We start from the raw sequence: 115,343 nt of genomic DNA on the forward strand, positions 1-115,343 counted from the left end.
TACTCACCAGTTCGCCACTCGTCCCGAATCCAAAAATCATTTATGCAAGCATAAAATCAAATTGGGAGGACTCGTTCGACTTGCATGTATTAGGCACGCCGCCAGCGTTCGTCCTGAGCCAGGATCAAACTCTCATCTTATAGATGAAAAGCTTTTAACTAGCTCATCAAATTAATTGTTTTTTATAAGCGAATTGACTTCGCAATGTTTAATTCCTTATGATCTAAATCATAAGAATCCTTACACATCATCGATTATCAATCTTGTTCAGTTTTCAAAGATCTACTTATCAGTTAGCTACTTTCAATAAGCAGCTCTTTAATTATATCAAATTATCAACTTAATGTCAACAACTTTTTATAATTAAATTTTGAATTAATTTGTTGCTTTTTGTCATATCAACAACGCAACATTAATTATTATGCCATCTTAACAAGTGAAAGTCAATAACTTTTTGTAATTATTTTTTAAACACTTTGTAAACTTCGTTACTAAAATGACAACAGGAATAATAATATCAAGAATAGTAAGCTGCGTCAATAAAAAAAGAGAATTAATTTAAAATTAATTCTCTAAGGTGTCAACACTATTTAATTCTTGCTAAGAAATACTTTTTCTTTCCTCTTCTAACAACAACAAACTTACCATCAAAACTAGCGGTCGGATCAATTTCTGCATTAACATCATCAATCTTATCTCCGTTAATTCTAATTGCACCATTCTTAACATCTTCACGTGCCTGTCTTCTTGATGACTCAATTTTAGTATCATCAGCTAACCATTCAACGATATTCTTTTTATCAGCACTAACTTCCATTGATGGCATATTTTTAAAACCAGTTTCTACTTCATCAACAGTTAAATCTTTAATGTTACCTGAGAATAAAGCGTTAGTAATATTTTCGGCTTCTTTAACGGCTTCTTTACCATGAACAAATTCAGTAACTTCTTCAGCAAGACGACGTTGGGCTTCGCGTTTCCATGGTTCATTCTTAACCTTATCTGCTAAAGCTTCAATTTCATCCCTATCTAAGAAAGTAAAGTATTTCAAATATTTAACAACATCACGATCATCAGTATTGATCCAGAATTGGTAAAATTCATATGGAGTAGTCTTCTTAGGATCAAGCCAAACAGCTCCACCAGCGGTCTTACCAAATTTAGTACCATCAGCTTTTAACATCAATGGAATTGTTAAACCAAATGCCTTAGCATCTGCACCTTGTGTTTTATGAATTAAATCAATACCACCAGTAATGTTACCCCATTGATCAGCTCCACCAATTTGTAATTGAACATCATGCTTCTTGTATAAGTGTTCAAAATCCATTCCTTGGAGAATTTGGTAAGTAAATTCAGTATATGAAATACCGGTTTCTAAACGACTAGATACAATTTCTTTATTTAACATTGTATTAACATTAAACAATTTACCATAGTCACGTAAGAAATCTAGTAGTGAAAATTTAGATAACCAATCATAATTATTAACAATGGTAAATGAACCGTCTTGACCAAATAAGCTTTCCATTTGTTTGGTTAAACATTGTTCATTGTATTTAACTTGATCCATTGTTTGTAACTTACGTTCAGCCTTTTTTCCAGATGGATCACCAATGGAACCAGTTGCTCCACCAATAATAATGTATGGATGGTAACCAGCTAATTGGAATCTTTTCAAAATCATAAATGGAATTAAATGTCCCACATGCATACTGTCACCAGTAGGATCAATTCCAGCATATAATCCAATCTTCTTTTCATTTACTTCCTTGTTTAAACCTTCAGCATCGGTTTGTTGATTTATGGCACCACGCCATTTTAAATCATCAATAATATTCATACTTTTCCCTCCAAATAAAAAAGTCCCTAACAATGCCTTAAGACATCATCAGGGACGAAATTGTAGTATTAATCCGCGTTACCACCCAGGTTATCGCTATTGTGCGATCGCTCAAAATCATTAATAACGCAATGACCCGTCAATATCAAATTGAACAGAGCTCCATAGGTGTAATTCTTTAAAATAACTGCTTAGTTCTCATCACCACTAAGTTTCTGCATTCTCAAATTATCTTAAATACTAGTAACTACTTCTTAGCTTGTTATTTATTATAATAATCAGCCTTGAAATAATTGTCAATACTATTTAATTTTACTTAGTTCTTGTTTTAATTGAGGCATAATTTTACCCATTGATTGTGCCTTCATTTGATTTTGAAAATCTTCAGCAGCTTTTTTAGCTAATTTTGATTGGGTATCTTTGCTCATCTTAGGATCATTTTTCGTTGCTGTTGTCATTTGATCCTTAACATAACTTTCAGCTGCACTCTTCATTTGTGCCTTTGCAGCATCCGTTTGCATTGGAGCTTGTAGTTTATTAATAATGTTTGGTAATGCTTTCGCTTGATTAGTAGTTAGAGTTAACCAGTCTTTAGGTACATAGAAATAATTAACAGTTTTAACGCGTGTTGGCTTTTGAGCTAAATCAAACCAAAACTTACTTGATTTAGAATTATATTCATAGCGAGTAGTCTTAGTAACTAGCTTAGCATCCTTAGCATTAGTAATAATATGATTGGTATTCTTATCAGTTGAAGTCGTACTTGGCTTCTTTTGATCATCATTGGTTTTATAAATAACAACTTTATCTTTACCCGATGTACCAATTGGTTGGTAAAGAAGCATGCCCATTTTATCACTGCTAGAAGTTAGTTCACTATTTTCAGTGGTAGTAACTTTATGCATTCCATAATGATTATGGAAGTTCATAGTAATTAAAACCGTTGAAAGCACAACTACAATGAACGATATAACACTAGTAGCAAAATGTAGCATTCTATTTTTAACTAATAATGTATTAAATAGGAAGAAACATAAAACTGAAACAATTAATAAAATTAATATCATTAGTTATTTCCCCCTTTGTTATCATTCAACCAGAATGTTGCAATAATTCCAATCACAATAAAGATAGCTGCAACCCAGAAAGCAGCATGATAACCAGTTAGTGTAGCTGATAAAGCAGAATGAGCATATGCCAATGGATCTAGTGTCTTTAAGTGACTAGTTGGAATATTATTTGAAGTAACATTAGATAAGATTGAAACTAGAACCGCTGTTGCAATAGAAGAACCAACTTGTCTAACGGTGTTATTAACAGCAGTACCATGGTTCATCATATCTGTAGGTAAAGCATTCATCCCATAAGTAGTTGCCGGCATCATAACCATAGCCATACCAAAGGTTCTAACTGCATATAATATTACAATATAGGCAATTGATGCATCTTCAGTTAAGAAAGCAAATGGAATAGTTCCCAAGAATAATAATGTAAAACCAGTTACTACTAGGTTCTTAGCACCATATCTATCAAATATTTGACCAGCAAATGGTGAAACAATCCCCATCATTAATGCACCAGGCAATAATGTTAATCCTGAATGAAAAGCGTTCATCCCACGAATAATTTGTAAATATAATGGTAATACCATTTCAAATCCAACTAAAGCCATCATAGTAATTGATGACAATAATGTAGAAATAGTAAATTTACTATTTCTAAATACTCTAATATTCAAGAATGGTTCCTTCATTACTAATTGGCGCCATACAAATAATGCAATAAAAATAACACCAATAATCAAAGTGCTAATAACAACATTGCTTCCCCATCCGTAAGTACCAACTTCGGAGAAACCATAAAGTGCACTACCAAATCCAATTGTAGAAAGAATTAATGATAAAACATCAATCTTAGATTTTTTGGTAGGTAGAATAGGACGCATAAACCATAGTCCTAATATAATAACTAAAGCGACAATTGGAATAATCATTCCAAATAAATCACGCCAAGTATAATTAATTAAAATCCATCCAGATAAAGTAGGCCCAATTGCTGGGGCTAATCCAATAACAATCCCTGAAAGCCCCATGGCGGCTCCACGTTTTTCTGGTGGGAAAATTGATAACATAATTGTTTGTAGTAAAGGCATAGTAACACCCACTCCAGCAGCTTGAACTAATCTTCCAGCTAATAGAGTTCCAAAATTACCAGCCATAAATGACATGATTGTTCCAATTTCAAAAACAATCATTGCCCCTAAATATAACCACTTAGTATTAACACGACTAGATAACCATGCACTAACTGGGATTGCAATCCCATTGACCATCATGAATCCAGATGTTAACCATTGAACTGTGGATGTATCAATATCAAAAGCCTTCATTAATGTAGGAAAAGCAGTTGATAAAATAGTTTGATTTAAGATAGTACAAAAAGTACCAACTAGTAGTAATAAAACTAGCATCGTTTTATTATAACTTTTACCGTTTGCATCTACGTTCATATCGCAACCTCTTTTCTAATTTTAATAAATCGACTCTTCCTAATATACAACCAAGCAATATTATTGTCAACTTATTTGACAACAATATTAAATAATATATAATTATTATCAGATATTTAAATTGATTTCATATAATTATAGGAAGTGATATTTTGTCAGATGAAATGAATAAAGATGAAGTACAAGAATATTCTCATCGTTTATATAAAATAATGAAAGAACTTGATTTATCTGTTGGTATCGGCGGATTATCAAAATCATGTAACGTTCCCCAATCCAAAATTAGATATTGGGAAAAAAAGGGATACATTAAATCTATATGCGATGATAAAAATAAGAATCATCGTTATCCATATCATGCCATCATTAAAGTAGAATTAATCAAATCATTTTTAGAATCTGGATATACTTTAAATACCGCAGCAGAAAAAGCTAAGATCTTTGATGAAACTGGCAGTATTATGCATAAAATAATTAATAAACGTTTTAATGGTCTAGCAATGGTTGATCAAAATCCTTCTGTTAATATGGGACCAATTGATGGAGAAGAAAATAAATCAATCTATTTTGTGGAAGACAACGATAAAATTAAAGTTAAAATTATTGATAACAATAATAGTAATTAAAAAAGCACCATTCCATTGAACCGCCTTACAAAAGTTAGACATTCCAAACTAATTTTGTAAGGCGGTTAACATTGTTAAGCTGGGATGGTGCTTTTTATTATGTGGTATTATAATTTTATAGTATGTAGAAATAGTCACTTTGATATATAGTAATAAGTACTTTATAATTAATTTAAATAAAGTTATTATGTAATTTGAATGTCTTTAAATTAAAATAATTTAGTGGCTTTAACTTAAGGAGGAAAACATATAAATGGGATTTTTAGATATAATCAACGATTTTATAATCGGCTATCCGATTGTTGTTTCAGCAATCTGGATTGTTGGTTCTATCTTTGAAAGCATGTATCGAAAACATGAAAAATTCGTTGATATTTCTGGAAACGATTTAGTTTCAATTATAGTGCCATCTCATAACGAGAGTGATACTTTAAGAGAAGCAATTGCTTCCATTTCAGAGATTGAATATAAAAACTTTGAAGTTGTACTGGTCGACGATAAAAGTGATGACGATACTTTAAATATAATGCATGAATTAAAGAAAAAATATGCCAAACAATTCAACATTAAAATCGTTCCAATTGATGTCAACCAAGGAAAAGCTAATGCTATGAACCAAGGTTTTGCTGCTTCCGAAGGTAAATACATAATGGGAATTGATGCTGATTCATTGATTGCTAAAGATTCAGTTACCCAAATGGTTAAAACATTGGCAACTGATTCTAGTTTAGGAGCAGTCGCTGGTAAACCAGTGGTAAGAAATAGAACTACTATTCTAGGACGCCTTCAATTATTAGAATATATTGGTGTTATTGATATCATCAAAAAAGCACAATCATTCCTATATGGTCGTATTAATACTGTTTCTGGAGTAATGGTTGGATTCAGAAGAGAAGCAATTAAAGATGTCGGCGGCTGGCATACGGATGTCATTACTGAAGATATCGATATTACTTGGAGAATGTATCGTAAACACTGGCGAGTTAGATACCAACCAGCAATGTTATGTTGGATTCTAGTTCCTGAAAATACTCGTAGCTTAATTAAGCAACGTCGTCGTTGGGCTCGTGGTGGTATGGAAGTTCTAGTGAAGAATCACGACTTTCTAATTCATAGTGATATTTCCAGAAAAGCACTATTATATGAAACTATCATCAGTAATACTTGGGCAGTTTTAACTGCATTGAGCACTATCTCTTATGTATTTAATTTATTATTAATTCACGAAGTTCAATTAGATGGTGACGTCTTATTAATGCTAATCATTATTAGTATTGCACAATTTTGTATTGGATTTTTTGGTTCACGTGCTAAAGCATTTTTACAATTTAGTGACTTGCTACTAATTCCTGCATATATTGTTTACTATTGGATGATTAATTTAATTTCATGTATTACTGCCTTGGTTTCATTCTTCTTAGATCCAGAAAATGTTGGAACTTGGAGTAGTCCTGATCGGGGGGTTAAATAAATGAAAAATAAAATAGATAAATTTGTTATTAGAAAAGAAATTAGCCCCTTTAAAGCAATATTTCACTTCTGTTTATATGCTTTTCTATGGTTTTATGTATTTTTTGTATTAATTGTTAATTTTGCATTTTTATTTGGTTATTATAGCGATGACTTCGTAAGTTTCTATCTATTATTAAACTTAAATTACGGATTATACATTAAACTAATCATAGGCGTAGTTGCATTAATTATATTAACAGCAATCTATTCGATTTTTAGATTACATCATTTACGGAGGTTAAATAGTAATGTCAAGAAGGACTAGAAAAATCATAGTTGCTGTTGTAGCAGTAATCGTTGTGATTTTAATGTCATTTACTGTTAGAAAAGCAATTCAATATGATAAAGGTAGCAGTGAAAATTATGCTCTTGATAAACAGGCTGAAAAACAAAAAAATGGTATTCTTATTTTTTGTTATCATCGTATTTTAAAAGATAATTTGGGAGTTAATATATCAAGAACCCTTTCTACCAATTCGCAATTACACGATTTCAATGTTCCAACAAATGAGTTCAATGAACAAATGGAATTCTTGCATAAAAAGCATATTAAAGTAATATCAGGCCAAGAGATGGTCAAAATGACAAATTCTCACAAGCCTATAAAAGGTAAATATGCCGTTTTATCATTTGATGATATTGATCGTACAACTATTGATAATGCAATTCCAGTAATGAAAAAATATAAATTTCCATTTACTACATTTATAATTACTGGTAACACTGGTAGATATCGTGAAGGTACTCAATTAGCAACATGGAATCAAATTCATGATGCTAAAAAATATGCTGGTAATTTAATGACAATTGGATTGCATACTAATAATATGCATTATTTAACTTCTAAGTTAATTCCAATATTTAATTTACCTCAAAATTATACAAGATTTACTAAGGACTTTAAAAAGTCTAGAGAAGAATTGTATAAACATACCGGCACATATGGTGATGCTTTTGCTTATCCTTATGGTGGTGGTACCCATAAAACTAACGATTTCTTACACACTCAACACTTAGGCTGGGTTGCAACATTAGATGGTGGTGTTATTTATAATCATGGAAATGGTGATCATTTAGATCTACAATATGCGCCAAGAATGATTATTAATACTAACAGTTGGCCAAGTATTAGACATTGGTATTCAACAAAATAATAAAATAAAAAAGCAATCGGAAAATTCCGATTGCTTTTTTTAGTTTAAAATTATTTATCTAATTTTGTTTTGTTTTGTACTTCTAATTTATCATTGAAGTCATAAACAACTGGTTCACCAGTCTTCATTTCAAGATCCATGATGTCATCATCAGAGATTCTTTCAATGTATTTACTCAAAGCACGTAGTGAATTACCATGAGCAGCAATAATAACATTCTTGCCATCTAATAACTTAGGAGCAATTTGATCTACCCATAGAGGAATTACACGTTCTAGAGTAACCTTTAAGTTTTCTCCACCAGGAATGATGTTAGGATCTAAGTCTGCATAACGACGATCGTTAACAGCTGAACCTTCATCATCAGCACTTAATAATGGAGGTAGAGTATCGTATGAACGACGCCAAATATGAACTTGTTCATCACCATATTTTTCAGCAGTTTCTTTTTTGTTTAAACCTTGAAGACGACCGTAATGACGTTCATTTAATCTCCATGTCTTAGTTTCAGGAACCCATAATTGATCAGATTCTTCTAAAACATAGTGTAAAGTTTTAATTGCACGAGTTAATACTGAAGTGAAAGCATAATCAAATTCTAGACCAGCTTCCTTTACTAATTTACCAGCTTCTTTAGCTTCTTCAACACCTTTGTCACTTAAGTCAACGTCTTCCCAACCAGTGAATTTGTTTGATAAGTTCCATTGACTTTGTCCATGACGGATTAATACAAGTTTTGACATAGGTTGAACCCCTTTCAAGTTATAAATATCATCTTAATTTTACACCAAATGACAACAATTTTCAGCTTATTTCATAATTCTCTTCATTTTTAAACCCTTTTTATTCTCACCTTTAACACCAATGATTTCTAGGAAGAAAGTAAGAATTGGTACCGAGACAATTAAGCCCCAGCCACCAAAGATTTCTTCACCAATCATCAATGCACAAAATGTGTAAAAGATTGGTAATTCGGTTCTTGAAGACATTAATTTAGGATTTAAAATATAAGCTTCTAATAAATGAACTACTGCAACCATAATTACTAAGTAAATGATGTATTTAATTCCACCAACAGAATAACCTACGATTGATAAAGGAATCAATGAAATAATCACTCCTGCTACCGGAACTAAACTTAAGAAGAACACCATGATACCTAGAATAAACAATTGAGGCATCCCCAAGAAAGCCATAATTATAGTTGTAAAAATGGTATTAAAAATAGCAATCAAGAATTGGGCTTCTAAAACTACCCCAAAAGTTTTAGTAAATGTTTTAGCAAAGTAGTAAACATCTTGGAAGAACCAATCGAATTCTGAAGTTAGAAAACGTTTACTAAATTCTGCCATTGATTTTTCTTCTAGAGTAAAGAAGAAACTTAAAATCAATGATAATAGGAAAGTAACTCCCATTTGACCGATGCTAGAAACATACTGGAATAAGAAGTCTAATCCACCCTTAACTTCAGTTAAGAAATTAGAACGATGAATAAATGAACTAATCCAATCTTGAAATTGGTTAGCCCCTTCCATATTATTTGGATCATCATAAAATGCAATCACATGCTTCGAAGCAGTTACTGCTTGGTCATAAATGACTGGTGAGTAAACTACAACGGCAGTAATAATTCCACCAACAAACAATATATATATCAATATTACTAATATCGGAGCCGGAATTTTAACGTATTTTCTAATAAAGTTAACTAATTTAGTCACTAAAAGTGCAAAAATAAAAGTTAAAAGTAACATACTTATCATACTACGCATTAAGTACAAAATAGCAATTAACACTAATAGTACGCACCAACGACGTAACTTTACATTAGCGACAAATTTTTCCCAAATTTTCATATATACCCCCTACTAAATATTTACTAGATATTTTATTATAACATTTAATTAAATGAAATTAATTAATTTCATAATAACAATCACTTACAAAAAATAGTAACTTAAGAGTATAATTGTCGATGTGATTATTATTGAAAGAAAGGACTGTTCACATGTTTGAAAAAACATTTTATAAAACATTTTTTAAGCACGGATTTAATGAACCAATCCAAGTAAACTATTGGGACGGAAAATCTGAAAAATATGGTGATGGTGAAACCAAAGCAGTTATCACTATGAAGGAACCTATCCCTATTAAAGACATCAGAAGTAATGCTTCAATTGCTTTGGGTGAAGCTTATATGGACGGAAAAATCGAAGTTGAAGGTAGTATCGAAGACTTAATTGTATCTGCATATCAAAAATCAACTAGTTTCATTCGTGATCACAAATTCATTAACTTCTTGCCTAAACAAAATCATAATGAATCCACTAGTAAGAAGGATATTCAAAGTCATTATGATATTGGAAATGATTTTTACAAGATTTGGTTAGATAAAACTATGACATATTCATGTGCATACTTTGAAAAACCCGATGATGATTTATATGATGCACAAAGACAAAAAATGCATCACATTATCAAAAAGTTAAATCCACAACCTGGTCGCACTCTTTTAGATATTGGATGTGGTTGGGGAACTCTAATGTTAGCTGCTGCTAAGTATTACGACTTAAAAGTGGTTGGAGTTACTCTAAGTCAAGAACAATGTGATTATGTAAATGCACAAATTAAGAAATTAGGCTTGGAAGATAAAGCTGAAGTTCGTTTACAAGACTACCGTCAATTAGGTGACGAACAATTCGACTACATAACATCAGTTGGAATGTTTGAACACGTTGGTAAAGAAAACTTAAATGAATACTTCGCATGTGTTGCTAAGTATCTAAAAGAACATGGAGTTGCTTTAATCCATGGAATTACTAGACAACAAGGTGGAGCATACAATGGCTGGATTAACAAATACATCTTCCCTGGTGGTTATGTTCCTGGTATGACTGAAAATCTTGATCATATTACTAATAACGGTCTTCAAATTTTTGATCTTGAATCATTACGTCGTCATTATCAATTAACCCTTGAAAACTGGGATAAGAATTTCAATGCTAATATTGATGAAGTTAAAAAAGTTATGGGTGATGATGAACGCTTCTTAAGAATGTGGGACTTATATCTTAAGACCTGTGCTGGATCATTCAAGGCTGGTAACATTGATGTTATGCAATACTTAATTTCTAAGGGACCTTCTGGACAAGAACTTCCACTAACTAGAGATTACATGTATAAATAAAAATATAATATAAAAATAAAGGAGTAGTGATTAAAATCACTACTCCTTTATTTTTATATTATAAGTGAAAGCACAATTACTGATCCTAGTCCTAAAATGACTGACAAAGCCATTGAACGAGTCCAATATGAAATTATAAATACAATAAAAGCAGAAATTAATTCAGGAGCCTTACCATCGACAGATAACCCATAGGAAGATGTAATAATTAAATCCTTAACTACTAATGATGTAAATAAAGCAATGGGTACATAAGACATCCATTCATTAAACCACTTTGGTATTTTTCTTGTTCTAAAAAAAGAAAGGGGAACAAATCTTGGTATTAAAGCTACAAAAAAACATAAAATAACTAACCAAAAGTGTTGTGTAGAATTCCACTCCATAAAATATCTCCTAATAAACTATTTATTTTCTTCTTCAAGTTCTTCGTCCTCTTCTTCAGGCGTCCCAGCAGGGTTCTTGAAAGAATGCAAGAATATGTTCTTACGATAGCGTTTATAGTGAGCACGAATATAAGATTCAACCATAAAGCCAACGAAAGATGCTAATAATGTTGCAACTACTAAACCTAAAGTTGATTTCATTAACAATAAGAAAATAGTTGATAACCCAATAGTTAATAACATTACTAAAACTTTAAGTAGTGATTTAATCTGCATAACAATCATATAAATGAATAATGCGGTTAATGCAAAGTGCACTACTGTTAGATTAATGCTGATAGCTGATCCTATCAAACTACCGATAATTGTACTAAGTGTCCAAACAAATAAGGCATAATGCTCTATCTGTAAAGCATCACTCGGTGTAAATTTTTTATCAGTAGATAACTTTAAATAATTAACAGCGTAAGTTTCATCATTTAAAGAAAGTGCAAATAGAAAAGTAAATAAATTAGACTGTCCTTGCAGATACTTAGAAATACTTGATCCTAAAAGTGCATATCTTAGTTCCAAGAAAAATAACATAATTACAATTGATAACAAAGGTGAATTAATTACTAACATTGATGCAATTAAAAATTGTGCACCACCAGAAAAAACCAATAATGAAACCAATCCCGTAAGAATGGTATTAAATCCGGCCGCATGTAGCAGAATCCCACATGCTAATCCGATTGGTACATAACTAATATTTAAAGGCATTGCTGTCTTTAAATTCGTTAACCACCTAGGCTCGTTTGGATTTGGTACTTGCTTTGTCAAAGACTATTCCCCCGTAATATATAACGTTCGGTCATTTTAAATTAATATTTCGATTACTAGAATTTAAGTAAAGAAAGTAAAACTTTATTACTATTATAATACAAAACTAGGTTAATTATCTAACTTTATTTAAAGTTAATCCAAAGATAAAATCAACAACCATCTAAAATAGCGACATGATGCTGCGCCACATTCTTACAAAAATATTAGCTTTATCATCATCTTTACTTGCTGATAATTTAACATTGCTATCAGTGATATACTTTGTGCCTTTAACTTGAGCATTAGCCACAATTTCACCCTTATCGATTGGTGCATCAATTCCACCCTTATATTTAAGGTTACTTAGTGGTTGAATCTTTTGTAGATTAAATTGTTGATTATTGTCTAACCAAATATCTTGCTTATCGGCAAAGGATAAACTTAAATGTTCATCCTTACCATTAGGAACATAAATATTTCCATCATTGCGACCTTCAGTCATTTCACTAACCGATTGGTTAGGTGCTAAATTAACATGATGGTATTTAGCATATACATATTTTAATAATTTTTGGGTTTCCACAAAGCGAGAAGGATCATATTGACCACTATGGTGTACCCCCATCACGACTGTAATTACGCGATGATTATTTTTGACTGCAGTTCCAGTGAAACATGCACCCGCAGTATCAGAAGTCCCTGTCTTTAAGCCATCGACTTTAATATCTGGTAAAGCTTCGCTACGACCTCTAATCATCCAATTCCAATTCAACATAGTATTGTTTTCAAATTTAGTAGTATTAGCAGCGGTATCTTTCAAAATATGAGGATATATTTTCAAAATATTCATTGAAATAATGGCCATATCAGTTGCTGATAATTTATTTTCAGCATTAGCATCCACGTCTTTAAAACCTAAGGAACCAACTTCACCATTGGTTAATCCACAAGCAGTATAAATTTGAGCATCGTTAATACCTAAGTCTTTAACTGCTTGACGCATCTTCAAAGCAAACTTTTGTGTGCTACCGGCAACTCCATAACCCATAGCCATTGCTCCAGCATTTTCAGAATAAATGGCTGCTTGATACAACTGCTTAATTGTATATTCATGACCTGCTTTTAATTCAACATTGGCATATTCTGGATTCACACTTAGTGCATGTAGTGCCGGTGTAATCTTGACCTTAGTATTCCAATTTATTTTATGGGATTGAATTGCTTGTAAAGTTACATAAATACTTAATAATTTGCTCATTGATGCAGTTGGTAATGCTTGATCTGCATTTTTAGCATATAAAATTTGTCCCGTTTTTGCATCCACAGCTAATGCAGATTTTGCTTGCAAATTTAAAGGTAAATTATTTTTAATTAAATGATTAGTTTGTCGATCCAATTGTTGACTATTTTTATCTTGCTTGGTTACTTTTTCAGTCTTAATGTTAGTTTTATGATTGTTAGCCGTCACTGCTAATGGTGTACTAATGGTAAATACAGCCATCACAATTAAACAGACTTTTTTGAAATGCTTAAAAAACATTTTAAATGATCCTTTCGAATTAAAATATAGTTATGTAAAAATAATGTATTACATTCAAATGTTACAACAATATTTCAATTAAGTCATTAGAAAATAAAAAAAGTACTAAAATAATTTATTTTAGTACTTTCAATGATTTTAATTTAATTAGTTTTATTTATAGTTAGGAGCAGCTTTAGTGATTTGAACATCATGTGGATGTGATTCTGCTAAACCAGCGTTAGTAATTTGTACAAATTGAGCATTTTCAATCATACTATTAATATCTTTGGAACCAGTGTATCCCATAGCAGATCTAAGTCCACCTGTCATTTGGAAAACAACGTCTTTAGCTGAGCCCTTGTATTCAACACGAGCTTCAATTCCTTCAGGCACTAATTTCTTAGCTTCATTAACTTCACCTTGGAAGTAACGGTCAGCTGAACCATGTTCCATGGCACCAATACTACCCATACCACGGTATGCTTTGTATTTAACACCATTTTCTTCAAAGACTTCACCAGGAGCTTCATCAGTACCTGATAACATGCTACCAAGCATTACAGCATTACCACCAGCAGCAATTGCCTTAGCAACATCACCAGAGAATTTAATTCCACCATCAGCAATGATTGGTTTGTGCCATTTTCTAGCAACTTTCGCAGCATCGTAGACAGCAGTAATTTGAGGGACCCCAACACCGGCAACTACACGAGTGGTACAAATTGAACCAGGACCGATACCAACTTTTACAACATCGACACCAGCTTCAAATAGAGCATTAGTAGCTTCACCAGTAGCAACGTTACCAGCGATTAATGTCTTATCAGGATAAGTTTCACGGATTTCTTTAATTTTTCTAATTACACCAGCAGAATGACCATGGGCAGTATCAATAATAATTGAATCAACACCTGCTTTAAATAATGCATCAGCACGTTTGAAAGTGTCAGATGTAACCCCAACAGCAGCCGCACATAATAAATGATTATTAGCATCAACAGCAGCATTGGGATATTTATCAGCTTTTTCAACTGCCTTAACTTTGGCAACTTCTTTAGCTTGGTCATCGATTAACATGTTTTTATGAACAACACCTAATCCACCAACTTCAGCCATTGCAATTGCTGTATCAGATTCAGTAACTGTATCCATACTAGCACTTAAAAATGGTACGTTAAGTTTCAAATTGTCAGCTAATTGTACTGAAGTATCCACTTCATTTGGTAAAACGTGACTTTCTGCTGGAATAAGTAAAACATCATCAAAGGTAATCCCTTGTTTTGCAAATTTTGTATCCCAATTAGACATAATCAATAACCCCTCTTATTTTTTATCTTCTAATATACAAAAAAAAACACCAAAGGTCAAATTTACCTTTAGTGTTTTTTATTTATCTACGACGATTTGAATTTGGTGTAAAGAAATTAACCGTAATGGTATATTTTCTGTATACATAGATAGCAACCCCAATTGCAACCGCTGCAATAATGAAGTTTACGTAGAATGGAACTACTGGATTAATAGCTCTTGGAATGGACATGGATAGTGTAAATGATAATACCCAAGCAATAATAATTAATAGCATGAATAATGCACGCATCCAACCACTATAAGTATGTTGGACATTCGAATCTAACATTCTAGTTAATAGTGGCATAATAATTCCTGAAAGCATTGATAGTACGATAATTGAAACAATTCCAGCTGATTGTTCAACTTGACCACCCTTAGAAATAAGCAATGTAATTCCATAAAGGATATTAAAAATAATTCCAAAGAATAACATATTATAAACAGCATTTGGCCAGAAATTATCCATTAACTTAGTAGGCTTCTTAGGTGGATTAATAATAAAATCAATTCGTTCTTCCACCGTTCCATAAAGATTTCTAGCAGTGGCCCCGTGTTTTTGTTCAACTAATAGTTGGTCTTTCATTTGACTAATAATTTCTGATTTACGATCTACACTTAAATCAGTACCTCTTAAAGCACGATTAAAACGGAACATGTAATCAGCATTACGTTTAGTTAGACCAATATTATCAAATTGTGAGCGTTCTTCTTTATCTTTATCATGGTGCTTTTGTTGCACATGTGCATTTCGTTTTTCTTCCGTCATATAAAAACTCCTGTATTAAACGTTAAATCTAAAGTTAACGATGTCGCCATCATTCATGACATAGTCTTTACCTTCAACACGTAATTTACCGTCATCTTTAACCGCTTGTTCACTCCCTAATTTATCTAGGTCATCAAAAGCCATTACTTCAGCACGAATAAATCCACGTTCAAAGTCAGAATGAATAACACCGGCAGCTTGAGGAGCTTTAGTCCCCTTCAAGTAAGTCCAAGCCTTAGTTTCCTTACCACCAGCAGTAAAGAAGGTTTCTAGGCCTAGTAATTTGTAAGAAGCACGAATTAATTTATTTAATCCTGGTTCTTCAACGCCTTCAGCTTCTAAGAAAGTCTTTTTGTCGTCATCATCTAATTCTGCGATTTCTTCTTCAGTTTCAGCAGCAATGCCGATGGCTTGAGCACCTTCATTAGCAGCATATTCTTCTACTTGTTTAAAATATTTAGAACCTTCAGGATCTGCCATATCATCTTCAGCAATATTAGCGACATATAAAACTGGTTTTGATGATAATAAGAATAAACCTTTAACAATTTTTTGTTCATCTTCATCAAAATCAATTGAACGTACTGGTTTACCAGCTTCTAAGACTGGCTTAATCTTTTCTAAGACTGCTAATTCAGCTAAAGCATCTTCATCTTTACTCTTAGAAGCACGTTGAACTTTACCTAAACGCTTGTTAACAGCATCTAAGTCCGCAATACTTAATTCCAAATTGATAGTTTCAATATCATCAACTGGATCCACTTTACCAGTAACGTGGGTAATATTGTCATCATCAAAGGCACGGACAACATGTACGATAGCATCCACTTGACGAATGTTTTCTAAGAATTTGTTTCCTAAACCTTCACCTTTACTAGCACCTTTAACAATTCCGGCAATATCAGTAAATTCAAAAGTAGTTGGCACAATCTTCTTAGCTGGAATAATTTCTTGAATACGGTCCAAACGACTATCTGGAACTTCAACCATCCCAACATTAGGATCGATTGTAGCAAATGGATAATTTGCCATTTCTGCTCCTGCTTTTGTAATTGCGTTAAATAGTGTTGATTTTCCAACATTAGGTAATCCAACGATTCCTGCTGTTAATGACATATCTACAATTCACTCTTTTCTAATTATTTTATTTATCTGAGTCCGCTTTTTTCAAAACTTTCTTCATTTTCTTTTCGAATTCTCGACGCGATAACATCACAACGTGTCCACAATTTTGACATTCAATCTTAATGTCAGCACCCATTCGAATGATTTTCCATTCATTGGCACCACATGGGTGTTGTTTTTTCATCTCAACAATATCATTTAGTGCATACATATAATATTACCCCTTTACTAGTCTAAATTAATATCTAAAATTTGCAAAATACGATTCAAATCATCATCAGAAGTGTAGTTAATTTCTAACTTACCACTGCCCTTTTTAGAACGACTGCTAGCAATATTCACGTTGGTCCCAAACTTATCTTGCAATTCATCTTCATAAGCACGTAAAAATGGTGATTGCTTAGTAGAACGACGAGGCTTACGTTTCTTTTTAGGTTTAGCAGTTAATTCATCAATGGCTTTACTTAATTGACGAACCGTTAATGTTTCATTGTAAGCGCGTTTAGCTAGTTTAATTAAATTTTGTTTATCTTTAACTGAAAGTAAAGTTCTGGCTTGACCCATGGATAATTGATTTTCAGTCAACATATCTTTTACTTCAGTGGGTAAACCTAATAAGCGTAAGTAATTAGCAATGTATGGACGGGACTTGCCCAATCTTTTGGAAACTTCAGCTTGGGTAATATCTAATTTGGTCATTAAAGTATTATAAGCCTCTGCTTCTTCAATGGGATTCAAATCTTCACGTTGCAAGTTTTCAAGGACGGCAATTTCCATCATTTGTTCATCGGAAGCATCCCGAATAATAGCTGGAATGGTCTTTTTATTAGCCATGCGTGAAGCACGGAAACGACGTTCACCCGCTAAAATTTCATATGAATCTTCATTACCTGATTGTTTTCTAACAATAATAGGTTGAAAAACACCAGACTTTTTAATGGATAGAGTTAAATCTTTTAATGCTTGCGTATCAAAATGTGTTCTAGGTTGAAATGGATTGGGGGATAATTTAGCTAAAGATAAATCAATCACTTCTTCTTGACCTTCTTCAACATCGTTATCGGCAAATAATGCTTCAATGCCACGGCCTAGACCTTTATTATTCGCCATGATTTGCTAACACTTCCTTTGCTAATTGCATGTATAATTCAGATCCTTTGGACTTTGGATCATAATCAATAATTGGTAAACCATAACTGGGTGCTTCTGATAAACGCACATTTCTGGTAATGACTGTCTGATAAACAGTGTCACCAAAGTAATTACGCACTTCAGAATTAACTTGTTGGCCTAACTTAGTTCTGGCATCGTACATCGTTAGCAACACCCCTTCAATCTTCAAATCTGGATTGAAATGTTTTTGTACTAATTTAACGGTGTTCAATAGTTGACTTAAACCTTCCAAAGCATAGTATTCACTTTGTACGGGAATTAAAATTGAATCACTAGCGGTAAAAGCATTAATGGTAATTAGTCCCAATGAAGGTGGGCAATCTACTAATATGTAGTCATAATTATCTTTAACAGCCTTTAATGCATTCAATAAACGAGTTTCACGTGCCATTTGAGGGGTTAATTCAATATCGGCACCAGATAATTGAATGGTTGCTGGAACAACGTCTAAATTATCATGAACTGAAGGTAAAATAGCCTCAGTAATATCTTCTTCATTCACTAAAATATCATAGATGTCTTTTTTAATGGAAGACTTTTGAATTCCCACTCCAGAAGTCGCATTTCCCTGGGCATCAGCATCAATTAGTAATACTTTTTTGCCATTACTAGCTAAATCAGCACCCAAATTAACGGAAGTCGTCGTTTTACCGACCCCACCTTTTTGGTTGGCTAGAGAAATTACATATCCCATGTGTAAACCTCCTTATAAGTTACTTTTCTGGTTCACCAATTGGTTTTTTGTTTGGTGTTCCGGCTTTTCTTGGATATTGTTTAGGTGTTTTTTTAGTTTTATCTAAAATAATAATATGTCTTTGATCATCTGATACTGGTAATGAAAATTCTTCATCTGCAACCACTTGGCCACCTAAAGTCTTAATTGCTTGATTACCATTTGCCAATTCAGTTTCTGCTTGCGCTGCTTTTAAAGCAATCATCTTACCACCCACCTTAACTAATGGTAAACATAGTTCAGATAATACACTCATCCGGGCCACTGCACGGGCAGTCGCTACATCATATTTTTCACGATGTTTCGATTTTTTGCCACCGAATTCTTCAGCACGCGCATGGTATAATTCAACACCATCTAAGCCTAACGCATCAACCAAGTTTTGCAAGAAAGTAATGCGTTTATTTAAAGAATCAACAATTGTTACCTTTAAATTAGGAAAGACAATCTTCATTGGTAATGATGGAAAACCAGCCCCAGCGCCAACATCACATAAAGTTAATGCTTCTGTTTTTAAGCTTTGATCATAGAAAACTGGCGTAATGGAATCATAAAAATGCTTTAAATAAACATCCTTTTCATCCACAATCGTTGTTAAATTAACATGTTTATTAGCCTCAACTAACATCTGGTAATAAGTAGCAAATTGTTGCATCTGTTTGTCAGATAACTCAATGCCCATTGATGCTAGTTGTGCTTTAAATTCTTCTGGATTCATTTTGATTCTCCTAATGTGAAACTATCAATTTGTTTCACGTTTATATCTACTTTAAATGAAAAATTTATATTTTACAATATGTAACTACACTTATTCATTATAACGAATGAGCACCTAGTTCGTCATTAAATATGCTAAAAAAAGACAGCCAAATGGCTGTCTTTTTTTTAAATTTATTTTACCAAACGAATAGTCCTACGACACCAGCAGACATTAGTGAAACTAAAATTCCTGATAGTACTAAGTAACCAACATTCTTTGAAATAATATCGTTTGATTTTTTGTCAACGATTCCCTTAAATGCACCAATAATCATTCCAACAGTCGAAAGGTTAGCAAATGATGTTAGAAAGACAGTTAATTGGGCACGGAAATGAGGGGCGAAAGTATTGATCTTGCTGGAAACACCACCCATAACAACGAATTCGTTGGTAACTAATTTAGTTCCCATGTATTGTGCAAATTGGAAAGCGGTATGAACATCAGAACCCATTAACCAAGCAAATGGGAACATGATGATACCTAGAATGTGTTCTAGTGATAATGAAGGATTAATCAATCCTAGAACTTTATCAATCAATGCAGCTAAAGCAACGAATGCGATAACGTTAGCAACAATGATTAAAATTAATTTACCTGCACCTAAAATTGAATCACCCAAGAATGAGAAGAAAGGTTCACGTTCAACCTTTTCACCAATTTCGGCAGCTTCTTTGTTTTCTTCATTATTACTACCACCCATTTTAGCGATAGTATCTTCTTCTGGGCTGACATTAGTAGGCATTAAAATACTACTAATAATAACAGCGTTTAAAATGTTTAATGGTACGGCAGTTAAAACAAATTGACCCGGTACCATTTGTGTATATGCACCAAGAATGGATGCAGTGACACAAGACATTGACATCATCGCAATGACGACATTACGTTGTGCAGAAATACGTTTAATTTGCAAAGTTGAAACGGCAAGTGCTTCAGTGTTACCTAAAAACATCATTTCAACAGCAAAGAATGATTCAAATTTAGGTTGGCCTGTTATGTATGCCAAACCTTTTCCGACCCATTTAATAATAAATGGAAGGATTCCAATATAAGTTAAAATATCAAAAACTGGCACAATCAATAAAATTGGCATTAAAGCTGAAGTTACAAAATCCATTTGTTTCATATGAACCCAACTTGGTAATGCGAATGCAATTCCTTGATATGCTACTTGAACTAAGACTGCAAAGAAGTTCGCAGCAGCTTGTACTGCTGCACGGCCCCAAGCAAATTGAGTCAAGCAGTAAGCAATCACCATGTTTAAAATCAAAACAGTAATTACTGAACGCCATTTGATATTCTTTTTATCTTTTGAAAATAAAAATGCAATTCCTAAAAATACTAAAATTCCTAATATGTTAACTAACAAATACATGTAAAACTAATCCTTTCTCTACTACAAAATAATTTATACGACAATAGCTTATTTTAGTTGCGCATCACCCCTTTCAATTAATTGCATTTTAAAGCACCTCATTTAAGAAGTTTGGTTTTAAGTCACGTTTAATATCATCAATGTCAAAGTTCTGAACGAGGGCATTGGAAACTGCCGCACTACTACGTTTAATCCCTAATGATTTACCATTTTGATTTAAAGGATTAAAAACAATCAATGGTAAATATTCACGGGTAATCGATTCATTAACACTTGGATCATTCGCAAATGATGAAGTGATAATTAACAAATCATCTTCTGATAAATCTTCAATAATATTAGGTAATTGCGCATCAATATTACTTAGTTGCTCTGCATAAGCATCAACGTTAGCTTCATCAGAAAGTCGTTTTAATAATGGTGGCTGACAATAGATTAAACCATCAAATTGCACATCCATTTGGGCTGATAATTCAACAAAAGCTTTACTATCATTAGGAACTTGAAGCGAAAAAGTATCGTCTTGGTTTTCTAAATAACTAGCAAAGCTTGATATCATCGATATATTTATATGTTTTTCAGACATTAAATCCATCGTAGATAAGGTACGCAAGCTTGTATCGAAATCAAACATTTCACGTAAGCCAGCACCACTACTTTTGGTATTAATGCGATTAACCATTTTACCGTAAAAGGCACTAGGATTAGCCACTTGTGGAATCTCACTAATTTCATGATCCCATCGAATGCTACCTAAGCCCATTTTAATTAAGTTAGGAATTTCAAGTTTTTTACCGGCATGTGCAGCTACATGCCCTAACGTATCAACACCAACAGAATTAAAGCGATTAGCATCGGGAGCTTCCCCAATACCTAGGGATGCTAAATCTAAAACAATAATTCGTTTCTTATTCATGATCCATTACTTCCAATCTGTTAGTAGTTTTATTTAACTAATAATTCTAGCAGAATTATAAAGCATGTCAATAAGAAAAAGCACCGGCTAATTAAATTAGCTAGTGCTTTGTTAAGAAGTATTGTTGCCCCTGCCAAGGAACTATATTATAACACGATTCTTAATCATGTTATTATTTATGCAAAATAAAGAAAGGAAGCTTATTATGAAAATTGCAGCGATTGGCGATTCGGTCACCAGAGGTTTTGATGGCTTTAAAGATATCACAGAAAATTATCCATATTATTTAAGCCAAATTATGAATTGTCCTGTTGATAATTTTGGCATTAATGGAGCCACCATTAAAGATGATTTGGCCAGTGAAATTAGTAATGTGAGCTGGAAAAAATATCAACAATGTATATTATTCATCGGTACTAATGATTATGGTCATAATGCAGATAATCTACAAAGTGTGACTAATGAATTAAAAAATTGTCTAACTTTTATCTTACAAGCTAATCCAGATATGCAAATTACTGCTATCTTGCCCTTAACTCGATATGATGGACATCAAAACGCAGCTGAACAAGTTCGTTTTGCTAACTACACATTTAATGAATTACTAGATGCCTTAGCCCAAACATATAAAAAATACGATATCCCTGTGCTAGACTGGCGTATCCTCTATCCTGATTTTATCAATGATGATAATTATAAAGTAAAATATAACGACCAACATGTCCATCCCACTGCACAAACTTACTATCAAATTGCAAAGAAAATTGCCAAATTTATCAAAAAACAATAGCGCTCTTAATCTTTATGTGATATATTCTATAATTATCGGCTTAAGGAGGCGCCCACACTTTGCTGAGCACTATTGAAAAAGCTCCAATTAATCATAGCAATAATATTAAGTACGTTAATTTTAAAGATTTAAGATACTCACATATTATAAGAAAGGTTAAAACACACAAGCCAAAATGGAATAAAGTAATAATGCTACTGGATTTTAGTGAACATAGTAAACGCTATCCCACTTTAATTATTGAAGAAAAGCAAGGTTTTTATCTGATTGAAACATCGATTAATGTCATTATTAATCAAATGCTTGAAGAAAATAATGTCACTAATAAACAACTAATAGATCATTTTTGCGAATGTCTTGGTTTAAAACATACATATCCAATCTTAACCGCACATTCATCATTTATTGCTCTACCTAAATTTAATCGTAATAAGTGTAATCATTCATGGATCAATGTTACCTTTTTAAACCATTTACCATCATTAAATAATCGTAAATATACTGATTTTATGCTTAAAGAAAATCAATTTATCTGCTTACCAATTAGTGAAAAATACGTTAATAATAAACTAGATGATTTAAATAAATTAATAAGTTATCTTTATAGTGAGTTAATGCAAGTCAATCAAAGCTCCAAAGGACTTTTAAAAGGTGCAACACTGTACAATGGCGATAGAATAAAAATAAAAGATTGTTTAAATCAATGGTCATTAAAAAGACAACCTAAATTGGATGACTAAAAAAGAAGCTGCTACTTAGCAGCTTCTTTTATTTACGATTAATTAATTTATAAAATAACATGTAAATAAAGAATATCCAGCTAAACAAACATATCCACATCATTGTTTTCCACCAATTACCGGCTAAATATTTAGTCGTTAGAGTATTATTGCCATGCTTAGAATGCACAATAATGGAACCAATTTTACCAGTCTGAATACCATTTTCTGAACCATTGTAAGTAACTTTAGTATTCGCATATTTAATTACTGGTAGTTGGGTCAATTTATGATGATATGGGCTATGCCATCTGACCGTTAATGAACCATCAGCGTTCACTGTTTTGACAAAATGATAAGTTTTGGAAACATTTTTCTTCACTAATTGTTTATGCGATTTATAGTAAGGATGCAAATTATTATATTCAACTGGTTCTAATTTCGAACGAACCGGTAAATAATCAGGCACGGCTTTAGTAAAATCATTAATCAAACCACTTAAATCATTGCCATAAAAATCATTTTTAATTTGATCTGGTTTACGTTTCTTATGCATATAAACGTGCGTTAAATTAACGGTAGTTTGATTATCAACTAAATGAATGGACTTTAAACTTTTAAAGCCTTCCGCCCATAAGTTAATCCCTAATCCTAAGAGGATAGCAACTATTAAACTACCAATTTTTATCCAATGATAATCATGTTTGGTCGTCTGTTTGGTCATCATAATACCAGCAACCAGCGGTAAAATCACAAATGGCAACACTAAGAAGCGTTTAGGAAATTGTAAGTTATAAGCTAAATGTGGATAAATTTGCATTGCTTGATCCCAGGGAAATAAATATGTTGATAAATAAAAGAACACTAAACCGGTAATACTAAGCGTTTTAACCTTTACATCCCACTGTTTAAAGTGACGCACAAACATATATAATACCCAGATAAATAATGCAAAATCGGCTGGCTTAATCAAACTCGTCCACGAATAAATTGAAAATTTAAAAGAGAAAAAGGTCATCGATGGCACTGGGTACACCGGCATCAAAAAGTTATTGTGGAATAACTGTAATAATGATCCCCAAATATTAGCCGTCATTAATAAACATAAAATAGCGGCTAAACAAGCTCTTTTAAAGTAAATCCATTTATAATCAGTCATAAAGAAACCAGCAATAAACATTGGGACTAAGCTGATAAAGCCAATTAAACTCGTCATTAAATGCGTTTGAATCATTAAGGCCATTGCTCCAGCTAAATAAATAATACTAAACCGATGTCCTTTGAAGAATTGGGTCCCCGCTAGAATTAATAACGGCATAAAAGCTGCCCCAATCCCGGTAAACTGTTGCGTTAATAGCCATGAAACGACGGGACAAGAATACATGTAAAAAATAGCTAATAAGATGGCATAACTACGTTTAACCGAATTCTTAATCAGCAATAAATACATGGACATCCCAGCAATAACTAATACCAATAATGTTTCTAAAATTTGGAAGTGAAACCAACTACCGCTCAGTAATAATAACAGACCACTTAAGTATGAAATAAACGGTCCATACACGGCATTGATCATCCGGCCACTTTGAGAAAAGCCATAGTTCATTTGAAAATAACTAAAATGGCCGTTTCGAATCTGCATTGCAGAATCATAAAAACGGTTAAAGTGAAAAATTGAATCCATCCCTAAAAAGACGGAATGGGTATAGATTTGGCGACTTAATAAAATTAAGGCCATCCCTAAAATCACTAAAAACGGTGTAATTTTAGCAGATGACAATCGTCGAGAAAGCTTTTTTAATTTATTCATTACGAACCTTCTAATTATTAAAATATGTATATTTATTATCTTAAACTGAGCATCAATTTTTTTCAATTTGATACCCTCAAAAAAATATTTCTACCAATAGTTTTTATATATGATAACATTAATATGAAATTATATTGTTAGGAGTAAATATTAATGATCAAAAAATTGCATCAACCCAAAAGTCGTTACCGTAAATTGATAACGGCGGCGGTCGTTACAATGGGTGTTTCCATGAGTGGTTTCATGTTCACGCATAATGTAAACGCCATTAGTAAAAATAATCAGCCGGTGAAATATACCAAACAGTACGTACAAAACGTTAATGGTTATCTAACTGCTGACACTTGGTATCAACCAAAGAAAATCCTTAAAAATGGTAAACACTGGGTTAATACTAAACATAATGATTATCGTCCCATCCTAATGTATTGGTGGCCTAATAAAGGCATTAAAGCTAACTACATAAATTATTTTAATCAACATGGTCTTGGTAATAAGCACCAAAAAGTTACCAAAAATAGTAGCAAGCAGACTTTAAACAAGGCTACTAATAAGATTCAAAAACACATCGAAAAAAGAATTAATAAAAAACATAGTGCTAAATGGTTACGAACTATGATGAATAATTTCATTAACCAACAATCCATTTGGAATATTAAGAGTGAATTCCCTGTTTATGGTTGGGCTAACCTTCAAGGTGGAAGTTTTAAGTTTGTGAATAATAAACTAACTCCGAATGCTAATTCTAAGTATCGTTACTTAGGTCGTGCTTTCACCCTACAAAAGATTGAAAACACTAAGAACTATGAATTATTACTAGCTAATGATGTGGACAACTCTAATCCAGCGGTCCAAGCAGAAGATTTAAATAACCTACATTACCTAATGAATACCAGTTCAATCTTAGGTAAAGGTTCTGATGGTAATTTTGATGGTGGCCGTGAGGATGCTACGGGTAGTTTGGATTACGATGTGACCCAAATTGCTGAACAATATTTCAAAGATCGTTTCAATATGACTAATGATAAAAATAGTAATGCCCATCTAAACTTGCTTGAAGATGGGGTTAGAGGTTCAGTTAACGCTACTACTCGTGATCACTTTGGCGCTTTAACACATGATATGAATTTAACGAATGCCTTATTAAATACTTTCACTAAACAAAGTAATCAAAGGACTTCATTACAATCATTAATTGATACAGATTGGGTTAAACGTACCAGTGATTATACAGAAAATGATAAAGTCCCTAATTATTCATTTATGAATGTTCATGATGGGGTCCAAAGTTTAGTAGGTAACGTTATTAGTAGTATTTCTAAAGAAAATCCTAATGCTCCTACTCGTAAAACTTTACAAAAAGCCATTCAAATTTATGACAATGATATCAATAAAACCAATAAAAAATACGCTGGTTATAATATCCCATCAACTTATTCTTTATTGCTAACTAATAAAGATATGGTGCCCCGTGTATATTATGGTGACTTATTTGTTGACGGTGCCCAATACATGGCTAAGAAAACTATTTATTATGATGCAGTGACTGCTTTATTAAAAGCTCGTATGAAATATACTGCTGGTGGTCAAGAAATCAGAATGCATGATAACGGTAATATTATGTCATCAGTACGTTTTGGTAAAGATAACTTTAAACCAACTGATGAAAATAGTCGTAATTCTGGAATTGTAACAGTGACTTCAAATAAAGATAACTTAAAACTAGGCAACGATAAGGTAGTTATTGATTTAGGAGCCGCACATAAGAATCAACAATTCCGCCCATTACTAATGAGTAAAGCCAGTGGTTTAAATATCTATAACAATGATAGTGATGCTAAAGATAAAACTATTACTACCAACGATAAAGGTCAATTAATTCTAAGTGCTAAACAAGTACAAGGGTTTAAGAATCCCCAAGTTGCTGGTTACTTATCCACTTGGGTCCCTGTTGGTGCTAAAGACAACCAAGATGTAAGAACTGCTGCATCTAGCGAACCTAGTAAAGATGGTAATGTCTTCCATGCTAATTCAGCTTTAGATTCACATGTTGCATATGAAGGTTTCTCATCACTACAACCTAATCCAACTAACAATATTCAAAAGACTGACGTTAAATTAGCACAAAGTGGTGACTTCTTTAAAACACTTGGGATTACAGATGTTGAATTCCCTGGTCATTATATGTCAGTTAAAAATGATAATTCATTTGTTGATTCATTGGAAAACAATGGTTATGCTTTCAATGATCGTTATAACTTAGGGATGAATGGTCAAAGTACTAAATATGGTACCGTTGATCAAATGATTGATGCTAATAAAGCCCTTCATCAAGCTGGTGTGCATACTATGGCTGATTATGTAATGAATCAGTTGTATGGATTAAATGGTCATGAATTAACTTCTGTTAAACGTATTGATGGATATGGTCGTTACTTGAAGAAATCAAACATCAAAAATGATTTATATTATGCTAAAACCAAAAGTTCTGGTAAAGATTACCAAGCCCAATATGGTGGTAAATTCTTAAGTGAATTAAAGGATAAGTATCCTGACTTATTCACACAAATTCAAACTTCCACCGGCAAACCTATTAATGCTAATGAACACATTAAACAATGGTCAGCTAAATACTTGAATGGTACTAGTATTCAAGGACGTGGGATGGGTTACATCTTAAAAGATGGTAAAACTAATCAATACTACAGTTTGAACAAGCAAAATAAACATGTAATGAAATAAAATTAGACATATATTAAAAAATAGCTTATCCTGTATGGATAAGCTATTTATATATTCTATTGGTAACACCTAATTGTTGAAATACAATAGGTGTTTTTTGTTTAGAACATCATCTAAAGTTGATTCATCAACCATCTCAATATATTCAGGGTTACGTTGACTAAGATCAATAGATCGACCTTGACCAACTAAAATAGTTCCCCTAGTTTTTAAATCACCAGGTAGTGAAACATTTAATGGCATTTTTAAAACATAAGTAGAATTAGAACTAGTAATAGGCAAGACCTCACATAGTCCAGCATATTTGTATACTTTTTCAGTACTAATAACTAAAGCTGGCCTTCTGCCCTTTTGTTCAACTCCTAGAGATGGATCCATGTCAATCCAGATGATGCTGCCTTGTTGAAAATGAAAATTTTGCATTTTTGCTCCTTTTTCTATTTCATAAATAGAAAATTTTATTTTGCCCACACAACTAAGATCAAGTGTGAGCAAGTGGAGCATTATTCAATTTTTTCTTTACCAACAGCTTGACCCCAATTAACTTCTCCACTTGGGGCTTCTTTTTTATACTTTTCGTAATCAAAATTTTTAAATAATTCATCGATAGCATCTTTCTTCTTTGATAAAAAGATACCGTTATCATTAAATTCTAGTTTCAGTTCATTTTCGTCTGGGTATTTCATCCCTAAATGTTTAAGTATATTATTAGACAAACGAATTCCCTGTGAGTTACCCCACTTTTTAATTGATATATTCTCGCTAATCATATAATAAACACCTCAAATCCATAATACATATTTGCCATGTGATAACTCCTCCAAAAAATTATAAGAATGAATGATTACAAAATAATCATTCATTAGATAGTATATACATGTATATACTAAGTGTCAAATGTATAATCATAGTGTTAAAATTAGTCTAGAAGGAGCATATTATTATGAAAAACAAAAAATTACCAGAAATATCTAAAAAATATAGTTTATCTTTAAGAAATAATCTGAATAATAAATCTTCAGAAATAGTAAAAAAATATAAAAATAATGCTGAAGTTAAAAGTGCTATAAACAAAGAAAGTGATAAACAAGCAAAAATATTTGATAATAATCTAAGGGAAATTGCTAACAGTAGTAATGGATTGGAAGAATATTTATTTATAATTAAAGAAAATAACAGCGAAATAACAGAAGCAGAATTAAAATTATTGTCGTTAAAATATTTAAAATCACATTCCAAATCTAAAATTATAAAAAAAATACTGGATAAAAAAATTAAAAGATTACACATTAAATAGATGGAAGTGACATTATGATTAAAAGAATTATTAATTTTTTTGTAAAATTATTTGTAAATGACTTAACTAAAAAATATTTAAGTGAATTTATTGATGAAGTTGTTGATCAAGCAATTAATACAGTGTTAAATATTGTTAAGCAAAAAGTACATATTAAGAAATAACAAAAAGATGTTACCAAAAAAATTGGTAACATCTTTTTTTAAAATCTAAATATTAATTTCGCACCTAAATAAATAATCATCAGCAAAAAACTAATTACAAATACAATCATTAATAAATTGAATTGTTGATTATTAACATATTTAATCGTCATTACGTTTTGACCAACTTTGGATTTAGCAATAATTGCCCCAATCTCAGTGGTCTTAACGCTTGCGTTCTTTTTACCATTCAAAGTAACTTGGGTATTCGCATATTTAACTGCTGGTACCTGGATATTCTTACTACTGAATGATTTGTTCTTCCAAACAACCGTTAATGAACCATCTTTATTCACATGCTTATCAAAATCATGATTCAAATTAGGGATGATCAATTGATAATGGGCAGTGTAGTAAGGATGGAGCTTATTATAATCATCTGGTTTCAAGTTAGCCTTCACTGGTAAATAATCCGGTGTGGCTTTATTGATATCACTAATCAAGTATTGCCAATTATCACCAAAGAAATCTTGCTTAATCGTATGATGGTTATGCTTTACATACATGTAAGAATGCGCAATTGGCGCCCATGGATATTTGTCAGCAACCATTTGATTAGACTTATCAACTTTGAAATCCATATTATATCCGTTAATTCCCAGATTAATCCCAATTAAGGCAAATAATAAGGAATAACGGAATAACTTAGGATTTTCAAAGGCACGTAAAGTAAAAATATGATCATCATAGGTTAATATTTTCCCGAAGACTAGCAATAACATTACAAATGGAATTACTAAGAAACGTTTAGGAAATTGTAAGTTGGAAGATAAAATTGGAAATAACTTCTGTAGTGTTAACCATGGAAATAAAGTAGTTGAAGCAAACAAGAAGAAAGTTCCAGTAATCGTTAATGTTCTTGTCACAATATCTGAATGCTTAAAGTGACGTACAAAATAGTAAATCACAAATAAGAATACTACCATTTCAACTGGTTTTACCAAACTATACCATGAGTAATGATCAAATCGAAAAGCATAGTCTTCCATGTTAGCCACTGGAAAGACTGGCATTAAGTAATTATTGCCGAATAGTTCAAGCGCACTGCCCCATACATTCGCGGTTAAGGCTAATGTAATGACGGCAGCAATCAATGTATGTAATACCATCTTGAATTTATGATTGGTATGCAATAATGCGACTAAGAACACTGGAATCACCGCAATAAAGCCAATAATTGTACTCATAATATGCGTTTGAATTAATAAAGTCATTGCTAAAGCTAGATAAGGAATTGAAACTTTTTTCTTATTAATAGCTTCCGTTCCAGTTAATACTAATAACGGCACTAACATTGCACCCACACCAGCAAATTGTTGCGTGGTAATCCAACCCATTAGTTGGGAAGAATACATGTATAAAATACCAATCACCATTGCGTAGCCACGTGATACATTATTCTTAATACATAATAGATACATGGTCATACCAGCAATAACTAAGAAAATAATTGCCTGAACGGACTGAAACATGTACCAATTACGACATAAGATTAATAAGGCCCCACTTAGATAAGATATCACTGGACCATAAATGGCATTAACAACTCGACCAGTTTGATCAAAACCAAAGTTAGCTTGGAAATAATTAAACTTGCCAGTTTTCATTTGCATGGCAGTATCGTAAAAACGATTAAAGTGAAAAATCGAATCGGCACCCAGCAAAACTGAATGCGTCAACAATTGTTTACTCATCAAGGCGATTGCCATTAACAAAATGACGATCAATGGGGCTGATTTAGACCCCCACCATCGCTTGAAGAATCTTTTAAAGGAATCCATAAAATAATAACCTCATTTTAAAAAGTTTCTGAATATAATTATATGGTTGGTATCTAGGTTTTTAAACCCAAATTCAATTACATTTTAGTTACAATTTTGCTAATTAATGGATAAGCTAAAACAATTAACCAACTTAAAATACAAATTACCATCATTAAACGCGTCATAAAGTCTTGATAGTATTGAATCGTAACACAATTCTTACCAGCTTTAGCTTTTACAATAACAGCGCCTAGGTTGGTAGTGTGTACTTTTTTCAATTTATTCCCATTCAAAGTGACTTTAGTATCAGCATACTTAACTAATGGCACTTGGGTCCACTTAGCTTTCTTACTATGCCAAATGACTGATAAGCCCCCATTACGCCATACTTTATGTTTAAAATGAGTAACGGCATTCTTACCAATATATTGATGATAATCTAGTAAATATGGATTAAAGGCGTTATATGCTTTAAAGCCCTTAATATCCTTTTTAACTGGCATGTAATCAGGCGATGCCTTGATATAATCATTCACTAAATGTCCTAAATGGGGACTATCGATGTCTTTTTGGACATTGCGACCATGCTTTTTGAAGTAATAATATAGTGAACTATCATGATAATTACTAATATTATGCCCTTTAGCAGTTTGATCATAACGATAAATACGCCCGTTCATGGAATAAAGATCTAAGCCTAAACTACCAATGATAATAATTGCTACTAAGAGTAAACGCCACCATTGTTCACGACGGAAAAATTGATGGTTAGTTTCATGTTCATAAGTCATAATCATCCCTAAAGCCAGTAATATCATAATAAATGGCAAAACTAAGAATCGTTTAGGAAACTGTAAGGTATAAGTTAAACTGGGCATGATTCGTTGAATAATGCCCCATGGAAAATGACTCCATGATACTAGCATGAAACCTATACCTGTAACCGTTAAAGTTTTAGTTGTGAGATTAATTTGTTTCCATCTGTAAATCACAAATCCAATCACAAATAAAAATAAAACAGCTTCAGTGGGTTTAAAAATATTGATGATGGAATACAAGTTAAAGTTAAATCCATAGGTACGCAAATGTGGTACCGGATAAACTGACAGTAACTTATTAGTAGACGAAATAAATAATAAATTATACCAAACATTAATCGTCAAAAATATGGTTATAATTGCTGCATATAAAGTATGGCGAATTAATTTCCACTTATCGGTTGCCGTTACCAAGCCAACAATGAACAATGGAATAATTCCTAGCATTCCGATCATACTACTCATCAAATGGGTTTGAATTAATAATGACATGCTTAACGCTAAACCTAAGACTGAAACATCATGTTTGCGAATTGCATTCGTGCCACTAATCATTAAGAGTGGTAACAACGCTGCCCCAAAGGCCGTAAATTGTTGACTAGTGACCCACTGCACGATTTGTGAAGAATACATATAAATAATGGCAATTAAAATCGCATAACCACGCGTAACATGATTCTTCATATTCAATAGATACATCGTGAGTCCAGCAATGACTAAGACGATTAAATTCAAAATAATTTGAAATTTAAACCAACTGCCACATAATAATAAAATGGCTCCGCCTAAATAAGCGATAATAGGTCCATATAATGCGCTTAAAATCCGGCCAGTCTGCATAAATCCAAAATTAGTTTGAAAATAACTGAATTTGCCCGTTTTTAGCTGCATAGCAGTGTCATAAAAACGATTGAAGTGAAATAGTGAGTCAGCCCCGAAGAAGAGCGTGTGCGTCCATAATTGGCGGCTAACCATTAATAGCGCCATGATTAGGAAGATAATTAGTGGCGCAAATTTAAAAGATAAAAATTTATTAAAAATATTTTTTAATTTTTGCATTTCAATGCTCCTAAATTATGTAAATTTAATCTATCACCATCTTAGTACAATTATTAAAAATATCCATAGCATATGAAAATTTGTGGTGAAAAAGAAATACAATGTTATAATTAAAATATAATGTTAAATTAACATTTACATAATTTGGAGGTTTTATAAATGAGTTTCAAAAAATTAATTACAGTAACAGCTTGTGCTACAATGCTTGGTACTAGTTTTTCAGTTGTAAGTTCATTAAACAGTGGTGAGAATGTAGTTGCACATGCAGCTGTAAATAAAAAGGTAAGTGCAAAACAATTTTATTCCGATATAAACGCTGCAATGGTTGCAGTGGAAAAATCCAATAGTTCTCAATATGGCGTTGGTAATGTCAATGATATGAAAGGCAATGGGATTGCAGTATATACAGATAATAACGTTGACCATTCTTTCCCTAATTTTTTAGGTTCCTTAGGCTATGAGTATTCTAATCCTAATTCTGGAAATTACGATGCTATAAAATATCTTTACAATCATTTTGTTAACCGTTTTGATTCAAATACCAAAAAAGTTTTAGAAAATGACTACAATAAATCTAGTTTAAACGGTAACGATGATGATGATAATGGATATTCTAATTTAGCCGGTGATTTAGCAGATGCCATAAGGGAATGGGGATCACATTATGAAGGAGTTGCTCCAACCAAGAGTCATGTTAAGACTGTTAAAAATAATGTGAACAAAGCTCGTGCCAAATACAATCATATTAAGAAAAACCATTCTAAGAAGAACAGAAAAGCTGTCAAAAAAGCTAAACACAATCTAGAAGTTGCTCAAGCAAAATATAACGCTTTAGTAAAATAAAAATTATACAAAAAATAGGATTTACGTTATTTACTAACGCAAATCCTATTTTTTAGTTATTATCTTTTATCAATTCAAATTTTAATCTTAACGGTAATAAACATTAATTACAGGATTGCTACCTCGAACTAATCCAGCATCGGTATAAGCAAAGTTAGCTGATCCATTATTCCCTGGCACTACTGTTAAACCATTGTCAGCCAATACTTTTTGAATTTGAGCAGTTGTAACAACGCTGCCTTGCATAATATTCATGTCAACTAATTCTTGTTGGGCATTTAAAATACTGTTAGTCCCATTACTATTCATATTAACCGGATTGGCCGCCCCCGTATTATCAAAAATACGTAGGTTTAGTTTCACGCTGTTAATACTTGGGTTCTTAGCAACATAAATCACAGCTTGACCTCCATTGGAAACCCCGCCAGATGATGCTACAGCATTACCATATTGATAGAAACCATATCCTTTTGGTAAGTATTTAGATACAGTACTAGTGTTGGCAGCTGGATATGGATTAGTTGTATTGGTTAAATCATTTACACCCACGGTTTGTTGACTAACCACTTGGGCGGTGGCTTGGTTAACAAACTTCAAAGTGTAACCATTGGTTTGCTTAGGTTGATTGTTAGATACAGTTGGGGTTTTACCATCCGTTATATCATCATTATTATCAACTTTAGTTTGGTCTTTTTTTTGCTTGTCATTTTTCTTTGATTCTTTTTTCACTGGTGCTTTCTTAGCAGGAGCCTTCTTCTTAGTGTTAACATGCTTGCCCTTTACACTACCATGAAAGGCCCAACCATTAATCTTAGGATGTTGTTCATCTACTACATAGTAATAAACCCAACCTTGCGTGTTGGCAACTGCACTTTCAATCTTGAAAGTGTCTTTAGTATATTCTTTTTTGTTAAAATCTAATACTTTTGAATTAATACGGCTGTAATTAGGAGTTGTCCACAAGGAAGAAGTTACATGATAGCCAGTCTTATTCTTAGGCATCTTAGCATATTGTAATGGATTCTTAGCCGTAATCCCAGTGCCCTTATCAATCTTAGTTAAATCATTGGCAAAATCAGTTTTTCCAGCATAGATCCAACCACGATATTTACCACCTAAAGTAACGACTTTGGCATAGTATAAACCATTGTTAGTCTTAGCCATCTCGTAAACGTAGAAAATATCCTTAGGTGAATTCGACTTAGCCAATTTCTTCATAGTGGTCTTAGATGCAACGACTTTGGCGTTGCCTAATTTACCGGGCTTGTTAAACATAGTGACAATTCCAGTTGACTTAACATAAGCATTGTCAGTAGAAACTTTTAAGGGACTGTATTCAGCAGTCACTTTGTTATTGGTTGTTTTTTGAATATGTTTTTGTACTTGTTTAGTTTGGTGATGTGCAGCAGTAGCTTTACCTTTAGCATTCACATTTAGATTGCTTAAGGTGAGTAATGATAAAGCAGCAATTCCAACATATAATGATTTTTTCAAATTTTTATTCATTAGTATGCCTCCTAAATTTTACTAGCACAATTATATCACATAATAAAATTGGTCGTTGATATTAACGTTAATATTAAAATATTAATATTTTATACCAATATATTAATAAAATAAAAAAAGCCATGGAATATCCATGACCTTTACGAATCTAAAATATTATTTATTGCCAAATAAAGTAGTTGTTCCGTTACCATTAACTGAAACATTTTGTTGTTGACCAGTTTGGTTGTTCTTAGCATTATAAATAAGGTTTAGACCTTTAATATTAGCATTGTTGCTCATTTGTTGATTACTTACATCCTTGAATGTAGCATTAGGAATTAATTGATTATTAGTATTGAATAATGCAGGGTTAGCAGCATATGTTTCAGTTAAACCGGCATTGAATGTGTAAGTAATATTACCATCGTTACTAGTTAATTGATACATTGGTTCACCATAGCCCAATAATTGTGACTTGAAATTACTGTAATTAAAAGCACTATTATCAGTACCAGTAAATAATGAGTTAAATGTGTTAGTTGAAATATTAAGTGGTTTCAAACTAGAAATAGTTGAAAGACTTTGGTTAAATGAATCAGGATGAATTAATTGAGAAGCAGTGTAATTAATTTGGTGACTTTGAGTTTGTGGAGTGACCACTACAGTAATGTTTTCACCCTTATTAATAACACTAGCACTGTTTAAATTAGAACCCTTGTCACTAATTGCGCTGTAATTACTATTGATAAAGTCATAACCGCTACCCTTTAGTGAATTATCAATAGCAGCAGCTACGTCACTAACATTATAAGTACCATTAGATTGTAAACTAGCTGGATTAAGGTCCTTAGTCATAACAGTTGAACCAAGATTAGAACTGCTTACATAAGTTACATGAATAGCATTAGCAGCAGTTTGGGCTGTATTTTGAGCATTCTTAACTGAATCTGGCATGTTGTTACTAAAGTCTGACGACTTAATCCAACCATTAATTAATGGATTGTTTTGATCACTAACTTTGTAATAAGTGTCACCACCATATACAGTTACTGCATCATCAACATTGAACTTATCAGCACTAAAGTTAATGCCACTAAAGTTCTTAACACTACTATCAGCACCAAACTTGTAGCCAGCTGGTAAGTTATAAACGTTGTTAGTAGTTACATAACCAACAGTATTACTTGGCTTAGCGGCTTGAGTAGTTGGGTTATCAATCTTTTGAACACCCTTAGTGTAAATGTAACCACGAACCTTCTTATCGAATGAAACTACCTTGTAGTAGTGAACACCCTTTGAAGTTCTAACTTCTTGATAAGCCATGAATAAATCATTTGATGAGTTAGAGTTAGCTTTGGAACTCATATCACTCTTAGAAACCTTTAGTTTGTTATCTTTAACCCCACCTGGTTTAGTGAAAATCGCATTCTTACCAGTTGATTTGTAAACTAATGATTGATCTAATGATTTAGTTACTTTGAAAGTTACTGCTTTAGCAGCTTTCTTAGCATGTTTTTTAGTAACCTTTTTAGCATGTTTCTTAGTTGTTTTAGTAACATGATGACTAGCAGCATTGGCAGTAGTAGCTGAAGCAGTTGAAGCACCAGCAACTGAAGCAAAAGTCAATGCAGCAAGTCCTAGATATAATGACTTTTTAAGATTTACTTGCATTATAAACTTCCTCCTAATAATTTAATATACAAACATGATTGTAACATTAATGTAAACATATTCCACATATTTAAGCTATTTTTATGTATAAAAAAAGAATGGAATAAATCCATTCTTTTTATTAATCTAATTAAAGATTATGATAAAGCAACGCCTAAAGCTTTTAGAGCATCATCACTCTTAGATAAAACTAAGCCAGAATCATTAACAGCTTTTTGTAAATCAGATTTTTGCATATTATTTTGACTTAATGCATAGTTTAAAGCATCTTGCAATTGGTCCTTATTTCCAGTTGCAACATATGCAGTTTTACCATTTGCTGTATCACCAGTAAATTGAGTAAGTGAATTTGCTACATCATTAACTTTATCAATGGCAGCTTTTTGAGCTTTTTCAGCATTTAAAGCACCAGTTAAGTTATTGTAATTACTAATTTTGCTTGTATTGACACTATTATCAGATAATGTCTTTACAGCAGCATTTAATGCATCAGAGTCAGTGTTAGCTTTGTCTGATCCTTCAGCATCTCTTAAAGTAGAAATTTGATTATCTTTCATATAACCAGCAGCTTTAGTTACTAATGATTTAGCATCATTAATAGCATCAACAGTTGCTTGACCTGAATTACCGCCAAAGATATTAGTGTCATTAGAATTTACAGTAGTTGTAGTTGTACCATTAGCTGTAACAACATCATATACAAGGTTTAAACCAGCACCGTTATTTTCAGCTTTAACATCGTTGAATGTTGCATTTGAAATAGCTTTACCATCTTTGTCAAATAATGCTGAGTTAGCAGCGTTAGTTTCAGTAGCCTTAGCATTGAACTTGTAAGTAGTCTTACCATCAATATTTGAAAGTACGTTTAATGCTTTACCAGAATCTAATAATTGACTCTTGAAGTTAGCGTAATTAAATGCTGAGTTAGGAGTTCCAGTAAATAATGAATTGTATAAACTATTATCTAAGTTAACAGCTTTTAATAAATTATTAGCAACTGGAGTAGCTGTTTGTTGGTATCCATTAGTTGCAAGACCTTGAACAGTGTAAGGTACAGTAGTCTTATTGTTGGAGTTATCAGGTGTAACTTCTACAGTAATGTTAGTACCTTGTGCAGTATATCCATCTTTATCGAAAGTTACAGGAGCACCATTAACACTTTCATGAACTTGATTATAATCTGCAGGTTGGTAACCGTGACCCTTTAATTGATTATTAAGTAATTGTAAAACATCAGCATTAGAATATTTGCCATTGCTTTGAACTTTAGGGTTAACTGAAGTTGTAAATAAAGTTGAACCTAAGTTACTTGAACTAACAAATGATGCATTAACAGCACTCTTAGCATCCATTGCTTTTTGAGCAGCAGGAGTAACATTATTACTGAAGTATACTGAATTTACCCAACCATTAACTAATTGGTTGTTCTTGTCAGTTACATAGTAATATGTTTGGTCATTGTTAACTTTAACTGCATCACTTACAGTGAATTGGTCGGATGCAAGATTCATAGCCTTGTAATCATTCTTCAAGCTAGTCTTGAATTGTGAACCATATGGCTTGTTGAAGAAACGGTTAGTGTTTTGTAGGTAACCTGTAGTGTTTAATGGTTTGTCAGCAGCTACAGTAGTGTTAGTCTTAGCAACACCCTTGTTGTATACAAAACCACGAACCTTCTTGTCAAATGAAACTACCTTGTAGTAGTGAACACCCTTTGAAGTAACGCCTTCTTGGTATGCCATGAATAAGTCTTTAGTATCTTTTGAGTTAGCTTTTGAAGCCATGTCAGCCTTTGAAGCTACAACTGATCTCTTACCTACAGCCTTATTGTAAACAGCATTTTTACCAGTTGCTTTGAAAGTAACTGATTGGTCTAAGTTCTTGTTAGTAGTCTTGTAAGTTACTTTCTTAGCAGCAGCATGTTTCTTAGCAGCATTAGCATTTGAAGCATTAGCTGTTACGCTAGCAACTGAAGCAAAACTTAAAGCAGCTAGACCTAAATATAATGATTTCTTTAAACTAGATTGCATTATATATTCCTCCAATATAATTTTATGTAATTCATCAAGCAAAAGAATTATAACATAAAACAATCACCAAACCAAAGGTTTAAAATTATTTATGTAAAATTTTTACCTAATAAACTTCATTACCAATATTATAAATAACTTCATTTCAAATATCAATTTAATAATTACTTTGTAATCTAATTGATAAAGAGATGCAATATTCATATTATCAATAACACATTTAAAGTAAAACATCCCCGCAAATTTGTCAAAAAATACGCACAATTTTGCAAAAACGAGTACAATCTTTTTAAAGATATTTTTCAGAAAGGATAATATTATGGTTTCTTTTTCTTATCGGGCCTTCGTAACCGTTATTAATGAAGGCAGTTTTCACCATGCCGCACAAGTATTAGATGTTACGCCTTCGGCAATTTCTCATTCAGTGGATAAGTTAGAAAAGCAACTGGGCTTTTCCCTCTTAATTCGTAACCGCTCTGGAGTAAAGTTAACTGCTGACGGTAAGTTAGTTTTACCAATTATTCAAGAAATTTTGAATAACGAAAATCGCCTAACCCAAGAAGCAGACAATATTAAAGGCTTAACTGCTGGAACGGTGAAGCTTGGTGCTTTTAGTAGTGCTTGTATTAGTTGGCTGCCAGGCATTGTGCACAAATTTCGGGAACGATATCCGAATATCAAGATTGAAGTTACACAAAGCAGTTTTAATAACATTACGACCCAAGCACACCAAGGAAATATTGATTTAGGTTTCACCTGTCAGCCCATTAATGAAAACTTAGTTAAGGTCTTATTGGTGCAAGATCAGATTTATTGTCTTACGCCGAAGGGCTTTGTCCCCAAAAACGGTCATTCCATTACCATTGAAGATACCCAAAATGAACATTTTATTTTACAGAAGTCTGATTATGATGGGGATACTAAGAAAGTCCTTGATGCATATCAGGTCCAAACAAACTCGATTCAGTTCAGTATTGATGATCAATCCATTATCGCAATGGTGGAAGCTGGCCTTGGAATGGGAATTTTACCTAGGTTGGCTTTTAATAAGCAAAACTCCCACGTTACTGCCTATCCATTTGATGAAGCTTATTATCGTTCCATCTTCTTAGTGATGAATGAAGTGCAGATGAAAACGCCGGCTACGCAAAAGATGATCAGTTGTGTGCGTGAATTCATTAATGAAACTTATCCCGATAAATTATTAAAATAATATACAAAAACACCCTCGCCAATTAAATGACGAGGGTGTTTTGCGTATTGATATTAGTGATTTTAATTTATTTTGCTGCTTGTTTATCTTCGTTACGTGTATCAAAAATGGTTTCAGTATTGGTATCGACATAGCGAGCGGCGACTGGTACTTGGTATTGATTCATCCCGTTAACTCTAAACATCTTCAATGCTCCGATACGATTCATTGCACTTATTAATGCTTCATTATCCAACTTACTACTAACATAATTCAGACGTAGTGTTTTTACCTTTTGATCTTCACTCTTGAATACTAATTCTAATTTTTTCATTTACATTTCCTCCATTTAATTAAGCGTAGTATCTTGTTTGTGCAATTAATTCAGTTTTTTCTAAACTATCAGAAGTCAAAGTTTTTAAAATTGAACCAAATTCGGTAATTTGTGCATCTGATACATCTTCGATGACATTCGCGAATGAACGAGATACCGCTTTGTCATCTTCCTTTGTAACCATGTTATAAACTACCTTTGATTTATCCCAAACTTTATTCATACTTTGTTCCTCATTTCATTTTATTAGTAAGTCGTTGGCGCCAACCCTTACATCTACTAGTAACGAAACTCGATGCCAAAGTGATACCCATTTTTTAATTTTTTATGATCTTTATTTTTTTACGCAGGCTGTTGCGCCATTTATTAAGGGTTTTCGTTGAGATATTAGTCTGGCGCGAAATCTCACGCATATTATCAATGCCCTCGTAGTAACGATAGTAGATTAATTTTCGTTCTGTATCACTACTAATCTTCAGTAACTGGTTTAATAGTTCATTATGGGAGAGTTCACTTTCAAAAGAATAATTGTCAATTAATTGATTTTCCCAACTATCTTGATTATCTGCTGGCATAAATTCAATTTTTTGCGTATTACGACTTGCCTTACGTAATTGGTCTAATAAGTGCCAGTACACGCCTTGATAAAGGTAGGCTAAGCGTTGCTTATCATCATCTGGTCCATGGTATTGATTGTACTTTTGTGCAAAAGCAATGAAGCCTTCTTGCATTAAATCATCATATTGAGCTGTGTTTCTTTGGATATTTAATCGTTTTAATACCCCAAATATTACGACTTTATGATCACCTTGCATTAGGTAATCAAAGCCTGGTCTAAAACTGCTGTAATCGTTCATTTGAACCACTCTTTCGAATTTTATTGGTTCAAAGGCCTTCGAACAAATATAAAGATAACAAGCAATTTTGCTGGTTTCACTACCGCAGATTTTGTCATAATTACCGCAGATTTTGCATTTTGGTCATTTTTTGGCAAATAAGGGGGTATTTTCTTTGTTTTTTGCCACAAAATAGTAAAATTAAGGTGATGAAATATATAAGGAGGTTTTATGAATGCAATGGCATATTAAAACTTTTAAAGAATTAACTCGTGATGAATTGTGGGAAATCTACAATGTCCGCACTAGTACCTTTGTAGTGGAACAAAATCGTCCCTACCAAGAAGTCGACAAGTTGGATAAAAAGTCCTTACATATCTGGGCCGAAGAAGATGGGACTTTATTAGCATATGCGCGCATCTTTTATGGTCATGATCACACCAGTTTTGGCCGTGTATTAACTACTAAAGAAGCACGTGGCAAGGGACTCGGCAAACAATTAGTACAAAAGATTTTAGACGTGATTGATCAACACTTTGATAACAATCCAACGATTGAAATTGATGCCCAAGAAGATAAGGTAGCTTTTTATGAGAAGTTTGGTTTTCATCCCGTTGGCGGTGTTTACACTTTCCATCAAACCCCACACATTAAAATGATTTTGAATCAATAAAAAAATTGCTACCCCATGGTTGGAGTAGCAATTTTATTTTGTAAATATTTATTTAAAACAAAAAGCAAGCAGTTTGCTGCCTGCTTGCTCTTTGTTAATTGATTTGATTGTATTTAGTCGGAACACAAATAAATTATGTGCGGAATACATGCTCTTATAAGCATGTTCGACTAACAATAAACTTATTTATAATGTAATGCAAATTATTACCTTAGATGCTGTTGATATCGTTAAATAATTAAAAAATAACCGCCTTAGCTCTGGTCAGCTAGCGGTTATTTAGATAATCATATAATTGTTAGTAACCACCGTCTTTAACGGCTCTACTGGGAAGTTCTGTTCAAGCAGGACTTCTTTTTATTTATGACTATATTATAGCATGAATCTTTCTGTACACAATCAATTACACATAAATCGGGAAAATAGGAATTGAACCTACGACCTCTTAGTCCCGAACCAAGTGCTCTACCAAGCTGAGCTATTTCCCGTATATTTTATTACAATTTTCACTATAACACATTTTTTGCATAGTAAAAAAATACCTACCAACTATTTCATTATAGTCGATAGGTATTTTTATTTAAAACTTTATTCTAATACGTAGTCACTACGTAAGATTTCTCCACGCCATAATAATAATGCATAGGCATGACCTTCACCATCAAAAGTAAGACCTTCCCATTCACGACCCGAATTAAAGGCGTTGTAATGAACATCTTTACTCTTTAAAGTTCCAGCATTCAATTTATCAACTGGGACTGAAGTTACCATATCATTAGATACCATATAGATACGATCAGTTACTGGATTATAAGTTAAGTTTTGATTCCAACTACCAGCCCAATGAATGACCTGTTTAGCTGGTTTGAAACTAACTTTATCATTATTCAATGAACCAATGTATAAACTATATGCCTTTTTAACACCATTAGGACCACTGTGGACACCAATATAGGCACGACCTTGCTTATCAAATGCTAATGTGTGTAGGCCTAAGTTCTTGCCATTATGCATTAACTTAAAACTGTATTGATGCACTGGTTGCAAGGTATCAGCATCTAATTCAGTAATTTGATTCTTGTCATCATTAGAAAAGTCACCCATCTTGTCATCTTGAGCTAAATATAAGTGATTATTAGCTGGATTGTATGACATAGTTTGACCATGACCAATATTAATTAATGGACTAGCTTCTACTGAATCAGTTACTGCTTCATATTGACCTAATAACTGGTTACCATTTTGTGCTTTGTTGATTTGATCTTGATCACTACTAATTTTTTGTTGCAAAGTAGCAATTTTAGCTTTGGATTGATCAATTTGTTTGTAAACCTTGTCACGTAACAACTTGTATTCATGGAAAGTCTTTTTAACTGCAACTCGAGCACTAATTAATTTACGTACTTTTCTTTGTTCAGCCTTACTTAACTGCTTAAAGTTAATGGACTTAGCTAAATAATCTTTAGGATTGTTAGAAATTTTATGATTTTGCTTCTTCATATCTTGGTTACGATTATTTCTAACACGGTCATTATTTTTATCTTTATCTACATTAAAGTATTTTTTAATTTCTTTAGCATATTTATGTTTATAAGCACGAGAAACCTTACGATAATTTTCAGCCGATTTATTAATTACATCTTTACCATTTTTCACTTCAGTTTGCGCTTTTTGTAGCTGACTGGTACTCTTCTTCATATCTGCACGAGAGTCAGCAGTCGCATTGATATAATCCACAAATTGCTGATTATTTTGACGACCTTGATCGGTATATGGATTAAAGTAGCTAAAGATATTCAATAGTAAGTTTTGGTTACCGTTATCCATCATCCCCATTTTTTCTAGTGCATCTAATTTAAAACGAATAATAGCTCCTTGATTGGCACCAGTTCCCATGGATTCAAGCAAGTAAATGCTATTATTAGCCATCACAATTCCTTGATAGTTCCCATGTTCTTCTGGTGAAACGTTAAAACCAGTTGGTAAATACCACTTAGTAATTAAGCTATTCCCATTTGCTGAATCATTATAAGTATGAAATTCGTTAGTATTTCTTACATGCTTATAATGACCCCAACGTGGTTTGAACTTAGGTAATTTATTACGCATTACCTGCAAATCATTATCATTATAATTTTGCATGGCATTGCCTTGATCAGTTTGTGGAATCGGATTTTTAGGTTCATCCCAATTATGAACAAAAAAATTAGAATCAGCGTGGGCACTCATGATTGGTGTACTAACGCCCACTAAAGATAGTGCCGCCACCGCAGTCAAAGCGATTTTTGTTAACTTCTTCATACATATCCCCCTATGTAAAATGAATATATTATTCCATATTGTTAATTTAAAACTCTTACAATAAAAATAGCAAGTTTTAAGCTAAGAAATTTCTTGCATTTTGTCTTTTATTTTTCTACCATGATATAATCTAGTTGGACGTTAATAACGGATTTAGAAAAGGAAAATTTTATGAAATATAATAAGCGAAATAATCGTCATAAATTTGACGATGTTACTGTCGAAATCGGTAAGCAATTTAAAATGACCATTAAAAGAATGGGGATTAATGGTGAAGGAATCGGTTTTTACCAACACAAATTAGTTTTTGTGACGGATGCTTTTCCTGGCGAAAAAGTTGTCGCTGAAGTCACCGAAGTTTACCCTAATTATTTAAAAGCCAAAGCAGTTAAATGGAATAAAGAATCTCCTGATCGTGTGGAACCACGTGATAGTTATGCTGGCAATGTCGGTGGTTTTGAATTAGAAAATCTATCATATCCTGCTCAACTAAGATTTAAACGCGACTTAATTCACCAAGCCTTAGAAAAATTCCAACCGATTGGTTACAAGGGCTATAAAGTGCATTCAACGATGGGAATGGAAGATCCATATGAATATCGTAATAAAGCTCAATTCCCAGTTCGTGAAAAGGATGGTAAAGTCGTCGCTGGATTATTTAAAGCTGGCACCCATGATGTTGTGGATTTAGAAACCTGTGCCGTTCAATATCCTGAAACGATGATTGTCATGCGTAAAATTGTGGCATTTATCCAAGAACTAGGGATTCCAGTTTTTAATGAAGAAAATAGTTCAGGCATTATTAAAACTATCGTGGTCCGGGCTGCATTAAACACTGACGATGTTCAAGTGGTCTTTGTGACTAACACCCCTAAGTTTGTTAAAAAAGGCTTTATGCTAAAGAAAATTAAGGAAGAACTACCGCAAGTCACTTCGGTTATGCAAAATATCAACCCTGGGGATACTTCATTAATTTGGGGTGATAAAACCATCAATTTAGCTGGTAAAGATTATATTATTGAAAAAATCAAGGGCTTGAACTTTGAATTATCAGCTCGTGCCTTCTTACAGTTAAATTCAATTATGATGCCTCGTTTATATGAAGTGGCAATCTCTGCATTAGGGCTAACTGGCAATGAAAATATTGTCGATGCCTATTCAGGAATTGGGACTATTGGTTTACCATTAGCTAAGCATGCCAAAGAAGTTCGTGGGATGGATACCATTCCAGAGGCGGTTGATGATGCTAATCACAACGCCATTATCAACAAGATCCGTAATGCACACTACGAAGTAGGTAAAGCTGAAGACTTACTCCCTGAATGGTTAGCAGAAGGTTTTAAACCAGATGCAATCATCGTTGATCCACCCCGTACTGGACTTGATGATAAATTAATCAAGGCTATTTTAAAGAGTGCCCCTGATAAGTTTGTTTATGTATCATGTAATCCATCTACCATGGCCGCAGATTTGGTCCCATTAACCAGAAAATACAATATTGATTTTATTCAACCAATCGATATGATGCCACAAACACCTCGCTGTGAAGCAGTCGTTAAATTTACTAAGAAGTAAAATTAGAATTTTAACTAGATTAGTGTTAGTGTAGTTCTATTACTAAAAAAGAAAGTAGGTATATTATGCAAAATCCATTTGGCAACGGAATGATTCCCCTACCTTCTAACGTTATCGTTTTAAAAAAAGGTAACTCCCAAAATGTAAGGATTGGTAAAATTGGTTTTTCAATTTCTGCCTTATTATTCCATTGGTTACCATCAATTCTTCGATCTGACACATATAACTTTTTATGTATCCTAGGGGTTGATGCAATTCTTTGGATGGCAGTTAATATGTTCTTACGCTTAGGATTAGGTGTTGACCCTAGTTCTACTTTTACCTATGCTTACATCATTGGTAGTATTATTTGGGGATTAATTTACAATCGTATGTATATTGTCCATTTACTAAAAAATGGTTATAAACCAGCGGACAAACGTTCAGCTAACTTGTTGAACAAAGCTGGTTATCTTAAAAAATAAATTATAAGCCACACAGATTAAAATTGCTGTGTGGCTTTTTTGTAAGGAGTTTTCATTTTGCGAAATGGTGACTTATTATTTGTTAGGTCAAAAAATAGTAAACTTGAACAGATGATCGCTGATAGTACCAGTCAAAAGCATGATTATACACATGTCGGAATATTGATAGATAAGCATGTTGTTAATGCAACTACTAAGTATGGATGTATCAAAGAATCATTAGATGAATTTATTAGCGAACAAAAAGCTCCCATTGATATTTTTAGAATTATGAATAAGCGAATTGATTTTGATTTAATTCGGCAACGTGCTGAAGCAATGCTGGGATTACCGTATAACCATTCATTTTTACAAGCAAATAAAGGACTGTATTGTTCTGAATTAATTACTGAAATTTTTAAAGATTATCATATTTTTCAGTTAGAACCTTTAAAGTTTGGTACCGGTGAACAAGTTAAGTATTGGGAACAATATTATCAAAAATTGGGATTAACATTACCCAAAGATGAATTAGGAAGTAGTCCTAATTCATTGGTAGACAGTGATAAATTGAAATTTGTAGAAACAATAAAAAAAGCAGGATAATCAAATTGATTACCCTGCTTTATGTTTTAATTAGTCAGCATCAGTAGTGTTAACTGTATTATGTCTTGCGATATCAACTTTAATTTCAGCGCCATCGTTCTTAGGTTCCATATCTTCATCATAACTGAAGTCGGCTTCCTTAAAGTATCTCTTCATTTCGTTGTTGATGGTAGATAATTCACGTGTATCTTCCTTTTGACGGGTGATTAGCAAAGTGTATTCTTTGTTGTCTTCATCAGCATTTTCAAAATCATAAACTACATCAACTGTGTTTAAAATTTCTTGAATTAATTGACGTTCTGTCATTTCCATAATTCTATTACCTCTTTATTGCTAATTATTAATACAATTATAGTGTAGTGCTAATTGTTGCAAATGTAAAATTAAGCGGTTCAAAAAAGAGCTAACTCCCTAATGAAGTTAGCTCCTTTAATGTGTTTATTAACGCAAATGTTCAACAATGGTCTTATTGCTTGAAATATATTTACCATCACCAATATAGAATCTAGTGATACCACCTAATTTTTCAATCCGTTGAACTTTCACGGTTTCACCTTTTTGAACCTTTCTAACTGCATGTTTAGCATTAAAATGCTTACTATTGTAGATATAGGTTCCTTCCGGTTTAATAACCCGAACTTTTTGAATTGGTTTCTTAGTGTCATGACGACGGTAGTAAACATTAGCTACTGACTTGTCATTAGCATTAATCCAACCCAATCCTTTAACTTTATAAACCACTTGGCCAGAAGGTGTGATCTTATAACCTTGAACTCTAAAGATATGGCGATCATAACGTGGTGTCTTATTATATTTCTTAACTCTAGTCTTACGAGTTAAGGCTGCTTTACTATGGCTGTAAATCTTTCTCAAATTATATACATAGTGTGGAAGGTTCTTTCTAATTTCTTCATTGAAGCCCTTCATATAATCTTCTTTATATGCTTTAGATTCATGCTTAAAGCTAGGTAAATGATTATTGGAAGCCGCACGTTTTTCACCGGCTCTAGTAGCCTGATTAGTTTCATCGACATAATCTTTATGCCCAATATTGAAATCTTTTTGATATGCTTTACGGTAAGATGCATCTAATTTACCAAATAGTTTGGCATTAATCTTTCTACCAGATCTACCATTCTTAAAGGCTTCATAACCAATTCTGTAAGCATCATTGCTATTTTTAGCTAATTTCTTACCACGTTTAGCATCATGTAATCCTTTTTGATAGTCTTTAGCAGCTTGATATCCAGCTTTGTATGATGGGTTCTTAGATTCATCCTTATGACCTTTAACCGCTGCATTGAAGCCTCTTTGAGTTTGATCATATGCTTGCTTAAAGGCCTTAATAAATGATTGTGATTTACCAGATAAATCAATCTTGTGGATATTCAATGGAATTCCATTAATAAAGGCCTTTTGCCCAGCTTTTTTACCGGCAGCTGAATCATCTACTTTAGGTGCTGGTGATGCAGGTGCTGGAATATCATTTTGACCTTGCTTAAAGGCATTATCATAAGCAGCTTTATAAGCCATGTCATTGTAATTAGAATCTTGACTAGCAGTTGGATTTTGGCTTCCACCATTTAATCCATTATTGTAGCCATTGTAAGCTCCTTGATAGACATCAATATAAGCTTTTTGATCTGCTGGTGAAATATCACTTGGAACTTGAATAGCTGATGGGTTTAACTTGCCATTAGCTTGATTCTTACCATTCTTAGCATCATTAACAGCATTCTTTATTGCTTCATTAGCGGTATTAAAGCCATTAACTACATTTTGATCAGCACTTGGTGCGCTCTTATCACCTTTGGCAGCAGCTTGAACTCCAGATAAAATATTCTTAGCTAAATTCATCCCAGCTTGATATTCAGCCGAATTATTATCAGATCCACCATTAATTGGTGCTTGGCTAGGATTCATAATTGCATTGTAACCATTTTCAGCATCCACATTGCCTTGTTTATACAATGCACTAGCAGCATTAGATAAATGATTGTCATTGTTATCAGTACCTGGATTAATAAAGCTATTTTCTCCTTGAACTTTAGCTGCTTGATCGGTGTTATATGCCATATTGTATGCCATCTGATAACTATCACTTTTAGCAGTATTATCAGTTGGTTTGAGTCCCTTCTTAACATCTTGATATGCAGCTACCGCAGCTTGATAAGCTTCTTTAGATGGCTCGTCAACAATATTTGCTGGCATTTTATTATTGTCAGGATCACTTTCATTTTGAGCTGCTTCATACCCAGCTTTACTATCTGTTAGGCCCTTAGCATAAGCTGCATATCTAGAAGTTGGTCCTTTATCAGCATCAGCAGCATAAGGATTATTAGCCGATTTATTAATTAAACCAGCTGCATAACCTTGTTGTTCAGCAAAGCCATTATTATATGCCCGATTGTCCATATTATTATCATTATGGCTGGCATCTGATTTAGCTTGATTAATTTTATTTAAATCATTGAAATCATTAGCATTTTGATTAAAGAAGCCATTAGCTCCAGCTTTTCTGTCTTTTTGCATATTATTATATGCATTATTGTAAGCCATTTGATAATCTGGAGTCTTATCTAAATTACTGGTGTATTGACTACCATCGGCACCATCAGCATAACCAGCCTTAGAGCCATCATAAGTGTCTTGGGCATTTTGATTAGCTTGAGTTCTATTAGCACCATCAGCAGCATCTTGACTTGCATTAGCAACGGCTTGACTAGCAGCACGTCCAGCTTGATAAGCTTTTTGTTCAGGTGAATTATTAGCATAATTACTACTGTGATTAGTAGGATTATTTAATCCATCTTCATAAGCTCTTTGATTATTGTACCCCTGGTTAAAGGATTTAGTGTCTTGATTTGTCACTCCACTATTGCTTTTAGCACTAGGAACATTAGGATTATCAGTATTAGCATCTGAACCATATTGTCTAGCACCTTGGCTCATCTCATTAGATGCTTCACCATAAGCTTTAGCATAAGCTGATTGATATTTCAAAATATCCTTAGGGTTATTATATGACATATTATTTGAAGGATTTAATGCATCCCCATTTTGGGCATCAGCAAATCCTTGTTGTGCTCCTTTATATGAAGCATCATTATCTTGCTTATCACCATTGGCCGCAGCATTATATGATGAAGTCTTTGCTCCATCATTTTTACCGTCATTATAAGCATCAATTTGACCTTGATTATTATAACTTGGAGTTTGCCCATTAGGATTACTGAATCCATTATCATAAGCCTTTTGGTTATTATAACCTTGATTATACAAGCTATCATTACCAGTTGGTTCAAGCTTATGGTTATTAAATTTATCATTTAAATATTGTTCAGCACCACTGGTTGCAGCATTTTCAGCTCTAGCTTTAGCGTTTTGATAAGCTCTGGATGCTGAATTGATATCTGCAGGTTGTTGTTTACCAGTATTAGCACCAGACTGAGCACCCCAATAAGCATCTTTTTCAGCTTGAGGAGCATTAGCTACAGGTTGGTGATCATTTTGAGCATCTGTATATCCGGCATTAGCATTAGTAGCAGCATTCTCTCCAGTGATAGATGCATTAGAATGATTATTTAATTGACCATTGTATGCATCTTTGGCATCTTTAACTCCTTGTGCATGGTTTCTAATATATTCATCATTACTACTCAAATTATCTTCATTAGCTGTATCATCGTTAGCTTTACCAGTTACATAATCATTGGCACCCTTTTGTTGTGCACCTTGTTCATAAGCGTTGTTATAAATAACATCAGATGATTTAGCATCTTTTTGATTATTATAACCGGCTTTAGCAGCTTGATAGGCCTTTTGATAAATTGCATCATTGACTCCATTAGGTGTCTTTGCATTTGCATCAGCATTATTATCAACTGCATCAGTAATTCCATTCTTAGTACCCATACTTTGTGCACGAGCAGCTTCATATAATGATTTATTATTAGCTGGTTGATTATCAGTTGGAGTATCTTTAGCACCATCAATCAAGCCATTCATTGTCTCTTGATATCCTGCCATATCTGAATGAGCATTAGGATCCTTGTTACCTTGATTATAATCAGTAACGGCTTGATTATAACCTTGTTTGATTGCTTTAGCTTGATCAAAACCAGCTTTTTCATTTATATCATCTGCAGGTTCACTACCACCATTCAATGCACTTTGGAAACCAGCTTGGGTATGATCATATGCATCAACAGCTACTCCAGACAAAGCATCAGTACCATTATTCTTGTTTTGACCATTTAAGAAGTTATTTTGGCCAGCTTTAGCATCTGCTTCAGCCTTATTCAAAGTATCATTGTATGCTTTCAAATAGGCTGGTGATTGGCCATTAACTGGTTTGATGTTGTCATTATTACCATCGGCATTTTTAACGGCTTGAATAGCAGCGGCAGCACCATTATAAGCATCTTGTTCTGCTCCATGATTTAATGTTTGAGCATTACCGTCATTTTGTTTTGGAGCATAAGTGTTAAGCGCTTGGGTAATCCCATTATTATAATTATTTTGGTCATTCTTACCGTCTTTTTGGCCAATTTTGTATTCTGGAGAATTAGTATCAGCATCTGGTGTTGTTTTATCGGTAATCCCATCGTTATAACCAGTTTGCGCATTATGAACACCAGTTTGATAGTCGTTGTTATTATCTTTGGTTGTATCTTTGCCACTTAGGTAATCATTAGCACCACGTACTTGATTTCCGGCAGCTTGACCAGCATTAAATGAATCTTTATTTAAATTATCATTACCATTTTCTTTAATGTCTGGATTATTGGTAACTCCAGCATTATAACCATCAATTACATTTTGATATGCTTTTTCAAATTCACCCTTATCTTGAGCAATTGAGTTATCAGCATCTTGACTACCATCATCACTTGGATTAGTTGGACGAGGACTTTGATTAATAATATCTAAAGCTTTTTGACGTCCTAATTCTTGTGAATTAGCAACCACATAAATTGGATTATGATTATGAATATCAGTTTGATTTATATCAGCTGCTTTTAAGGCATCAATCGTATTTTTGTAAGAATCAGCATCAATCCCTGATTGGTTAGTTTGATCTGATACATCAGATTTATTAGTTGCTGCATCATATGCTTTGATAGCTGCATTATAAGATTTTTCTGCTTTCAAACCAGCGTTAAAGCCTTTAAGTTCATTAGCATTCATTGTGCTAGAACTTGTTGTTGGATCATTCAAGGCTTCATTGTAACCAGTTTGTGCCTCAGCATATGCAGCATCATAAACAGATTGGTTAGCAGGTGTTAAATTGGTAGGTTTATTATTACCATTGATAAAGTCATCAGCACCATTATAATGTTGGGCTTCTTTGACAGCTTGATTATATGCCAAGTTATATTCTGAATCCCCCTTAGGTGGTAATACCAAAGCAGAATTACCTTTAGCGTTCTTCATCGCATTAATTGCATCAGCAACCCCTGAATATGTGCCCTTTGTATTATTGTTATAATTATTTGGATCAGCACTAGGATTAGATTCCTGTTCAGCTTTATCATAATCATTTTTGGCATTAGAACCTATATTATGACCTTCTTGATATTCTGGGGACTTAGTATCAGCACCATTCGTTTTAGTATCAGTAATGCCATCATTGTAACCTGTTTGCGCATTTTTTACACCAGTTTGATAGTCAACATTTTGGTTTCTTGTATCTTTACTATTTAAGTAATCATAAGCCCCAATGGCTTGCTTACCTGCTGCTAAGCCTTCACTATATGCATATTGATTTAATCCAGAGTTAGGATTAGATGAAGCATCAGGATTTTCATAACCAGCTTTATAGCCATCAATCACATTTTTATAAGTTTTTTCAAATGCTGCTTTATCTTGAGCACTTGAACTATCAGCATATTGACTACCGTCATCACTTGGGTTATTAGGAAGTGGAGTGGTATTTAAAACGCTTAAAGCTTTTTGAAGTCCTAATTCTTGTGAACTAGTTACAACATATGTTGGTTTATTATTAGTAGTATCGACTGTATTTGTATCGGCTGCTTTTAGCGCATCAATTGTATCCTTATAAGCATCGGGCTTAGCAACTTGATTATTCACATCACTTACTGATGATTTATCACTTGCATTTTCATATGCTTTAATAGCAGCATCATATGAACTTTCATCATTTTTACCAGCATCAAAACCAGTAGTTTCATTTTTATTTTCAGAATAATTTTGGGTTGGTTGTCCATCTAATGCTTCATTATATCCACCCTTAGCATCAGCATATGCTTTATCATATACAGACTGATTAGCAGGTGTTAAGCTCGTTTGTTTAGCTTTGCCTTGAACAAAGTCGTTAGCACCATCATGTGCTTGTGCATCTTGCACTGCTTGATTGTATGCTAAGTTGTATGCAGCATTACCATTAGGAGTAGCAATCTTTTGCTGATTGCCTTCAGCATTTTTCACCGCATTAATCGCATCAGTTACCCCAGAATAGGTACCTTGCTTATTGCCATTATACTTACTACTATCTGATTCTTGTTCAGCATCATTATAGTCGCCCTTAGCCTTTTGACCTTGTGTCTGAGCATTTCTATATTCAGCAGAATTAGTATTAACATTATGACCTGTAGTTTGTTGACCAGTCATCCCATTAACATAGCCAGCCTTAGCATTGTTATAACCTTGATCATAGTTATCTTTATTCACTGGATGAGCATTTGCTTGTTGACCAGCTAAGTAATCTTTAGCTCCACGTGCTGTTTGACCGATTGCATTTCCTTGATTATAGCCACTAGTATAAGCATCATTACTAGATTGATTATTTTGAAGTTTATTAGCTAAGCCATCATTATAACCATCTTTCACAGAATTATAACCATCTACATATGAGGTCGCACTGGATGAGTTTTGAGCATCGCTATTAGATGTATCAATTCCATTAATTGCGGCACCATTATTATTTTGATTAGAATTTTGAGCAGCTTTAGTAGCAGCCATTTGTCCTTGTTTTTGTGCTTTGGCAGCATTATAGATTGTTAAATCAATACCGCTTAAGCCGATGCTTTGATCTGAATGATTATCAGCAGCCTGCATCCCTTTAATTGCATCTTGATAACCTGCTATCGATTCATTATTTTGTTGTACATTAGGGTAATCTTTAAATGCTGTTTGAAAACCACTTTGATATTGATTGGATTTATCAAATGCTGCTTTTTCATCAGGTGTCATTTGACTTGTTGATAAACTATTATCAGATAAACCTTCTTGAAAACCTTTTTGTGCATCCTTATATGCATGATTATAAATATCAGCATTAGCGGTGGTCATATTAGTAGTATCAGGTTCTTTTCCATTAATAACCGTATTAATACCATTATTATTATTGGATTTAGCTGATGACAATGCCGCATTATAAGCAGCTTGATATTTCAAATTACTATCACTATTTTCTGGTAAATTATTAATATCATCTGCATTGCCATCATGGTTATTCATTGCATTGTTAACTGATTTAATTGCATTGCTTACTCCTTCAACAGTACTTTGAGTCGAAGCTGTATTAGGATTATTTTCAGCATTTACATAATTATTGTATTCTTTAACACCAGCATTATTACCAATATCATATCCAGTTGTACTTTGGGATGAATTTCTATTATTTTGGTTTGTAGTATTAGTAGTTAAGCCATCTAAATATCCAGTCTTGGCACTTTGATAGCCTTTATCATAATAACTACCACTAGGATGAGCAGTAGTATCTTCTGAAATACCATTTATATAATCATTAGCACCACTATTTTCACCATTAATTAAAGCATCTTGTTGGGCTTGTTGATATCCTTTAGCAAAAGCATCACCGGTACCATTATCATAAGCATCTGTATAACCATTTGCTTTTTTATATGCATCAGGATTGGTAACTTGACTGTTAGGATCATAAGCCTTATATCCTTTGATAGTACTGTCATAATTATCGGTGTATTTATTAGTATCCTTATTATATTTATCAATATTCTTTTGTAGATTATTGGGATTATCAACATCATTCAAAGCAGCATTAATTGCATTAGTAATATCACTATTATTATTGGTAGAAAGTTGAACTGGATTATTGGATGCTACCATATGACTTTGGTTATCTGGTATATAGTTTTGAGCATTAATGGTTTGTGTATCATAGTTATCACCATTTACAACAATATTAAGTCCTTGGATACCATATTTAACATTAGCTCCAATAATATCTGGTTTAGTATTAACATTTTTAATAGTTTCGGTAAATTTGATGAATCCATTAGCATCAGCATCACTAGGATTTAGTCTGTTATCATATCCTGAATAATCATCATAACCTTTTTGGTTAGTATTATTAGTATTATTAGTATTATTCTGATTAGATGTATATCCATGGAAATAAATTCCATCGTCTGATTTTAGAACATCTTTTTCAGTAACCTTTAATAATCCTGTCATTGTAGCGGTATGGTTAGTAGCATCATAACTTCCAGATACTGGACCTACGACATAAACACCAGGGGCTTGATATATACCTAGGGTATTGGATTGGTCAGAATTAATTGAGTAATTTGAAGGGTTACGATTACCGCTTGCATCAATATAATTAACAGTATTATCGCTATTAAGTTGATATTTATAGTATAAATTGTTATTTACAGATGATGTTTCAGAATTTAGAGTGCTTCCTGAATAAAGATACTTAATATTATTATTCTTCTTTAAAACAACTCCATCATTTCCTGGATTAATAACATTAACATTCCCATTAATCAAATAAAATGAATTACTACCATTACCACTATTAGATGCATCGGAAGCATCAATAAGCATTTGTCCATTAGCAATATTAATTGTGCTACCAGAAGCGTCTAGAAGCCCACTATTACCATCACTACCACTATTCATATTTTTAACTCTTAGATTAAGTGAACCATTATTAGTTATATCTAATGTACTATTACCAAAAGAAAGAAGCTCACTAGAATCATAGGAAGATCCATTATCTGAAACATTTAATTGTCCACCATCAATACTAACAGTAGAATTATTAGCAGAAATTGCATTCGCATATTGGCTTGATCCGCTTACTGTATCTAAAACAATATTCAATTGTGAACTATTGGCAATGCTTAATTTAGCATTTGATGAAAGACCAATTGAAGCATTATTACTATTACCATCTCCACCACTATTTCTAGCCAATAAATTCATATGGGCTTTGTTTCCGAGTGTTAAATTACCTTCCAATTCAATATTAGGGCCACCTGTTCCAGCAGAAGTAGCACTGAAGAAATTAGCATTTGGAGCAAGGGTTAAATTATTAACATAAAGCCCTTGTTGATTGTCACCATCAGTACCTACCTCACCATTAGAAAATGGGGATACATATTCATTAAAACTATTTGCTCCAATATTAGTTGGAAAATCCTGAAAATCATTAACATTACCGCTAATATATACATCATTATTAGTAGATTGAAGCATTTGTGGTCCAACATAATTTATATTGTCAAAATTAATAACACCCTTAGAAGATGATATGGGCCCCCAATAGTTTTGACCATATAAAGTTTTAAAATTTTTCACACTTACTGATGAACTACTTGATGAATTATTAAAACTATAAGAAAATCCTCTAAAATCTGCTAAATGATTTTGACCATTCAACGTAATATTAGTATTAAGAACTGGTGAAGTTCCAGTCTCACCTGAATTACCAGTAGATACATCTGCCAAATTAATATCATTAACTAATCTAATATCACTAACTAGTTTCCCTGAACTAGATGCTGGAGAATTAATTGCACTAGTTGTATATCCAGTAGAATTATTATAACCAGTTATAATTTGGTTAAATTGTTTAGCATTATTGGCATAAGCAATCCCCTTTTGAGAATCTTGAACAACATTATTATATGAATCATCATAGTATTGGTTGTTATTGTTAATATTATTTTTCAATCCAATGTAATTTCCATTAGAATCATATTGATTCAATATAGCTTGTTTAGCACCCTCATATGATTGATAATAAGGATCATTGTTATATTTTCCATGGTCATTATTAATAAAACTATCATAAAAATCTTTAGTTGAAGTTAAATTAGTGGTTGCATTATAAGTACCATGATCATAATTTGTACCTTGCCATTTACCTGACTTAGCGTCTTTAGTTGCCTGATTAGCAAAGAAATAATTACTTCCATATTTATAAACATCTTGCAAAATTGGATTATAATATTGATCAAGCTTTTCATTAGATATATTAGCATCTATAACAACTTGACCATTATCATTCAAATTAATACTAGAATTTTTATAACTGTCTAACTTACTAATATTATCGTTATTGTACTTTCTAGTATCATTCCATGCATGACTTGAGTCATCAGTGTTACCACTATAATTACTATATCCGTCATAACTTGTACCTTGATTTTCAGTGTCTGTATTATATTGCTTTTGAGCATCACCATAACCTGACTTAGCAGCATTATAGTATTGATTGCTATTAGCATCAGCTGCTTGAGAATTGGTTCTATTGTTTACCCCATCTGAAATGGACTGCTGATATTTATTATATAAATTATATCCATCTTTATAGGAAGAATTATCATTTTTAGAATCAATGTTCCCATTTAATCCAGAATCAAAACCTTTTTGCTCACTATCACTAATTTGAGGTTGGGTTACCATTCTGCTATTAACAGACTGAAATTCACTAGTGTGGCCAGCTTGTTGATTATGCTGGTTATTATTTTGCGATAATTGATTTAATTGATAATGCTTTTGAACTTGTGGTTGTTGATTATCATTAGCATGTACATCATTTTTAGGTTTTTGAATATTATTTTGTTCACCATTAACTGGCGTATTATTTTCTTTTTGTTTGTTAGAATCAGATTGTGATAACTTTTGAAAATTATCTTGTGATTGATTTTGATGAACTGAACTAGAAGTATTTTCATTACTCCCATGTTCTTCTTGAGTTGTATTAATCTTATTATTAGCAATATCGGTTGTATCTGCATGTGCATAGGTTGAATCATCATAAATGGCTACTCCGGCAGCACCTAACATTGCAAAAATGGACAATGAAATTGTTACCCATTGCTTTTTTACTTTATGCAAAACTTTTTTATCATTAATTTTATTAAATTTATCCTTATTATATTGCATAATTAGCATCTCCTATTGAACAAATACTTATGTAAAAATATTAATTATTCATTACAATTTAACGATAACACTATTCTAAATAATTAATTAGTAATTTGCACAATACTATAAAAAACAAAAAAGAGATAGATAATGTCTTAAAAACATTATCTATCTCTTTTAATTTTAGCTAATTAAGATTAGCGTACATGTTCAACAATTGTCTTGTTACTTGAAATGTATTGACCGTTACCAATGTAGAATCTAGTAATGCCACCTACTGTTTCAATGCTCTTAACATTAACTGTTGAACCTTTCTTCATTTTCTTAACAGCCGTCTTCTTATTAAAGGACTTACTGTTGTAAATGTAAGTTCCTTGAGGTTTAATTACACGAACCTTTTGGATAGGCTTCTTAGTATCATGACGACGGTAGTAAACATTGTCTACTGACTTGTCACTAGCACTAATCCAACCTAATCCTTTAACTCTGTAAACCACATGACCAGAAGAAGTAATCTTGTAGCCTAATACTCTAAATACATGACGATCATAACGTGGTGTCTTAGAGTACTTCTTAACTCTTGTACTACGAGTTAATGCAGGAGCATCGTGACTGTAAACCTTCTTCAAGTTATATACGTAGCTTGGAAGATTTCTCTTAACATAATCGTTGAAGGCCTTCATATAAGCAGCTTGATAAGCTGGTGATTCACGTTTCAAACTACGTGGAATTCTATTATTACCAACAGCATTCTTTCTACCAGCTTTTGCAGCCTTACCAGCAACAGCTACATATTCTTTATGAGCTGCTTGGTAATTCTTTTCATAAGCCTTGCGATATGCTGGAGCTAATTTATCAAGAGTAGCCTTATTAGCTTTCTTACCAGAAATACCTTCTTTGTAAGCTTCATAACCTACCTTGTAAGCATCACTACTGTTCTTAGCTGGTTTCTTACCACGAGTAGCGTCCTTAACACCTTGTTTATAGGCTTGAGCAGATTGATATCCAGCCTTGAATGATGGATTATCAGAATTGTTATTCTTACCACCATTTATTCCAGCATCAAATCCAGCTTGTGAATCATTATAACCCTTAGTAAATGCATCCTTATATGCTTGTGATTTACCAGCAAAGTTAACATGATTAATATTTAATGGAGTTCCACCAGCAAATGCCTTTTGACCAGCTTTAATACCAGCTGCTTGATCATCTTTGTCATTATTTGGCTTATTGTTATTATTTGGAGCTGGAGTTGGTGTAGGTGCTGGAATATCATTTTGACCTTGTTTAAAGGCATTATCATAAGCAGCACTGTAAGTAGTGTCATTACCATACTTAGCATCTTTATCAGAACTTGGTTTTTGACTACCACCATTTAGTCCATTGTTGTATCCATTATAAGCACCTGTGTATGCATCCTTGTATGCTTGAGAAGCAGATGAAGGAATACCACTTGGAATAACAATCTTGCTTTGATCTAATTTACCATTAGTTTGATTCTTACCACTTTGAGCATCAGCCAAACCATTTTTGATGGCTTGTTGAGCAGCATTAAATCCAGCATTAACTTGATCTTGATTTTGATTACCAGAAGCAGTAGGAGCTTGTTTAGCACCTGCAATAGCTGCATTAGCTCCGGCACTAATAGATTTAGCTTGTTTATAGCCATCAGTGTATTCTTTTGAAGAACCTTCAGGAGCGTTTGCATTATTAGCATTGCTTGGTTTCATTGCATCAGCATAACCTTGGCTAGCATTACCTTTAGCATTATCATATAGTGCTTTAGCTGAAGGAGTTGTAATATCACTAGGATATTGTCCGCTAGGAATATTAGTGTTTCCACCATCTTTACCTAATGCATCATTTTCACCTTCGCTCATAGCAGCTCTGTTTTGGTTATATGCCATATTATAAGCATTTTTATAGTTAGCATCTTTACCACTATTATCAGATGGCTTGTTAGCTTTAGCATCAGCAAATGCTTGAGCGGCTGCTTTGTATGCTTCTTGTGAAGTAGGATCACTTATGGTCTGTCCATCAGAACCTGTGATTGGATTATCACTAACACTTGGGTTGGACTTACTTTGAGCAGCTTTATAACCTGCACTTGCAGTTGAAGCATTATTAAATCCATTCTTGTAAGCGTTAAAGTTAGAATCAGCATTACCCTTATCAGGATCATTATTATAAGGATTATTGTTGTCATTATATGTTGCTGGATTTGTAGCTAAACCAGCAGCATAACCTTGTTGTTCAGCAAAAGCATTATTGTGTGCTTTATCACCAATACTATTATTATTATCACTGCTATGCTTACCATTAATATCAGATGGATTGTTTAATGAATTACCCTTAGTTGGATCAAAGAAATCATTAGTTCCATCTTGTCTAGATTTTTGCATATCACCATAAGCTTTATTATAAGCTTGTTGATAGTCAGATGACTTACCAACATTACTATTAGCTGGGCTACCACTTGATCCATCTACATAACCGGCCTTAGCACCATCATATGCATCCTGAGATTTCTTAGCATTTTCAGATGCTTGTTGACTACTACTGTCATCTTTAGGTCTGTTGTCTGTCTTTGTTGGATCAGAATTATTGGCATCGGTAGCAGCACCATTCATTGGTGAGTTGTTACCAGAGTTTGTTGGTAATGATTTAGCAGCATTTTGTCCAGCTAAATAAGCCTTCTTTTGTCCGTCATTACTTTGGTAATTTGCTGGCATTGAAGCACTTGGATTATTAAATCCATCATCATATGCTTTTTGATTATCATAACCTTGGTTAAATGATTGAGCATCTTGGTTACCAGCAGATGAATCAGTAGGCTTAGCATCTGTAGAAATACCATTATTCTTATCAGATGAATATTGTTGTGCACCCTTATTCATTTGGTCATTAGCTTCAGAATAAGCCTTAGCATATGCCCCTTGATACTTAGTAGCATCATCGCCAGTTAATGTATTACCATCTTTATCTTTCATACCATTAGATGGATTAAATTGAGAGCCAGATTTAGCATCATTAAATCCTTGAAGAGCACCATTATTTTCATAATTTCCATCTATTGTGGAATTACTCTTACCATCTTTAACTTTATTAAAGTCAGAATTTGATGCTGCTGCAGATTTACCATCTTGGTAAGACTTAGATGTTGTATCTACTCCATCGGTTTTACCGTTAAATCCAGCATCATATGCTTTTTGGTTATTATAACCTTGATTATATAATGAATCATTACCACTTGGTGTTAAATCAGTTTTACCTTGTGACTTATCATTAATATAGTCTTGAGCACCCTTAGCAGTATCTTGTTGTGATTGTGATTGTCCAGATTTATAAGCAGCAGAATTTTTATCAACGTTTTGATCTCCTCCAGGTTGATCAGGACTGTTTTCTCCAGCTTTAGCACCCCAGTACGAATTTATCTCTACTTGAGAATTTCCATTTGCCTTAGTTGGAGCCTTCCCATTCTTAGCATCAGTATATCCATTCTTGGCTTCTGCACCTTGATCAAATTCAGCATTACCATTTGGTGCTATTTTACCATCTGCACCTGGTGTTGCATTAAACCCACTTTGTGTGCTTAAATATCCAGCACTATATGCATCTGAAGGCTTACCTGAACCATCTTGTTTAACACTACTATCACCATTACCACTTAGAAAATCATTTGAACCTAATTGCTTATCAAATGAGTTTTGAGCAATAGCATCTAAACCACTAGGCTTGGTCTTATCAGGATTCTTATCTTCAGAATATTTATTAGCTTCATATGCACCATAATAAGCAGATTGATATGCTGAAGCATCAAAAGGATTTGACTTTGTATCTGGTAATTTCACATCAGATGGTGAATTAATATTATCAGAACTACCATTCTTATATAAATCATCTTTTGCTTGTTGAGCAGCATTATAACCAGCAAGTTTGTCTGGATTATCTTCACTTGGTTTTACATCAGATTGAGCTCCATCAACAACAGATTTTCCATAATTAAACCCTGCTTGTTGGTTTGCAGGAACACTACCATTAGAAGGGTTAGTAATAGCTAACTTATATCCTTCATTAAAGTTGTTAAACCCTGCTTGATAATTTTGATTCTTAGTTCCATCAACTTTTGTTTGACCATTAGACATAATATAAGCGTTGCCTGAATTAACAGGTGAACCACTTTGAGCTGATTTCTTACCATCAGTTACACCATGACTATAATCGTTTTTTGCTTGATTAAAACCAGTAGCAAATTGGTTATCATAACCCTTACCCTTGTAATTATTTTTATAAGAAGAATCATCAGTATAATCTAAATTAGCAGGATCTTTTGTTCCGTTAATATCATTATTAAATGCTTCATAACCTGCCTTACCTGCATTATATCCATTACGATAGTCCGGATTATTAGATAAAGTAGTTTCATCTGGAGATACAGTATTACCTGAAGATTCGATATTAGCAGCATCAGTAGCACCATTTGTAATATCATTAGTATTACCATCTCTTAGAGTAACAAGAGATTTTTCACTATTAACGCCACTACTACCTTGTCCATTATAATTTATTGAATTATATTTATATTGATTATAATCAGGCTGATTCTGTTTAGTTAATTGAACACCATTAATACCATATTTAAGTAGTACAGTTACGTCAGTAGGAGCATTATCACTTTTATACTCAAAACTAAAAGGAACTATGCTATCATTAGAAAATTGTTTTTCATCATTAAATAAAGTTTTATCATTATAATTATCAACTTGATTACTATATGATTGGGGAGAATTAATATCTGTAAGATTACTATCAGAATATTTAATGTAAAAATGATTGTCTCCACTTAATGTACCACCTGAAACTTGTGCGTTTCCAGAAATAGTTACTTTTCCAGTTTGACTATTATAATGAACATTAACTGGTCCAACAAAATATGCTCCAGGAACTTGGTTTACAATTAAATCATTTCCGCTAAATTGGCTTGATGAACTGCTACCTTTTTGATCTACAGTAGTTAAATTATTACCAGAACTACCGTTTAATTTATAAGAATAATATAATTTATTGTTAACTTGAACAGTATTAGCATTCAATGATGAACTAGCACCATTTAATATATTACCTTTTGTAGAATTGGTTTTCAATACAACTCCAATTTTACCAGGGTTATTTACATTAACTGCACCATTTATAAGTGAAATATTATTATCTGTATTAGAAGAATCGGAAGTGTCAACAATTAAGTTTCCGCCATCACTAACATTAATAGTACTTCCACTGTTGTAAAGTAGTCCATTAGAACCGTTACCTGAACTATTATTATTGGATTTTATCTGAAGTAGCCCATTATTAGTAATATTTACCTTGGCACCAGAAGTAAGATATAAAGGATTATTACCACCATAAGTAGATCCATTTGCTTCAATATTAATATTACCGCCATCAATGTTTATTTGACCGCCATTATCATAAATTGCAGAAGCATATCCTTGACTATATCCACCATTATTATCGCTAGAAAGTTGAGCTGGAATGATATTCAAATTAGCATTATTAGAAAGATTTAGTTTAGAACCTGATCCTCCAGTAAAGTAAATACCATAATTAGAATTACCATTAGATGAACTACTTGTTCCATCACCTGCACTATATCCTCTTGGAACTAATGTAACATTAGAATTTTCACCAATAGTTAAATTACCCTTTAACTGAATTAGGTTACCTCCACGATAAGAATCATCGTCACCAAAATAATTTGATCCAGGTAAAACGGTTAGATTAGTGATATTTAAATTCTGTTGAGCACCCATATCACCACTTATATTATAATTAAATGGTGAATTATAAACATTTCCTGAACCACCAGCACTATTCATATTTTGATGAACATTAACATTACCACCAATATAAACATTATCATTAGGTGCATCTAACATTTGAGGGCCAACATAATTAAAATTCTTAAAGGTAAGATTACCACCGTTTGTTCCCTTAAATGGTCCATAATAATTAGTTCCATATAGTGTTTTAAAATTGCTAATATTGAAGTTATTTGAAGTATTATTTACATCGCTAGGATTATTAAATAATATACCATATTGAGTGCCTTTAAAATCAGCAATATGATTTTGTCCATCTAAATTAAAGCTATCACTTGTCACCGAATTATTTGTTTCAGAAGTACTAGTTCCAATATCGTTATAATTTAAATCATTCGAAAGTCTTAAAGTATTTAGCTTACCAATAGCTGAACTAGTGGTCATTACATATTGTAATTCAGCAGAATTATTTACATAACCTATTCCATTTTTTACATCTTGGGAAACATTATCATATCCAGAGCTAAAGTATGAATTATTGCTAGTATTATTACTTAGAGCATTATTGTATTGACTTATGCTATTAGAACTATTTATACCACTTGTATCGTTTCCACTACTATCCTTAAATTGATCTTTGATGGCTTGCTTAGCACCTTCATATGATTGATAATATGAGTCTAGATTATTGCTCTTATATCCCTCATTATTATCATAAAAGTCTGTTGTTGAAGATGTTTTCTTATCTTTAATATATGTTTTATCATAATTAGTACCTTGCCATTTACCTGTTTTAGCATCTATAGCACCTTGATAAGACAAAAATGCGTTTGCACCATATCTAAATGAATCTGAATAAACACCATTGTATTGAATACCATTCACAGATTTAGAGTTAGTAATATCACTATCTTCTGAACTTGGAACTTTTAAGTTACCAGATTCAGGTAATTGAACACTAGAATTATTTTGATTGTTAAATTTTTTATCTAAATAATTTTCATAAGTAGACTCACTGGTAGAAGCACTGGAAGGATTGTCTGCTCCACCTTTTCCAGTATTAGGATTATATGAATCATCATTATTGGTAGGAACACCATTTTTATCATTATAATTGTTACTTGATGCTGAGCCAGAATCTACTGCTCCTGCAGTACCAGAAGCATTATCTTTATTTATTGTGTTACCAGTAGATGGATTTTCACCTGATGAGTGGGAACCATCATTACTTGAACTAGCTGAATTGTTATATGAAGTATAATCTTTTGTACTAGTTCCTGCATCGCTAGTATCATCTTTATACAATTGACTTGCTTTTTGTGCACCATCATACGATGATTTATAATATTTTTCATTATCACTCGTTTGAGATTTAGAATTATCACCCTTATGATTAATAAAATCACTAGCACCATCTCTTATGGCATCTTGATACTGTGTAGCTAAAGATTGACCAGCCTTATAGTCGCCATTATCTGAATCTTCTTGACCAGCCTTATTGTTATTTAATGTATCATTAAATCCTTTTGAATTATTGTTGTATTGTTGACTTTGATTATCCTCACTAGTAGCTTGTTTACCACTTTGATAATCAGAATTAACATTCTTAGCAGCATCATTTGTAGTTGAAGGGGTTGAATTAGATTCTCCTTTGCCACTATCGCCACCTGATTTCGATTGATCTGATGGTGTTTGTCCACCTGCTCCTTCACTAGCATGTGCAACTATTGCACTACTTGGTTGAGTCATATTTAAGGTTCCACTAACTGCGAAACCACCTAAAACAGCTAATGAAGCAACAGATACAACGACCCATTGTTTCTTAACCTTTTTCATAATTTTCTTATCATTTACTTTATTAAATTGCTGTTTATTATATTGCAAATTAACGACACTCCTGTTCTATAAATGAATTTTATTGATATTCAAATGCAACATTATGTATACATGCCTTGTCACATTTAAATCTCACTAATATTTAATTATACAAATGTAGGAATCCCTACGCTTATAAAATACCACTAAATATAGCGATAGTACATTCATTTGCTTAATAATTAAACATAAAATATAACTATATTAATTATCAATTTAATACAAATATAATTTCATTTCAAATATCTCAAAAAAAATAATAAGGATGATGGAAAAATTCCATCATCCTTATTATTTAAATATATTTATTAGTTCACACGATGAACAATCTTCTTGTTACTAGATAGATATCTACCATTACCTAGATAAAATCTAGTAATATGACCAGACTTTTGTAATTCCTTTATGTGAATAATATTTCCAGTATGCAAATACTTAACCTCACTCTTATGACTGAAGTGTTTGCTATTATAAATATAGGTTCCATGGTCACGAATTACACGTACCTTTTGATCATGTTTCTTTTCACTACGTCTATAATATAAATCAGCAATTGATGAGTGATCAGCACTAATCCAACCACCCTTAACTCTAAAGATTAGATGTCCGTTTGGAGTAAATCCATATCCATGAACTCTAAATGTATGACGATTACGAAGTGATAATTTTTTGTACTCAGCATTTCTAGTCTTACGAGTTAAAGTAGGTTTACTATGACGATAAATTTTCTTCAAATTATATACATAACGAGGAATATTAATCTTCAATGATCTAATATAAGCTCTCATATAAGCACGCTTGTATGCTTTTGAAAACCCTCTCATCTTAGCAGGTGAACTAAGTTCTGTACCACGTTTATATCCAGCATGAGCAGCATGACGTAATTCAATGGCCCTTAGATGAGCATTCTTCTCAGCCTTCAATGAGTTTCGTTTGATATGCTTATTAGCTTTATGAGCTTTCATATAACTATTATGTCCATCATTATAGGCCTGCTTATAAGCATTTTTATAATCATTGTTCATATTATTATCATTGTATGGTTTATCATTACTGCCACTTTCATATGCATCATAACCATTATTATATGAATAACTACCATTCGTAGCACGTGGTTGATTGTGGCTAGCATCAGATTCACCCTTTTGATAGTCCTTAGCAGCTTGATAACCCTTATTATAATTATCATTATCAGGATCGTTATTAGGTTGATTATTCATTCCATCATTAAATCCTTTTTGGGCATCATTATATCCATTATTATATGATGTGGAATTATTAGATCCACCAGATCCACCATTAATAAAGGTATTACCACCTTGGTTGTTATCTTGTTGATTGGAAGCTTGGTTTGCTGCATTAGTGTAATCATTATATCCAGCATTATTAGCAGCAGCATTTGCCTTAGCAGCAGCGCTATTATTATCACCATTTTTCCCAGCATTATATGCATCTTGAGCTTTCTTATATGCATTGGATGCATCTGAGTTGCCTGCATATTTATGGGCTGAATTGCTATTACCATTTTTAGCATCATTAATCCCATCATGTGTTGCTGCACCAGCTTCATTGGCATCTGGGCTATCAGTAGCATTTGAACTAGTAGTATCACCATTTAAGCCTGAATTATATGCCTTTTGAGCTTTCTTATATGCATTAGATGCAGTTGAATTGCCTGCATATTTGTTAGCTGAATCATTATTACCTTTTTCAGCATCATTGATTCCATCATGTGTAGCTTGACCAGTTTCATTAGCTTCTGCATTACCCTTAGCAGCTGGGCTTGTAGTATCACCATTTTCTCCGGCATTATATGCATCATGAGCTTTCTTGTATGCATTGGATGCATTCGTATCACCAGAATACTTATGAGCTGAATTACTGTTGTTATGAATGGCATCATTAATTCCATCTTTTGCAGCTTGACCGGCTTTGTTAGATTCTGGATTAGCTTTGGCAGCATCGCTGTCTGTATTGCCATTGAATCCATCATTATATGATTGTTTAGCTTTATTATATGCATCTTGGGCAGCAGGATTATTATTATAATCACTTGCATGGTTTTGACCAGTTTGAGCATCATTCATACCTTGTTTAGCAGCTTGCCCACCTTGATAAGCTATGTCATGATTGGTATCTTCACCATGAGTAGCTGATCCTTTATTGCCATCTTGAGCATTATCATATGCATTATGATAATCAGGACTGTATTTCGAACTAGCAGGATTATATTTGTCATTATTTTGATGACCAGAAATCGCATCATCAATACCTTGTTTGGTATTAATTCCAGCATTATTAGCAGTTGGATTTAATTTAGCATTATCTTGATCATTCTTAGTAGAATTACCATCTAGTCCAGCTTGATATGCTGATTGAGCATTATTGTAAGCACTCTTATCGAAATCATTATCGGTTGGGGCTTGATGTTTACCATTTGTGGCATCTTGAATACCTTGTTTAGCAGCTTGACCAGATTTATAAGCAATACTACTATGATCAATTTTATCTGGTCCATCATTGCCACTTAGTCCAGCATTATAATCATTTTTAGCACGATTATAAACACTAGCCTTATCAGGTTGTCCTGGATAAACAGTTTCTCCGTTGGCTTTATTATCACCATTGTTAGAATCATCGATAGCTTTTTTAGTTGCTTTACCAATATCATAAGCTGATTGTTGGGACTTATCATTTTCGTTTTCGCTAGAACTATTCATGCCATCTTTAGTTGCTGTATAAGCTTTTGAACTGTTACCACCCGGATCTTTTTGACCTTCCAAAGCTGCATGGATTCCTTTACCATCAGATTGACCAGTTTGATATGCTGCACCCTTATTGGAAGGCAATCCATTATAATCATTAGATCCATTAGCATAATCATTTTGAGCTTTACTATATGCATTTTGTTGAACTGGATTAATATATGGATTATTAGATGTCTTACCAGCTTGGGCATCAATTATACCTTGTTTAGCAGCTTGGCCTGCTTGATATGCTGAAGGCTTCCCATCGCTAGGACTATTAGTAGGTGCATCATAACCATTTTGATAATCTGTCTTTGCTTGATCATATGCTTGTTTTTGTGAAGGACTGTATTTATTAACATTCTTATCAGGATTATTAGTATCTTCTGCTGTAGATTGATTACCATTAGAAGCATCATTAATAGCATCATTAGTGGCATCATTAGTGGCATTGGCATTAACACCTTGTTGATAGCCTTTACTATTATTGTTTACATTGTTACCTGTACTATCACTAGTATTACCAGCAATTCCATCACTGTAATCTTGTTTTGCTTGATCGTATGCCTGTTTTTGTGAAGAATTGTATTTAGCAACATCCTTATTAGGATTATTGCTATCTTCTGCTGTAGATGAATTTCCATTCTTATCATCGTTGATCCCAGTATTATATGCTTGTCCTGCTTGATATGCTACATTATTAGTGCTTTCTCCATGTGTAGTTTTACCATTTAATCCATCATTAGCATTTTGGTATGCATTTACATAATTACTATCTTGATTAGTAGCGCGATTACCACTAATTGCATCAGTGATTCCTGCGTGTGCATTTTTACCAGCCTCATTAGCAGTTGGATTCAATTGTGCACTATTTTGATCATCCTTAGTAGCATTGCCATTTAATCCTGCTTGATATGCTTTTTTAGCATTATCATAAGCTGATTTTTGTAATGATGGATCAACATATGTTGTATTACCACCATTGGTAGCATCAGTAATAGCTTGGTTGGCAGCTTGGCCTGCCTGATAAGCAGTACTATAAGTAGGATTTTCATCGTTATTGGGAGTACCTTTTAAGCCGTCTTGATAATCACTTTGTGCTTGTTTATAAGCAGATTGTTGTTCTCCACTGTAGTTCTTACTATTATCAACATTAGATGTTGCATCCTTGATAGCATTATATGCAGTTTGTCCAGCCTTAGTAGCCATATCGTCACTAGTTTGTTTGGGATTATTAAATCCACCCATATAATTAGACCCTGCATCATTATATGCTTCTCCATTATTGGCAGGGGCATTATGATTACCATTAATAGCATCTTTAATGGCTTGCTTAACAACTGTATCTTTTTGCCCATCTTGATAAGCTTGATTTTGAGTTGTATCTGGTGTTTGTGTAGCATCTGAACTGCTGTTCTTAGTACCATCTTGATAAGCCTGCATAGCATCTGAATATGCCTGCTTTTGTGCATTATTCCAGATAGTGCCAGGATGATAATCATTGTTATAAGCACTATCAGGATTATTTTGAGCATCTGAAATTTGAGTCATGCCATTTTGAACATCTTTAACAGCTGCTTTAGCAGCACGACCTTGGTTATATGCGTCTCCTTGGTTATTAGCTTGAGCTGTAGATACATAACCATCATTATCTTGATATCCAGCATTATATGATGCATAGGCATTATCATATGCTGCTTTTTGTTGATTAGCTGGTTTAGTTGGATCAGTTGGATCAGTAGAATCACCATTATATGAATTTTTAGGTTTAATCAATTTATTACTTGCGGCAGCATTAATTCCATCTTGAGTAGCTTGATTAATTTTTTCAGCATTAGCAGCAATTTGAATAGAAGCTTGTTTGTCAGTTTTTCCATCTATATATGAACGATAAGCATTATCATATTCACGTTTTTGTGGATTTGTCCAAGGTAGCGCTTGATTATTTAGAGAATATGAACTATTAGGATCATTCTTAGGTAATTTGGATCCTGATTCAGGATCATCACTATATTTACCTGTTGCTGCATCTTCTACCGCGGCTTGAGTAGCACGACCCAAATTATATGAAATCCCCTTATCATTTGTAATAGAACTTACATCTGACTGTTGATTATATCCGGCTTGATATGAAGCTTTAGATGAGTTATATGCGGACCTATCTGGATCGTTTCGATAATCATCTGCATGAGCATCATTACCATTACGAGCATCAATAATTCCATCCCTAGTAGCCTGAAATGTTTGACCAGCTTGGTATGCTAATCCTTGTTCGTTATTAATATTTTCTGACGTTTCTGGAGCAGCAGGATTGTCGCTATTACTGTTATCATTACCGTTCTTATACGCAGTATATGCCTCATTATATAATTTTTGGGCAACTGGATCAGTAGGTAAATTATCTTTATATGAACTTGTTTGATCATTATGACCTTTACCATTTACTAAATCTTCATAGGCAGCTTGAACACCTAATTGAGCATCAGAACCTGCATTATAAACTTTACGTTCCGCTTGATCGACAGTCCCTGACTTTGGTATCTGACCATTGAATCCATCTTTAGTTGCTTGGTATGCATTCTTATAATTATCATTATTAGAATACTTGCTATCTTCTGGTATGCCAGCAAGAGCATCTTGCATTCCTTGTTTAGTATCCAAACCAGCTTGATTAGCAAAATTATCTGACTTAGCTTCTTCAGAGTCTTTTTTACCATCTAGCCCTGCATTAAATGCTTTCTTAGCATTATCATAAGCAGTTCTTTGTAATGAAGGATTTGCATATTTAGATTCACTATCATTACCAGAAGCACCATCTTGAATACCTTGTTTTGCTGCTTGACCAGATTGATAATCCATATCACTCTTATTTACATTAGCATCTACTTCGCTCTTACCTTCACCAGCATTGAAGTCTTGCTTAGTTTGATCATAAATAGATTTTTGCAAATTATTATGGCTATAATCAGTAGTTCCATTATTTTGTGCATCAGTAATTCCATGATAAACAGCATTTCCAGTATCATTAGCATACTTTTGCAAAGCATTATCTTGACCAACAGATGTATTATTTATTCCTTTATTAGATGCTTCATAAGCAATCTTATATGCAGAACTACCTTGTGTATTTTCTGGTTGATTATTTAATGAATCGATAATTCCCTTTTCAGCATCAACACCATTTTGATATCCAGCATAATTAGAACCATTATTATCTTGTGGCATATGAGAATAAGTAGGATTATTTTTAGATGCATCTTGAATACCTTGAGCTACTTCGGCTCCATAATTATAAGCTGGATTATATTGTTCATTTACAGTTTCATCATTAATGTTACTAATCTGACTATTAAATCCTTGATTAAAAGCATCGTGACCCATTTTTTCAGCAGTATTACCATCATTTACATAAGTTCCATTTACAGTGTTTTGTGCTCCTTTAGCTGCACTAACACCATTTTGATATGCCTTATTTGAAGATGAACCAATAGCAGTGCCATTTACTTGGTTTACAAAACCCTTATGATAATCATTAATGACTTGATTATAACTATTTTGATATGAAGATGATTGAGCACTATTCTTTGAAGGATCATATGTTCCACTATTTATATCTTTATAACCATTATTATAACCATTATATGATTCATCATAATTGTCTTTATAGTTTTTAGCTAATTTATCACTTGCTTTATAATATTTTTCATAAGTCTTATTATTAGGTGAAGTATCTTCATTAGTTAATCCTTTAGAAGCTTGATTCATTCCATCACGAGATCCATCGTTAATTGCATCTTCAGGCGTTAGAGGATTAGGGATAGCAGGATTCAAAGCATCACTAGAATCAGGTTTATCAGGATAATTTATTGTACTTGAAGTTCCGTTATTTGAACCGTTTTGAATACCATCTTTGCTTAATCTTTGTGCTCTAATTCCATTAAAATAATCAGTTGTAACTGTAACTGATTGCTTAGGAGTTTGAGATACATCGTAAGTGAAATTGATAATATCACCGTTTTTAGCTGAATTAGGAATATTAATTAAATAACCATTTGAATCAGCTTTATTATCTTTAACATACTTCATAAGGGTTTGATGACCCTTACTATTTAAAATAATATTATCTGGAGTAGCAGTAACATTATTACCATCATCGACTTGAACGTTAATAGCAATTTGTCCATTATCACCTAAACCAGCCTCATGAGGTAAATTTTTCAAAATAATTGAACCGGTTAACTTATTAGTACCATCTGTTTGATCTTTATCATCAATATTACCATTAAAGTCAGCAAGTGGATTAGCATTAAATGATAAATATTTAGCACCATAAGCACTATCATTTGAAGTATGAGACTTACCATCTAATGTGACATAACTGATTTTACCCTTTCCAGAAGGAACAATAACTTCTTTATATGGTATTAATTCAGGATCATTAGGAGTATTGTCAGTAGTTCCATTTTTGTATCCTAATGCGTACTTAGTTGAGTAGGCTGTAATTGGATGGGTAAATAGATTACCATTACCTGAATGGCCATTCAAATTATCAATTTGTAATTGAACTTTTTCACCAGGATTATCAACATGAAAATCTTTTGCGTTATCAATCAAGTAAAAGTTATTTTTACCAGTACCATCAGTACGAAGTGCTAAATTACCTTCATCAGTAATTGTCAATTTACCATCAATTTTAACCAGATTATTATTGGCACGTTGTGAATCATTTAAGCTAGTACCATAAATTCTAAACCAACCATTATGATCTACTAAAACTGAACCATTAATGTAATTAGCATAATCATATCTTGTGGTCAATGGACCGTTATCATTAACATCTAATTCACCACCATCAACTGTAACATTACCAGCAGCTAGATAAATACCTTCAGCTAAGCCTATACTTTTGTTATTAGTTGTAGGATCAACAACAACTGAGGCACCACGAGTGATATTAACGTTAGCATTATTTGCTTCTAAATATAGACCAATGGCGGCATTTCCAAACCAATCTGGATCATTTTCAGGATGAACATTAGCATTACTCATTGGAGCTAATTTCATATGAGCACCATTTTCTAGGTTTAAACTACCACCCCAAAGTTCAACGGCGTTTCCACCAGTAGTACTACCATAGTAATTACCACCAGAATGAATTGTCATACGACCAATTTCCATGTTTTGTTGGTTATCACCAAATATTTTGCTACTGCCATTATAACCAATTCCGTTATTTCCTTCAGTAGGAATATTATTACCGGCCCATGGACTATTATAATTCCCCACTGAAAATACATTTAGATTACCATCAATATTTACCTGAGCACTTTTGGCATTAACAAACTCTGCTCCTACATAAGTAACATTACTATAGTTAAGAGTTCCAGTACCTTCTAGCTTCATTGAACCCCAATAGTCACTACCGTAAATTGTATGAAAATTCTTAACGGTCATTTGAGTTGCTTGGTCAGCACTTAAACTAGATTTTTGAACAGGTTCTAAGGAATAAGTTAATCCGCCAAAATCAGTAACATGATTTTGACCATTAAAAGTCAAATTAGCAGCATTTTGATTTTCTGGATATATATATACATATTGTTCTAAACCATTAGCGCTACTTAATTGAGTATCTTGATAATTAATATCATTTAAGAAGTTAATGTTTTTAATATCACCATAATAATAAAGTGATTTTCTATTTAAATCATTTTGATTACTTGATGAAATTTGATTATGTGTATCAATAGCATTATTAATTTGCAATGGATTAGATACAAATGCTGTCTTATCATTATTTATTTTATTAACAACATCATCAAATCCATATTGATATTGTAGTGATGGACCATCAACACTACAAGTAGGGGTAAATTTACCACCGCTAACATTATAGCTAAACGTGTTATCAGACTTAAATTGTTGTGATATAGCATCTTGAGCTCCACGATATGCTTGTAAATATGAATTTTTTGAAGTTGCATCTAAGTTTGTAATTGCATCGTTTCTATTGTTACCACTCCAACGACCATTTTCAGCATCGTAAGTTCCTTGATACTTTAAGAAATCGGTAATTCCTTGATTATATGCATCATGAATAGCAGAATTTTCTAAGTCTACTTTTGTTAAATTATTATAATCAAAAGTAATTTTTTGATTATAATTATTAACTGAATATTGTTTTTGACCCTTAGTTACTAAGGTATCATTTCCAGTATGTGCTTGATTATTAGTACTTGGGTCTTCAGGAATAACTGCTTGATGTTGCTGATCTGTATTAGTACTATAAGCTCCATTATTTAAATTAGAGTCTACACTAGCAGGATTATTATAGTCAGTATTTTTACCATCAGATGGTTGATAATCATTATCAGAATAGTTCTTGGTTGGTTGTGTCCCTTTCCCTTGATTTAAGTCATTATATTTATTCCAGGCATCAACAGTTCCTTGATATCCTGCCTTATAATAATCAGTACCAGATTGGACGCCATTAATATTACTTTGCTGATCATTAGTATGAATATTATTCCATGCATCAACTGAACCATTATGAGCTTGATTTTGTTCTTCTGTGCTCATCTGTTGTTTTTGCAATGCATCTTGAACCATTCGACTGGTTTGGTTAACCATCTTTTGGTATGGTTGAGAATCAGCGTTTGATTTAATATCATCACTGGATTTTGATAACGTGTCTTTACTTTTATCGGATGATGTCCCAGTCCCATTACCATTTGTTTTTGAACTTAATTGTCCATTATGTAATGTATTGTTGTTTTGATTGTTGTTTTGCTCTTCGCCATTATCATGTTGAATGGTTCTATTTATTGTCGGATCTTTTTTAGATAATCCTACATTGTGATCAGAATGATTATTTGTATTTGAATCATCATTAGATACAACAGTATTATGATCATTTGATTTGTTTGCAACTGTGTGGTTATTTACTTTTCCATTATTAGAGCTTTCTGAAGGATTGTTATCATCGTTAGCAGAGACCGAATTAACATTTAAAGTCCCTGTAACAGCAAATCCACCTAAAATTGATAGTGTTGCAGCAGATAATACTACCCAATTTTTTTTAACTTTTTTCATCAACTTTTTATCATTTACTTTTTTAAATTGTTTTTTATTGTATTGCATAAATATAACATCTCCAAATTATAAATAATAAACCAGTATTAGAAATATTAAATAAATATTCGAAATATCAATCTACAATTCAAAAATAGCACTACTATATATATAAGTAAAAAAATCAGCTCATTATTGTTAAATCAACAATTATAGAACAATAATGTAAACAAAAAAATAAATTAGTCAAGGAATTTGAATAAAAAAATGAGTGAAAATAAAGAAGTTATTACTGTCTTTATTTTCACTCATTTTTTTATAATAGCTATCCAACTTTTTGAACAATTGTCTTATTACTTGTTATATATTGACCATGACCAAGATAGAATCTAGTTAAGCCATGATATTTAACAACTTTGTCAACCTTGAAGATTTCACCATGGTAAACCTTGTGAGATGAATTATCTTTGGTAAACTTCATACCTTTATAAGTCAAAGTTCCCTTTGGTTTAATTACTTTAAAGTAATTAAAGTTGTGACGATAGTAAGCATTCACGATACTATCATTAGCGGCTACGATTCCAGTACCACGTTTATCAGCAATCATTCCACCACCAACGACACGATATCTTGGAATGCCATTCTTGTAATAAGCAATTCCGGTTACTCTCAATAGTTTAGCTTGATTTCTTGGTTTCTTAACATAACGAACGACACGATTCCTATTAGTAAATCTTAATTGCTTGTGCACAAAGATAGTACGAATATTATAAACGTATTTTGGCATGTTACGTTTCATCGTACGTTTGTATGCCTTAATGTAAGATTCAACGTATTGAGCTGAATGCGTCATTGATAATCTAGCTGGAATAGCATGAACCTTCTTAGCCATTGCAATTCCTTGCTTAGTTCCTAGATTATGTTGATGACGTATTTCAGCTTTCAAACCTTGCTTAAATGTGTAGACATAAGCTGGTGATTTACCAACTAAATCATGCTTGCTCAAACGTTTATTGGCTTTCAAAGTACGTTTTGCTGCACGAACACCGTTCTTATAACCATTGTATCCAAACATGTAGAATGAATCTTTGGCATTCTTAATATGTTGCTTACCTTTTCTACCATATTCAGCAGCACGCATTCCTCTTAATGCTTCTTTACCTAAGTTATATCCATTTTCATAAGGTCTAGTTGAACCAAATTTCATCTTGTGACCATTAATAGCATCAAGAATTCCCTTATTGGTATTTTGATCAACATTAGAAGAATCCTTAGCTGCTTTATTGCTATTACGATTTGGTTTAGTCTTTTGGTTGACCTTAGCTTGAGGTGTTGGAGCAACTGGAATATCATATTGCCCTTGTTGATATGCATGTTTGTAAGCAATATCATAAATGAAACCTTGATTGGACTTATTATTGCCACCATTATAACCATTATTATATCCATTATAAGTAGCATTATAAATATCATTATATAACTGTGGATTCATGCCACTTGGCACAACAACATTCATTGGTTTACCATTTTGGGAATCGTTCATGGCAGCTTGAGCAGCTTGCTTTGCGGTATTGTAACCAGACATATAATTGCTATCAGTACTTGTAGGCTGCTTTCCACTAGCATAATCTTTCAATCCTACAATTGATTGTTGAGCTTTATCATAACCAACTTTTTGTGCAGAATTTAAGTTACTTGGATCAACTGAATTAGGATCTTTCAACATTTGATTATAAATAGATTGAGCGGCTTGATAACCATTATTATGAGCAATTGCAGCTGCTCCTGGATTATTGATTTGATCATTAGATTGATCATTGTTAAATTGAGCAGCACCATTATCATAAGCCTTTTGTGCATCAGCTTGAGCTTGCTTGTAAGCATCTTGATAGGCCCTTGGCATATGACTGATATCACGAGATGATTGACCGGCATCTTTATATGCATCAACGGTTCCATTGTATGCTTGATCTAACTTATTGTCTCCGGTGTGTTTATCACCTTGAGTAGCATCATTTATGGCATCACGACTACCATCATTTACCGCATTTTTAGCATTATTAAATTCATTATTATAATATGGATTATTTTGTTGTGCAGTATGATCACCCTTCATGGAATCATCATGACCAGCTTGAGCTTGATCATAACCATTTTGAATAGCAGTTTTATCAGCTGCAGTTAGATTATTTAATCCATTAGTAATTTCTTCAACCGACTGACCGTTTGAATATGCATCTGCACCCCTTTGAGCAAATGATTGAGCCTCCTGCAATGCTTTGTCATAACTAGCATTATATAAGTCATTACCATTACGACTAGCATTAGCATGACCATTCTTTATATCATCAAAAGCGGCTTTTGCACCATTATAAACATTACCATCATTCAAACCTTTAGGATTATAAGTTGGTTCATTATTTTGTGCAGCTTGATAAGCTTTAACAGCATCCTGAATCCCTAAATCAGATAATTTAGAAACTGTATCAGTAGACAAATTACTGTTACCATCACCAGGTTGATTCTTAATATAATTCATTGCGGAATCATTAATTAATTGTTTAGCTTCATCCATGGCTTTCTTATAAGCAGAATTATAAACATCTGAATTAGAAGCTTTTGGACCATCATACTTACCATTTAGTGCATTATTAAATGCGTCTGAAGCACCATTATAGGTTTCGCTATAATTGCTGCCATCATTGCTTTGATTTGTAGATGCGTTTTCTTTCGCTTTATTATAAGCATCACGAGCAGCAGCAAAGCCCTGTTCTTGAGCCATTGATGCAATATCATTACCAGTTGGTGCAACGTTATTATTATTGAATGCTTGAGCACCAGCTTTAGCATTTTCAATGCCAGCCTGGTGAGCTTTATTATAAGCATCTTGATAGATTTGTGATTGAGCTTTATATTCTGTTGGCACTGTAACCTTAGTATTAATGTTACGAATACTATCAGAATAACCAGCTAAAGTAGCAGCATGGGCCGCTTGACTAATGGGATCATTATTATTTGAACCATTAGGATTATTGTTAGTATCATCAATAGCTTTTTGATATTGCTTTGCCATATTAATTCCAGCAATATAACCAGGATTAATATTATTAGGATCAACATTGTTATTTAGTTGAGCTTGATAACCTTGCTTAGCTTGGTCAAATGCTTGGTTATGAACACTGCTAATGGGATCATTATTTCCATTAGTAGTACTACTATCATCACCATGAGCAAATTCGTTTACTCCAGCTTGCACAGCTGCTTGGGCAGATTGATGAGCATCATTATATGCTTTGACATAAACTGGATCACTATTAGTTGGATTATTTATCCCTTTGCTAACATCATTAAATCCAGCAAGAGCACCTTGATAGGCTTTGTCAGTATTGGTGTTGTCATTATGTTGTCCATCATCAGTAGTACCACTTTGCTTAGCAGCTGCTTGATAACCTGTATTAGCATCATTAACACCTTGGGCATAAGCTCTTTGACCAGGTTGATTGTTATTTAACAAATCGGTAGATGCTGGTTGATTAGATGCACCTTGTTGAGCTAACTTTTGCCCATTCTTATAAGCATCATTATAGGCATCTTGATAAAATACATTGTACTTGCTAACATCTTTTGGATGTCCACTAGCACCATCTTGGTAACCATCCATCGTACCTTGATAACCATCACGTTGAGCAATATTACTATCGCTTGGCTTACTACCAGTCCCATTTTCAGCAAATCTAGTACCCATTTGACTATCTTTAGCCATTTGTGCACCAATATTGTATTCTGGATTGTCAGAGTTAGATAAATCAGAACTCATGTTCTTCTTTTGATCATTATATCCTTGTAATGCTTGATTATAACCATAGGTTTGGGCTTGCTTTAATGCATCATTACTATTGTCATAATCTTTACCATTATCACTGCCATCCTTAAATGTACCTTGGGCAAAGTCCTGAGCACCACTTTCAGCATAATTACGAGCAGCTTTTTTAGCATTATTATATGCATTTACATAAACCGGATCATTATTAGATGGTTTATCATTAGAACCTTTTTTACCAGCATCAAAACCAGCTTTAGCACCTTGATAGGCTAATCCTGCAATATTATTATTGTCATATTGAGAATCATTATTAGTTGGATCCTTTTTAGCGGCTTGATAACCTTTTTGCGCTGCATCGACACCCTTAGCATATGAATCTTTGTCTAATTCATTGTTAAGACTATTTTTATCAACAGTACCTGCAGCAGCATCGTTAGTCATTTGTTGTGCATGATCATAAGCTTTATTATAAGCATCTTGATAAGCTCTAGGTAATTTTTTAAAGTCATTATCACTAGGTCTAGGTGTTTCAGATGAAGCAGCTTTATTAGCATCAATAGTAGCTTGGTAAGCTTCTTGTTTAGCTAAGCTACCTTGATATTCTGAACCTTGGTTAGGGTTACTGTAAGCATCAGTAGTTCCAGCTTTAGCATCTTTAGCCATTTGAACTCCGGCTTGATATGATGGGTCATTGTTTGATAGGTCAACAGGATTAGCATTATATCCAGCTTGCATTTCTTTATAACCTTGATCATAAGCCTTCCCTAAAGCATTTTTACCATTGGTATTACTATTGTCTTTACCATCAGCAAAATCTTTAACTGCTTGAGCTGCTTGAGCTTGGGCTGCTTTTTGCGCTGCATTAAAAGCTTTACTATAAACTGGATCATCAGCATATTTAGGATCAATTGAATTACGACCAGCATTAGCATAGCCTGCCTTGGTTGCTTGATAAGCTCTGGATGCATTATCAGTACCACTACTGTATTTAGAATCATTACTATCAGGATTATTAGTGGCCTCATCAGTAGCGGTTTTAATAGCTTTTTGTGCTGCATCATAAGCTGCTTTTTGCGCAGGAACTAAGCGATCTTCAGTAATGGTTCCTTTATTAATAGCATCCATTTGATTAGTAGCATCTTTATATGCATTATCATATGCATCTTTATATGCTGGAGATTTATCACTGTTATTATTTTCTGGCTTACCAGCTCCATTCATCGCAGCTTGATAAGCTGCTTTAGTGGCTTGGTAAGCTGCTTTTTCAGCATTACTATCGGTTGGTGAACCTGGATAATCATTACTGTCAGTAGTATTAGATTTATCAGCTAAGCGAACACCAGCATCAACATCTTTCGCAACTTGAATTCCTTTTTGATAAGATGGATCATTGCTGCCACTAACTTGACCTGTTCTTTGATCATCATAACCAGCTTTAGCTTGTTGGTATCCATAATCATCAGCGGCCTTTTCAGCAGCTATTTGTTCATCTGGATTATTAGTATTGCTACCATCTACATAATTTTGAGCACCCTTAGCAGCAGCTGCTTTAGCAGCTTTTTGGGCATCATTAAATGCTTTACTGTAAATAGGATCATTTTGTTCGTCAGGTGACATTGTATTAGTACCACCATTTGCATATCCGGTTTTGGCAGCTTGATAAGCTCTGGATGCATTATCAGTACCATTATATTTATCATTATTATCGGTTGGATTATTAGCAGCAGCTTTTGTAGCATCCGCAATGGCTTGTTTAGCTGATTGGTAGGCTTGATTTTGAGTAGGAGTTAGTTTGCTAGTATCAACAGTGCCATCATTATTAATAGCTTGGGCAATATTTTGAGCTTTTTGTTGAGCATCACTATATGCCTTGTTATATGCATCCTGATATGATCTTGATTGTTGAGATAAATTACTTGGTTTATTGTCACCATTCATTCCAGCTTTTGTAGCATCCATGGTTGCATTATAAGCATCTTTTTGAACTTGATTGCTACCTTGATCTCGGCTATTAATATCATTAGATTTATTAGCAGTATCTTCACCTGTTTTAACATCACTAGCTAGTTGCTTACCAGCTTGATAGTACGAGTCATTAGGTACATTGGAATCACCATTATAACCATGTTCCATTTGTTGGTATCCATAACCATGTGCAACACGTTCAGCATTGGTTGCTTCATTAGAATTATCATTTGGTTGACCAGATGTAAATTGATTTACACCATTGTTTGCAGCTGTCTTAGCTTTTGCTTGAGCAGCATTAAATGCATTTTTATAAAATGGATCATTTTGTTGATCTGCTGTCATACTTCCATTTCCACCGTTGGCGTAGCCAGCTTGAGTTCCTTTATAGGTATTGTCTGCGTTAGTGTTACCACTATATTTATTCTTTTGAGAAGGATCTAATGATTCAGCAGCATTGGTTGCTTGATTCATAGCAGCTTGGGCTTTATTTTGAGCAGCTTGTTGAGCAGGATTTAAGGTAATGCCATCAGTTTTCCCACCATTTTTGGCAATTGCTTGAGCCTTTTGTTGAGCATCATTATATGCTTTATCATAAGCATCTTTATAAGCTTGAGGTTTATTATCAAATCCATATGGTTTTGCATTCCCACTCATACCAGCTTGAGTTCCATCAATAGATCCGTTATATCCAGAAATTTGAGCAGGACTACCAGAATAATTTGAATTCTTAATAGTAGAATTGTTGGCATCATTAGCACCTTTATTAACATCACTGTTCATATCAACTCCGGCTTTATATGATGGATCACTATTATATTTGTTTGAATCAACTTGACTTGGATTGGCTTTAGCAGCATTATATCCATTTTGAGCCTGTTGATATCCATATGCATCAGCCTTTTGTTCAGCATTAGTCCCTTCTGTTGGAATATTATTAGCCGATCCAGAAGTAAATTGACCAGCTCCATTACTTGCAGCAGCTTGCGCTTTTGCTTGAGCAGCAGTAAATGCATTCTTATAAAATGGATTATTTTGTTGATCTGGTGTCATACTTCCGGTTCCACCATTGTCATAACCGGCTTGAGCTCCATTATATGTGTTATCAGCATTAGTGTTACCTTTATATTTATCATTATTTATAGGGTCTGCTGACTGAGCATCTGTTGTAGCTTGATTAATAGCTTGCGCATTTTGGGCTTGAGCTGCTTGTTGTGCTGGTGTTAGTGGAATACCAGTAGTATTACCATTATTTTGAGCGATTTGTTGAGCTATCTGTTGTGATTTAAAGTAAGCTCTGTTGTATGCATCTTGATATGCTTGTGATTGACTAGATAAATTAGATGGCATAGGTTTATTATTCATTCCATCTTGATTACCATCAAAGGTTCCATTATATCCATCAATTTGAGCATTGGTAGATACTTGAGCATTATTACCAGAATAGGATAGATTCTTAGTTTTATCGTTATTGGCATCACTAGCACCTTGATTAACATCGGCATTCATTTGAATACCATTTTGATAAGATGGATTATTTTGTTGTGAAGGATCTATTTTACTATCACGAGCATTTTGATATCCATTTTTAGTTTGTTGATATCCATAATCTGAGGCGCTTTGTTGTGCTGGTGTACTTTCATTAGTATCAGTATTTGATTTATTAAGTTGTAAGTAACTGTTAGATCCATTAACAGCAGCAGCTTGAGCTTTTCCTTGAGAATCTTTAAAAAATTTTAAATAAATAGGATCACTAATGTTATCTTTCGAAATGACACCAGTTCCACCATTAGCATATCCATCTCGAGCTGCTTGATATACATCTGAAGCAATCGCATTGTTTTGATATGCTTGTCCAATAGGATTATTTTTAGTAGCATCATTTAAAGCTTTGCGACTATATTGACCTGATAAGTATGAAGCCAGTTGAGCATTATCATAAGTAGATGGAGTACCATCTGGATTATTATAACCATCTTGAGCTGCTTGATATGCATTAGCATAAAAGCCAGTTGTATAAGGATATTCATTAGAATCTGATGGAATTGTTTTATTAACATAAGTTTTAGGATTTCCTTTCCCAGATAGAAAATCATTTACAGCTTGTCTTGAAACTTGACCAAAATTATACATTCGATTGTAAATAATAGCATGAGAACCATCAAAGGGAGTATTAGTACCTATATATCTGTTATTAAATCCACTGGTTACTGTATTATAAGCATTTTGATAAACAGATAATGGATCGTTAATTTGATTATTAAATTGTCCCTTATAACCATCCATTAAGCCTTGATAAAACAAATTACCACTTGAATATGCAGTATTACTATTAGATTGATAATTATTCTTTAAGCTATCATAAAAGCCTCCCAAAAAGTTTTTGGAAAAATAAACTTCTTGGTAGTACTTATATTGATACGAACTAGTAGTATAATTTTTATAATTTGTAGTTGCATCATTAAAAACTGCTAGACTATCGTAATAATTATTGTTTCCATTATTACCAGTATTGCTAATGATGCTTTTTATATTTTGAGCAACACTTACACCATAATTATATCCTAGATTATTATAAGATTGATTATTACCACTAATAGTGTTGTTAAAACCATTCCAGGAATCTTTAGAAAATTGCTTATATGCATCCCTATAATAATTATTTTTATCACCATAATTATCTGCGTTATAAGCATAGGTACTATTATTAGTATAGTCTGTATTTCCTTGGTTATATCCATCGAATGCACTATTGTAAGCATTGATGTATTTGTTTTGAATAGTTGGGAGTGCATTTACATAATATGAATTCCATTTTTGACCATTTTGATAGTTTTTGGCATTAGAAGATTGGGCATCATAAATACCATCATTTTCTCCATCATTATATGCATTATCTAAACTATCAGAATATAAACTAACCCCTAACTTACTAAAATCATGGATTGATTTAATTCCTTTAATCGATAAAGCATTCAGCTTAGAATCATTATCTTTAGATGGAGTTACGGATAAATCTTTCTTAACAGATTTATTATCTAATTTGCTATTTTCCTTGTTAACAGGAGATGGAGTTTGCTTAGGAGCTAAATTTTCATTTTCTTTGAATCCTGTTCCACTTCCACCTTTATCATTGGAAGCTGGGCTGGATGGTTCCTTTGCTCCTTGGGTTGATGCATCTGCAGAACTTGTTCCACTTACATCTTTATCATTAGAAGCTGGACTGGATGATTTCTTTGCTTCTTGATTTGATGCATCTGCAGAACCTGTTCCACTTACACCCTTATCATTAGAAGCTGGACTGGATGATTTCTTTGCTTCTTGGGTYGATGCATCTGCAGAACTTGTTCCACTTACACCCTTATCATTAGAAGCTGGACTGGATGATTTCTTTGCTTCTTGGGTCGATGCATCTGCAGAACTTATTCCACTTACACCCTTATCATTAGAAGCTGGACTGGATGGCTCCTTTGCTCCTTGAGTTGATGCATCTGCAGAACCTGTATCATTTTTACTTTGTGATGATAAATTTAATCCTACATTGTCATTTTTGTTTGATTCATTATTTGAAAAATCATATGTAGAAGAATTCTTATCAGCATAAACATTCACATCACTTGGATTAAGTATGCTAAAAGCAGAAACACCTAAAAATGCAAATGCAGAAACTGATAGTACTACCCATTGTTTCTTAACTTTTCTCATTAGTTTTTTGTCATTAACTTTTTTAATATTATGCTTATTGTATTGCATATATAACATCTCCTATTTAAATTTAATTGATTAATTATAGATATGTTTCAACATAAATAAGATATGCATAAGAAATAGTATATTTATCAAAGGTTGCAAAAAACGATTAACATGAAATATTATTACCTAACAACTTCAATGTAACCCTCATAATTTTCGAATTCAAACAAATTGTTTTTTAATTATTTTTTAATAATTAAAAATTTATACTAATACATAACAAAAAGGACGCTTATTTTAAAATAAACGTCCTTTAAACTTATTTAAGTCCTTTAAACTTATTTAAATACTATCGTAATAGTTGTAATTGAAACAAAAATAACATATATCAAGATAAATGTAGCAGTTATTTTCCAATGATTTGTTAATGATTTATTAACTTGATTAGTCCATCTTTCAAATAAATTTTGGCCTTTGATATTGCCTACATCATCAATAACTTCAAAAGACACATTAGAAAATGAATATGCCATCCCCAATAACGATAAAACGATAATAAATTCAGCAATAGAGCCTAAAATATTCAAACGGGGCAAAGTGTAATAAAATTGCACTAAACTTTGTCCAGCACTCATTAAAAGGAATAAATTCGGAATCATCATAAATTTCTTAGATGGGATTAAAGAAAATAATAGATAAATGACTAGAAAAAACATTGCCATCACTAATTCTTTAAAATAAAGGCCAAAATTAGTAAACAAAAAATTAATCTCAATATTTTTTATTCCTGCATAATGAAAATTAATAAAGCCAAAGTAAACAGCCAGCAAAAATATAATAGCTGCAAATAGCCATCCTTTAATGGATAAATTTATTTTTTTAAACATAACGTAAAATCACCTTTCTTGGTTTAAATTTTACATTAAACATTCATTAGTTACAAAGCAATTTAATATTCTTTTTTCAACATTGACCAGGTATTTTCATCATGAAATCCATCTAACAATAACTCATGTTCACGTAAAACGCCATCTAAATGAAAATCACAATTTTTAGCAACATGATTACTGGCAATATTATCAACTGCTGCATTAATCATAATTTTATTTAATCCATACTGTTCAAAGCCAATTGATAACATCCCTAAAACACATCGATGCATAATATTATGTTCTGAATATTCTTTACCCATCCAGTAACCAATATCAGCAAGTTTTCGATTATGATTAATATTATTAAAACTAATAGTGCCCACTAACTGATTACGATATTGAATTAATAAATTTAATGAATTTTGAGCAAAATATTGTTTTAAATTATCATTTAAAAAACTCACTTCATCATTAACCAATTTAAGGGCATTCGCCCAAGGTAGCCATTTAGCTAGATACGAACGATTCACTTTTATTAAATTAAACATGGTAGGTCCATGTTTTTCTGGATTAGGTAAAATTAAACTAATCTCATTATCAATTTTATAAGGAAACATTCCAATCACCTACTTAAATTAGTAAACAATTCTTCTAACAGTATGATTAAATCTTGAACTCCAATGTGGATCTTTTAAGGATGAAATCCCCACTCCACCAGTATCAGCAGAAGGTGAATCATGCATAAACAAACCATTTCCTAAGTAAAAACCGACATGGCAAAATGCACCTTCAGATTTGTCATTGAAGAAAAAGATATCACCACGTTTCATATGCTTATAGTTTACCGGTTTACCCATGTTACGCAAACTAAAAGTAGTTGCATTAGACATTGAGCCTAAATGAATGCCTGCTTTGGAATAAATATAATGAACAAATGAAGAGCAATCAAAATGATGGGCTTTAACACTTGAAAGTGTTCTACCTTTTCCCCATGCATAAGGTGATTTCCCATAAAATTTATAACCAGCTTTAAAAGCTTTTTCGATTTTATAATTATTACCGGTTAATCCATTTAAATTAAATTTTAAATATTTACCAGCAATATAATAATTTTGACCATCATAATTGAAACGGTAGTAACCTTTTTTGGCATTAGTTTCAGCACGTCCGTTAACCGTAATCCATTTATTGAGTAATCCTAATGATTCAGTGGTTGCTATTTTACGGTAACCTTTAGTATTTTTAGGCTGATTATAAAGGTCTGCATTATGACCACTAACCTGCATTGAATAATTCATATGACCAAAGCCAGTTACCCATTGGGCAAAGGCATTTTGATCAATCCAACCCTTTCTAGTTTTTACATAAGTCACTTTAGGATTGCTTTTAGCAATTCTAGTTAGTTTAAATTTCTTTTTATAATCATGTTTAGCTGAACTAACCTTATGTTGTTGATTAGGTGCCTTATAGTAATTGTACTTAGTATGGTACAAAATTTTTTTAGCATGATAAGGCTTATTATATGTAGTATTAGATGCACTAACATTAAAGTAATTCAAGCCTACGTTGAATCCAATTACCATCAAAGATATTGATAATAACATATATAGTTTATCTTGATATTTTTTCTTCATAAAATTATTTTCGCTCTCTTTCTAAATTGGTTTGAATAGTATGAATCATTTTAGCTTGATCATACGAACCATGTTTGTCATTTAAGGTTGTTAAAATCAAATGATCATGATTAGGTAATTTACTGGTACTTACTAAGCAACATCCTGCTAAGGGAGTATAACCAGTTTTTAATCCATCCACATGTAGATATTTATGATAACTATATCCACCTTTTAACAATTCATTTTCATTTTTCATTTTTTGATGACCCATATATTCAACTCGATGTTTAGCATCATTTATAATATTAGGATATAACTTCAATAAATGATCTGCAATGGTAGTAATGGCTTTGGCACTGACACGATTATAATCATGATATTTTCCATAACGGATGCCATAACGATATAAATCATTATTCTCTAAACCAGATGATGATACAAAATGAGCTTGATGATTAATATGCCATTTTTTAGCTTGAGCATTCATCATATTAATAAAATGGTGATTGGAGCCGCCAACCCATTTACCTAAAGTAATTGCTGATGGATTAGAAGAAGCAATTAAACTAGCTCGATACAAAGTTCTCACTGTATATTTTCTTCCCGCAACTAATTTAACATTTCCTAAATCAGGACTTTTGCTCATCTTGCTAAGATTATTACTAATTCTTACACGATGGTTCCAACCATTTCGTTCATGTTTAATTTTATTAATCGTTAAATATAAGGTCATTAATTTAGTCGTTGATGCAATTGCATAACGTTTATTCGCATTTTTGGTATAAATAAATTTATTATTTTTTAAATCCATTGCCGCTACAGCTTTCGCACTATTATGCAATTTATTTTTCAAATCAGCATGAATAATATTATTGGGCATTGTTGTAAATAACATTAATCCCATGGTTATTAATATTGCCCCTTTTTTGAATATATTTTTCAATTTGTTACTCCTTAGTTTATATTTTTATGCACAATAATTTCTTTTTGATAGGTATCTACTGTAACCATCCCTCCTATTGGAATTGTGAAAATAGGTTGAGCATGTCCAAAATTCACATCATACATAACTGGAATTTGTTTTAAAATTGGAAATTTCTTAAGCACATACATTAATTTATCTTCATCCATATTACATTCAAGAGGAAATCTACCAATTAATAAAGCTTTAGGGTTATTAGTTGATTGTAATATTGCAGCTAAATGTCTAGACATTTCACTCCAGTCTTGGCCTTCAGAAAATTCAAACAAAATTATATTGTTTCTCAATTCTGGCTGATAATTGGTGCCCATTAAAAGACCAAAAGTATCAAAATTACCACCAATAGTTCTTCCTTCAGCTATTCCATGATTATAAATTTTCCAATAATTATCATGGAGAGATAATTTTGCATTCTCTTCATACCAAGGACCACTTTGCCAATATTTAGAATGCTTTAATATTAAATCTTTCGAAGTAGTTAACATCTTTTTCCAGTATGTATCTTGATAGGCTCCAACTTTGCCAGACATTTTTAAACTAGAATAAGCAGGACCATAAAATGTTATTAATCCAGTTTTAGCAGTAATGGCATTAGCTAATGCAGTAAAATCAGAAAATCCACAAATTATTTTGGGATTTTGTTTGATCAAATCATAATCTATATATGGTAATAATTCATTAGATGTAAAACCACCAATAACTGAAAGAATGGCTTTAACATTTTTATCTTTAAATGCCGTATGTAAATCACTAATTCTAGATTCAATTGATGAACTCTTAGCAAGATCACATTCATTTACATGCTCACCAAATGTAACTTTAAGCCCCATTGATTCTAGTTTATTTTTAGCAGACAGATTAGCTTCATAACCACCTACACGTTTTAATGAATCACTAGGTGCAATGATTCTAATTTCGTCACCCTTTTGCAATGATCTTGGAAAAATATATTCCATTTTAAAAAATCCCTTTTTAATAAAATTATAATCTTTTTGTAATGATAAATTAAGGGTAAAAATAAAAAGAGCTGAAAAAACAGCTCTTTTCAACTTCATTATTTATTTTTATCATCTTTAAAAATCTTCTTTAAGGTAGCCATTTGACCAAATTCATTAGTTTTATCCATTGGAGCAACAATTAAGTTACTGTCAGATTTAGCAACTTCACCAAAAGCATTGATAGATTGATTTTCAAAGTATTTTACATCAGCATTCTTCAATCCTGATTGTACAGTATCAATTCTATATTTTTCAGCATCTGCTTTTAACTTAGTAGCTTTCGCATTGGCATTAGCAGTCGCAATTAAGGCTTCATTTTGCGCTTTAGTTCTTAGTTGAATGGATTGCGCATCCCCTTCAGCTTTTGAAATTTCAGCTTGACGTTCACGATCAGCAGTTAATTGCTTATCCATAGCATCTTGAATCGCTGAAGATGGAGTTAATTCATCAATATTAATGCGATCAACATTAATCCCATAGGTATTAGTTAAATCACCAATGGCAATTGCTAAGTTTTGGTTAATTTTAGCAGTTGAACCTAAAACTTCATTTAATTCCATTCGACCGATAATATCACGTAAATGTCCACGAACTAATTGAGACATTGATTCTACTGAATCAGTATTTTCATATTGATATTTAACGGCATCAGTCACATGATAGTTTAAAGTTACACTGGCAGTAACTTCAGCATTATCTTTAGTGATAATGGAGTATTTATTAAGGGTTTTGGGTTGCATGGCTAAGCTAACACTTCTAATCTTTTGCATGAATGGTACATAAAAATGAAGGCCTGATTGAATAGTTTTCTTATACTTACCCCAGTTTTCTACTAATCCTTCATAGTTTTGTCTAACAACTTTAATTCCAAATGGCATAATAAAACTTCCTTTATAATTGTTTTTTTAGATATAAAACATTGCCGTTGTTACCAACGACCGTGTATTTAACATCAGCAGTCGGTTCTTTTTCATTAATTAAATCAAAGCGATAATAAATGCCATCCATCATAACAAGATGGCTTTGAATATCAATTTTATCTGAATCAATCTGTTTTCCCACAAATTGACGTTGCTCAAAATTGCCAGTTTTAACATGATTGCTTAATACGTTAGTTATGTAATCTTCAACACTAGATTTTTCTTCAGAAGCAGAATTTTTAACTTGTTTTGCTAACATTGAATCTAGTTTGATTGTAACCTTCATAAACGAACCTCCTTTTGCTTAAAGTATCCTAGATTATATAAGTTTTAATTCAATAATCAATACTTTTTAGTAATTTTTTATAAATAAATTAGCACTTGCATTTTTTCATAAAATACATAAAATAAGAAGAAAACTTTCGAGGTGATAAAATTGTCATGGCAAAGTGATTGGGCATACAACAAATATTGGGTAATGGCACATTCGCAAAATGCATACAATGAAATTAGAACCCTCGCTAAAAATAATCAGTGGGATAAAACCAAAGAACAAGCATATCAAAGAATTGTTCAAGATTTAGAAAACGTTGCACCGACCAAAGCAACCCTAGTAACTGCATATCAACATGTGTGGGGGTATTTTAAAAAAATTGCTACACCGGAAGAAAAAAATAAATATTTAAAATTACTGGATTATTTATCACCTGAAAACGATGATTTAGGTAAATTTTTAGCACAATTAACTGATAAATATCAGGTTAAATATTTACAAAATTCCAGAATCATTATTGAAATTAAGGAGCAAAACCAATGAGATTATGGCATCAAAGTCTAATTAGTAAGTTACCTCGCCAGCAACTATTGGGTCAACATCGAGAAGTTTGTGCCCTTCGTGGTAAGGGTTGGGGCAAAAAACATGCAACTGTCAATTATGTTTTTAAACATTCACCTTATAAATTATTTCAATTTCATGAATTAGTAATGGCAGAAATGCATAAAAGAGGTTATCATCCTAATGAAAAATGGGCAGATAAAAATTATCGTGGGACTGCTTGCGATCCTTATGATAATTTAAAACCGGTAAAGTTAACCAACCCTATTTATCCAGAACACAATGATGAATACTTAAAAGAATGCTTAGAAAATCTAGCAAATAAGGATATATACTTATAAAAATGTAAATTTGTATTATCAAATATTCGTGTTAAGATTATACTTAATATTAGATTAAGTGAAAGGACATATTCAAATGAAATTTCAAAAAACGATTTTGGGTACCGTTGCTGTATTAATTATCGCTGTTGGTGGCGGTGTAGCGTTTAATAGTTTCAGTAATCATACTGATAAAGCTGATACGCTTACTAATACTTCAAATAACTTAATGAAACGTATCTCTGAAAATGATCAATATCAAAAATCATTAAAGAATCATAAAAAGAAAACTGATAGTTATGATAATGCAGCCACTCAAAGTGGTAATGATGTTAACAAAAAGCCAGTCTATAAACCCATTACTAAGGACTATTTAGGTAACTGGTATAAAGGATTAAACGCCAAAATGATTATTCAAAACAATATGTTTATGGCCGATCATCCTACTGACCCAGTTGCTGGCATGCCTCCATTGAATATGGAACGTTATGGTAGAACTAATGCTATTTTCATTAGATCTGTTTATAAGATAAACACTTACTGGCCTGCAAATATCACTTACAATGGCCAAAAATACAAGGCAATGATTACAAGTAATGCTAAAAAATTTAATCATTTTAAATTCTACACAGCTGTAAAAACTGCTAAACCAATCCCTGACTATGTTTCTAAAAATAGTCATGTTGATTTAGTTGGTAAAAAAACTATTAATCTGGATCAATTAAGAACTGAAGAATAAATAAAAAATTCACTCAAAATTTTGAGTGAATTTTTTATTTATTAATTATCTTCTTTATGTTGTGAAATGGGTTTATTATCTGAAGAAGTTTTAACAATCTTTAAATTATCACCAATCTTCTTAACAGTAGCATTCCATCTAAAGACTTGAGTATTATCAGAATCATCACTATCAAATACATATTTTACATTATATCCAATAATAGATGTTCCATCATGACCCGGAGTAATTGATTGAATATCATTAGTCAAATCGACACTATTAATATCATCATTTTTATGTTGGGCAATTGACCAATCATGGATTTGTTGATATGACTGGTTATCACTGCCACCAACAAATGAATCTTCTAAACCATTATCGCCATCATTACCATCACTAACGACATCTTGCATACTATCTGAAACGTTATCCAACAAGCTTTGAACATCATCTTTAGAAACACTGCCTGGATAAGTAACATTAACAGTAGAATCATTATCATCTGAAGTAACTTTAGTTGGATTAGAATTAATGTTTCCATATTTAGCGGTAACCACCATGTTAGATGAAAATGGCATTTCAGATACTTTATAATTACCACTATCATCAACTACACCTTGGCGTTTATCGTTAATATAAATAACAGACTTAGGAGCAGCTGAAACATTAAATTTAATTGTCTTTAAAACTAAATTAACAGAATCTGAATTATTACTTAAATAATATTTACCATCGTTTGAAATAGACTTACCATTAACTTTACCAGTTGCTTTTAAAGCATATTGTCCTGGTAGAATAGGTCCAATCTTCTTTTGATAGTCATCCGTATTTGAAGTAACTAAATGCTTATCGTTCAGTTGAATATTAACATTATCACGATTGGTATAAACACTAGGATAAATAGTTTTAGCTTTAACTTGATAACGAGGGAAAATCAAAAAGTTATGACCATTTTCTTTATATTCAAAATTACCATTATTAGTTACACCATCATTCATTAACTGTGATTTAAATGAAGATAATTTATCTTTATTATCATCAAAATAATTAGACAAAGGATCCAATGAATCACTACTCATTTTATAACTAGGATCACTAGTGTAAAAAGAAGATGTCACATTATTTCCATTTTGTAATCCTGAAATAATTCGATTCATCGTTGATGCTTTTGAATAATAATTTTGACCAAATAAGTATCCACCAACTAGGATAATAACAACAATAGCTAAAATTGATAATTTGAGTTTGGAATGTTTCATCTTATGTTGTTTAAGACTTCTTTGTGGGGCAGAAGATTGATTATAATTTGTAAATGAATTATTAGTTTCTTGATTATGTTCTTTATTGCCATTATTTTGAGATGAATTATCATTGTTAGATTTATTAATATTTTTCAAATTAAATCCACAATTTTGGCAAAATTCATCATCAGACTTAATTGGATGTCCACAATTGGGACAAAATAAATTTTTATTATTCATTATTATTCTTCTTTCTCATTATTAGTTAAAGAAATATTTAATAATTTCATATGCAATAATTAAATCTATCAAAATTGCAACTGGCATTACATATAATTTATCCATTTTACCTTTAATGTCTTTAAAAATTAAGAAAGATAATCCAATATTGTATATTAATGGAATTAATAAGGAAAGCAAAACAATAATAATCATAATATTACTATAAGAATTTCCTACAATAGAAAATAAAGCAATAAATATTTCAATTATTATAATATAATTTGTATATTCAGCTAGTTTATTTAAATAATTGAAAATGGATAATTTATTATTAGAACTTAACTTTTTAGCAAAAAATCCAATAGCTAACCAGACAATCATAATTATTATGATAAAGATAAGAGCTTTTAAGAAATTCATTTTATATGAATCGTTCATAAATTTAACAAACCTATTCATAAATGGAATGAAAGCTTTTCCAGAATCACCTGAACTACTTTCCAAAGAAGAATCAGCAGCAGAAAGATTGTCTGCTGCTTCAGATATAAATTTTTCTTTAATACCATAGTCTTTTATAACACTTACAAAAGAAGAAATAGTGTTGTATAAAGAAAAGGCTATTAAAACTGCTGAAATAATAAAAGAAGTTAATCCATAATATGTATGAGTATTTTCAATACTTTCACTTGGTTTTTTAATTGATTTCATAAACCAAGAAAAGTACCCATTAGAATATTTCTTCACATTTTCAACATTACGATTAATGTTATCCTGTGTATTATTTTGTTGATTATTCATTTGAATTTGATCATTGTTCATAAATGAATAACCACAATTAGTACAAAATTTTGAACTAGAATCGACAGATGCACCACATTTTGGGCATTTTTTCATAAAATAATTCCTCCTAAAAATTAATTACACAATAATTAGATTATCATAGCTAAAGCTTATATTCAATTAATCTTTAATTAATAATCTTTTCAAAATGCTTATTAAACAGGATTTTCAAACACTTATCACAAGTGTTTGACTTTTTTTAAGTTTACTGATATATTTTTCAATATTAAATAAACAAGTTAGTTAAAAGCGATGAAAAAGCAGAGTAATATTTTCACTTTAGATAGAGAGTCTTGGTATTCTGGAAAAAGACATAAAGTAAAATATGAAAGTATCTTTGGAGCTATATACGTAAAATCAAGTGAGAGTAACGTATATTGGGTACACCCATTAAAGTGTTAGCGTATGTTAGTACGTGAAGTGGCTATTTTAAAAATAGCAATCAAGGTGGTACCGTGCCCAAAGCACCCTTAGTTTTATACTAAGAGTGCTTTTTTTATTGCTTATTTAAATGATTGGAGATGATGGTTATATGAAAAATGTCGTGAGTAAATAAAAATATAAATAAAGCAACATTCAACGATATTTTGGAGGAAAAAACATGCAAGAAGAAATCAAAGACCTTAATAAAAAACCATTATCCATCAAACAATATTTAATTGTTGGATCAATGTTATTTGCCCTTTTCTTTGGTGCAGGTAACTTAATATTTCCAATTCATTTAGGACAATTAGCTGGCGCTAACTGGATTCCAGCAGCTTTAGGATTCTTAATCTCAGGAGTTTTATTACCATTATTATCAGTTTTGGCAATTAGTATTACTCGTTCCAAAGGAGTTTATGATATTGCAAAGCCATTAGGTTCAGGTTTTGCGATCATATTTTTGGTATTAGTACATGCTACTTTAGGACCATTATTTGCAACTCCTAGAACTGCCAGTGTTAATTTCACAGTTGGGATTCAATCATTTATCCCACATCAATATGTACAAATTGGAATGTTTATTTTTACTGCTATCTTTTTCATTGCCACATTTTTATTGACATATAAAACTAGTAGTATTCTTGATAGTCTAGGAAAAATATTAAATCCATTGTTTCTAGGATTACTATTCCTATCATTTTTATTAGCTTTTATTCATCCCATGGGTAGCGCATCCACTCAAGCAATCTCAGCATCATATCAACATGCATCATTTTTTAATGGTTTCCTTGAAGGTTATAACACTATGGATGCTTTAGCTGGACTAGCATTTGGAGTTGCCGTAGTTAGTGCTGTCAATGTTTTAGGTAAAATTAATCCTAAATCAAATGCCAATGCAACTGCTAAAGCTGGCTTCATTTCAGAATCATTAGTTGGAATTATCTACATTATATTAATCTGGATTGGTGCTACTTCATTAAATCTATTTAAAATTAGTAACGATAATGGTGGAACTACCTTTAACCAATTTATGGGACATTATTTGGGAGCAACCGGTCATGCATTATTAGCGACCCTAATGACCTTAACTTGTATCACAACTGCTGTTGGATTAGCTTCTGCTTTTGCACAAGATTTTAATAAGCATTTCCCTAAATTAAGTTATCATCAATGGTTAGGATTAAATTGCATTGTGTCATTTATAATTGCTAATGCTGGATTGAATTTAATTATTACTTGGTCAACACCAGTATTAATGTTCTTATATCCATTCGCCATTACTTTAATTCTACTTTCAATTTTTTCACCGCTATTCAAACGTGATAAAGCAGTTTATATGACTACCATTATTTTCACTTTGATTCCAGCATTCTTTGATATGTTAGTTTCATTGCCACCAATGATTAGTCATCTTAGTTTCATTCAAGATTTAATTAAAATTGAACAAAATATTTTACCATTTGCAAATATCAAAATGGACTGGATTCTTCCAGCTATCGTTGGTGCAATTATTGGTTTAATTATTTACAAATCTAAAAACAAGCATTAAAAAAGAACGCTCAATTAATTTTGAGCGTTCTTTTATTCTGGGAGGATAATATATATATGAAGTATTTTATTTAGCAATCAATTATGGCTTTAGCCATTTGAAAGTGTTCGGCTTGAAACTATGTCCACCCTTTAATTTTAATTCATATCGACCAATCATAATGGTCGTATTTTCATTCAAACTAGTTGGATCCATTAAAATTTGTTTTCTTAACATAAAATCAAGCCTTCTTTCTTTATTGATTGTGATTAGTATATGAAACTAATCTTAAATAAAACTTAAATCAATATATTAATTATTAAAAGTTCACTGATGGAGCTTTTTGTGCACTTTCATCAGCTTGGAAGTAATTAGCTTTCTTATGGTTAGTGATACTTGCAACCAATGAACCAGGGAATTTAACTAGTTTATTGTTGTATTCACGAGCAGTCTTGTTGTAACGATTACGTTCAACACTGATCCGGTTTTCACTACCTTCTAGTTGAACCATCAAGGTTTGCATATTACTGTTAGATTCTAACTTAGGATATGCTTCTCTAATAGAACCTACCATTACATTTAAGGCACGATCTTGACCGCTTAAAGCATTCACCTTGTCAGAACTATTATTTGAATTATTATATTTTGATTTAGCATTGTAGTATTCAGTTCTAGCTTTACTAATGTCACCATAAACTTGTTTTTCTTGTTTTTGTTGACCCTTTACCGCATTCATTAAGTTAGGAATTAAATCGGCACGACGTTGTAACACAGTTTGCACTTGACCTAACTGTTCTTCAACGCCTTGTTCACTAGTAGACATGCTATTTGATGATTTGATAAAACCACCAATCAATCCAATTAATACAACTGCAATCACAACGACTGTAATGAACCAGCCACGTTTATAAAAAGGTTTATTTTCAATCATTTTTTATATTCTCCTTATTAAGAAATTAAATATCAGAGCCTCCGCCACCGAAGTCTCCGCCTCCACCGGAATCGCTAAAACCGCCAGAGTCACCACCAAAGCCACCGAAATCATTACCACCAGAACCTGATCCACTAGATCCTAGAATTCCACCTAGAAGTGCTCCAGTCCAGAAACCATTGTTTCCACCACCGGAACCACCACCGTAATGGTTATGATGGTCATTATCATCATTATTATTTTTCTTAAGATAATAAGCAATCGCCACAATAATTAAAACTAAGAACAATAAAATGCCCCATGAAACATATTTTTTATGTTGATTATCATTTTTCATTGCTTTAGCATCTTTTAAAGATTTATTAGCATATTCTTTACTAACAATGGATGCAACATCTTGAAATGTTTGCTGCATTCCATTGTCAACTTCAGATGCATTTTTTGATTTTAATAATGATTTGTTATTATTCAGAATTTGATTAGTCTTGGCATCAGGTAAAATTCCTTCAATTCCATAACCAGTACTAATTCTAACATTATTTTTACCACCGTTTTGGGCAAATAAAATTAAGGTTCCATTATCTAAACCTTTTTTACCAAATTTCCAGCGAGCATTCTCTAAAACACTATCAGCATAATCAGCAATTGATTGTCCACCAGTGGACTTGACAGTCATTACTACAATTTGTGGTTTAGCTTCTGTTTGTTGATATTTTTTTGCTTGATCAATAATTACCTGTTTAGTACTATCAGACAATATATTTGCATAATCATCTACTACATATTCCTTTGTTGGAGTAGGATTAGTTGATTCAGCATGTGAATTAACACTGCTAAAAATTGCCATCAAAGTAACTACCGGTAACAATAAGCAAATGACTTTCTTTAAATACTTCGTAAATCTGCCCCCTTTTGCAACTACTTCTTAAAAGCATATTAATCGATTGTCATATAATAGTAAAGCAAAAATTTGCTAAATCTTTGAAAAAATCATGCTTTTGAACTATTTTTGAAATGAAGATAAAAAGAAGGCTATATGTATGTATAAATATGTTTCAATTGTTTTAAGAACAGTAAGTGTAATTTTAAGTGTCATTGCAGGGACAATTATCGGCCTAAACATGATTCCAGTTGAACCCATTGATGAACTACCAATACCTATAATCATATTTATCATTATGGGAATAGTCACAATTATACTGTTAATATTACAAATTATCGCAGCATTTTTCATTCAAAATCCTAAATTTGATTTTACTGTAGCTGTAATCTTGATATTTTTATTTATGGCCTTATGGGCACTAAATCCAGATATTAAATTACCCTATATTTGCGGAATAATATCAAATATATCTTTAATGCTTGGCAATTTAAAAGGTGAAAATGATAATAATAATTTCACTTATCAAATTTAATATCAAATTATATTTTAAAGGATAATTAGTTTTATCCTTTTTTTATTTTCCAATTAGTTATATCATAGGAATTAAAATTATGTCAGGAGTTTTTATAGATGGAAGCTATCAATTTGGGACAAGAAAAAGCCCAACAAATTGCCCAACTTATTAACTTTGGCAATGAAAATTATGATAAAGAAGATAAAAAAGCTGCAATTGAAGCATTAAGTACTGCAATTGCCATGTATCCCGCTAATACTAAAACCGTTGAAGAAATTAATGGTGATATCCCTGATCGCAGTGTTATTTTAACTAAATTAGGCATGTTATTTACCAAATATGGTAATCAGTTAGATCCTATTGGAGTGCACTTATTTAAGCAATCATTAATTTATAATGACAATGATATTGAGGCCAACTACTATTTAGGAAAACTACTATTTAATAATGGTAATGTTTATGAAGCTAATTTATATTTAAATAAGGTTTTAGACAATATTGATAAATCTGACAAGCTTTATGAATCAACCAAAGAATTTTTAGATGATATTAACAATCAAGAAGAACAAGATTTGCCAATTTTCGCAACTGACTTTGTGATTGGACAAGCATTATCACATACGATGTTAAATAGCCCCATTGGGACTTTTAAAAAGATGAGTTTTGATAAAATTGAACGCAAATATGATGATCGAGTTCAATTATTTCCTACTGATAATACTAAGGAAAATCTAAATAAGATTCGTGAATTTAACTCTAATCATGGTTTTAAGCAAGGTTCATTCGAAGAATTTTTACCAGCTAATTTACCATTATTTGAAGTTAAAAATGAACTATCATTGTTTCTAGGTGAAGGTTACACTTTAATCGATCAAGGTGCTGAATTATATGATGTTTGTGGCATTAATGTTCCACCAGAATTAACATTTAATTTTTATAAGTTAATTAATAATGAAACAAACAACATTTCATATTTACTATTATCAGGTAAAAGTCCACTAGAAATCAAAGATGAAAAAGTAAGAGCTGATGATAGTAATCATCATCAAAAAGAAATATTTGATAATTATAAAACCAATGTTTCTTATAGTGATGACGCAATGAAATCATTTGTCCTAGCACTTGCTAAAGAATATTTCGATGATAATTTGTCAGAAGATAATATTAATAATAGTCACATTTGGGGCATTAGAGATACTAATTTTGACCAAACTTTTGATAAACATGAAGATTTTGATTTGAAAGATTCACGTGTAGAAATCTTAATTGATACTAATAAAGACTAATTAAAAGGGTCGATTCTTAAATGAATCGACCCTTTTTGTTTATCTATAATGATGGTAACTATGATATGGATGATAATTATTATAATGACGATAGTTACGAACGTAATGATGATTATTTTTATATGAATTATTACTGTGAAAGTTAGGTGCCCCTTCAGGAGTAGGTACATTCATACTTTTATCAACTTTAGAACGACCAGTTGCATAATCAAATTGCACTCCTGGTTGCACATTATATAAGTAAACATTGAAATTCAAAGTTTCATCAGTGGAAAGTGCTTGCATATGTACCCCACTAGCCATCAAATTATCACCTTTAAAAATTGGTATAACTTTGTAAATAACTTTTTTACCTTCCTTTAGTGCATCCCTAACCTTAGTTTCATAAATAGTCTGCACCTTTTGATTACTGAAGGCACTTTGAGTAAATAAATTCTTAATATTATTTTGATCACCTGATTTTAATCCTGGTTTATAACTACCATCTAAACTAATTCCACCAGAAACACTGTATGCAATTTCATGACCACGATTAATAATGGCAGAACCATTCACAAATTTTTGATGCCAAGCAGTTGGTTCAACTCTTTGCGTACTTCTTAGACTACCATTAGCTAAATTACGATGTTCTAAATAGGCAATATTTCCAACAGAAGTACGATTCATATTATCTAAATCAGCATAAACAACATGATTATATTTCCAATCAGTAGTTTTTAAATTAGCCTTATTATGATTAATTTCAACATAGGCTGGTTCACCAGACTTATATTCTAATTGATCTAATTTTTGATCAATAGTTTTTTCATTCTTGCTCTCTACATTAATATTATTATCTTTAACCGTATTTTCATTATTGGCCTTTTTTGAGCCACAACCAGTTAATAATAATGTCAAAGATAAAGAACTAATCACTAAAGTTTTTAGTTTCATATATTATCCATCCCTATACATTTATCTAATAATAATATTAACATAATTGATAAAATAACATCTGTAAGCAAATAAAAAAGCTGGAATAAAATTCCAGCTTTTAAAACATTTATTCTTCAACTTCCACTTTGTCCGCGTAAGCTTGTTCTTCTTTAATTAAACGTTGTTTTTCTTTTTCATTAAACCAAGGAGAAGTAGTAAATGCTAAAACATCATTTGCAACATAAATTGCACTGTTTACAAACATTGCTAAAGTAGCAGAACCTTCCTTGAAAGTAATGAACCATAATACTAATTGAGCTAGTCCTGATGCTAACCACCAGAAGTATTGGTTGTTGTATCTCATGAAACAGATAATTCCAGCAGTTAAACAAACAGCAAAACTAAATGCATCATAGAATGGACGACCATCATCAGTTAATGCTTGAATAGCAAAACCTGATACTACGAATACAATTGCAGTAAAAGCAATTGAAATTACCCAACTCTTAGCAGTAAATTTACGGATCTTAGAAACCATGTTGACGTTCCAATTTTTACTTAACAATACTGGAATATCAAGTGTGGCTATGTATGCGATTTGTTCACCGATACTTAAATAATTTTTTGCAGTAAATCCAACAACAATAAAACAAATACCAGATAAGATACCTAAAACACCGTTAACAGATTTAGCTGCATTAATTGCAAGTACACATAGAACTCCTAAAGTAGTTCCAATAAAAGTTAAAATTGAAAGCCATGTGATTGGTGCATTAACCAATGTCATAACTTGGCAACCTAAACTAAAGAAAAATAAGTAGTAATTTTGTTTTGGCCAACCTTTTAATTGATGAGCCAAGAATTTAAAGTATGATGACAATTTAAAAATTCTCCCCTATGAATAAATTCGGTCTATCATTTTGAGGCGAACATACCTAGGATTACTATATATTGTGTCAATATATAGTGTTCTCTCAAAAAGCAACACTATATATACTACCATGTAGAAATATTTTTGCAATCAGCAATCTATAAAATTAGAGCCTAAATATCTAGTTAAATCAGGCTTTATATTATTTTTTAAAAATTTTAATTAGATTTTTCAATGAATCTTTTAATTTTCATTTACAAAAGACAAAACAATTTTAATTATGTATAATAAATCTTAGTAGATAAGTTGAATACGGTGGTAAAACTACAATTAAGAGGTGGTTATTATGGTGTAATTCATAATAATTCAGAATCTTATGAAAGGATTTACACAAGTTTTGTCAATAATTGCATTGACTTGTGCAATTGCTAGCTTTTTAAAAGCTTTAGCATATTGTATAAGTGCAATAACAAAATTGATTTCTGTAATAAAACAGAATAAAAAGACAAAATAAAAAAGCCGTATTCTCAACTTTGGCGGGTTGAATATGACTTTCTTTATTTAATAATTAACTATGCCACCGCTTTTAACGGTTTCTACTAATGAAGTTCTGTTATAGCAGGACTTCTTTTTATTTATATTTATCTTATATCACAATTGTTTAAAAAACAAGATATATGAAAGCATTTGAATTACTTTAGGTTCTTAAAATCAGTACATTGTAAAAAGAACATGCTAGTCATAACAACCATTGGTATAACAAAAGAAGAGTTCAATTTAGGTACAAATGTCTCTAAAATAAAAACAATTCCTGCAACTAAAACAGCTACTACGGCAATCGATATTACATATATTTTTAGCATTCTTGGATCTTTATTTTTGAAACTATTATTTACATTAATTAAATTTTCATATAATTGTTTAATCTTTGGATGATTTTTTGAAAATAGTTTAGTGAACAAAATGAATGCCATACAATAAATAAACCAAATAAGTAATTTGATAATTGTCACTGTCTCATCATTATTAACATTAAAGGGAATGAAAACGATTAAAAGTGGCAAAACAAAAAATAATAGATTTAATCCAAATATTTTCCAATTAGTTTTCATAAAAATCTTCCTTATTTATTGTTTTTCAAAATTGAAAGTAACACATGGTATAAACACAATATATCCAAAAAATAAAAGAAAAAATATTGTTTTACCAGGTTCATAATCAAGTAATCCTAAAATAATGAAAATAAATAACAATAATGCAAAAAAGAAAAAAGACCCCCAAAGAATAATTGGGCTGCGCTTAAATAAATCATTTTTAGAACTAATAACATTTTCATATACAAATTTCATTTTAGAACTACTTTTAGATAATAACTTACTAAATATGCTAAGCACGATTAAATAAAACATAAATGGAATAAATAGTACCGAAGAATCCAAAAAGATTTGGACAATTACATACAAAGCAAAAGGACAATATATTAATATAAAATTCCAAATTAGCATTTGTTTATCAATTTTCATTGAATGCCCCCTACTTATTTTCTAATGAATAGAACAATTCTAAAACAATTACATAAAATAAAGTAAAGAATAAACTGTTCAATTTTAAAGCTCCAAATATTACATTCATCACAAGTAAAATCACTATTAAAATCAATAATGACATGGTTGGATGTTGACGGTAAAATGAATTATTACGTACACCAAATCCATAGTAAAACATTTGTGCTAGCTTACTGTATGGATGATTTTTACAATACATATATAAGATTACAAAATAAGCAATGATGGCTAATAAACTTAATAACCAACCAATCAGTAATTCAACAATTCCAGCAATAACAAATGCTGGTAAAACTAAAATGATTCCATTAATAAATGACTTCCAATTAATTTTCATAATAACTACCTACTTTCTTTTTAATGAATAAATAAAATTAGTGAACATTAGCATGATAAATATACAAAGCAAGCCATTAATTTGTAAAAACATAGTTGATATAAATGAAAAAATGAAATATAAAATAATTATAATTACTGGAATAATTACTTTGTGTTGCTTATAAAACAGTTTATCATCGTCATAATTTATATTAAAGTTAATATTATGTAGAAAGTTAGCTAAAATCATAAATAATAAAAATAATAATAACGTTACTACCAAGCAAAGCCAAAAATTAATTTGCCAAGTTGCTAAAATAAGTATAAAAACGACCATTAAAATGGCATTAAAAATAAAACTATTCCATTGGATTTTCAAAAAATCACCCCTTTTATAATAAAGATATCAGAATTATTACTACCTTTTAATAGTTTTGAGACACTCAAAATAATATAATTAAGTTAATTTATAATAAAAGGATTTGATAATATGGAATATCGCATTGAAAAAGATTCTCTAGGAAATGTTAAAGTTCCCAAAGAAGCACTATTTGGACCACAAACACAACGTAGTCGTATTAATTTTAAATTTGGTCGACTAATGCCGATATCAATTATCCATACCCTTTTACAAATTAAAAAAGCTGCAGCCATCGTAAATGCTAAAGATGATAATTTAGATCAGGATAAATTCCAAACAATCGTTACAACAATTGATAAAATTTTGGCTGGTAACTATCATGATGAATTTCCATTACATGTTTATCAAACTGGTAGCGGTACGCAAACTAATATGAATGTGAATGAAGTCGTTGCACATTTATCCAAAAAATTAAATCCAGATATTAATGTCCATCCTAATGATGATGTTAACAAATCACAAAGCTCTAATGATACTTTTCCCACTGCCATGATGATTGCTGCTAACGATGCTATTAATCAATTATTACCAGTATTGAAACAACTAGTTGAGAAATTAAATGAAAAAGAAATTGCATATCAAACTGTTGTTAAGATTGGTCGTACGCATTTACAAGATGCGACCCCCATCACTTTTGGGCAAGAAATTAGTGGTTGGAAGTCAGCTATTCAACATGATATTGATTTCCTAGAGGCTAATAAAGATGCCCTCTTAGAATTGCCTATTGGTGGCACTGCCGTTGGAACTGGTTTAAACACACCTGATCATTTTGATTCAGATATGGTCAAACAACTAAGCAAACAATTAGATGAAGATTTCAAAGTTGCCCCTAACAAATTCCAAGGACTTGCCAATCATAGTGGCATTACCATGGTACATGGTGTCTTAAAGACTTTGGCCACCGATTTAATTAAAATTGGTAATGATATTCGTTTCTTGGCATCTGGTCCACGAGCTGGATATGATGAACTAAACATTCCAAGCAATGAACCTGGATCATCCATCATGCCTGGCAAAGTTAATCCAACCCAAATTGAAGCTTTAACAATGGTTGGTGCTGAAGTAATGGGCAATGATACCACCATTAATTTTGCTAACAGTCAAGGTAACTTTGAAATGAATGTTTACAAACCATTGATTATCACTAAATTTCTAGAAAGTGCTAATTTGTTAAGTGAATCAGTAGAATCGTTCACTAAAAAATTGATTGATGGCATGACTATTAATAAGGATCGTATGGATGAATTATTAAAAAATTCCTTAATGCTGGTAACCGCATTAAGTCCACATATTGGATATGAACGCAGTGCTAAGATTGCACAAAAAGCGAAAAAAGAAGATACCACACTAAAAGCAGCTGCTTTAGCTAGTGGTGTGAATGAACATGATTTTGATAAATGGGTAGTTGCAAGAGATATGACTAATATTGATGAATAAAAAATACACCTCCAAAAAATTTTGGAGGTGTATTTTTACAATGAAGTAAATGCCATAATTAGCATAATAACTCCCATCACTGGTCTTAATACTTTAGTCACTTTATTAGGATCATATTTTGATAATAAATAAGGCATAATTGCGGCACCAACAATTGCGCCAATTAATAACATTGTACCTGCATACCAAGCAACATGGCCTGTTGAAGCATGGGACAAAAAGCCAACAATTGATGTAATAATCAAAATATAAGATGAAGTTGCCGCAGCTTCTTGCATGGTTAAGCCCATAACCAGCAATCCACTAACAATGGGACCTCCACCAGACATACCAGCAATACCGACCATTAGTCCGGATAAAGTACCATAGAAATATGCTACTTTGGGATTTAATTGTTTTTGCTTTTTACTAGGATGAAAAGATTGATATAAAACCTGAATTCCTAAAATAAAAAAGACGACAAAAATAAGCCAAGAATAAACACTTTCAGGAATAAATTTCGATAAAATACTCCCTATAATGGTAAATGGTACAGCTGTCATTAACATGCGATTACCATATTTAAATTTCATATTACCAGTGCGATAATGACTGTATGAACCAATTAACAATGAAGGAATTGAAGTATACAAAGAAGTTGCTGCCGCAGTTGCTGGCGATGCTCCCACTAAGGAAGTTAAAATGCCTAAATAAAGAGCGGCTCCGCCACCACCCATAATGATTACAAAACCGCCAATAATAAAGCCTAAAAATAATAATATAAATGTCACATAAATCAACCTTTCTAATGAAAAAAGATGATCTCTAAATGAGATACATCTTTATTTTTTCTCTATTTTTTGTAATAACAAATTATTTTCAAAATGGAAACAAACAATCCAAATAGCAATGCTAGCTTGAATTGCCAGAATAATAAATTCCATAAATATATCTTGTCCATTAACCGCCATATAATTAGTTTCTGGCATTCCTTGTTTTAAAGTAACTACAAAATCCCAAATAAAATGGGTTGCAATTGGAATCAATAAGCTACCAGACTTAACATAAATCGCACCTAATATCATTCCGAGTCCTACTGCATTCATAACTTGCAATGTCGTAAAACCAAATGATTGGTGTAACAAGTTAATGTAATGGAAACATCCAAATACAACTCCTGAAATTCCCAAAGCAATTGAAACATTCACATAAGTTTGTTTAAATCTCGTAATTTTTTCTAAAATCCATCCCATGATAACTCCACGGAACATAATTTCTTCCGGTAATGCAGCGATAATTCCTACATCCAAAGCGGTCCAGAAATATTTTGTTTTTAATGATACAACTACAATTAATAAACAAATAAATATAAATATTTGCCATCCAAATTCAGAAAAGTTAGGCTTTAAATATAATTTTTGACTGAATAAATAATGATTCAATATCAATATCACAAAGATGGATAAAATCTTGTAAATGTTTAAATCCAGCATGTAATGATTGGTAAGAATGCTTTCATGAAATATAAGTCGATATATTCCACTATAAATTAGCGGTAAAATTACCGAATCAAAAAGCATTTCCAAAAATAAAATTAATGGAATCATTGTCCATTGCCATTTAGGATTAATTTTCTTGATTAAAATATAATCACTTCCTGTATGTAAATTTAAAATAACATTTTAACCATAATAATAGCAGATATTAGATTATTCAGCATATGCAAAGCAATTGATACTTTTAAATTATTAGTTTGTTTATATAAATAAGCTAAGAAGAAACCAATTTGTGCATATATTAAGAAAAAGAAAATATTTAAACTAGTATTATGTGCTAATCCAAAAAGCACCCCACTAACAATAATAGGTAACCATTTAAATTTAGGTGCAAACAATGCATCCATTAAATATCCTCTAAAAACCAATTCTTCTAAAATTGGACTAAAGATAATAATACCAAAAAGCATCAATATGACCGTTAAATTATTAGTAGAAAACATATCTTGTAAATTTTGTTGATTGCCACTAGTTGATTGATGGTAAAACATCGTACTCAAAAATGATAATAAGCCTTCAATTAAATGCGATAAAACGTAGGCAATAATGATCATTTTCCAGTTAGCTTTAGTAATTGATTGTTTAATACTATTTTGGCCATGCTTTTTATAACTAATATATGCAACCCAAATCATCAAAAAGTAAATTACAAAAAACAAGATAGATAAAATGATTTTCATATAAATACTACTTTGATTAGATAAAGCAAAAATTGGTATAAATTGTGGTCCAAATAAAATCATTAAGAATAACAAAATAAAAATAACGATGCGATCGAATAATTTATCAAAGGACCAGAAATTTGATTCGTTCATTTATAATTCACTCCTAAAAAAATAACTTATTATGACAATGTTATCATAATAAGTTATTTTTAATTTTAATTTTTATTCATCTAAATATATAAAATTGCCGCATAAATAACCAACGCAATTGTGGTTAATGTTAAGAACCAATTAATATTTTGCACAGTTAAACCAAAGGTTTCAGTTTTAACTTGTTTTTTAAAGAAGATTTTTGTATTATTCCAAACTTTAGGAATACTAATTAAAACTAATAACATTGTCCATGGTAACCATTGGAAAATAACTGAAACTACAATACTGACATACATTAAAACATAGTAAGCAGCATAAAGTTTCAAAGCGTTATCTTTCCCAATTCGAGCAACAATTGTCATTCGATGTAAATCGATGTCGTCTTGTTCATCACAAATATTATTAGCCAATACCATATTAGTAATGGAAAAAATAGTTAATCCAGAAGCTATAATGGCGGTTATTAATAATCCTAAATTAATTTCATTTAATGGAACATTGATTAAAATACAAGCAAAGGTAATCCCAATTCCCATTGTAAAACCTGAAGCAAAGTCACCAAAACGAGTAGTTGATAATGAATGATTCCCAGCTGAATAGAAAAAGGCTACCCCAAAGCCCCAAAGACCAATCAATAACAACCAATATGTAGTAATGAATACTAAATAAATTCCTAAAACAGCAATTAAAATTGCTAAAGCAATATCTAAGCGAGTAGCTTTAGTAATTGATAAGCCCTTAACTCGTGTATTTTCAATAAATCCATGTGCACTATGTTTAACCGCTTTTTTATAATCTTCTAAGTTATCTGTAACGTTAGTAAACATATGCATAAGTAATGCAACAATTAAAAATAGTAATGAGTGCCAAATGTTAATTGAGCCAAAATTGCCAAGCACAAAAGTAATCCCTAATAAAAAAGCAAAAATAGTAGTTAACAATGGTCCTAAGACTATTAAATTCAAATATCCTTTAATGTGAATCATCCCCTATAAATTTTTTTCAATAATATTATAAATTATACAACAATTATTATACAAATGGCGCCAATCTATCATATAATGTAGTGATGTAGATAATTTTAATAAAAAGAAGGGGATAAAATGAAAGAAGTCGTTGTATTAGGCGGTGGTTTCGCTGGCCTTCGTGCTTGCAGACTGCTAGCTAAAAGTAAACTAGATATTAATATTACTTTAGTCAATAATAATGACTATCATTATGATGCAACAGCATTACATACTGTTTCAGCTGGTACTAGTGCACCAGAACAAATCACAATGAAAATAGAAAACTGTATTAGCCCTAAGGTTAATTTCATAAAAGACACTGTTACTAATATTGACCATGATAATAAAGTTGTTTCTTTAGAAAATAATGGTCAAATTAAATTTGATTACCTATTTAATGCATTAGGTTTTGAATCTGAAACATTTGGTACCCCTGGTGCTGATCAATATGGATTACAAATTTGGAACATGAAGAGTGGTATTCAAAATATTCAAAAGATTGAGGATAATCTTAAAGAATACCGTAAATCAAAAGATAAAAATTACTTATCATTTGCAGTTATTGGTGGTGGCTTCACTGGAATTGAGCTATTAGGTGAAATTGCATATCAACTACCAAAATGGGCTAAAGAATGTGATTGTGATACTAATGATTTCACAATTACTTGTATTGCTCCTAGTTGTATTCCAATGTTTGATAAAAAACTAGTAGATTTTGCTTTAGATTACTTACATTCTAAGGGTGTAAAGTTTATTATTGATAAAGATGCTAAAGCAAAAGAAATCACTGCTGACGGTGTTTATTATGGTGAAGATAATAAATTTGTTCCTGCTAAAACAACTTTCTGGACTACTGGAGTTAAAGGCAATGACGTAATTAAAGAAGCTGGTTATGATCAAAAACGTAACCGAGTAGTTGTTAATGACACCATGGCGTTAGATACCTACCCTGATGAATATTTAATTGGAGACGTTTCAGCAGTTATGGATAAAGAAAATAATCGTCCATACCCAACTACTGGTCAAATCTCAATTCAAGAAGCTTCAATTGCAGTTGCTAACTTAAAAGCTCGTTTGAATAATACAAAGAAAGTTCCATTTAGCTACAAGTCATTAGGAACGGTTTGTTCACTAGGCCCTACAATGGGAATTGCTGAATTACCATTAGGTAAAAAGACAATGAAGTTAAAAGGACACAAAGTAGCCTTATTAAAACACTTAGTTAGAATGAACACTGCTTTCGAAATTGCTGGTGCTAAATCAGCAATTCAAAATTAAGGAGGAAAATATAGATAATGTTTGATTTCGCATTAAACGTTCTACCATTTGCACGTTTTCAATTTGCAATGACAACCATTTTCCATTACTTCTTTATTCCTATGTCAATTGGAATTGGTTTGGCTGTATGTATTATGGAAACCATGTATGCAATCACTAAGAACAAAATTTATCAAACTATGACGAAGTTCTGGGGAAGAATTTTCTTACTTGCTTTCGCTGTAGGTGTTGTTACCGGTCTGATTCAAGAATTCCAATTTGGGATGAACTGGTCCCAATATGCAAGATTTATGGGTGATATTTTTGGTGCCCCACTTGCAATTGAAGCTTTATTAGCATTCTTCTTAGAATCTACATTCTTAGGAGTATGGATGTTCACTTGGGATAAATTTAAACCAGCATGGCATGCTTTAATGATTTGGTTAGTATTCTTAGCTTCCACTGCATCTGCTTTATGGATTCTAACTGCTAATTCATTTATGCAACATCCCGTTGGTTACAAATTAACTTCTTCTGGACATGTTGAAATGACTAGTTTTAAAGCTTTACTTACCAATCAACAATTATGGTATGAATTCCCTCACGTTATTTCAAGTTGTATTGTTACTGGTTCATTTATTGTTGCTGGTACTTCTGCTTGGATGATTTTCCGTAAAAAGTCAGTTGGCTTCTTCAGAAAATCAATGCGTCTTGGATTAGTTCTTGGAATCGTCGGTTGTTTAGGTGCCGTTACTTCTGGTGATTTACAATCAGGTTATTTGATTAAAGATCAACCTATGAAGTTCGCTGCATCTGAAGGTATTTACAATCATACCGAAAACCCTGCTCCTTGGTCTGTGTTTCAATTAACTAATACAAAAACTCACAAGGAATATGGAAAAATTGAGGTTCCATATATGCTAAGTTTTCTTTCATATCACAAATTTAGTGGTTCTGTTGCTGGTATGGATGAAGCAAATCGCGCTTTACACAAAAAATATGACAGTAAATTTGGTAAGAACATGGATTATTCACTTAATGTAAATGTTCTATTCTTTGCATTTAGACTAATGGCTGCTGGATTTGGTGGTCTAACATTAATCTCATTATTAGGACTATGGTTCTCAAGAAGAAGAAAGAATACGATTGTAAAACAAAAGTGGTTAACATTTGTCCTATTCTTAGCTACTTTTGCCCCATTCGTTATTAATACTGGTGGTTGGTTATTTACTGAGCTTGGTCGTGACCCTTGGGTTGTTTATGGATTACTACCAATTGCCGATGCGGTATCACCAAGTACAAGTACAGCTTCAGTCATCTTTACTATTATTGTTTACTTCTTGTTATTCGTAACGCTTGCTAGTTGCATGGTATTCTATGCTAAGAAATCCTTATACAAAGGACCAGAAAGTATCGATAAAACCATCGATTACGATAATGATGATCCATTTTCTAAGGAGGCCTTTAACAAATGAGTTTCTTACAATTTTTCTGGTATGCAGTAATTTGTTTCCTATTTATTATGTTTTTAGTCTTAGATGGAGCTGACTTTGGTGCTGGGATGGCATCTAAGTTATTAGCCTTTCGTCCTGCTGAAAGTAATATGGTCGTTCGTTCAATCAGTCCTCACTGGGATGGAAACGAAGTATTCTTAGTTGCAGCTGGTGGTTCAATGTTTGCTACAATGCCATTTTGGTATGCTAGTCTATTCTCTGGATTCTATCTATTATTATTCTTAGTGCTAGTATCACTAATCTTTAGAGGAGTTGCATTTGAATTTAACAATGTTGCTGAAACCCCTAAGGGTAAGAATGCTTGGATGTGGGCAACTGCTATCAGTAGTACTGCTGCACCATTCTTACTTGGTATGTTATTTACAGCAATGATTCAACCAGTTCCAATGGATAATCATGGAAATATTTTCGTTGGATTATTCAATGTTATCAATCCTCTTTCAGTATTAGGTGGCATTGCAGTTACTGCATTATGCTTATATCAAGGACTACATTTCTTCATCTTACATGCAAATGGTATTATGAGATATCGTGCTGCCAGCTTAGCAGGTAACCTATATTGGGCTGCTTACCCTGTTGAAGTATTATTCGCAATTGCATTATTCTTCGAAACTAATTTCTTTGAAGATCACTTATTGAGTACATTAGTATTATTAGTACTAATTGTTCTAACAACTGCTTGGGGTCATCTATCAACTGGAATGCACAAAGAAGTCCAAGCATATATTGCTAACTCATTAACAATTGCATGTGTTGTATTATTAGTATTTGTTGGATTATTCCCACATGTATTAATTGCACAAAATCCAGTTAACTCATTATTAATTAAAAACGTTTCTTCTTCTCCACTTACCTTAACTGTAGTTACTATTGTTTTATGTATTCTATTACCAATTCTAACTGCATACTTCATTTGGAGTTATGTAATTCAATGGAAACGTCATGATTTATCAGAATTCGAAAACACCGATAAGGGTGCCTACTAGAATTCCATATCGGGAGGAATCTTCATATGTTTAATAAAAAATTAATGACAATTCCCGGTATCAAAAAACTAATTATTAAAATTAGCATATTAGCAGTCATTCAGTCATTCTCAATTATTGCTGAAGCATGGTTCTTATCCAGCGCTTTAGTAAATGCCTGGATGCTTAAAAAAGTAACAGCATCGATTTATCCAATGCTGTTCTTTTTTATTGCTTTCATAATTAGATATTTGATCACTAGAATTGAAAATCAAATTACTGATAATTTTTCCGACAAAGCTAGTAATGATTTCAAAAAAGCCTTATTAGAAAAGACTTTTGAACTAGGTCCACAATCAGTTGCCAAATTAGGTTCTGGACAATTAATTACCATTGCACTTGAAGGAATTGACCAAATTAAGAACTATTTAAATCTAATTATTTTGAAAACATTAAATTTAGCAATTATTCCATGGATCATTTTAGTAGCTGTTTTCTTTGTGAATGCTTTATCTGGATTAGTTCTTTTATTAGTATTCCCAATCATCATCTACTTTATGATTATTTTAGGAATTGCTGCTCGTAAAAAATCAGATCAACAATATTTAAATTTTTCCAAAATGTCTAATAATTTTATTAATACCCTCCGTGGTTTAAAAACACTAAAATTATTTGGTTTAAGTAAGCTTTATGGGAAAAATATTTTTCGTGTTTCAGAAAATTATCGTAAATCGACCTTAGAAGTTTTAAAAATTGCTTTATTATCTACTTTTACATTAGATTTTATGACTACTATTTCCATTGCAATTGTTGCGGTCATTTTAGGAGTTAGATTAATTAATGGTTCTGTATTATTATTCCCTGCACTATTTGCATTAATTACTGCTCCTGATTACTTCTTACCATTAAGAGATTATGGAAATGACTATCATGCCACTTTAGATGGTAAGAATGCTTTAGATCATCTAATCAGTATTTTAGATACTCAATCTCCTAAGGCACAAAAAGAATTAAAACAATTCAAAACTTGGAATCAAGAATCAACCCTAAAAGCTGATCATTTATCTTTTCAATATGATAAGGATAGTGATAAAGGTATAAAAGATGTTTCATTTAACTTTACTGGTCATTTGAAGGTTGGAATTGTTGGCCAATCTGGTTCTGGTAAATCCACCATGTTGAACTTATTAGGTGGTTGGCTACAACCAGAAGATAAAACTAACTTTAAAATTAATGGTGAAAAAACTGATAGTTTAGCGCAATTTGCTTGGCAAAAACACCTTAGTTACATTCCACAAAATCCCTACCTATTTTCTGGAACAATTGCTGAAAATATCGCTTTTTATGCTCCTAATGCTAATACCGATGATATTAAAAAAGCTGCTCAAAGCGCCGGTCTTGAAGAATTTATTAATTCATTAAAAGATGGTATGAATACTATCATTGGTCGTGGTGGCCGTGGAGTTTCTGGTGGTCAAGCCCAAAGAATCGCTTTAGCTAGAGTCTTATTAGACCAACGTGAAATTATTCTTCTAGATGAACCAACTGCACATTTAGATATCGAAACTGAATATGAATTAAAACAAACCATGTTACCAATTTTCAAAGATCATTTAGTAATCTTCGCTACTCATCGTCTCCACTGGATGAACGAGATGGATTATATTTTGGTAATGGAAAACGGTAAGTTAGTTGAACAAGGTAACCCTAAAGAGTTATTAAAACAATCAGGTAAATATCGCCAATTAGTTGATGAAATTAGAGGTGAAGATAATAATGCGTAATTTTTTTAATAAAGATACATGGATTAAGCCATATTTAAAAAAGGACAAAAAATTATTGTTCACTGCTTTTGGTCTGGGAATTGTTACCATCATTTGTTCAATTGGTTTAATGTTCGTTGCTGGTTATTTAATCAGTCGTTCGGCAACTAGGCCATACAATATATTAATTGTTTATATTCCAGTTATTTTAGCGCAAGCATTTGGAACTGGACGTCCAGTCTTTCAATATTTAGAACAATTAACCTCGCATAATTGGGTATTAGGGGTTGTTTCTAAACTACGTCAACGTTTATATATGACATTAGAAAAAGGTGCTGACTTTGTTGGCGAACGTTTTAAATTAGGTAATTTGTTAGGTGTCTTATCCGATGATTTAGAACATCTAGAAGATCTATATTTAAAAACCATCTTTCCAATTATTACCTCATATATAACCGGAATTATTATCATCATTTTATTAGGCATCGTTAGTATTCCCTATGCATTATTCATGTTTGTTTGCTTCGCAGTCATCCTATTAGTAATGCCTATCATTTCAGTCATTATTTTTGGTAAAGCTAAAAAATATGAAAAAGATTTAGTCGCTAATAATTATCAAAACTTAACTGATGCTACTTTAGGAGTTACCGATTGGATGATTTCTGGACGTAAAAAAGATTTTATTGGTGAAGGAACTAAGAACGATAAAAGATTAGCGCAATCACGCAATAA

Annotated in this window: 82 protein-coding genes, 1 tRNA gene, 1 rRNA gene and 1 other annotated feature (1 of these 85 running past the window's edge); of the genes, 27 read left to right on the forward strand and 57 right to left on the reverse strand. The window is 32.2% G+C overall.

Going from position 1 to position 115,343, the window contains the following annotated elements; translation table 11 throughout:
• From DY123_RS05920 to DY123_RS05935, 4 genes are all read right to left on the reverse strand, one after another.
• Window positions 1–140 (reverse strand): 16S ribosomal RNA (locus tag DY123_RS05920); the annotation flags it as partial.
• 446 nt (window positions 141–586) lie between these two features.
• Complete coding sequence (gene tyrS, locus DY123_RS05925) at window positions 587–1,843, reverse strand: tyrosine--tRNA ligase (RefSeq protein WP_140924640.1); 1,257 nt, start codon at window positions 1,841–1,843, stop codon at window positions 587–589.
• A 302-nt stretch (window positions 1,844–2,145) separates the two neighbouring features.
• Window positions 2,146–2,910: a DUF4811 domain-containing protein gene (locus DY123_RS05930; protein WP_140924638.1), complete on the reverse strand. Its 765-nt coding sequence runs from the start codon at window positions 2,908–2,910 to the stop codon at window positions 2,146–2,148.
• Window positions 2,910–4,352 (reverse strand): MDR family MFS transporter, encoded by a 1,443-nt coding sequence (locus DY123_RS05935; protein ID WP_140936436.1) that lies wholly within the window; start codon window positions 4,350–4,352, stop codon window positions 2,910–2,912. The genes DY123_RS05930 and DY123_RS05935 overlap by 1 nt, the downstream gene beginning before the upstream one ends.
• A gap of 152 nt (window positions 4,353–4,504) precedes the next feature.
• Between DY123_RS05935 and DY123_RS05940 the strand changes: the two genes are divergently transcribed.
• From DY123_RS05940 to DY123_RS05950, 3 genes are all read left to right on the forward strand, one after another.
• Complete coding sequence (locus DY123_RS05940; protein ID WP_181401243.1) at window positions 4,505–4,978, forward strand: MerR family transcriptional regulator; 474 nt, start codon at window positions 4,505–4,507, stop codon at window positions 4,976–4,978.
• A gap of 253 nt (window positions 4,979–5,231) precedes the next feature.
• Window positions 5,232–6,449, forward strand: coding sequence for a glycosyltransferase (locus DY123_RS05945; RefSeq protein WP_140934643.1), 1,218 nt, complete (start codon window positions 5,232–5,234; stop codon window positions 6,447–6,449).
• 289 nt (window positions 6,450–6,738) lie between these two features.
• The gene (locus DY123_RS05950) at window positions 6,739–7,644 is read left to right on the forward strand and encodes a polysaccharide deacetylase family protein (RefSeq protein WP_140924631.1); all 906 of its coding nucleotides are present in this window, start codon (window positions 6,739–6,741) and stop codon (window positions 7,642–7,644) included.
• Between the two features lie 50 nt (window positions 7,645–7,694).
• Here the strand turns inward: DY123_RS05950 and DY123_RS05955 are convergent, their stop codons facing one another.
• Both DY123_RS05955 and DY123_RS05960 read right to left on the reverse strand, forming a co-directional pair.
• A complete protein-coding gene (locus DY123_RS05955; RefSeq protein ID WP_105964094.1) occupies window positions 7,695–8,387 on the reverse strand; it encodes a 2,3-diphosphoglycerate-dependent phosphoglycerate mutase in 693 nt (230 codons plus the stop codon).
• 66 nt (window positions 8,388–8,453) lie between these two features.
• Window positions 8,454–9,500 carry an AI-2E family transporter gene (locus tag DY123_RS05960; protein ID WP_140924629.1) on the reverse strand — a complete coding sequence of 349 codons (1,047 nt, stop codon included), beginning with the start codon at window positions 9,498–9,500 and terminating at the stop codon, window positions 8,454–8,456.
• 152 nt (window positions 9,501–9,652) lie between these two features.
• Here DY123_RS05960 and DY123_RS05965 point away from each other — a divergent pair, with 152 nt between their 5' ends.
• Window positions 9,653–10,831, forward strand: coding sequence for an SAM-dependent methyltransferase (locus DY123_RS05965; protein WP_140924646.1), 1,179 nt, complete (start codon window positions 9,653–9,655; stop codon window positions 10,829–10,831).
• A 53-nt stretch (window positions 10,832–10,884) separates the two neighbouring features.
• On the opposite strand, the gene DY123_RS05970 is transcribed toward DY123_RS05965, so the two are convergent.
• From DY123_RS05970 to DY123_RS06025, 12 genes are all read right to left on the reverse strand, one after another.
• The gene (locus tag DY123_RS05970; RefSeq protein ID WP_140924627.1) at window positions 10,885–11,217 is read right to left on the reverse strand and encodes an AzlD domain-containing protein; all 333 of its coding nucleotides are present in this window, start codon (window positions 11,215–11,217) and stop codon (window positions 10,885–10,887) included.
• 18 nt (window positions 11,218–11,235) lie between these two features.
• Window positions 11,236–11,979, reverse strand: a complete 744-nt coding sequence (locus tag DY123_RS05975; RefSeq protein ID WP_140924644.1) for an AzlC family ABC transporter permease — start codon at window positions 11,977–11,979, stop codon at window positions 11,236–11,238.
• Between the two features lie 223 nt (window positions 11,980–12,202).
• Window positions 12,203–13,561: a D-alanyl-D-alanine carboxypeptidase family protein gene (locus tag DY123_RS05980; protein WP_140924626.1), complete on the reverse strand. Its 1,359-nt coding sequence runs from the start codon at window positions 13,559–13,561 to the stop codon at window positions 12,203–12,205.
• A 153-nt stretch (window positions 13,562–13,714) separates the two neighbouring features.
• On the reverse strand, window positions 13,715–14,851 hold the full coding sequence (guaB, locus tag DY123_RS05985) for an IMP dehydrogenase (protein WP_140924624.1): 1,137 nt from the start codon (window positions 14,849–14,851) through the stop codon (window positions 13,715–13,717).
• Between the two features lie 82 nt (window positions 14,852–14,933).
• The gene (locus tag DY123_RS05990) at window positions 14,934–15,662 is read right to left on the reverse strand and encodes a DUF1129 family protein (RefSeq protein WP_140934639.1); all 729 of its coding nucleotides are present in this window, start codon (window positions 15,660–15,662) and stop codon (window positions 14,934–14,936) included.
• 15 nt (window positions 15,663–15,677) lie between these two features.
• A complete protein-coding gene (gene ychF / locus DY123_RS05995; protein WP_140936438.1) occupies window positions 15,678–16,778 on the reverse strand; it encodes a redox-regulated ATPase YchF in 1,101 nt (366 codons plus the stop codon).
• 28 nt (window positions 16,779–16,806) lie between these two features.
• Window positions 16,807–16,998 carry a DUF951 domain-containing protein gene (locus tag DY123_RS06000; RefSeq protein ID WP_105964102.1) on the reverse strand — a complete coding sequence of 64 codons (192 nt, stop codon included), beginning with the start codon at window positions 16,996–16,998 and terminating at the stop codon, window positions 16,807–16,809.
• 17 nt (window positions 16,999–17,015) lie between these two features.
• A complete protein-coding gene (locus DY123_RS06005; protein ID WP_140924620.1) occupies window positions 17,016–17,897 on the reverse strand; it encodes a ParB/RepB/Spo0J family partition protein in 882 nt (293 codons plus the stop codon).
• Window positions 17,887–18,654, reverse strand: a complete 768-nt coding sequence (locus DY123_RS06010) for a ParA family protein (RefSeq protein WP_108982380.1) — start codon at window positions 18,652–18,654, stop codon at window positions 17,887–17,889. Before DY123_RS06010 ends, DY123_RS06005 begins: the two co-directional genes overlap by 11 nt.
• Window positions 18,655–18,673: 19 nt before the next feature.
• Window positions 18,674–19,411 (reverse strand): 16S rRNA (guanine(527)-N(7))-methyltransferase RsmG, encoded by a 738-nt coding sequence (gene rsmG / locus DY123_RS06015; RefSeq protein ID WP_140934638.1) that lies wholly within the window; start codon window positions 19,409–19,411, stop codon window positions 18,674–18,676.
• Between the two features lie 178 nt (window positions 19,412–19,589).
• Entirely contained in the window at window positions 19,590–20,828 is a 1,239-nt protein-coding gene (locus tag DY123_RS06020; protein ID WP_140934637.1) for a NupC/NupG family nucleoside CNT transporter, read from the reverse strand.
• An 88-nt stretch (window positions 20,829–20,916) separates the two neighbouring features.
• A complete protein-coding gene (locus DY123_RS06025) occupies window positions 20,917–21,744 on the reverse strand; it encodes an alkaline phosphatase family protein (RefSeq protein WP_140934636.1) in 828 nt (275 codons plus the stop codon).
• Between the two features lie 178 nt (window positions 21,745–21,922).
• Here DY123_RS06025 and DY123_RS06030 point away from each other — a divergent pair, with 178 nt between their 5' ends.
• Window positions 21,923–22,534 carry an SGNH/GDSL hydrolase family protein gene (locus DY123_RS06030; protein ID WP_181401244.1) on the forward strand — a complete coding sequence of 204 codons (612 nt, stop codon included), beginning with the start codon at window positions 21,923–21,925 and terminating at the stop codon, window positions 22,532–22,534.
• A 59-nt stretch (window positions 22,535–22,593) separates the two neighbouring features.
• Window positions 22,594–23,274, forward strand: a complete 681-nt coding sequence (locus DY123_RS06035; RefSeq protein ID WP_105964109.1) for a competence protein ComK — start codon at window positions 22,594–22,596, stop codon at window positions 23,272–23,274.
• Window positions 23,275–23,302: 28 nt separating this feature from the next.
• Here DY123_RS06035 and DY123_RS06040 read toward each other — a convergent pair whose 3' ends face one another.
• Window positions 23,303–25,063, reverse strand: a complete 1,761-nt coding sequence (locus DY123_RS06040; RefSeq protein ID WP_105964110.1) for a putative glycosyltransferase family protein — start codon at window positions 25,061–25,063, stop codon at window positions 23,303–23,305.
• A gap of 153 nt (window positions 25,064–25,216) precedes the next feature.
• On the opposite strand from DY123_RS06040, the gene DY123_RS06045 reads away from it, so the two are divergent.
• Complete coding sequence (locus DY123_RS06045; RefSeq protein WP_140934634.1) at window positions 25,217–27,805, forward strand: glycoside hydrolase family 70 protein; 2,589 nt, start codon at window positions 25,217–25,219, stop codon at window positions 27,803–27,805.
• 69 nt (window positions 27,806–27,874) lie between these two features.
• On the opposite strand, the gene DY123_RS06050 is transcribed toward DY123_RS06045, so the two are convergent.
• Window positions 27,875–28,228 carry a type II toxin-antitoxin system PemK/MazF family toxin gene (locus DY123_RS06050; protein WP_181399214.1) on the reverse strand — a complete coding sequence of 118 codons (354 nt, stop codon included), beginning with the start codon at window positions 28,226–28,228 and terminating at the stop codon, window positions 27,875–27,877.
• 80 nt (window positions 28,229–28,308) lie between these two features.
• Window positions 28,309–28,575 carry an AbrB/MazE/SpoVT family DNA-binding domain-containing protein gene (locus tag DY123_RS06055; RefSeq protein ID WP_140925683.1) on the reverse strand — a complete coding sequence of 89 codons (267 nt, stop codon included), beginning with the start codon at window positions 28,573–28,575 and terminating at the stop codon, window positions 28,309–28,311.
• 173 nt (window positions 28,576–28,748) lie between these two features.
• Between DY123_RS06055 and DY123_RS06060 the strand changes: the two genes are divergently transcribed.
• Window positions 28,749–29,102 (forward strand): hypothetical protein, encoded by a 354-nt coding sequence (locus tag DY123_RS06060; protein ID WP_140934632.1) that lies wholly within the window; start codon window positions 28,749–28,751, stop codon window positions 29,100–29,102.
• 14 nt (window positions 29,103–29,116) lie between these two features.
• Window positions 29,117–29,266 (forward strand): hypothetical protein, encoded by a 150-nt coding sequence (locus DY123_RS07635; RefSeq protein ID WP_181399213.1) that lies wholly within the window; start codon window positions 29,117–29,119, stop codon window positions 29,264–29,266.
• 38 nt (window positions 29,267–29,304) lie between these two features.
• Here DY123_RS07635 and DY123_RS06065 read toward each other — a convergent pair whose 3' ends face one another.
• Together DY123_RS06065 and DY123_RS06070 are read right to left on the reverse strand one after the other, a co-directional pair.
• Window positions 29,305–31,086, reverse strand: coding sequence for a putative glycosyltransferase family protein (locus DY123_RS06065; RefSeq protein WP_140936439.1), 1,782 nt, complete (start codon window positions 31,084–31,086; stop codon window positions 29,305–29,307).
• Between the two features lie 77 nt (window positions 31,087–31,163).
• Window positions 31,164–32,945, reverse strand: a complete 1,782-nt coding sequence (locus DY123_RS06070; RefSeq protein WP_140936440.1) for a putative glycosyltransferase family protein — start codon at window positions 32,943–32,945, stop codon at window positions 31,164–31,166.
• Between the two features lie 159 nt (window positions 32,946–33,104).
• On the opposite strand from DY123_RS06070, the gene DY123_RS06075 reads away from it, so the two are divergent.
• On the forward strand, window positions 33,105–33,788 hold the full coding sequence (locus tag DY123_RS06075) for a hypothetical protein (protein ID WP_140936441.1): 684 nt from the start codon (window positions 33,105–33,107) through the stop codon (window positions 33,786–33,788).
• An 87-nt stretch (window positions 33,789–33,875) separates the two neighbouring features.
• Here DY123_RS06075 and DY123_RS06080 read toward each other — a convergent pair whose 3' ends face one another.
• The 3 genes from DY123_RS06080 to DY123_RS06090 all read right to left on the reverse strand — a co-directional run bounded on the left by DY123_RS06080 (window position 33,876) and on the right by DY123_RS06090 (window position 38,977).
• Window positions 33,876–35,294, reverse strand: a complete 1,419-nt coding sequence (locus DY123_RS06080) for a hypothetical protein (protein WP_140936442.1) — start codon at window positions 35,292–35,294, stop codon at window positions 33,876–33,878.
• A 156-nt stretch (window positions 35,295–35,450) separates the two neighbouring features.
• Window positions 35,451–36,947 (reverse strand): hypothetical protein, encoded by a 1,497-nt coding sequence (locus DY123_RS06085; RefSeq protein WP_140936443.1) that lies wholly within the window; start codon window positions 36,945–36,947, stop codon window positions 35,451–35,453.
• Window positions 36,948–37,084: 137 nt separating this feature from the next.
• Entirely contained in the window at window positions 37,085–38,977 is a 1,893-nt protein-coding gene (locus DY123_RS06090) for a hypothetical protein (protein ID WP_140936444.1), read from the reverse strand.
• A gap of 319 nt (window positions 38,978–39,296) precedes the next feature.
• Here DY123_RS06090 and DY123_RS06095 point away from each other — a divergent pair, with 319 nt between their 5' ends.
• A complete protein-coding gene (locus DY123_RS06095; protein WP_140922533.1) occupies window positions 39,297–40,190 on the forward strand; it encodes a LysR family transcriptional regulator in 894 nt (297 codons plus the stop codon).
• Between the two features lie 67 nt (window positions 40,191–40,257).
• Here the strand turns inward: DY123_RS06095 and DY123_RS06100 are convergent, their stop codons facing one another.
• The 3 genes from DY123_RS06100 to DY123_RS06110 form a co-directional block, all read right to left on the reverse strand.
• Window positions 40,258–40,503, reverse strand: coding sequence for a DUF2922 domain-containing protein (locus DY123_RS06100; protein ID WP_140936445.1), 246 nt, complete (start codon window positions 40,501–40,503; stop codon window positions 40,258–40,260).
• Window positions 40,504–40,522: 19 nt separating this feature from the next.
• Complete coding sequence (locus tag DY123_RS06105) at window positions 40,523–40,726, reverse strand: DUF1659 domain-containing protein (protein WP_140936446.1); 204 nt, start codon at window positions 40,724–40,726, stop codon at window positions 40,523–40,525.
• 94 nt (window positions 40,727–40,820) lie between these two features.
• Window positions 40,821–41,360 (reverse strand): RNA polymerase sigma factor, encoded by a 540-nt coding sequence (locus DY123_RS06110; protein ID WP_140936447.1) that lies wholly within the window; start codon window positions 41,358–41,360, stop codon window positions 40,821–40,823.
• A 214-nt stretch (window positions 41,361–41,574) separates the two neighbouring features.
• Here DY123_RS06110 and DY123_RS06115 point away from each other — a divergent pair, with 214 nt between their 5' ends.
• On the forward strand, window positions 41,575–42,012 hold the full coding sequence (locus tag DY123_RS06115) for a GNAT family N-acetyltransferase (RefSeq protein WP_140936448.1): 438 nt from the start codon (window positions 41,575–41,577) through the stop codon (window positions 42,010–42,012).
• A 414-nt stretch (window positions 42,013–42,426) separates the two neighbouring features.
• Here DY123_RS06115 and DY123_RS06120 read toward each other — a convergent pair.
• Both DY123_RS06120 and DY123_RS06125 read right to left on the reverse strand, forming a co-directional pair.
• Window positions 42,427–42,500 (reverse strand) — tRNA-Pro (locus DY123_RS06120).
• Between the two features lie 100 nt (window positions 42,501–42,600).
• Complete coding sequence (locus DY123_RS06125) at window positions 42,601–44,313, reverse strand: hypothetical protein (RefSeq protein ID WP_140936449.1); 1,713 nt, start codon at window positions 44,311–44,313, stop codon at window positions 42,601–42,603.
• Window positions 44,314–44,484: 171 nt separating this feature from the next.
• On the opposite strand from DY123_RS06125, the gene rlmD reads away from it, so the two are divergent.
• From rlmD to DY123_RS06140, 3 genes are all read left to right on the forward strand, one after another.
• Complete coding sequence (gene rlmD, locus DY123_RS06130; protein WP_140936450.1) at window positions 44,485–45,888, forward strand: 23S rRNA (uracil(1939)-C(5))-methyltransferase RlmD; 1,404 nt, start codon at window positions 44,485–44,487, stop codon at window positions 45,886–45,888.
• A 65-nt stretch (window positions 45,889–45,953) separates the two neighbouring features.
• Entirely contained in the window at window positions 45,954–46,352 is a 399-nt protein-coding gene (locus tag DY123_RS06135; protein ID WP_105987859.1) for a hypothetical protein, read from the forward strand.
• A 57-nt stretch (window positions 46,353–46,409) separates the two neighbouring features.
• Complete coding sequence (locus DY123_RS06140; protein WP_181401245.1) at window positions 46,410–46,937, forward strand: YiiX/YebB-like N1pC/P60 family cysteine hydrolase; 528 nt, start codon at window positions 46,410–46,412, stop codon at window positions 46,935–46,937.
• A 30-nt stretch (window positions 46,938–46,967) separates the two neighbouring features.
• Here the strand turns inward: DY123_RS06140 and DY123_RS06145 are convergent, their stop codons facing one another.
• From DY123_RS06145 to DY123_RS06200, 12 genes are all read right to left on the reverse strand, one after another.
• Window positions 46,968–47,249: a hypothetical protein gene (locus DY123_RS06145; protein ID WP_174674016.1), complete on the reverse strand. Its 282-nt coding sequence runs from the start codon at window positions 47,247–47,249 to the stop codon at window positions 46,968–46,970.
• A 129-nt stretch (window positions 47,250–47,378) separates the two neighbouring features.
• On the reverse strand, window positions 47,379–58,121 hold the full coding sequence (locus DY123_RS06150) for a DUF5776 domain-containing protein (RefSeq protein WP_140936452.1): 10,743 nt from the start codon (window positions 58,119–58,121) through the stop codon (window positions 47,379–47,381).
• A 179-nt stretch (window positions 58,122–58,300) separates the two neighbouring features.
• Complete coding sequence (locus DY123_RS06155; RefSeq protein WP_140936453.1) at window positions 58,301–65,806, reverse strand: DUF5776 domain-containing protein; 7,506 nt, start codon at window positions 65,804–65,806, stop codon at window positions 58,301–58,303.
• Window positions 65,807–66,105: 299 nt separating this feature from the next.
• Entirely contained in the window at window positions 66,106–75,681 is a 9,576-nt protein-coding gene (locus DY123_RS06160; protein WP_140936454.1) for a DUF5776 domain-containing protein, read from the reverse strand.
• A gap of 256 nt (window positions 75,682–75,937) precedes the next feature.
• Entirely contained in the window at window positions 75,938–85,153 is a 9,216-nt protein-coding gene (locus DY123_RS06165) for a DUF5776 domain-containing protein (protein ID WP_140936455.1), read from the reverse strand.
• A 278-nt stretch (window positions 85,154–85,431) separates the two neighbouring features.
• Window positions 85,432–85,980, reverse strand: a complete 549-nt coding sequence (locus DY123_RS06170; RefSeq protein ID WP_140936279.1) for a hypothetical protein — start codon at window positions 85,978–85,980, stop codon at window positions 85,432–85,434.
• A gap of 62 nt (window positions 85,981–86,042) precedes the next feature.
• On the reverse strand, window positions 86,043–86,582 hold the full coding sequence (locus tag DY123_RS06175; RefSeq protein ID WP_140936456.1) for a GNAT family N-acetyltransferase: 540 nt from the start codon (window positions 86,580–86,582) through the stop codon (window positions 86,043–86,045).
• 18 nt (window positions 86,583–86,600) lie between these two features.
• Window positions 86,601–87,599: a C40 family peptidase gene (locus tag DY123_RS06180; protein ID WP_140936457.1), complete on the reverse strand. Its 999-nt coding sequence runs from the start codon at window positions 87,597–87,599 to the stop codon at window positions 86,601–86,603.
• Window positions 87,600–87,603: 4 nt separating this feature from the next.
• Window positions 87,604–88,524, reverse strand: coding sequence for a D-alanyl-D-alanine carboxypeptidase family protein (locus tag DY123_RS06185; protein ID WP_140936458.1), 921 nt, complete (start codon window positions 88,522–88,524; stop codon window positions 87,604–87,606).
• Between the two features lie 11 nt (window positions 88,525–88,535).
• A complete protein-coding gene (locus DY123_RS06190) occupies window positions 88,536–89,519 on the reverse strand; it encodes a S66 family peptidase (protein ID WP_140936459.1) in 984 nt (327 codons plus the stop codon).
• Between the two features lie 98 nt (window positions 89,520–89,617).
• Window positions 89,618–90,439 (reverse strand): SPFH domain-containing protein, encoded by an 822-nt coding sequence (locus DY123_RS06195; protein ID WP_140936460.1) that lies wholly within the window; start codon window positions 90,437–90,439, stop codon window positions 89,618–89,620.
• A gap of 13 nt (window positions 90,440–90,452) precedes the next feature.
• Window positions 90,453–90,767 carry a hypothetical protein gene (locus tag DY123_RS06200; RefSeq protein ID WP_108982739.1) on the reverse strand — a complete coding sequence of 105 codons (315 nt, stop codon included), beginning with the start codon at window positions 90,765–90,767 and terminating at the stop codon, window positions 90,453–90,455.
• Window positions 90,768–90,917: 150 nt separating this feature from the next.
• On the opposite strand from DY123_RS06200, the gene DY123_RS06205 reads away from it, so the two are divergent.
• From DY123_RS06205 to DY123_RS06215, 3 genes are all read left to right on the forward strand, one after another.
• Complete coding sequence (locus tag DY123_RS06205; RefSeq protein WP_225426761.1) at window positions 90,918–91,298, forward strand: YbgA family protein; 381 nt, start codon at window positions 90,918–90,920, stop codon at window positions 91,296–91,298.
• Window positions 91,295–91,657 (forward strand): TIGR02328 family protein, encoded by a 363-nt coding sequence (locus tag DY123_RS06210; RefSeq protein ID WP_140934607.1) that lies wholly within the window; start codon window positions 91,295–91,297, stop codon window positions 91,655–91,657. Before DY123_RS06205 ends, DY123_RS06210 begins: the two co-directional genes overlap by 4 nt.
• 76 nt (window positions 91,658–91,733) lie before the next feature.
• On the forward strand, window positions 91,734–92,375 hold the full coding sequence (locus tag DY123_RS06215) for a hypothetical protein (protein ID WP_140936283.1): 642 nt from the start codon (window positions 91,734–91,736) through the stop codon (window positions 92,373–92,375).
• Between the two features lie 41 nt (window positions 92,376–92,416).
• On the opposite strand, the gene DY123_RS06220 is transcribed toward DY123_RS06215, so the two are convergent.
• Both DY123_RS06220 and DY123_RS06225 read right to left on the reverse strand, forming a co-directional pair.
• Window positions 92,417–93,838, reverse strand: a complete 1,422-nt coding sequence (locus DY123_RS06220) for a zinc ribbon domain-containing protein (protein WP_108982736.1) — start codon at window positions 93,836–93,838, stop codon at window positions 92,417–92,419.
• Between the two features lie 21 nt (window positions 93,839–93,859).
• Window positions 93,860–94,714 (reverse strand): zinc ribbon domain-containing protein, encoded by an 855-nt coding sequence (locus DY123_RS06225; RefSeq protein ID WP_140936461.1) that lies wholly within the window; start codon window positions 94,712–94,714, stop codon window positions 93,860–93,862.
• 189 nt (window positions 94,715–94,903) lie between these two features.
• Window positions 94,904–95,135 (forward strand) — a binding site (T-box leader).
• A 138-nt stretch (window positions 95,136–95,273) separates the two neighbouring features.
• Here DY123_RS06225 and brnQ point away from each other — a divergent pair.
• Entirely contained in the window at window positions 95,274–96,632 is a 1,359-nt protein-coding gene (brnQ, locus tag DY123_RS06230; RefSeq protein ID WP_181401247.1) for a branched-chain amino acid transport system II carrier protein, read from the forward strand.
• 81 nt (window positions 96,633–96,713) lie between these two features.
• Here brnQ and DY123_RS07695 read toward each other — a convergent pair whose 3' ends face one another.
• The 3 genes from DY123_RS07695 to DY123_RS06240 form a co-directional block, all read right to left on the reverse strand.
• Window positions 96,714–96,848 carry a hypothetical protein gene (locus DY123_RS07695; protein WP_263850906.1) on the reverse strand — a complete coding sequence of 45 codons (135 nt, stop codon included), beginning with the start codon at window positions 96,846–96,848 and terminating at the stop codon, window positions 96,714–96,716.
• A gap of 82 nt (window positions 96,849–96,930) precedes the next feature.
• The gene (locus DY123_RS06235) at window positions 96,931–97,542 is read right to left on the reverse strand and encodes a LemA family protein (RefSeq protein ID WP_105964150.1); all 612 of its coding nucleotides are present in this window, start codon (window positions 97,540–97,542) and stop codon (window positions 96,931–96,933) included.
• 25 nt (window positions 97,543–97,567) lie between these two features.
• Window positions 97,568–98,410 (reverse strand): TPM domain-containing protein, encoded by an 843-nt coding sequence (locus DY123_RS06240; protein WP_140987249.1) that lies wholly within the window; start codon window positions 98,408–98,410, stop codon window positions 97,568–97,570.
• A gap of 172 nt (window positions 98,411–98,582) precedes the next feature.
• Here DY123_RS06240 and DY123_RS06245 point away from each other — a divergent pair, with 172 nt between their 5' ends.
• Both DY123_RS06245 and DY123_RS06250 read left to right on the forward strand, forming a co-directional pair.
• The gene (locus DY123_RS06245; protein ID WP_140934603.1) at window positions 98,583–98,957 is read left to right on the forward strand and encodes a hypothetical protein; all 375 of its coding nucleotides are present in this window, start codon (window positions 98,583–98,585) and stop codon (window positions 98,955–98,957) included.
• Window positions 98,958–99,055: 98 nt separating this feature from the next.
• On the forward strand, window positions 99,056–100,225 hold the full coding sequence (locus DY123_RS06250) for a tetratricopeptide repeat protein (protein ID WP_140934602.1): 1,170 nt from the start codon (window positions 99,056–99,058) through the stop codon (window positions 100,223–100,225).
• A gap of 39 nt (window positions 100,226–100,264) precedes the next feature.
• On the opposite strand, the gene DY123_RS06255 is transcribed toward DY123_RS06250, so the two are convergent.
• The 5 genes from DY123_RS06255 to DY123_RS06275 form a co-directional block, all read right to left on the reverse strand.
• The gene (locus tag DY123_RS06255) at window positions 100,265–101,158 is read right to left on the reverse strand and encodes a DNA/RNA non-specific endonuclease (protein ID WP_140934601.1); all 894 of its coding nucleotides are present in this window, start codon (window positions 101,156–101,158) and stop codon (window positions 100,265–100,267) included.
• 109 nt (window positions 101,159–101,267) lie between these two features.
• Window positions 101,268–102,020 carry a nicotinamide riboside transporter PnuC gene (pnuC, locus tag DY123_RS06260; protein WP_140934600.1) on the reverse strand — a complete coding sequence of 251 codons (753 nt, stop codon included), beginning with the start codon at window positions 102,018–102,020 and terminating at the stop codon, window positions 101,268–101,270.
• 683 nt (window positions 102,021–102,703) lie between these two features.
• Window positions 102,704–103,123 carry a hypothetical protein gene (locus DY123_RS06265; RefSeq protein WP_140934599.1) on the reverse strand — a complete coding sequence of 140 codons (420 nt, stop codon included), beginning with the start codon at window positions 103,121–103,123 and terminating at the stop codon, window positions 102,704–102,706.
• Between the two features lie 15 nt (window positions 103,124–103,138).
• On the reverse strand, window positions 103,139–103,534 hold the full coding sequence (locus DY123_RS06270) for a hypothetical protein (RefSeq protein ID WP_140934598.1): 396 nt from the start codon (window positions 103,532–103,534) through the stop codon (window positions 103,139–103,141).
• 10 nt (window positions 103,535–103,544) lie between these two features.
• Window positions 103,545–103,913 carry a hypothetical protein gene (locus tag DY123_RS06275; RefSeq protein WP_105964161.1) on the reverse strand — a complete coding sequence of 123 codons (369 nt, stop codon included), beginning with the start codon at window positions 103,911–103,913 and terminating at the stop codon, window positions 103,545–103,547.
• A 471-nt stretch (window positions 103,914–104,384) separates the two neighbouring features.
• Between DY123_RS06275 and DY123_RS06280 the strand changes: the two genes are divergently transcribed.
• Window positions 104,385–105,752 (forward strand): class II fumarate hydratase, encoded by a 1,368-nt coding sequence (locus DY123_RS06280; RefSeq protein WP_140934597.1) that lies wholly within the window; start codon window positions 104,385–104,387, stop codon window positions 105,750–105,752.
• A gap of 35 nt (window positions 105,753–105,787) precedes the next feature.
• Here DY123_RS06280 and DY123_RS06285 read toward each other — a convergent pair whose 3' ends face one another.
• The 4 genes from DY123_RS06285 to DY123_RS06300 form a co-directional block, all read right to left on the reverse strand.
• A complete protein-coding gene (locus DY123_RS06285; RefSeq protein WP_140934596.1) occupies window positions 105,788–106,522 on the reverse strand; it encodes a sulfite exporter TauE/SafE family protein in 735 nt (244 codons plus the stop codon).
• Window positions 106,523–106,573: 51 nt separating this feature from the next.
• Window positions 106,574–107,224: a CPBP family intramembrane glutamic endopeptidase gene (locus DY123_RS06290; protein WP_181401246.1), complete on the reverse strand. Its 651-nt coding sequence runs from the start codon at window positions 107,222–107,224 to the stop codon at window positions 106,574–106,576.
• Between the two features lie 176 nt (window positions 107,225–107,400).
• Window positions 107,401–108,102, reverse strand: coding sequence for a CPBP family intramembrane glutamic endopeptidase (locus tag DY123_RS06295; RefSeq protein ID WP_140934594.1), 702 nt, complete (start codon window positions 108,100–108,102; stop codon window positions 107,401–107,403).
• A gap of 80 nt (window positions 108,103–108,182) precedes the next feature.
• Complete coding sequence (locus DY123_RS06300) at window positions 108,183–109,091, reverse strand: prenyltransferase (protein ID WP_140936298.1); 909 nt, start codon at window positions 109,089–109,091, stop codon at window positions 108,183–108,185.
• Window positions 109,092–109,208: 117 nt separating this feature from the next.
• Between DY123_RS06300 and DY123_RS06305 the strand changes: the two genes are divergently transcribed.
• The 5 genes in view from DY123_RS06305 to cydC are tightly spaced (at most 26 nt apart) and all read left to right on the forward strand, a layout consistent with a single transcriptional unit that may run on beyond the window.
• The gene (locus DY123_RS06305) at window positions 109,209–110,390 is read left to right on the forward strand and encodes an NAD(P)/FAD-dependent oxidoreductase (protein WP_140934592.1); all 1,182 of its coding nucleotides are present in this window, start codon (window positions 109,209–109,211) and stop codon (window positions 110,388–110,390) included.
• A 17-nt stretch (window positions 110,391–110,407) separates the two neighbouring features.
• Window positions 110,408–111,844: a cytochrome ubiquinol oxidase subunit I gene (locus DY123_RS06310; protein WP_140934591.1), complete on the forward strand. Its 1,437-nt coding sequence runs from the start codon at window positions 110,408–110,410 to the stop codon at window positions 111,842–111,844.
• On the forward strand, window positions 111,841–112,869 hold the full coding sequence (cydB, locus tag DY123_RS06315) for a cytochrome d ubiquinol oxidase subunit II (protein ID WP_140925079.1): 1,029 nt from the start codon (window positions 111,841–111,843) through the stop codon (window positions 112,867–112,869). The genes DY123_RS06310 and cydB overlap by 4 nt, the downstream gene beginning before the upstream one ends.
• Window positions 112,870–112,895: 26 nt before the next feature.
• Window positions 112,896–114,632, forward strand: coding sequence for a thiol reductant ABC exporter subunit CydD (cydD, locus tag DY123_RS06320; protein ID WP_140934590.1), 1,737 nt, complete (start codon window positions 112,896–112,898; stop codon window positions 114,630–114,632).
• Window positions 114,625–115,343, forward strand: the start of a protein-coding gene (gene cydC, locus DY123_RS06325) for a thiol reductant ABC exporter subunit CydC (protein ID WP_140934589.1). The gene runs 1,030 nt beyond the window's last position; 719 of the gene's 1,749 nt are visible here — the first part of the coding sequence; its start codon is at window positions 114,625–114,627; its stop codon lies beyond the right edge, outside the window. The genes cydD and cydC overlap by 8 nt, the downstream gene beginning before the upstream one ends.

Origin of the sequence: Apilactobacillus micheneri (assembly GCF_006493595.1) — a bacterium.
Classification (GTDB): Bacteria; Bacillota; Bacilli; order Lactobacillales; family Lactobacillaceae; genus Apilactobacillus; species Apilactobacillus micheneri.

Coding starts and splice junctions, on each gene's coding strand:
- tyrS (WP_140924640.1), bottom strand. CDS start 1,843: ATGAATATTATTGATGATTTAAAATGGCGTGGTGCCATAAATCAACAA.
- DY123_RS05930 (WP_140924638.1), bottom strand. CDS start 2,910: ATGATATTAATTTTATTAATTGTTTCAGTTTTATGTTTCTTCCTATTT.
- DY123_RS05935 (WP_140936436.1), bottom strand. CDS start 4,352: ATGAACGTAGATGCAAACGGTAAAAGTTATAATAAAACGATGCTAGTT.
- DY123_RS05945 (WP_140934643.1), top strand. CDS start 5,232: ATGGGATTTTTAGATATAATCAACGATTTTATAATCGGCTATCCGATT.
- DY123_RS05950 (WP_140924631.1), top strand. CDS start 6,739: ATGTCAAGAAGGACTAGAAAAATCATAGTTGCTGTTGTAGCAGTAATC.
- DY123_RS05955 (WP_105964094.1), bottom strand. CDS start 8,387: ATGTCAAAACTTGTATTAATCCGTCATGGACAAAGTCAATGGAACTTA.
- DY123_RS05960 (WP_140924629.1), bottom strand. CDS start 9,500: ATGAAAATTTGGGAAAAATTTGTCGCTAATGTAAAGTTACGTCGTTGG.
- DY123_RS05965 (WP_140924646.1), top strand. CDS start 9,653: ATGTTTGAAAAAACATTTTATAAAACATTTTTTAAGCACGGATTTAAT.
- DY123_RS05970 (WP_140924627.1), bottom strand. CDS start 11,217: ATGGAGTGGAATTCTACACAACACTTTTGGTTAGTTATTTTATGTTTT.
- DY123_RS05975 (WP_140924644.1), bottom strand. CDS start 11,979: ATGCCTTTAAATATTAGTTATGTACCAATCGGATTAGCATGTGGGATT.
- DY123_RS05980 (WP_140924626.1), bottom strand. CDS start 13,561: ATGTTTTTTAAGCATTTCAAAAAAGTCTGTTTAATTGTGATGGCTGTA.
- guaB (WP_140924624.1), bottom strand. CDS start 14,851: ATGTCTAATTGGGATACAAAATTTGCAAAACAAGGGATTACCTTTGAT.
- DY123_RS05990 (WP_140934639.1), bottom strand. CDS start 15,662: ATGACGGAAGAAAAACGAAATGCACATGTGCAACAAAAGCACCATGAT.
- ychF (WP_140936438.1), bottom strand. CDS start 16,778: ATGTCATTAACAGCAGGAATCGTTGGATTACCTAATGTTGGAAAATCA.
- DY123_RS06000 (WP_105964102.1), bottom strand. CDS start 16,998: ATGTATGCACTAAATGATATTGTTGAGATGAAAAAACAACACCCATGT.
- DY123_RS06005 (WP_140924620.1), bottom strand. CDS start 17,897: ATGGCGAATAATAAAGGTCTAGGCCGTGGCATTGAAGCATTATTTGCC.
- DY123_RS06010 (WP_108982380.1), bottom strand. CDS start 18,654: ATGGGATATGTAATTTCTCTAGCCAACCAAAAAGGTGGGGTCGGTAAA.
- rsmG (WP_140934638.1), bottom strand. CDS start 19,411: ATGAATCCAGAAGAATTTAAAGCACAACTAGCATCAATGGGCATTGAG.
- DY123_RS06020 (WP_140934637.1), bottom strand. CDS start 20,828: ATGTATTTGTTAGTTAACATATTAGGAATTTTAGTATTTTTAGGAATT.
- DY123_RS06025 (WP_140934636.1), bottom strand. CDS start 21,744: ATGAATAAGAAACGAATTATTGTTTTAGATTTAGCATCCCTAGGTATT.
- DY123_RS06030 (WP_181401244.1), top strand. CDS start 21,923: ATGCAAAATAAAGAAAGGAAGCTTATTATGAAAATTGCAGCGATTGGC.
- DY123_RS06040 (WP_105964110.1), bottom strand. CDS start 25,063: ATGAATAAATTAAAAAAGCTTTCTCGACGATTGTCATCTGCTAAAATT.
- DY123_RS06045 (WP_140934634.1), top strand. CDS start 25,217: ATGATCAAAAAATTGCATCAACCCAAAAGTCGTTACCGTAAATTGATA.
- DY123_RS06050 (WP_181399214.1), bottom strand. CDS start 28,228: ATGCAAAATTTTCATTTTCAACAAGGCAGCATCATCTGGATTGACATG.
- DY123_RS06055 (WP_140925683.1), bottom strand. CDS start 28,575: ATGATTAGCGAGAATATATCAATTAAAAAGTGGGGTAACTCACAGGGA.
- DY123_RS06060 (WP_140934632.1), top strand. CDS start 28,749: ATGAAAAACAAAAAATTACCAGAAATATCTAAAAAATATAGTTTATCT.
- DY123_RS07635 (WP_181399213.1), top strand. CDS start 29,117: ATGATTAAAAGAATTATTAATTTTTTTGTAAAATTATTTGTAAATGAC.
- DY123_RS06065 (WP_140936439.1), bottom strand. CDS start 31,086: ATGGATTCCTTTAAAAGATTCTTCAAGCGATGGTGGGGGTCTAAATCA.
- DY123_RS06070 (WP_140936440.1), bottom strand. CDS start 32,945: ATGCAAAAATTAAAAAATATTTTTAATAAATTTTTATCTTTTAAATTT.
- DY123_RS06075 (WP_140936441.1), top strand. CDS start 33,105: ATGAGTTTCAAAAAATTAATTACAGTAACAGCTTGTGCTACAATGCTT.
- DY123_RS06080 (WP_140936442.1), bottom strand. CDS start 35,294: ATGAATAAAAATTTGAAAAAATCATTATATGTTGGAATTGCTGCTTTA.
- DY123_RS06085 (WP_140936443.1), bottom strand. CDS start 36,947: ATGCAAGTAAATCTTAAAAAGTCATTATATCTAGGACTTGCTGCATTG.
- DY123_RS06090 (WP_140936444.1), bottom strand. CDS start 38,977: ATGCAATCTAGTTTAAAGAAATCATTATATTTAGGTCTAGCTGCTTTA.
- DY123_RS06095 (WP_140922533.1), top strand. CDS start 39,297: ATGGTTTCTTTTTCTTATCGGGCCTTCGTAACCGTTATTAATGAAGGC.
- DY123_RS06100 (WP_140936445.1), bottom strand. CDS start 40,503: ATGAAAAAATTAGAATTAGTATTCAAGAGTGAAGATCAAAAGGTAAAA.
- DY123_RS06105 (WP_140936446.1), bottom strand. CDS start 40,726: ATGAATAAAGTTTGGGATAAATCAAAGGTAGTTTATAACATGGTTACA.
- DY123_RS06110 (WP_140936447.1), bottom strand. CDS start 41,360: ATGAACGATTACAGCAGTTTTAGACCAGGCTTTGATTACCTAATGCAA.
- DY123_RS06115 (WP_140936448.1), top strand. CDS start 41,575: ATGCAATGGCATATTAAAACTTTTAAAGAATTAACTCGTGATGAATTG.
- DY123_RS06125 (WP_140936449.1), bottom strand. CDS start 44,313: ATGAAGAAGTTAACAAAAATCGCTTTGACTGCGGTGGCGGCACTATCT.
- rlmD (WP_140936450.1), top strand. CDS start 44,485: ATGAAATATAATAAGCGAAATAATCGTCATAAATTTGACGATGTTACT.
- DY123_RS06135 (WP_105987859.1), top strand. CDS start 45,954: ATGCAAAATCCATTTGGCAACGGAATGATTCCCCTACCTTCTAACGTT.
- DY123_RS06145 (WP_174674016.1), bottom strand. CDS start 47,249: ATGGAAATGACAGAACGTCAATTAATTCAAGAAATTTTAAACACAGTT.
- DY123_RS06150 (WP_140936452.1), bottom strand. CDS start 58,121: ATGCAATATAATAAGGATAAATTTAATAAAATTAATGATAAAAAAGTT.
- DY123_RS06160 (WP_140936454.1), bottom strand. CDS start 75,681: ATGCAATACAATAAAAAACAATTTAAAAAAGTAAATGATAAAAAGTTG.
- DY123_RS06170 (WP_140936279.1), bottom strand. CDS start 85,980: ATGTTTAAAAAAATAAATTTATCCATTAAAGGATGGCTATTTGCAGCT.
- DY123_RS06175 (WP_140936456.1), bottom strand. CDS start 86,582: ATGTTTCCTTATAAAATTGATAATGAGATTAGTTTAATTTTACCTAAT.
- DY123_RS06180 (WP_140936457.1), bottom strand. CDS start 87,599: ATGAAGAAAAAATATCAAGATAAACTATATATGTTATTATCAATATCT.
- DY123_RS06190 (WP_140936459.1), bottom strand. CDS start 89,519: ATGGAATATATTTTTCCAAGATCATTGCAAAAGGGTGACGAAATTAGA.
- DY123_RS06195 (WP_140936460.1), bottom strand. CDS start 90,439: ATGCCATTTGGAATTAAAGTTGTTAGACAAAACTATGAAGGATTAGTA.
- DY123_RS06200 (WP_108982739.1), bottom strand. CDS start 90,767: ATGAAGGTTACAATCAAACTAGATTCAATGTTAGCAAAACAAGTTAAA.
- DY123_RS06210 (WP_140934607.1), top strand. CDS start 91,295: ATGAGATTATGGCATCAAAGTCTAATTAGTAAGTTACCTCGCCAGCAA.
- DY123_RS06215 (WP_140936283.1), top strand. CDS start 91,734: ATGAAATTTCAAAAAACGATTTTGGGTACCGTTGCTGTATTAATTATC.
- DY123_RS06220 (WP_108982736.1), bottom strand. CDS start 93,838: ATGAATAATAAAAATTTATTTTGTCCCAATTGTGGACATCCAATTAAG.
- DY123_RS06225 (WP_140936461.1), bottom strand. CDS start 94,714: ATGAAAAAATGCCCAAAATGTGGTGCATCTGTCGATTCTAGTTCAAAA.
- DY123_RS07695 (WP_263850906.1), bottom strand. CDS start 96,848: ATGTTAAGAAAACAAATTTTAATGGATCCAACTAGTTTGAATGAAAAT.
- DY123_RS06235 (WP_105964150.1), bottom strand. CDS start 97,542: ATGATTGAAAATAAACCTTTTTATAAACGTGGCTGGTTCATTACAGTC.
- DY123_RS06245 (WP_140934603.1), top strand. CDS start 98,583: ATGTATAAATATGTTTCAATTGTTTTAAGAACAGTAAGTGTAATTTTA.
- DY123_RS06250 (WP_140934602.1), top strand. CDS start 99,056: ATGGAAGCTATCAATTTGGGACAAGAAAAAGCCCAACAAATTGCCCAA.
- DY123_RS06255 (WP_140934601.1), bottom strand. CDS start 101,158: ATGAAACTAAAAACTTTAGTGATTAGTTCTTTATCTTTGACATTATTA.
- DY123_RS06265 (WP_140934599.1), bottom strand. CDS start 103,123: ATGAAAACTAATTGGAAAATATTTGGATTAAATCTATTATTTTTTGTT.
- DY123_RS06270 (WP_140934598.1), bottom strand. CDS start 103,534: ATGAAAATTGATAAACAAATGCTAATTTGGAATTTTATATTAATATAT.
- DY123_RS06275 (WP_105964161.1), bottom strand. CDS start 103,913: ATGAAAATTAATTGGAAGTCATTTATTAATGGAATCATTTTAGTTTTA.
- DY123_RS06280 (WP_140934597.1), top strand. CDS start 104,385: ATGGAATATCGCATTGAAAAAGATTCTCTAGGAAATGTTAAAGTTCCC.
- DY123_RS06290 (WP_181401246.1), bottom strand. CDS start 107,224: ATGCTGGATTTAAACATTTACAAGATTTTATCCATCTTTGTGATATTG.
- DY123_RS06295 (WP_140934594.1), bottom strand. CDS start 108,102: ATGAACGAATCAAATTTCTGGTCCTTTGATAAATTATTCGATCGCATC.
- DY123_RS06300 (WP_140936298.1), bottom strand. CDS start 109,091: ATGATTCACATTAAAGGATATTTGAATTTAATAGTCTTAGGACCATTG.
- DY123_RS06305 (WP_140934592.1), top strand. CDS start 109,209: ATGAAAGAAGTCGTTGTATTAGGCGGTGGTTTCGCTGGCCTTCGTGCT.
- DY123_RS06310 (WP_140934591.1), top strand. CDS start 110,408: ATGTTTGATTTCGCATTAAACGTTCTACCATTTGCACGTTTTCAATTT.
- cydB (WP_140925079.1), top strand. CDS start 111,841: ATGAGTTTCTTACAATTTTTCTGGTATGCAGTAATTTGTTTCCTATTT.
- cydD (WP_140934590.1), top strand. CDS start 112,896: ATGTTTAATAAAAAATTAATGACAATTCCCGGTATCAAAAAACTAATT.